General features: G+C 67.2%; 97 protein-coding genes, 1 pseudogene and 1 riboswitch (1 of these 99 running past the window's edge). Of the genes and pseudogenes, 50 read left to right on the top strand and 48 right to left on the bottom strand.

Annotation, left to right across the window (positions count from 1 at the left end; translation table 11 throughout):
• A protein-coding gene (serB, locus tag DMX10_RS03890) for a phosphoserine phosphatase SerB (protein WP_111259872.1) crosses the window boundary here: on the bottom strand, positions 1-709 show its 5' portion. Its footprint begins 506 nt before the window's first position; 709 of the gene's 1,215 nt are visible here — the first part of the coding sequence; its start codon is at positions 707-709; the stop codon falls past the left edge of the window.
• A 133-nt stretch (positions 710-842) separates the two neighbouring features.
• Here serB and DMX10_RS03885 point away from each other — a divergent pair, with 133 nt between their 5' ends.
• Together DMX10_RS03885 and DMX10_RS03880 are read left to right on the top strand one after the other, a co-directional pair.
• Positions 843-2,378, top strand: coding sequence for an AhpA/YtjB family protein (locus DMX10_RS03885; RefSeq protein WP_111259871.1), 1,536 nt, complete (start codon positions 843-845; stop codon positions 2,376-2,378).
• Positions 2,379-2,403: 25 nt separating this feature from the next.
• A complete protein-coding gene (locus DMX10_RS03880; RefSeq protein ID WP_111259870.1) occupies positions 2,404-2,943 on the top strand; it encodes a metal-dependent hydrolase in 540 nt (179 codons plus the stop codon).
• Between the two features lie 86 nt (positions 2,944-3,029).
• Here DMX10_RS03880 and DMX10_RS03875 read toward each other — a convergent pair whose 3' ends face one another.
• From DMX10_RS03875 to DMX10_RS03835, 9 genes are all read right to left on the bottom strand, one after another.
• Entirely contained in the window at positions 3,030-3,734 is a 705-nt protein-coding gene (locus tag DMX10_RS03875; protein WP_111259869.1) for a membrane integrity-associated transporter subunit PqiC, read from the bottom strand.
• Between the two features lie 165 nt (positions 3,735-3,899).
• Complete coding sequence (parC, locus tag DMX10_RS03870; protein WP_111259868.1) at positions 3,900-6,164, bottom strand: DNA topoisomerase IV subunit A; 2,265 nt, start codon at positions 6,162-6,164, stop codon at positions 3,900-3,902.
• A gap of 7 nt (positions 6,165-6,171) precedes the next feature.
• A complete protein-coding gene (locus tag DMX10_RS03865) occupies positions 6,172-6,696 on the bottom strand; it encodes a TIGR02281 family clan AA aspartic protease (RefSeq protein WP_111259867.1) in 525 nt (174 codons plus the stop codon).
• Entirely contained in the window at positions 6,693-7,676 is a 984-nt protein-coding gene (locus DMX10_RS03860) for an esterase-like activity of phytase family protein (RefSeq protein ID WP_256604763.1), read from the bottom strand. The genes DMX10_RS03865 and DMX10_RS03860 overlap by 4 nt, the downstream gene beginning before the upstream one ends.
• Positions 7,673-9,571, bottom strand: a complete 1,899-nt coding sequence (parE, locus tag DMX10_RS03855) for a DNA topoisomerase IV subunit B (RefSeq protein WP_111259866.1) — start codon at positions 9,569-9,571, stop codon at positions 7,673-7,675. The genes DMX10_RS03860 and parE overlap by 4 nt, the downstream gene beginning before the upstream one ends.
• A 12-nt stretch (positions 9,572-9,583) precedes the next feature.
• Entirely contained in the window at positions 9,584-10,201 is a 618-nt protein-coding gene (locus DMX10_RS03850; protein ID WP_111259865.1) for a YqiA/YcfP family alpha/beta fold hydrolase, read from the bottom strand.
• 60 nt (positions 10,202-10,261) lie between these two features.
• Complete coding sequence (cpdA, locus tag DMX10_RS03845) at positions 10,262-11,077, bottom strand: 3',5'-cyclic-AMP phosphodiesterase (protein WP_111259864.1); 816 nt, start codon at positions 11,075-11,077, stop codon at positions 10,262-10,264.
• Between the two features lie 119 nt (positions 11,078-11,196).
• Positions 11,197-11,649: a DUF1249 domain-containing protein gene (locus DMX10_RS03840; protein WP_111259863.1), complete on the bottom strand. Its 453-nt coding sequence runs from the start codon at positions 11,647-11,649 to the stop codon at positions 11,197-11,199.
• Positions 11,640-12,257: an NUDIX domain-containing protein gene (locus DMX10_RS03835; protein ID WP_111259862.1), complete on the bottom strand. Its 618-nt coding sequence runs from the start codon at positions 12,255-12,257 to the stop codon at positions 11,640-11,642. Before DMX10_RS03835 ends, DMX10_RS03840 begins: the two co-directional genes overlap by 10 nt.
• Before the next feature lie 188 nt (positions 12,258-12,445).
• On the opposite strand from DMX10_RS03835, the gene DMX10_RS03830 reads away from it, so the two are divergent.
• A complete protein-coding gene (locus DMX10_RS03830) occupies positions 12,446-13,180 on the top strand; it encodes an RsiV family protein (protein WP_256604762.1) in 735 nt (244 codons plus the stop codon).
• On the opposite strand, the gene cytX is transcribed toward DMX10_RS03830, so the two are convergent.
• Together cytX and thiC are read right to left on the bottom strand one after the other, a co-directional pair.
• The gene (gene cytX, locus DMX10_RS03825) at positions 13,137-14,435 is read right to left on the bottom strand and encodes a putative hydroxymethylpyrimidine transporter CytX (protein ID WP_111259860.1); all 1,299 of its coding nucleotides are present in this window, start codon (positions 14,433-14,435) and stop codon (positions 13,137-13,139) included. The two genes, DMX10_RS03830 and cytX, sit on opposite strands and share 44 nt — an antisense overlap.
• 75 nt (positions 14,436-14,510) lie before the next feature.
• Positions 14,511-16,394: a phosphomethylpyrimidine synthase ThiC gene (thiC, locus tag DMX10_RS03820; protein WP_111259859.1), complete on the bottom strand. Its 1,884-nt coding sequence runs from the start codon at positions 16,392-16,394 to the stop codon at positions 14,511-14,513.
• 93 nt (positions 16,395-16,487) lie between these two features.
• Positions 16,488-16,594: riboswitch (TPP riboswitch) on the bottom strand.
• Positions 16,595-16,812: 218 nt separating this feature from the next.
• On the opposite strand from thiC, the gene DMX10_RS03815 reads away from it, so the two are divergent.
• The 3 genes from DMX10_RS03815 (at position 16,813) to DMX10_RS03805 (ending at position 18,964) form a co-directional block, all read left to right on the top strand.
• Complete coding sequence (locus DMX10_RS03815; RefSeq protein WP_111259858.1) at positions 16,813-18,252, top strand: TolC family outer membrane protein; 1,440 nt, start codon at positions 16,813-16,815, stop codon at positions 18,250-18,252.
• A gap of 128 nt (positions 18,253-18,380) precedes the next feature.
• Positions 18,381-18,635 carry a type II toxin-antitoxin system HicA family toxin gene (locus DMX10_RS03810; RefSeq protein ID WP_111259857.1) on the top strand — a complete coding sequence of 85 codons (255 nt, stop codon included), beginning with the start codon at positions 18,381-18,383 and terminating at the stop codon, positions 18,633-18,635.
• The gene (locus DMX10_RS03805; protein WP_111259856.1) at positions 18,632-18,964 is read left to right on the top strand and encodes a type II toxin-antitoxin system HicB family antitoxin; all 333 of its coding nucleotides are present in this window, start codon (positions 18,632-18,634) and stop codon (positions 18,962-18,964) included. The genes DMX10_RS03810 and DMX10_RS03805 overlap by 4 nt, the downstream gene beginning before the upstream one ends.
• On the opposite strand, the gene DMX10_RS03800 is transcribed toward DMX10_RS03805, so the two are convergent.
• Both DMX10_RS03800 and DMX10_RS03795 read right to left on the bottom strand, forming a co-directional pair.
• Positions 18,965-19,756, bottom strand: a complete 792-nt coding sequence (locus DMX10_RS03800) for a class II aldolase/adducin family protein (protein ID WP_111259855.1) — start codon at positions 19,754-19,756, stop codon at positions 18,965-18,967.
• A 79-nt stretch (positions 19,757-19,835) separates the two neighbouring features.
• A complete protein-coding gene (locus tag DMX10_RS03795; protein ID WP_111259854.1) occupies positions 19,836-20,897 on the bottom strand; it encodes an ABC transporter substrate-binding protein in 1,062 nt (353 codons plus the stop codon).
• Between the two features lie 154 nt (positions 20,898-21,051).
• On the opposite strand from DMX10_RS03795, the gene DMX10_RS03790 reads away from it, so the two are divergent.
• Both DMX10_RS03790 and DMX10_RS03785 read left to right on the top strand, forming a co-directional pair.
• Positions 21,052-23,001, top strand: coding sequence for an FAD-dependent oxidoreductase (locus tag DMX10_RS03790; protein ID WP_111259853.1), 1,950 nt, complete (start codon positions 21,052-21,054; stop codon positions 22,999-23,001).
• Between the two features lie 83 nt (positions 23,002-23,084).
• Positions 23,085-23,681: a cupin domain-containing protein gene (locus DMX10_RS03785; protein ID WP_111259852.1), complete on the top strand. Its 597-nt coding sequence runs from the start codon at positions 23,085-23,087 to the stop codon at positions 23,679-23,681.
• 10 nt (positions 23,682-23,691) lie between these two features.
• On the opposite strand, the gene waaA is transcribed toward DMX10_RS03785, so the two are convergent.
• On the bottom strand, positions 23,692-24,960 hold the full coding sequence (gene waaA, locus DMX10_RS03780) for a lipid IV(A) 3-deoxy-D-manno-octulosonic acid transferase (protein ID WP_111259851.1): 1,269 nt from the start codon (positions 24,958-24,960) through the stop codon (positions 23,692-23,694).
• Positions 24,961-24,993: 33 nt separating this feature from the next.
• Positions 24,994-25,878 (bottom strand): LysR family transcriptional regulator, encoded by an 885-nt coding sequence (locus DMX10_RS03775; protein ID WP_111259850.1) that lies wholly within the window; start codon positions 25,876-25,878, stop codon positions 24,994-24,996.
• Between the two features lie 86 nt (positions 25,879-25,964).
• Between DMX10_RS03775 and DMX10_RS03770 the strand changes: the two genes are divergently transcribed.
• The 4 genes from DMX10_RS03770 to DMX10_RS03755 all read left to right on the top strand — a co-directional run bounded on the left by DMX10_RS03770 (position 25,965) and on the right by DMX10_RS03755 (position 29,293).
• Positions 25,965-26,294 carry a multidrug efflux SMR transporter gene (locus DMX10_RS03770; protein ID WP_111259849.1) on the top strand — a complete coding sequence of 110 codons (330 nt, stop codon included), beginning with the start codon at positions 25,965-25,967 and terminating at the stop codon, positions 26,292-26,294.
• Between the two features lie 65 nt (positions 26,295-26,359).
• Positions 26,360-27,532 (top strand): FAD-binding oxidoreductase, encoded by a 1,173-nt coding sequence (locus DMX10_RS03765; RefSeq protein ID WP_111259848.1) that lies wholly within the window; start codon positions 26,360-26,362, stop codon positions 27,530-27,532.
• Entirely contained in the window at positions 27,529-28,344 is an 816-nt protein-coding gene (locus DMX10_RS03760) for an aldo/keto reductase (protein WP_111259847.1), read from the top strand. The genes DMX10_RS03765 and DMX10_RS03760 overlap by 4 nt, the downstream gene beginning before the upstream one ends.
• Before the next feature lie 43 nt (positions 28,345-28,387).
• Positions 28,388-29,293 (top strand): metal ABC transporter ATPase, encoded by a 906-nt coding sequence (locus DMX10_RS03755; protein ID WP_111259846.1) that lies wholly within the window; start codon positions 28,388-28,390, stop codon positions 29,291-29,293.
• A gap of 152 nt (positions 29,294-29,445) precedes the next feature.
• On the opposite strand, the gene DMX10_RS03750 is transcribed toward DMX10_RS03755, so the two are convergent.
• The 6 genes from DMX10_RS03750 to msbA all read right to left on the bottom strand — a co-directional run bounded on the left by DMX10_RS03750 (position 29,446) and on the right by msbA (position 37,752).
• Entirely contained in the window at positions 29,446-30,654 is a 1,209-nt protein-coding gene (locus DMX10_RS03750; RefSeq protein ID WP_111259845.1) for an acyl-CoA dehydrogenase family protein, read from the bottom strand.
• Between the two features lie 10 nt (positions 30,655-30,664).
• Entirely contained in the window at positions 30,665-31,954 is a 1,290-nt protein-coding gene (locus DMX10_RS03745; RefSeq protein WP_111259844.1) for an acyl-CoA dehydrogenase family protein, read from the bottom strand.
• A 110-nt stretch (positions 31,955-32,064) separates the two neighbouring features.
• Positions 32,065-33,486 (bottom strand): bifunctional D-glycero-beta-D-manno-heptose-7-phosphate kinase/D-glycero-beta-D-manno-heptose 1-phosphate adenylyltransferase HldE, encoded by a 1,422-nt coding sequence (gene hldE / locus DMX10_RS03740; RefSeq protein ID WP_111259843.1) that lies wholly within the window; start codon positions 33,484-33,486, stop codon positions 32,065-32,067.
• Positions 33,487-33,558: 72 nt separating this feature from the next.
• Complete coding sequence (locus tag DMX10_RS03735; RefSeq protein ID WP_111259842.1) at positions 33,559-34,977, bottom strand: PIG-L deacetylase family protein; 1,419 nt, start codon at positions 34,975-34,977, stop codon at positions 33,559-33,561.
• 4 nt (positions 34,978-34,981) lie between these two features.
• On the bottom strand, positions 34,982-35,878 hold the full coding sequence (locus DMX10_RS03730; RefSeq protein WP_111259841.1) for a GNAT family N-acetyltransferase: 897 nt from the start codon (positions 35,876-35,878) through the stop codon (positions 34,982-34,984).
• Positions 35,879-35,937: 59 nt separating this feature from the next.
• Positions 35,938-37,752, bottom strand: coding sequence for a lipid A export permease/ATP-binding protein MsbA (gene msbA / locus DMX10_RS03725; RefSeq protein ID WP_111259840.1), 1,815 nt, complete (start codon positions 37,750-37,752; stop codon positions 35,938-35,940).
• Positions 37,753-37,866: 114 nt separating this feature from the next.
• Between msbA and DMX10_RS03720 the strand changes: the two genes are divergently transcribed.
• Positions 37,867-39,057, top strand: coding sequence for an O-antigen ligase (locus DMX10_RS03720; RefSeq protein ID WP_236204330.1), 1,191 nt, complete (start codon positions 37,867-37,869; stop codon positions 39,055-39,057).
• On the top strand, positions 39,054-39,710 hold the full coding sequence (locus tag DMX10_RS03715) for a polymerase (RefSeq protein ID WP_111259839.1): 657 nt from the start codon (positions 39,054-39,056) through the stop codon (positions 39,708-39,710). Before DMX10_RS03720 ends, DMX10_RS03715 begins: the two co-directional genes overlap by 4 nt.
• Here the strand turns inward: DMX10_RS03715 and DMX10_RS03710 are convergent.
• The 14 genes from DMX10_RS03710 to glnE all read right to left on the bottom strand — a co-directional run bounded on the left by DMX10_RS03710 (position 39,694) and on the right by glnE (position 57,212).
• Positions 39,694-40,587, bottom strand: coding sequence for a glycosyltransferase (locus tag DMX10_RS03710; protein ID WP_111259838.1), 894 nt, complete (start codon positions 40,585-40,587; stop codon positions 39,694-39,696). The two genes, DMX10_RS03715 and DMX10_RS03710, sit on opposite strands and share 17 nt — an antisense overlap.
• The gene (locus tag DMX10_RS03705) at positions 40,574-41,710 is read right to left on the bottom strand and encodes a glycosyltransferase (protein ID WP_236204331.1); all 1,137 of its coding nucleotides are present in this window, start codon (positions 41,708-41,710) and stop codon (positions 40,574-40,576) included. Before DMX10_RS03705 ends, DMX10_RS03710 begins: the two co-directional genes overlap by 14 nt.
• Before the next feature lie 130 nt (positions 41,711-41,840).
• Positions 41,841-43,280, bottom strand: coding sequence for a glycosyltransferase family 39 protein (locus tag DMX10_RS03700; RefSeq protein WP_111259837.1), 1,440 nt, complete (start codon positions 43,278-43,280; stop codon positions 41,841-41,843).
• 68 nt (positions 43,281-43,348) lie between these two features.
• A complete protein-coding gene (locus DMX10_RS03695; RefSeq protein ID WP_111259836.1) occupies positions 43,349-44,251 on the bottom strand; it encodes a glycosyltransferase family 2 protein in 903 nt (300 codons plus the stop codon).
• Positions 44,241-45,998, bottom strand: a complete 1,758-nt coding sequence (locus DMX10_RS03690; protein WP_111259835.1) for a carbamoyltransferase — start codon at positions 45,996-45,998, stop codon at positions 44,241-44,243. Before DMX10_RS03690 ends, DMX10_RS03695 begins: the two co-directional genes overlap by 11 nt.
• 113 nt (positions 45,999-46,111) lie before the next feature.
• On the bottom strand, positions 46,112-47,548 hold the full coding sequence (locus DMX10_RS03685) for a lipopolysaccharide kinase InaA family protein (RefSeq protein WP_111259834.1): 1,437 nt from the start codon (positions 47,546-47,548) through the stop codon (positions 46,112-46,114).
• Positions 47,545-48,300 carry a lipopolysaccharide kinase InaA family protein gene (locus DMX10_RS03680; RefSeq protein ID WP_111259833.1) on the bottom strand — a complete coding sequence of 252 codons (756 nt, stop codon included), beginning with the start codon at positions 48,298-48,300 and terminating at the stop codon, positions 47,545-47,547. Before DMX10_RS03680 ends, DMX10_RS03685 begins: the two co-directional genes overlap by 4 nt.
• Positions 48,297-49,034, bottom strand: a complete 738-nt coding sequence (locus tag DMX10_RS03675) for a lipopolysaccharide kinase InaA family protein (protein WP_111259832.1) — start codon at positions 49,032-49,034, stop codon at positions 48,297-48,299. The genes DMX10_RS03680 and DMX10_RS03675 overlap by 4 nt, the downstream gene beginning before the upstream one ends.
• Positions 49,031-49,846: a lipopolysaccharide core heptose(I) kinase RfaP gene (gene rfaP, locus DMX10_RS03670; RefSeq protein ID WP_111259831.1), complete on the bottom strand. Its 816-nt coding sequence runs from the start codon at positions 49,844-49,846 to the stop codon at positions 49,031-49,033. The genes DMX10_RS03675 and rfaP overlap by 4 nt, the downstream gene beginning before the upstream one ends.
• Positions 49,843-50,964, bottom strand: coding sequence for a glycosyltransferase family 4 protein (locus DMX10_RS03665; protein WP_111259830.1), 1,122 nt, complete (start codon positions 50,962-50,964; stop codon positions 49,843-49,845). Before DMX10_RS03665 ends, rfaP begins: the two co-directional genes overlap by 4 nt.
• A complete protein-coding gene (gene waaC, locus DMX10_RS03660) occupies positions 50,964-52,025 on the bottom strand; it encodes a lipopolysaccharide heptosyltransferase I (protein ID WP_111259829.1) in 1,062 nt (353 codons plus the stop codon). Before waaC ends, DMX10_RS03665 begins: the two co-directional genes overlap by 1 nt.
• Positions 52,022-53,059 carry a lipopolysaccharide heptosyltransferase II gene (waaF, locus tag DMX10_RS03655; protein ID WP_111259828.1) on the bottom strand — a complete coding sequence of 346 codons (1,038 nt, stop codon included), beginning with the start codon at positions 53,057-53,059 and terminating at the stop codon, positions 52,022-52,024. Before waaF ends, waaC begins: the two co-directional genes overlap by 4 nt.
• A 94-nt stretch (positions 53,060-53,153) precedes the next feature.
• Positions 53,154-54,077: a branched-chain-amino-acid transaminase gene (ilvE, locus tag DMX10_RS03650; RefSeq protein WP_111259827.1), complete on the bottom strand. Its 924-nt coding sequence runs from the start codon at positions 54,075-54,077 to the stop codon at positions 53,154-53,156.
• 186 nt (positions 54,078-54,263) lie between these two features.
• Entirely contained in the window at positions 54,264-57,212 is a 2,949-nt protein-coding gene (gene glnE / locus DMX10_RS03645) for a bifunctional [glutamate--ammonia ligase]-adenylyl-L-tyrosine phosphorylase/[glutamate--ammonia-ligase] adenylyltransferase (protein WP_111259826.1), read from the bottom strand.
• Between the two features lie 238 nt (positions 57,213-57,450).
• On the opposite strand from glnE, the gene aceE reads away from it, so the two are divergent.
• Positions 57,451-60,096: a pyruvate dehydrogenase (acetyl-transferring), homodimeric type gene (gene aceE, locus DMX10_RS03640; protein ID WP_111259825.1), complete on the top strand. Its 2,646-nt coding sequence runs from the start codon at positions 57,451-57,453 to the stop codon at positions 60,094-60,096.
• 11 nt (positions 60,097-60,107) lie between these two features.
• A complete protein-coding gene (gene aceF / locus DMX10_RS03635) occupies positions 60,108-62,087 on the top strand; it encodes a dihydrolipoyllysine-residue acetyltransferase (RefSeq protein WP_111259824.1) in 1,980 nt (659 codons plus the stop codon).
• Positions 62,088-62,287: 200 nt separating this feature from the next.
• Here the strand turns inward: aceF and DMX10_RS03630 are convergent, their stop codons facing one another.
• Positions 62,288-62,767, bottom strand: a complete 480-nt coding sequence (locus DMX10_RS03630) for a hypothetical protein (protein ID WP_111259823.1) — start codon at positions 62,765-62,767, stop codon at positions 62,288-62,290.
• A gap of 129 nt (positions 62,768-62,896) precedes the next feature.
• On the opposite strand from DMX10_RS03630, the pseudogene DMX10_RS03625 reads away from it, so the two are divergent.
• A pseudogene (locus DMX10_RS03625) lies at positions 62,897-65,602 on the top strand (putative bifunctional diguanylate cyclase/phosphodiesterase).
• 74 nt (positions 65,603-65,676) lie between these two features.
• On the top strand, positions 65,677-66,324 hold the full coding sequence (msrA, locus tag DMX10_RS03620; RefSeq protein ID WP_111259822.1) for a peptide-methionine (S)-S-oxide reductase MsrA: 648 nt from the start codon (positions 65,677-65,679) through the stop codon (positions 66,322-66,324).
• A gap of 115 nt (positions 66,325-66,439) precedes the next feature.
• Here msrA and DMX10_RS03615 read toward each other — a convergent pair whose 3' ends face one another.
• Positions 66,440-67,279: a 23S rRNA (adenine(2030)-N(6))-methyltransferase RlmJ gene (locus DMX10_RS03615; protein ID WP_111259821.1), complete on the bottom strand. Its 840-nt coding sequence runs from the start codon at positions 67,277-67,279 to the stop codon at positions 66,440-66,442.
• Positions 67,280-67,418: 139 nt separating this feature from the next.
• Between DMX10_RS03615 and DMX10_RS03610 the strand changes: the two genes are divergently transcribed.
• From DMX10_RS03610 to selO, 4 genes are all read left to right on the top strand, one after another.
• Positions 67,419-69,221, top strand: coding sequence for an acyl-CoA dehydrogenase (locus tag DMX10_RS03610; protein ID WP_111259820.1), 1,803 nt, complete (start codon positions 67,419-67,421; stop codon positions 69,219-69,221).
• A gap of 359 nt (positions 69,222-69,580) precedes the next feature.
• Positions 69,581-71,329, top strand: a complete 1,749-nt coding sequence (locus DMX10_RS03605) for a potassium/proton antiporter (RefSeq protein WP_111259819.1) — start codon at positions 69,581-69,583, stop codon at positions 71,327-71,329.
• A gap of 79 nt (positions 71,330-71,408) precedes the next feature.
• Positions 71,409-74,723: a mechanosensitive channel MscK gene (gene mscK / locus DMX10_RS03600; protein ID WP_111259818.1), complete on the top strand. Its 3,315-nt coding sequence runs from the start codon at positions 71,409-71,411 to the stop codon at positions 74,721-74,723.
• 70 nt (positions 74,724-74,793) lie between these two features.
• Positions 74,794-76,254 (top strand): protein adenylyltransferase SelO, encoded by a 1,461-nt coding sequence (gene selO, locus DMX10_RS03595; protein ID WP_111259817.1) that lies wholly within the window; start codon positions 74,794-74,796, stop codon positions 76,252-76,254.
• Positions 76,255-76,276: 22 nt separating this feature from the next.
• Here selO and DMX10_RS03590 read toward each other — a convergent pair whose 3' ends face one another.
• Together DMX10_RS03590 and DMX10_RS03585 are read right to left on the bottom strand one after the other, a co-directional pair.
• A complete protein-coding gene (locus tag DMX10_RS03590; RefSeq protein ID WP_111259816.1) occupies positions 76,277-77,734 on the bottom strand; it encodes a carboxylesterase in 1,458 nt (485 codons plus the stop codon).
• A 27-nt stretch (positions 77,735-77,761) separates the two neighbouring features.
• Entirely contained in the window at positions 77,762-78,460 is a 699-nt protein-coding gene (locus tag DMX10_RS03585; protein WP_111259815.1) for an aspartate/glutamate racemase family protein, read from the bottom strand.
• A 242-nt stretch (positions 78,461-78,702) separates the two neighbouring features.
• On the opposite strand from DMX10_RS03585, the gene DMX10_RS03580 reads away from it, so the two are divergent.
• The 3 genes from DMX10_RS03580 to trxC all read left to right on the top strand — a co-directional run bounded on the left by DMX10_RS03580 (position 78,703) and on the right by trxC (position 81,586).
• A complete protein-coding gene (locus DMX10_RS03580; RefSeq protein ID WP_111259814.1) occupies positions 78,703-79,680 on the top strand; it encodes a sulfite exporter TauE/SafE family protein in 978 nt (325 codons plus the stop codon).
• Between the two features lie 130 nt (positions 79,681-79,810).
• Entirely contained in the window at positions 79,811-81,088 is a 1,278-nt protein-coding gene (locus DMX10_RS03575) for a bifunctional O-acetylhomoserine aminocarboxypropyltransferase/cysteine synthase (RefSeq protein WP_111259813.1), read from the top strand.
• A 63-nt stretch (positions 81,089-81,151) separates the two neighbouring features.
• The gene (trxC, locus tag DMX10_RS03570) at positions 81,152-81,586 is read left to right on the top strand and encodes a thioredoxin TrxC (protein WP_111259812.1); all 435 of its coding nucleotides are present in this window, start codon (positions 81,152-81,154) and stop codon (positions 81,584-81,586) included.
• Between the two features lie 25 nt (positions 81,587-81,611).
• Here the strand turns inward: trxC and DMX10_RS03565 are convergent, their stop codons facing one another.
• Positions 81,612-82,055 carry a VOC family protein gene (locus DMX10_RS03565; RefSeq protein WP_111259811.1) on the bottom strand — a complete coding sequence of 148 codons (444 nt, stop codon included), beginning with the start codon at positions 82,053-82,055 and terminating at the stop codon, positions 81,612-81,614.
• Between the two features lie 214 nt (positions 82,056-82,269).
• On the opposite strand from DMX10_RS03565, the gene DMX10_RS03560 reads away from it, so the two are divergent.
• Both DMX10_RS03560 and DMX10_RS03555 read left to right on the top strand, forming a co-directional pair.
• On the top strand, positions 82,270-82,713 hold the full coding sequence (locus tag DMX10_RS03560) for a YiiD C-terminal domain-containing protein (RefSeq protein WP_111259810.1): 444 nt from the start codon (positions 82,270-82,272) through the stop codon (positions 82,711-82,713).
• Positions 82,714-82,792: 79 nt separating this feature from the next.
• Complete coding sequence (locus DMX10_RS03555) at positions 82,793-83,611, top strand: universal stress protein (RefSeq protein WP_111259809.1); 819 nt, start codon at positions 82,793-82,795, stop codon at positions 83,609-83,611.
• 102 nt (positions 83,612-83,713) lie between these two features.
• Here DMX10_RS03555 and DMX10_RS03550 read toward each other — a convergent pair whose 3' ends face one another.
• Positions 83,714-84,481 (bottom strand): ParA family protein, encoded by a 768-nt coding sequence (locus DMX10_RS03550; protein ID WP_111259808.1) that lies wholly within the window; start codon positions 84,479-84,481, stop codon positions 83,714-83,716.
• Between the two features lie 253 nt (positions 84,482-84,734).
• Here DMX10_RS03550 and DMX10_RS03545 point away from each other — a divergent pair, with 253 nt between their 5' ends.
• From DMX10_RS03545 to DMX10_RS03435, 23 genes are all read left to right on the top strand, one after another.
• The gene (locus DMX10_RS03545; RefSeq protein ID WP_111259807.1) at positions 84,735-85,457 is read left to right on the top strand and encodes a beta-ketoacyl synthase chain length factor; all 723 of its coding nucleotides are present in this window, start codon (positions 84,735-84,737) and stop codon (positions 85,455-85,457) included.
• Positions 85,430-86,242, top strand: a complete 813-nt coding sequence (locus DMX10_RS03540; RefSeq protein ID WP_111259806.1) for a 1-acyl-sn-glycerol-3-phosphate acyltransferase — start codon at positions 85,430-85,432, stop codon at positions 86,240-86,242. Before DMX10_RS03545 ends, DMX10_RS03540 begins: the two co-directional genes overlap by 28 nt.
• Complete coding sequence (locus DMX10_RS03535) at positions 86,223-86,483, top strand: phosphopantetheine-binding protein (protein ID WP_021219835.1); 261 nt, start codon at positions 86,223-86,225, stop codon at positions 86,481-86,483. Before DMX10_RS03540 ends, DMX10_RS03535 begins: the two co-directional genes overlap by 20 nt.
• A 13-nt stretch (positions 86,484-86,496) precedes the next feature.
• The gene (locus tag DMX10_RS03530) at positions 86,497-86,751 is read left to right on the top strand and encodes an acyl carrier protein (RefSeq protein ID WP_021219836.1); all 255 of its coding nucleotides are present in this window, start codon (positions 86,497-86,499) and stop codon (positions 86,749-86,751) included.
• The gene (locus DMX10_RS03525) at positions 86,748-87,293 is read left to right on the top strand and encodes a hypothetical protein (protein WP_111259805.1); all 546 of its coding nucleotides are present in this window, start codon (positions 86,748-86,750) and stop codon (positions 87,291-87,293) included. Before DMX10_RS03530 ends, DMX10_RS03525 begins: the two co-directional genes overlap by 4 nt.
• Positions 87,290-88,960: an acyl-CoA synthetase family protein gene (locus tag DMX10_RS03520; protein WP_111259804.1), complete on the top strand. Its 1,671-nt coding sequence runs from the start codon at positions 87,290-87,292 to the stop codon at positions 88,958-88,960. Before DMX10_RS03525 ends, DMX10_RS03520 begins: the two co-directional genes overlap by 4 nt.
• Positions 88,961-89,365: 405 nt before the next feature.
• On the top strand, positions 89,366-90,106 hold the full coding sequence (locus DMX10_RS03515; RefSeq protein ID WP_111259904.1) for a glycosyltransferase family 2 protein: 741 nt from the start codon (positions 89,366-89,368) through the stop codon (positions 90,104-90,106).
• Positions 90,103-91,035: a glycosyl transferase gene (locus DMX10_RS03510; RefSeq protein ID WP_111259803.1), complete on the top strand. Its 933-nt coding sequence runs from the start codon at positions 90,103-90,105 to the stop codon at positions 91,033-91,035. The genes DMX10_RS03515 and DMX10_RS03510 overlap by 4 nt, the downstream gene beginning before the upstream one ends.
• Positions 91,016-92,557, top strand: coding sequence for a histidine ammonia-lyase (hutH, locus tag DMX10_RS03505; RefSeq protein WP_111259802.1), 1,542 nt, complete (start codon positions 91,016-91,018; stop codon positions 92,555-92,557). The genes DMX10_RS03510 and hutH overlap by 20 nt, the downstream gene beginning before the upstream one ends.
• On the top strand, positions 92,550-92,975 hold the full coding sequence (locus DMX10_RS03500) for a thioesterase family protein (protein ID WP_111259801.1): 426 nt from the start codon (positions 92,550-92,552) through the stop codon (positions 92,973-92,975). The genes hutH and DMX10_RS03500 overlap by 8 nt, the downstream gene beginning before the upstream one ends.
• Positions 92,972-93,577 carry an outer membrane lipoprotein carrier protein LolA gene (locus DMX10_RS03495; protein ID WP_111259800.1) on the top strand — a complete coding sequence of 202 codons (606 nt, stop codon included), beginning with the start codon at positions 92,972-92,974 and terminating at the stop codon, positions 93,575-93,577. The genes DMX10_RS03500 and DMX10_RS03495 overlap by 4 nt, the downstream gene beginning before the upstream one ends.
• Positions 93,546-95,897: an MMPL family transporter gene (locus DMX10_RS03490; protein WP_111259903.1), complete on the top strand. Its 2,352-nt coding sequence runs from the start codon at positions 93,546-93,548 to the stop codon at positions 95,895-95,897. Before DMX10_RS03495 ends, DMX10_RS03490 begins: the two co-directional genes overlap by 32 nt.
• Positions 95,894-97,051 (top strand): sodium:proton antiporter, encoded by a 1,158-nt coding sequence (locus DMX10_RS03485; protein ID WP_111259799.1) that lies wholly within the window; start codon positions 95,894-95,896, stop codon positions 97,049-97,051. Before DMX10_RS03490 ends, DMX10_RS03485 begins: the two co-directional genes overlap by 4 nt.
• On the top strand, positions 97,038-98,279 hold the full coding sequence (locus DMX10_RS03480) for an NAD(P)/FAD-dependent oxidoreductase (protein WP_111259798.1): 1,242 nt from the start codon (positions 97,038-97,040) through the stop codon (positions 98,277-98,279). The genes DMX10_RS03485 and DMX10_RS03480 overlap by 14 nt, the downstream gene beginning before the upstream one ends.
• 11 nt (positions 98,280-98,290) lie before the next feature.
• Entirely contained in the window at positions 98,291-99,019 is a 729-nt protein-coding gene (locus tag DMX10_RS03475; protein WP_111259797.1) for a class I SAM-dependent methyltransferase, read from the top strand.
• Positions 99,016-99,507 carry a DUF3261 domain-containing protein gene (locus tag DMX10_RS03470; protein WP_111259796.1) on the top strand — a complete coding sequence of 164 codons (492 nt, stop codon included), beginning with the start codon at positions 99,016-99,018 and terminating at the stop codon, positions 99,505-99,507. Before DMX10_RS03475 ends, DMX10_RS03470 begins: the two co-directional genes overlap by 4 nt.
• Complete coding sequence (locus DMX10_RS03465; RefSeq protein ID WP_111259795.1) at positions 99,504-100,691, top strand: beta-ketoacyl-ACP synthase; 1,188 nt, start codon at positions 99,504-99,506, stop codon at positions 100,689-100,691. The genes DMX10_RS03470 and DMX10_RS03465 overlap by 4 nt, the downstream gene beginning before the upstream one ends.
• Positions 100,688-101,137: a hotdog family protein gene (locus DMX10_RS03460; RefSeq protein ID WP_111259794.1), complete on the top strand. Its 450-nt coding sequence runs from the start codon at positions 100,688-100,690 to the stop codon at positions 101,135-101,137. The genes DMX10_RS03465 and DMX10_RS03460 overlap by 4 nt, the downstream gene beginning before the upstream one ends.
• The gene (fabG, locus tag DMX10_RS03455) at positions 101,134-101,862 is read left to right on the top strand and encodes a 3-oxoacyl-ACP reductase FabG (RefSeq protein WP_111259793.1); all 729 of its coding nucleotides are present in this window, start codon (positions 101,134-101,136) and stop codon (positions 101,860-101,862) included. The genes DMX10_RS03460 and fabG overlap by 4 nt, the downstream gene beginning before the upstream one ends.
• Complete coding sequence (locus tag DMX10_RS03450; protein WP_111259792.1) at positions 101,862-103,088, top strand: beta-ketoacyl-ACP synthase; 1,227 nt, start codon at positions 101,862-101,864, stop codon at positions 103,086-103,088. Before fabG ends, DMX10_RS03450 begins: the two co-directional genes overlap by 1 nt.
• 45 nt (positions 103,089-103,133) lie before the next feature.
• Positions 103,134-103,580: an excinuclease gene (locus tag DMX10_RS03445; protein ID WP_111259791.1), complete on the top strand. Its 447-nt coding sequence runs from the start codon at positions 103,134-103,136 to the stop codon at positions 103,578-103,580.
• A gap of 128 nt (positions 103,581-103,708) precedes the next feature.
• Entirely contained in the window at positions 103,709-103,936 is a 228-nt protein-coding gene (locus tag DMX10_RS03440; protein ID WP_111259790.1) for a hypothetical protein, read from the top strand.
• A gap of 140 nt (positions 103,937-104,076) precedes the next feature.
• A complete protein-coding gene (locus tag DMX10_RS03435) occupies positions 104,077-104,580 on the top strand; it encodes a hypothetical protein (protein ID WP_236204345.1) in 504 nt (167 codons plus the stop codon).
• 48 nt (positions 104,581-104,628) lie between these two features.
• On the opposite strand, the gene hemE is transcribed toward DMX10_RS03435, so the two are convergent.
• The 6 genes from hemE to DMX10_RS03405 all read right to left on the bottom strand — a co-directional run.
• Complete coding sequence (gene hemE / locus DMX10_RS03430; protein ID WP_111259789.1) at positions 104,629-105,696, bottom strand: uroporphyrinogen decarboxylase; 1,068 nt, start codon at positions 105,694-105,696, stop codon at positions 104,629-104,631.
• 357 nt (positions 105,697-106,053) lie between these two features.
• On the bottom strand, positions 106,054-107,472 hold the full coding sequence (locus DMX10_RS03425) for an FAD-dependent oxidoreductase (protein WP_111259788.1): 1,419 nt from the start codon (positions 107,470-107,472) through the stop codon (positions 106,054-106,056).
• A gap of 101 nt (positions 107,473-107,573) precedes the next feature.
• Entirely contained in the window at positions 107,574-112,019 is a 4,446-nt protein-coding gene (gene gltB, locus DMX10_RS03420; protein WP_111259787.1) for a glutamate synthase large subunit, read from the bottom strand.
• 253 nt (positions 112,020-112,272) lie between these two features.
• Positions 112,273-113,946, bottom strand: coding sequence for an AAA family ATPase (locus DMX10_RS03415; RefSeq protein ID WP_111259786.1), 1,674 nt, complete (start codon positions 113,944-113,946; stop codon positions 112,273-112,275).
• Positions 113,947-113,956: 10 nt separating this feature from the next.
• Positions 113,957-115,060, bottom strand: a complete 1,104-nt coding sequence (aroB, locus tag DMX10_RS03410; RefSeq protein WP_111259785.1) for a 3-dehydroquinate synthase — start codon at positions 115,058-115,060, stop codon at positions 113,957-113,959.
• Between the two features lie 51 nt (positions 115,061-115,111).
• On the bottom strand, positions 115,112-115,343 hold a 232-nt coding region (locus tag DMX10_RS03405; RefSeq protein ID WP_305888058.1), incomplete at its 5' end, for a shikimate kinase.

The following is a 115,343-nucleotide window of genomic DNA, read 5'->3' as shown; positions in this document are numbered from 1 at the left end:
TGGCGCGGAAGTCCAGCTCCCCGCGCATGGCGCGCTCGGTGATCTCGGCCACCTGCTCACCGACGCCGGCAGCCTTGGCAAGCTCGTCGATCACCTCGGCCTCGATCAGCGTGGAGTCCATGTCGAACACCGCCAGGCGGCGGTTGCGGCGGAACACCGAATCACGCTGGAAGGCGATGTCGACGTTCAGCTCCTGGGCCACGCTGAGGAACTCGGCCCGCAGCGCCGCCGGGTCGGCCGGCTCGCCGCGCACGGAGAACTCGATGCAGCCCTTGCCCTGGCTGGCCGGCATATCGAGCGGCATGCGCCCGGAGAGACGGTCGATGTGATCGATGTTCAGGCCGTACTTGGCGGTGATGGCGCTGACGCGCTGCAACTGCTCGGCGGTGACCTTGCGGGTCAGCAGGGTCACCATGTGGCGGGGCTTGCCCTGGCCACCGACCCAGACCTGGTAGTCGCTCTCGGAAACCGGCGTGAAGCGCACCTGCTGGTCCAGCTTGTAGGCGGTGAACAGCACGTCCTTGAGCACGGACGACGCCTGCTCGTTGTCCGGTATCTCCACCAGGATGCCGAAGGACAGCGTGTCGTGGATGACCGCCTGGCCGATGTCGAGGATGTTCACCCCGCCCTGTGCGAGAACACCGGTGATCGCGGCGGTGAGGCCGGGACGGTCTTCCCCGGTGATGTTGATCAGGACTATTTCGCGCAAGGCGCACCTCCCGCAGTGGAAAAGGCGCACATTCTACCCACTTTCACGGTCTGACGAGCATGCCGGGCGCTTTGCCCTGCTAGGGGGCGCCGTTATACTGCGCCACAATTCCGTCCGAGAAGAGCCGAGCTCTGTGAACCGGCCTACGCCCGTCAAACCCGACAACTTCTTCCTGCTGATCTACCACGCCCTGCGCCAGCGCCGTGTGCCGATCGCCTTGCGCATCGCCAGCCACAGCCTCCTGCTGGTCGCCCTGGCCCTGGTGATCTACGCCTGGGTGATGGGCATGCAGTTCAAGCAGGCGATGCAACAGCAGGCCGACGCCCTGGGCCAGAGCCTGACCGCGCAGACCGCCGCTTCCGCCACCGAGCTGCTGGTGTCCAATGACATCCTCAGCCTCAACGTGCTGCTCAACAACCTGGTGAAGAACCCCCTGGTGGCCCATGCCGCCATCTACAGCGTGGACAACCGCATCCTCGCCGAAGCCGGGTCGCGTCCCAAGCAGGGCCTCCTGGGCGAAGTCGAAGGCCTGTACTCCACGCCCATCACCTTCCAGGAGGTGATCGCCGGGCACCTGCGCCTGAGCCTGGACATGCAGCAGTTCCAGCAGCCCATGACCATCAGCCTGCAGAGCATGGGCCTGCTCAGCCTGATCCTCCTCGCCCTGGCACTGTCCCTCAGCCTGCGCCTCGGCCGACACATCTCCACCCCGCTGCTGCAACTGCGGGTCTGGTTGCGCGATCCGGACGACCCCGCCCCCGGCGCCGGCCGCCAGGACGAGATCGGCGACCTCGCCCGCCAGTTGCAGGCGCGCCTGGTGCCGGAGAAGCCCGAACCTGAGCCCGAACCCGAGATCGAGGAGGCTTACCTGGACGAGGAAGAAGGCTTCCTCGAAGACGACCAGGAACACGGGGAAGAGGGCTTCGAGATCCGCAACCTGCGCGATGACAGCTTCGACGGCGACAGCGCCGAGGAAAGCCCGAGCCGCCTGTTCACCCCGGACGAGGACGACCCCTTCGCCGACCTGCGCCCGCGCGAGGAAGAACCACCCGCCACAGCCCCGGCGCTCGAACCCGAGGAGAGCGAGGACGACCTGCACCGCAGCGCCGTGCTCGCCGTGCAGCTCGGCGCCCAGGACCAGCTGCGCCGCCTGCCCCGCAGCCGGCTGCTGGACCTGCTGCAGCGCTACCGCGACTGCCTCGAGCAGGCCGCCGAGCTGTACCAGGGCGAGCTGCACACGCTCAATGACGGCAGCAGCCTGATGCTGTTCCACAGCGCCGACAGTGGCGAGGACCACCTGACCCATGCGCTGTGCTGCGGCGAGCTGCTGCGCGCACTCGGCCATGCCCTGCAGATCGAAGTGGCCGACAGCGGCATCACCCTGCAGCTGCAACTGGGCCTGACCCTCGGCGACAGCCTCGCCGGCCTGGGCCAGGGCGGCCTGCTGCTGGACGACACCACCCAGAGCGCACTGGCGCTGAGCCAGCACAGCCGCAACCTGCTGCTGGTGGAGCGCGCCATCGCCGACGATGCGCTGGTTCGCCAACGCGCCCGCGTACGCCCCATCGCCAGCCCGGAAGGCGCCTGCTGCGTCGAGCGCCTGCTGGAACCCTACCCCTCGCTGCTGGAACGCCAGCTGGCCCACATGCACGACGCCGGGCGCCACTGAGCCCGGCAAGCCAAGGACAGGCGCCATGACCACCCTCATCACCCATCCCCTGCCCGTCCTCGCGGTGGGCATCGCTCTTGGCAGTCGCGTCATCCCACCGTGGCTGCTGCTGGCGGGGCTGTTCTTCGCCTGCCTGCCCGACGCCGATGTCGCCGCCTTCAAGCTCGGCATCGCCTACGCCGACGCCTTCGGCCACCGGGGTTTCAGCCATTCACTGCTGTTCGCCGCCTGCTGCGGCCTGTTCGGCGCCCTGATCCATCCGCTGCTGCGCTGCGGCCCCCTGAAGGCGGGCCTGTTCATCGGCCTCGCGACCCTCAGCCACAGCCTGCTCGACGCCATGACCGACGGCGGCCTGGGCGTGGCCTGGTTCTGGCCCTGGGACATGCAGCGCCATTTCCTGCCCTGGCGCCCCATCGAGGTGTCCCCCTTCATTGGCGGCTTCTTCACCCAGCGCGGCATCGACGTGCTGCTCTCCGAAGCCCGCTGGGTCGGCCTGCCCTGCCTGCTGCTGGCACTCGGCGGCCTCGGCGTACGGCGCCTGTTCGGCAGGCGCCCGGCCACCTGAAGCGCCATCGCCCAGGCATTCGACGACCCAACGCGAAACCAATAAAAAGCCCGCATTAAGCGGGCTTTTTCGTCGATCGGCGGCGATCAGAAGCGGAACACTTCCACATCGGTACGCACCGGTGCGGCCAGCGGGATCTTCGGAGGCGTCGGCCCGCGCGAGCGCGCCGGGGCGGCATTGGCCTTGCGAGGCTCCTCGGCGGCGGCCGTGGGCTGGCCCGCAAGCGGCTTGACCGCACCGGCCAGTTGTTCGGCCAACTGCTGCAGCAGCTGGCTCTGGGCACGGACCTGGTCGGCCGCGCTGCCGCTGTGGGGCTGCTCCAGGCGCACCAGGCGGCTGTCACGCAGCTGGCCGGCCTTGTCCAGCAGGCGCCACTGGGCCTCCAGCACGGCAGGCCGCTGGGGGCCGGAGTCGAGGCGGCTGATGGTCAGCAGGACCTGGATCTCGGGGGTGAAGCCGGGGGTGGAGGGCGCCAGCACCAGACGCTGGCTGTCCAGGCGCCAGGACAATTGGCGCAGCAGCAGTTGATCGATATCACCCGCCAGGCTGCCGGCCCAGCGACCATCGGTGGAGGCGGTGAGGCTGCCATCGGGCTGGCGCTGCAGCAGGGTTTCGCGCTGCAGGTAGTCGGCAACCGAAACCGGCCCGAGCAGGACGGCCATGCCGGCGGACTGGTCCGGCAGTTCGGCGGTGCCGCTATCGAGCTGGTACATGGGTACCGGTGCATTGTGAACGCAGCCACCCAGGCCCAGAAGGCTGGTGAACAGCGCCAACAAAGGAAGACGTTTCATCTTTCTCACCCAGGGCCACCATACGGCGACCCACAGTCGGATTCATTGATGTTCGGGGCGTTCGCCACAACCGCGCACGGCCCGAGGGGACATATCATCCGCCAATGTGATGGATGACTCCAGCCTCGGGCGTCGAATGGCAACCGACGGGCGGCGAGCGCCGATTCAGCCCTGGACTTCGACCAGCAGCGCGTCGACGCGCTGGAAACCGCGCGGCAGCTTGTTGCCACGTCGGCCCCGCTCGCCCTTGTAGTGCTCCAGGTCGTCGGCCTTGAGCGACAGGGTGCGCTTGCCGGCCTGGAGCACCAGGGTGGCACCGGCCGGCAACACGGCCAGGTCCGCCAGGTACTCCTCGCGACTGGCGACGCGATCGCCGGGGATGCCGATGATCTTGTTGCCCTTGCCCTTGGCCAGCTGCGGCAGATCGGCCACTTTGAACAGCAGCAGTCGCCCTTCGGTGGTGACGGCCGCCAGCCAATCCTCCTCCAGGCTCGACAGCGGCCTTGGCGGCACGACACGGGCGCCATTGGGCAGGCTGACCAGGGCCTTGCCGGCCTTGTTCTTGGCCTGCAGGTCCTCGCCCTTGACCACGAAACCGTAGCCGGCGTCCGAGGCGATCACATAGAGCGCGTCGTCCTCGGGCAGCAGCACGCATTCGAAGGTCGCCCCCGGCGGCGGGGCCAGGCGGCCGGTCAGCGGCTCGCCCTGGCCACGGGCCGAGGGCAGCGTGTGCGCCGCCAGCGAATAGCTGCGTCCGGTGGAGTCGATGAACACGGCGTACTGGTTCGAACGGCCGGGCGCGGCGGCCTTGAACTCGTCGCCGGCCTTGTAGGAAAGGCTGGTGGCATCGATCTCGTGGCCCTTGGCGGAACGCACCCAGCCCTTCTCCGACAGCACAACCGTGACCTTCTCGTTCGGCAGCAGGTCGTGTTCGGTCAGTGCCTTGGCTTCGGCACGCTCGACGATCGGCGAGCGGCGGTCATCGCCGTATTTCTCGGCGTCCTCGAGGATTTCCTTGCGCACCAGCTTCTTCAGCTTGGCTTCGCTGCCCAGCAGCGCCAGCAGCTTCTCGCGCTCCTTGGCCAACTCTTCCTGCTCGCCACGGATCTGCATCTCTTCCAGGCGGGCCAACTGGCGCAGGCGGGTCTCGAGGATGTACTCGGCCTGGACCTCGGTGAGCCCGAAACGCTCCATCAGCACCGGCTTGGGCTGGTCCTCGGTGCGGATGATGCGGATCACCTCGTCGAGGTTGAGGAAGGCGATCAGCCGGCCTTCCAGCAGGTGCAGGCGGTGCTCCACCTTGTCCAGGCGGAACTGCAGGCGGCGGCGCACGGTGCCGACGCGGAAGGTCAGCCACTCGGTGAGCAGGGTGCGCAGGTCCTTGACCTGGGGCTTGCCGTCCAGGCCGATGATGTTGATGTTCACCCGGTAGGTGGACTCGAGGTCGGTGCTGGCGAACAGGTGCTGCATCAGCGCCGCGTGGTCGACGCGACTGCTGGTGGGGATGATCACGATGCGGCAGGGGTTCTCGTGGTCCGACTCGTCGCGCAGGTCGGCGATCTGCGGCGCCTTGGAAGGCTTGGCCTGCATCATCGCGGCGATCTGCTCCAGCACCTTGGCACCGGAGACCTGGTGCGGCAGCGCGGTGACGACGATGTCGCCGTCCTCGACGTGGTAGACGGCACGCATGCGCACCGAGCCACGGCCGGTCTCGTAGATCTTCAGCAGGTCGGCGCGCGGCGTGATGATCTCCGCCTCGGTCGGATAGTCCGGCCCCGGAATGTGCTCGCAGAGCTGCTCGACGGTCGCCTTGGGCTCGTCGAGCAGGCGCACGCAGGCGTTGGCGACCTCACGCAGGTTGTGCGGCGGCACATCGGTCGCCATGCCCACGGCGATGCCGGTGGTGCCGTTGAGCAGGATGTTCGGCAGGCGCGCCGGCAGCACGAGCGGCTCCTCCAGGGTGCCGTCGAAGTTCGGCCCCCAGTCCGCAGTGCCCTGGCCCAGTTCACTGAGCAGCACCTCGGAGTAGCGCGACAGGCGCGCCTCGGTGTAGCGCATGGCGGCGAAGGACTTGGGATCGTCCGGGGCGCCCCAGTTACCCTGGCCGTCCACCAGCGTGTAGCGGTAGCTGAAGGGCTGGGCCATCAGCACCATGGCTTCGTAGCACGCCGAATCGCCATGGGGGTGGAACTTGCCGAGCACGTCGCCCACGGTGCGCGCGGACTTCTTGTGCTTGGAGTCGGCGTCCAGGCCCAGTTCGCTCATGGCGTAGACGATGCGCCGCTGCACAGGCTTGAGGCCGTCGCCGATGTGCGGCAGGGCGCGGTCCATGATCACGTACATGGAATAGTTGAGATAGGCCTGTTCGGTGAACTCGGCGAGGGAGCGGCGCTCCACGCCTTCCAGGCTGAGATCGAGGGATTCGCTCATGCGTGCCTCACGGTGACATGTGTTGGCGCAGCACCAGGGTGCCGTCGCGCTGGGTGAATTCGAGTTGTTTGAGGGCGCTCATGCCGAGCAGCACCTCGTCGCCATCCATGCCGGGCGCGATGATCGCGGGCACGTCGGCGAGGACGATCTCCCCCAGCTGCAGCTCGCGCAGCCGGGTGCGATGGCCATTGCTGCGGCCATTCGCGGTGCTCAGGGTGATGGGCTCGCCCGGGACCAGGCCCAGCTCGTCGGCCAGGGCCTCGGGAACGGCCACGGCGGTGGCGCCGGTATCCAGCAGGAAGGTCACCTGGCGACCATCGATGCGCCCGTTCATCAGGTAGTGCCCCTGTCGGCTGCTGGCCAGGCGCACCTCCACGTAGCCGTCGCCGCGCAGGGACTCCGGCACCTGGTTGGGGTTGCGCTGGCCGTCTTCCCAGCGACCGAAGAAGTGCGTGGCCAGGAGCATGGCGATGCCCCAGGCGAGGATCAGCATGACCCTGCCTGCACGCTTGCCCGGCGCCTGCTCGCTCATGGCTGTTCCCAGCCGCCGCTCGGTTTGGCGAAGCGCCAGACGATCGGTCGCTGTTCGCCGTCGGCCCGGGTCTTGTCGCCGTTGTCGAGCACGATCCAGGCGCCCTCGGCATCGACCCACAGGCCTTCGGCCATGCCCCAGTCGGCGTCGTAGCGACGCGGCTCGGCCAGTGCCTCGGCGGCGAAGGACCAGCACCGCTCGACGCTGCCCTTGCTCGGATCGCGGCGGCAGATGCGGTGGGCAAGGCGCTCCAGCGTGAACAGCTTGCCGTTGTGGAAGGCCAGGTCGGAGAAGTCCCTGGACATCGGCACGCCGCTGCCCAGGCCAGGCGGCGGGACATCCTCGCCGGCTTCGCTGAAGAGCACGCAGCCACCGGAGCAACCCCAGGTGGACTGCTTGCGGTGCAGCACCATCAGGCCACGCCGTTCGCGCTCTGCGCCGAGCCACAGGCGTTCACCGGAAGGTTCGACGGCGATGCCTTCCAGCAGGGCGTTGAAGTGCAGCAACATGCCGCTGGCGCGGGCCTGGCGGACCAGGCCCTCCGGCAGGCGCAACCAGTCGGCGCTGCCGGCGTGCGGTACCTGCAGCACCGCCGCATGGGTTTCGCTCACCAGGTAGCGGTTGCCAGCGGCGTCGCAGGTGATGCCTTCGAAGTCCAGTTCGTTGCCGCGCACTCTGCTCATCGCCCAGTTGCGCACTCGAACGCCCCACGGCAGGCCGCTGGGTGGCGGTGGCGGGGCGACGAAGCGCTCGGCCTCGGCCTTGAGCACGCCTTCCGACGGCACCAGGCGGAACAGGCGGTCATCGACCCGGTCGGAGACCGCCAGCAGCTCCTTGCCACACAGGGCGATGCCGGAGAGGTTGCCCCCGGCGACACCGTCCACCGGGTACTCGGCGCTGAGCTTGAGTTCCTCGACCGGCGGGGCGGCCAACAGAGGCGAGGCGGTCAGCAGCAGGGCGATAAGGACGCTCGCCCTCACACCAGGACCTCGGCCAGGTTGCCCTTGGACTCCAGCCAGGACTTGCGGTCGCCGGCGCGTTTCTTCGCCAGCAGCATGTCCATCATCTCGTGGGTGCCTTCGCCATCTTCCAGGGTCAGCTGCACCAGACGCCGGGTGTTCGGGTCCATGGTGGTTTCGCGCAGTTGCAGCGGGTTCATCTCGCCCAGGCCCTTGAAGCGGGTGACCTGCGGCTTGCCGCGCTTCTTCTCGGCCGCCAGGCGATCGAGGATGCCATCGCGCTCGGCGTCGTCGAGGGCGTAGTAGATCTCCTTACCCAGGTCGATGCGGTACAGCGGCGGCATGGCCACGTAGACGTGCCCGGCTTCCACCAGCGGGCGGAAGTGACGGACGAACAACGCGCACAGCAGGGTAGCGATGTGCAGGCCGTCGGAGTCGGCGTCGGCGAGGATGCAGATCTTGCCGTAGCGCAGTTGCGCCACGTCGGGGGTGCCCGGGTCGACGCCGATGGCGACGGCGATGTCGTGCACTTCCTGGCTGGCGAGCACTTCGCCGCCATCCACTTCCCAGGTGTTCAGGATCTTCCCGCGCAGCGGCATGATCGCCTGGAACTCCTTGTCACGCGCCTGCTTGGCCGAGCCGCCGGCAGAGTCACCCTCCACCAGGAACAGTTCGGAACGCATCGGGTCCTGGCCTGCGCAGTCGGCCAGCTTGCCGGGCAGCGCCGGGCCCTGGGTGATCTTCTTGCGCTCGACCTTCTTGCCCGCCTTGAGGCGGCGGCCGGCGTTGCTGATGGCCAGCTCGGCCAGTTGCAGGCCCATGTCGGGGTGGGCGTTGAGCCAGAGGCTGAAGGCGTCCTTGGCGACGCCGGCGACGAAGGCGGCCGCCTCCCGGGAGGACAGCCGCTCCTTGGTCTGTCCGGAGAACTGCGGGTCCTGCATCTTCATCGAGAGGACGAAGGCGATGCGTTCCCAGACGTCTTCCGGAGCCAGCTTGACGCCACGGGGCAGCAGGTTGCGGAACTCGCAGAACTCGCGCATCGCATCCAGCAGGCCCTGGCGCAGGCCGTTGACGTGGGTGCCGCCCTGGGCGGTGGGAATCAGGTTGACGTAGCTTTCCTGCAGGGACTCGCCGCCCTCGGGCAGCCACAGCAGTGCCCAGTCGACGGCCTCCTTGTTGCCGGCCAGGCTGCCGACGAAGGGCTCGTCCGGCAGGCGCTGGAACTCGCTGACCGCGTCCACCAGATAGGAACGCAGGCCATCCTCGTAGTGCCACTCGATGCGCTCGCCGCTGGCCTTGTCCTCGAAGCTGACCAGCAGCCCCGGGCAGAGCACGGCCTTGGCCTTGAGCACGTGCTTGAGCCGGCTGACGGAGAACTTGTGCGAGTCGAAGTACTTGGCGTCGGGCCAGAAATGCACGCTGGTGCCGGTGTTGCGCTTGCCGACGGTGCCGATCACTTCCAGGTCGCTGGACTTGAAGCCGTCGGCGAAGGTCATGCGGTATTCGTTGCCATCGCGCTTGACGCGCACCTCGACCAGGGTCGAGAGGGCGTTCACCACCGAGATGCCCACGCCGTGCAAGCCGCCGGAGAACTGGTAGTTCTTGTTGGAGAACTTGCCGCCCGCGTGCAGCTTGGTGAGGATCAGCTCGACGCCGGGCACCCCCTCTTCGGGATGGATGTCCACCGGCATGCCGCGGCCATCGTCGATCACCTCCAGCGAATTGTCCTCGTGGAGGATCACCTGCACGCTCTTGGCATGGCCGGCCAGGGCTTCGTCGACGCTGTTGTCGATGACTTCCTGGGCCAAGTGGTTGGGCCGGCTGGTGTCGGTGTACATGCCCGGGCGCTTGCGCACCGGGTCGAGGCCGGAAAGGACTTCGATGGCGTCTGCGTTGTAAGCGTTCTGCTGGGCCATGGGGTCTCTTCGTCAAAGGGTGGAAAAGTCGATATCCCGCCACAGACTGGCGGGAAAACCGGCGTACGCCAGCAGGGCCGGCAGGTGGGCAGGGAAATGCTGGAAACCATGGTCGCCACCGGCCTCGATGCGCAGGGCACAGGCACGGTAGTAGCGCTCGGCGTGGCGGTAATCCAGGGTTTCATCGGCCGTCTGCAGCCAGACCTGGTAGCGGGCCGGGTCCTGCGGGGGCGCAACCTCCAGCTCGGCCAGGGCATCCACGTGCGCCTGCGTCAGCTCCCAGGTCTCGCCGCTGTAATAGTTCTTCTGCGGTCCCAGTTGGCCGTCGAACAACCGGTGCGGGGCCACCGCAGGGTTGATCAGTACGGCCCTGAGCCCGTGCCGCTCGGCCAGGAGGGTCGCATAGTAGCCGCCCAGTGAGCTGCCGACCAGCACCGGCCGCCCCAGCTCGGCGAGGGCCGCTTCGAGCTGGGCGATGGCCTCACGCGGATGATGATGCAGCGCCGGGACGCGCAGTCGCCCGGCCAGGCCCAGGCGCTGCATGAGCGCGGCGAGCTGGCGCGCCTTCTGCGATTCGGGCGAGCTGTTGAAACCGTGGATATAGAGAAGGGAGGGCTGTTCGGTCGACACGCGGCATCCTGGCAAGTCTGGCGGGCAAGCTGTACTTCTTGCCGTGCCGCAGCGCTAAGGTCAATAACCTTTGACGCTGTAATCCACTTCGAAGTCGATACCGGTGACCCGCGATACGCCGGTTTCCAGCACGCCATCGGCCTGCAGGCGCAGCCAGCGATAACCCGGCGCCTCGGTGTCGACCTGGAATTCCTCGCTGCCCGGCGCGAACTGCACGCAAGTGGAAGGCGAGGCCAGCAGGCGCACGCCATTGCGCATCTGGTCGAACTCCTGGTGCACATGGCCCCAGAGCACGGCACGCACCTGCGGAAAACGGTCCAGCACGGTGAACAGGGCGTCCGGGTTGCGCACGCCGATGGGGTCCATCCAGCGGCAGCCGATCGGCACCGGATGGTGGTGGAAACTGATCAGCACGTGCTTGTCCGACGCCTCGCTCACCGCCCGCTCCAGCAGCGCCAGCTGTTCCGGCGGCAGGTGCCCGGGAACGGCGCCACCGATGGTGGAGTCCAGCAACACCACGCGCCAGGCGGGGAAATCGATGATCGGGTCGAGCAGCTCGGTGCCGGCACAGACCTGCTCCATCACCTGGACTTCGTCGTGGTTACCCGGGAACCAGCGGCTGTCGGCGGGGATCACCGCGCAGAGGTCGCGGAAACGCTCGTAGGATTCGACGCTGCCATCCTGGGACAGGTCCCCGGTGGCCAGTACCAGGTCGATATGCGGCTGCTCTTCCAGCACCCGCTCGATCACCCGCTGCAGGCTGTCGGCCGTGTTCATGCCCAGGAGTCGTCCGTCCTCTTCGGCAAATAGATGACTATCGGACAGCTGCACCAGCAGCACCGATGAATCAAAGGCGAGAGTGGACGCGCTCGACAAGGCGGTCTCCTTGGGCGGAATGAGATGAATTATGGTGGTTCAGGCGTGAAACGGTAAACCCGAGAAGCGGGACTGGATCACATTCGCGAGCGCCAGGAAATCGGCAGGGAGCGGATTTTCTAGAGCACGGGCTCCAGTTCGTGGCCACAGGCCAGGCAATGGCTCAGCCATTCGCCGAGGAAGACATTGAGCTGGCTCTTCTCGTCGGGCTGGTGCATGTCGGCGTTCGGATAGGGGTAGAAGCTGCGCAGCCGCCGTGCATTCTCGGCCCCGACCACCTCGGCCATGCGCGCATCGTGGTAGACGCGCACCTCCAGCTGCGGCGAGGGCAGCCAGGGCAGGCTGAGCTCCTGCCGCACCTTCAAGGTGGTGGTGTACGGGCAGGCTTCGACCACCTCCAGCGCCAGCACGCCCACCAGCCGCTCGCCCTGGCTCAGGGCCACGCGGCGCGAGGACTGGACCTCGCGCATCTGCGGCAGCAATCGCATCAGCCGGGCGTAGTTCGCCTCGCAGGCCGCTTGCAGCCCGACGAGGTCCACCCGGTAGCGATCGCGCAACAGATTCACGTCCACATCCCCCGTACTTCATCCCGGTTCAGTGCCAGCCATTGCAGGGCGATGATGGCCGCGGCGTTGATGATGCGTCCGTCACGCAACGCAGCCAGCGCATCGGCGAAGGACAGCACGTGGACGCGGATGTCCTCGCCCTCCTCGGCCAGACCGTGCACGCCACCGGCGCCGCTGCTGTCGCAACGACCGACGTACAGGTGCACGTATTCGTCCGATCCCCCTGGAGAAGGATAATAGGCGGTGATCGGCCATAGCGACGTCAGCGTCAGGTCGGCCTCCTCGACGGCCTCGCGGCGCGCCACCTCGTCCGGCTCCTCGTCCTTGTCGATCAGCCCGGCCACCAGCTCCAGCATCCAGGGATTGGCGCTCTTCTGCATGGCGCCGACGCGGAACTGCTCGATCAGCACGACCTGGTCGCGTTGCGGATCGTAGGGCAGCACGCACACGGCATCATGGCGCACGAACAGCTCGCGGCTGAGCGTCGGCCCCATCTCCCCGGAGAACTGGCGATGACGCAGGTGCAGGCGATCCAGGCGGTAGAAGCCACGGAAGCACTCCTCGCGCTCGATGATCTCGACCGCGTCCGGCCCGGGTTTGAAGGTATCTATCATCTACGCCTCACTCGATCTGATGATCCCGCGTTTCGCGCATCCTACTCTGGCGATTCGCCTCGCGCAGCCTCTTTGCAGATGGATTTGCGGCTGGGATCATGCGCTCCTGCGAGCGAACTCGAACCGCCACCGGCAGTCGAAGCACGCAATCCATAACGACTCCCCACCCGATGACGAATTCAATCCCGATGCACAAGAAACTGCTCCTCCTCGGCTGCGCCCTCCTCCTCGGCGCCTGCCAGGCGCTGACGCCCGGCGACAAGGGCCTGGCCGTCAAGCGCGATGCCTGGGAACACCTCAAGCCCGGCTGCCAGGGCGACAGCTGCCCGCTGGTGAACATCGACGTCATCAGCTTTCCCGATCACCCGCAGCTCAGCGAGCTGGTGACCCAGCGCCTGCTGCGCATGACCGCCGACGCACCGGATGCACCGCTGCCGGCCTCGCTGCAGTCCTACGAAAAGGACTTCCTGCAGCGCGCCGAGCCCGGCTGGGCCAGCTACCTGCAAGCCAAGGTGCGGGAACAACGTGACCAATTGACCATCATCGAGCTGTCCAGCTACCTGGCCACCGGCGGCGCCCACGGCATGCCCGGGCGCGGGCTGATCAACTACGACCGCACACAGGACAAGGTGCTGACCCTGCGCGACATGCTCATCCCCGGCCAGGAAGCCGAGTTCTGGAAGCTCGCCGAGCAGGCCCACCAGCGCTGGCTGGCCGCCAACAAGCTGGACCAGGACCCGGAATACGCACGCACCTGGCCCTTCCAGCGCACCGAGCACATCGCCCTCGGCCGCGGCGCGCTGCTGCTCAAGTACGACGTCTACAGCATCGCGCCCTACGCGGGCGGCCACCCCGAGCTGACCATTCCCTACCCGCAGCTCAACGGGGTACTGAAGCCGCAATACTTCCCCGGCCGCGGCTGAGGGAGCCCAGCACGAACTGCAGCCCGCCGGCCAGCAGCAAGGCCGGCAGGGTCGCGCCCACCTCGGGCAGGAAGTTCGCCAGCAGGTGGTACACCGCGACGCCACAGAACCAGGCGGCCAGGGTGTCCCAACGCAGTGCGCGGCGCGGCGCCAGCTCCTCGCGACGGCGGCGCAGCACGAAGTGGTCCACCAGCACCACGCCGAACAGTGGCGCGAACACCGAGCCAATCAGCAGCAGGAAGTTCTGGTACTCGGCCAGCGGCGCGAACCAGGCGATCACGGTGCACGACGCGCCGATGGCCAGGGCCAGGCGTTCCACCTTCACCGGCACCAGGATGCCGCTGGAAACCGCCGCCGAGTGGATGTCGGCGAAGGCGTTCTCCGACTCGTCCAGCAGGATCAGCAACAGCGGGATACCCAGCCCGGCGCCAGCCAGCGCCAGCAGCAATGCGTTGACCTCACCGCTCGGCGCGAAGGCCAGGGTGTAAGCGACGCCCAGGCTCATCAGCCAGAAGTTGCCGAGGAAGAAGCCCACCGCAGTGCCGCCGAACACGCTGCGCGCGCACTTGCCGAAGCGCGAGTAGTCGGCGATCAGCGGCAGCCAGGACAGCGGCATGGCGATGGCGATGTCGAAGCCCAGGGCGAAGGGCAGCGAGCCGTCGCCGCTACGAGCCCAGATCGCGCCCAGGTCAGCCTTGTCGAACAGGTTCCAGGTCAGCCAGACGCAGGCGCCCAGCAGCAGCCAGATGCCCCACTTGCGCAGCACGCGACGCACGAAGGTGAGCGGGCCGGTCACCGCCAGCAGGGTCGCCAGCGCACCGAAGAACAGGGTCCATAGTGCCGGCGAGGCCAGCGCGCTACCCTCGCCCCAGGCACGGGTGGCCAGCAGGCTCGCGGCGTCACGCATGACGATGATCTCGAACGCGCCCCAGCCCACCAGTTGCAGGAGGTTGAGCAGCGCCGGCAGCACGGCGCCGCGCTTGCCCAGGGCCAGGCCGAGGGTGCCCATGGCCGAGAGGCCGGTGTCGCTGCCGATCACCGCCGCAGCGCCGAGCAGCAGCACGCCGACGGCTGTGCCGCAGGCGATGGCCGCCAGCGCCCCGGCCAGGCCGAGCCCCGGCGCCAGCAGCGCACCCAGCTGCAGCACCATCAGGCCGACGCCGAGGGAGAACCAGAGGGAGAACAGGTCGCGCGCGCCGAAAACGCGCTGGCCGGCGGGAACCGGCAGGGACGGCGAGTAGCTGGGGGTGGTCACGTTGAAGGCCCTGGAGAGTGGACGAAGAAGGCCCGGCGCAGTGCGCCGAGCCCGTGGGTGCAGCCACGAGGTCGGTCAGACCTGCTTGTAGATCACCGAGCCTTCGTCCTTGAAGCGCGCCGCCTGCTCCTGGAAGCCCGCCTCGATGGCCTGGCTCTCCTCGGAGAGGCCATTTTCCTTGGCGTAGTCGCGCACTTCCTGGGTGATCTTCATGGAACAGAACTTCGGCCCGCACATGGAGCAGAAGTGCGCCACCTTGGCCGAGTCCTTCGGCAGGGTCTCGTCATGGAAGGCGCGAGCGGTGTCGGGGTCGAGGCCGAGGTTGAACTGGTCCTCCCAACGGAATTCGAAGCGCGCCTTGGACAGGGCGTTGTCGCGGATCTGCGCGCCCGGGTGGCCTTTGGCAAGGTCGGCAGCGTGGGCGGCGATCTTGTAGGTGATGATCCCGGTCTTCACGTCATCCTTGTTCGGCAGGCCCAGGTGCTCCTTGGGCGTCACGTAGCAGAGCATGGCGCAGCCGAACCAGCCGATCATGGCGGCACCGATGCCGCTGGTGATGTGGTCGTAGCCGGGGGCGATGTCGGTGGTCAGCGGGCCCAAGGTGTAGAACGGCGCCTCGTCGCAGCACTCCAGCTGCTTGTCCATGTTCTCCTTGATCAACTGCATGGGCACGTGGCCCGGGCCTTCGATCATGCACTGCACGTCGTGCTTCCAGGCGATCTTGGTCAGCTCGCCGAGGGTCTCCAGCTCACCGAACTGCGCAGCGTCGTTGGCGTCGGCGATGGAGCCCGGACGCAGGCCATCGCCCAGCGAGAAGCTGACGTCGTAGGCCTTCATGATTTCGCAGATTTCCTCGAAGTGGGTGTAGAGGAAATTCTCCTGGTGATGCGCCAGGCACCACTTGGCCATGATCGAGCCGCCCCGCGAGACGATGCCGGTGACGCGCTTGGCGGTCAGTGGCACGTAGCGCAGCAGTACGCCGGCGTGGATGGTGAAGTAGTCGACGCCCTGTTCGGCCTGCTCGATCAGCGTGTCGCGGAACAGCTCCCAGGTCAGGTCCTCGGCGATGCCGCCGACCTTCTCCAGCGCCTGGTAGATCGGCACGGTGCCGATGGGCACCGGCGAGTTGCGAATGATCCACTCGCGGGTCTCGTGGATGTGCTTGCCGGTGGACAGGTCCATCACCGTGTCCGAGCCCCAGCGGATGCCCCAGGTCAGCTTGGCCACTTCTTCCTCGATGGAGGAGCCCAGGGCCGAGTTGCCGATGTTGCCGTTGATCTTCACCAGGAAGTTGCGGCCGATGATCATCGGCTCCAGCTCGGTGTGATTGATGTTGGCGGGGATGATGGCGCGGCCACGGGCGATCTCGTCACGCACGAACTCGGGGGTGATCACCGCAGGGATGCTGGCGCCGAAGCTGTGCCCGGCGTGCTGCTCCTTGAGCAGGCCGGCAGCGCGCGCCTCGGCCAGCTTCATGTTCTCGCGGATGGCGACGAACTCCATCTCCGGGGTGATGATCCCCTGGCGGGCGTAGTGCATCTGGCTGACGTTGCGCCCGGGCTTGGCCCGGCGCGGGTTGCGCACGTGGGCGAAGCGCATGGCGGTCAGCTCGGGGTTGGCCAGGCGCTCCTGGCCGAAGCTGGAGGACAGGCCGGCGAGCAGCTCGGTGTCGCCACGGTCCTCGATCCACTGCGAGCGGATGTCGGCCAGGCCCTTGCGCACGTCGATGGTCACGCTCGGATCGGTGTAGGGGCCGGAGGTGTCGTAGACCATCACCGGCGCGTTGATCTCGCCGCCGAAGGCGGTGGGGGTCACGTCCAGGCTGATCTCGCGCATCGGCACGCGGATGTCCGGGCGCGAACCCTGCACGTAGACTTTCTGCGAACGGGGGAAAGGCTGGATGGATTGCTGGTCGACCTGGGCGCTTTCGCTCAGGTTCGCTTGTTGTTTTGCAGTCATCGGCTAGCTCCTGGGTGATGTCGGAGCGAACCTGAGGGGCAGAGTGCACCGGGACCGGTGCCGAGAGGAACCTCCCAGGAATGCCGCAAGGCGCGGGAGGCGCATCTTGTTCCCTACGCAGGCCTTAACCTGATCAGGTTCAACGGGATCCGGAACTTTCCGATCTCAGCCTCCGATTCGAGGCACCCCGACAAGAACGGGGCCAGTCTAAACAAGCCCCTTCCACAAAACCAACCCCAAGGTCAGAAATAAATGACCAGCCCGTCCGAAACCGACGCACGGACCGCGTCACGCATTCATTGTTCCCGGCAAGCAACATAACGTGTTGCAAACTACACTGACCCCGCCATGGAGCCGTCTTGACCGCGTACCATGGCAGCCGTAGCCTTGCCCGACTCCACTGAATCTAGGATTGATCATGCTGCGCAGACTCTCACTGGCTGTTGCCGTGGCCTCCGCTTTCGCGGGTAGCGCCTGGGCAGCAGAGGCCCCGCTGTCAGCCAAGACGGATCTCGTGACCGTCTACAAGGACGCCGTAGACAACAACGCCGATCTCGCCGCCGCGCGCGCCAACTTCGAGGCCGTGCGCGAGGCCGTGCCCCAGGCCCGGTCCGGCCTGCTGCCGCAGATCAATGGTGGTGCCACCGCCAACGACACCCGCACCAAGCTCGACGAGCCGTCGGCCACCAGCTCGCGCAGCGGCATCGCCTACCAGGCCAGCCTGAGTCAGCCGATCTTCCGCGCCGACCGCTGGTTCCAGCTGCAGGCTGCCGAGGCCAGCACCGAGCAGGCCTCCCTGGAATTCTCCGCGACCCAGCAGAACCTGATCCTGCAGACCGCCGAAGGCTACTTCGCCGTGCTCCGCGCCCAGGACAACCTGGCCTCCACCAAGGCCGAGGAAGCGGCGTTCAAGCGCCAGCTCGACCAGGCCAACGAGCGCTTCGATGTCGGCCTCTCCGACAAGACCGACGTGCTGGAAGCCCAGGCCGGCTTCGACACCGCCCGCGCCAACCGCATCATCGCCGAGCGCAACGTGGATGACGCCTTCCAGGCGCTGGTCACCCTGACCAACCGCGAATACGCCTCCATCGAAGGCATCCAGCACACCCTGCCGGTGGTCGTGCCCGCGCCGAACGACGCCAAGGCCTGGGTCGACACCGCCGCCCAGCAGAACCTCAACCTGCAGGCCAGCAACTACGCCGTCGACGCCGCCGAAGAGACCCTGCGCCAGCGCAAGGCCGGCCACGCGCCGACGCTGGACGCCGTCGCCCAGTACCAGAAAGGCGACAACGACAGCCTCGGCTTCACCAACAGCGGCGCCAGCCCCGTGCGCTACGGCAGCGATGTCGAGCAGCGCACCATCGGCCTGCAGCTGAACATCCCGATCTACAGCGGCGGCCTGACCAGCTCCCAGGTGCGCGAGTCCTACCAGCGCCTGAACCAGACCGAGCAGCAGCGTGAAAGCCTGCGTCGCCAGGTGGTGCAGAACACCCGCAACTACCACCGCGCGGTGAACACCGACGTGGAGCAGGTTAAGGCCCGCAAGCAGTCGATCATCTCCAACCAGAGCGCCCTGGAAGCCACCGAGATCGGCTACCAGGTCGGCACCCGCAACATCGTCGACGTGCTCGATGCCCAGCGCCAGCTTTACAGCTCCGTGCGCGACTACAACAACGCGCGCTACGACTACATCCTCGACAACCTGCGCCTGAAGCAGGCGGCCGGCACCCTCAGCCCGTCGGACCTGGAAGCCCTCGCCAGCTTCCTCAAGTCCGACTACGACCCGGACAAGGACTTCCTGCCCCCGGACCTGGCCAAGGCCGCGGAAGCCAGCCTGAAGAACAAGGCCAACTACTGAGTCATCACTGTCCCATGAAAAAGCCCGGCTCGTGCCGGGCTTTTTCATGGGCGATCTCGGCATGACCTGACGAACGCCATCCACACCCGCCGATTGGCGGCCCGCGACCGGTATCAGACCCTGATACCATGAACAGCAAACAGTGCGGCACCCTCGAAGCGATCTTCGCCCGCCCCACGGCCCGAACTCTGGAATGGGTCCGCATCGAATCGCTTTTTCTCGCCCTCGGCGCCCTATCCATCGAAGGCAACGGTTCCCGTGTGCGCTTCGAGCTGAACGGCGTGGTCGCCAGCTTCCACAGGCCGCACCCGGAGAAGGAAGCCAAGCCTTACCAGGTCCGCGACGCCCGCTTCTTTCTCGAGCAAGCAGGAGTGACTCCATGAACGTGATGAACTGCAACGGCTACTCCGCCCGCATCGAGTACAGCGACGAAGACGGCCTGTTCATCGGCCACATCGCCGGCATCCGCGATGTCGTGGGCTTTCATGGCGAGTCGGTCCAGGAGCTGCGCGCAGCCTTCCGCGAAGCCGTCGAGGACTACCTCGCCACTTGCGCGAAGCTCGGGCGCGAACCGCAGAAACCCTACTCGGGGAAACTCAGCCTGCGCATCGAGCCGGACGTCCACGCCAACATCGCGACCAAGGCCGCGCTGGCCGGCATGAGCATCAACCAGTGGATCGCCGACACGGTCAGGCGCGCCGCCCAGGGCTGATCAATCCCGATAATCCGGCGCCACCCGTTCCAGCAACCTCAACAGCGCCTGCCACGCCAGGTCCATCGCATCCGGGTCGGTCAGTTCCCCCTCCGCCACCGGCCGTGCGGGCTCGTTGAACTGGCGCTGGGTGTGCTCGCAGACCTCGTGGGGCGGCAGCAGCAGTTCGCCACCGGCCTGGGCCGCCACCTGGATGTCGCAGGCCTTCTCCAGGTAGTACATGCGCAGGAAGGCCTGGGCCGGCGTCTCGCCGACCGTGAGCAGGCCGTGGTTGCGCAGGATCATCACCGGCTTGTCGCCCAGGTCCGCCACCAGGCGCTTCTGTTCGTCGAGGTTGAGCGCCACGCCTTCGTAGTCGTGGTAGGCGACGCGGCCGTAGAACTCCATGGATATCTGGTTCACCGGCAGCAGCCCGGCCGGTTGTGCGGCCACCGCGCAACCGGCGCGGGTGTGGGTGTGCAGCACGCAGCGGGCATCCTCGCGTGCTACATGGATGGCACCGTGGATGACGAATCCCGCCGGGTTGACCTTGTAGCCCGTGGGCTCCACCGGCCGCCCCAGCAGGTCGATCTTCACCAGGTCGCTGGCGCGGATCTCGTCGAACATCAGCCCATAGGGATTGATCAGGAAATGGTGCTCCGGCCCCGGCAAGCGCACCGAGATGTGGGTGAAGATCAGGTCGGTCATGCGGAAATGGGCGATGAGCCTGTAGCAGGCTGCCAGCTCCTGGCGCAGGACACGCTCCTCTGCGGTGCAGGACGAAGGCGGAAGCGGGGCGTGCAGGGGCGTCATGGCGATCTCCGTGGGAACTGGCGCAGGTTCGGCCGCCAGCGATGGCGGCCTCGGGAATGCAGGCAAGTATCACGCCGACCTAGCGCACCGCCCAGGCATTGAAACGCTCTTCGAGTTCCTCGCCGTGATCGACCCAGAACTCCACATCCATCGGCAGGCTCGCCGCCAAGGCCTGCGGGGTCGCCGGTATCCAGCGGGCCTGCTCCGCGTCCAGCGCGGCTGCGGCATCCCGGTTGGTCGGCCCGTAGGGAATGCGCTGGATGTAGGCCAGCTGAGGCTCCTTGCGATTGGCGAAGGCGATCAGTCGCTCGGCCCGCTGCGCATGCCGGGAGCCCTTGATGATCGCCCAGTAGTCCATGCCGTAGAGGCTGCCCGGCAGGACCAGGTCGAGGTTGCGCCCCGCCCGATGAGCCGCCGCCACGCGTCCCGAATAGGACGAAGTCATCACCACGTCACCCGCTGCCAGCCATTGGGCGGGCTGGGCACCGGCCTCCCACCACTGGACCTGCGACTTGATCTGGTCGAGCTTGGCGAAGGCCCGGTCGACGCCACCCGGGCTGGCCAGCACCTTGTAGACCTCTCCCACCGGCACACCGTCGGCCAGCAGGGCGAACTCCAGGTTGTAGACCGCACGCTTGCGCAGCCCGCGCTTGCCGGGGAATTTCTCCAGGTCCCAGAAATCGGCCCAGGAGGTCGGCGGGGATGGCAGCCGGTCGGCGTCATAGGCCAGGGCGACACCCCACACCAGCGCGGCGGAACCACACTCCTGGGCGGCATCGTCGACCAGCCGGTCGCGCCCGCCGATACGCTGCCAGTCCAGGCGCTCGAACAGACCGCTCTCACAGCCCCGCACCAGATCGGGCCCTTCGATCTGCACCAGGTCCCAGTCGACGTGGCCGGTATCGGCCATCACGCGGATGCGCGCCATCTCGCCGTTGTATTCGCTCTGGATGATCGGCTTGCCGTCCTCGGCCGCGAAGGGTTTGAAGAAGGCCTCGTCCTGGGCCTTCTGGCCGTCACCTCCATAGCCGACCACCACCATGTCGGGGGCACCTTGAGCCGCGAGGGCATGCGCCAGCAGGGCGAAGAGGAGGACGAGGCGAGGCAGGCCGGTCGAGTGACGCGGAAAGTCGTGTCGCATGGTGTTTCTCCCATTGTTCTTGTTGTACGGGGATGGCCCGTCGAGGGGCAGGGATCACGCTAGATGCGCACCAGTAAAAAAACAAGTTGATTTTTTACCATGGATAAACAAGTAATGAATTCATAAGAACTCCAGCAACCCCGCGAGGATTGCCATGCACGCCTTTCCCCACCTGTTCGAACCCCTGCAGATCCGTGGCAAGCGCCTGAAGAACCGCATCATGTCCAGCGGGCACGACACCAGCCTGCCCACCGACAACCGGGTCAACGACGCCCTGGTCGCCTACCAGCGCACCCGCGCCGAAGGTGGCGTGGGCCTGATCGTGCTGCAGGTGGCGGGGGTTCATGACAGCGCCCGCTACACCTCGCACGTGCTGATGGCCACCGAGGACGCCTGCATCGCGGGCTATCGCGAACTGGCCGAAGCCTGCCATGCCCACGGCACCCTCGTGCTGTCGCAGCTGTTCCACCCTGGACGAGAGATCATGGAGACCGCCAGCGGCCTGCTGGCGGTGGCCTACGCCCCGTCCGTAACCCCGAACGAGCGCTTCCGCGTCATGCCCCGTGCGCTCGACCAGGGGATGATCGACGAGATAGTCGCAGGCTACGGCGCCGCCACCCGCCGGCTGCGCCAGGCCGGCCTCGACGGGGTGGAGGTGGTGGCCAGCCATGGCTACCTGCCGGCGCAGTTCCTCAACCCCCGGGTCAACCGCCGCGAGGACGGCTACAACGGCGACCTCGGGGCCCGCCTGCGCTTCCTTCGCGAGATCCTCGCGGCGGTGCGCCTGGCCGGGGGCGAGGACTTCATCGTCGGCCTGCGCATCTCCGCCGACGAGCGTGATCCCCAGGGCCTCAGCGAAGACGAGTCACTGCAGGCGGTACTCGCCCTGGAGCAGGAGCTCGACTACGTGCACCTGGTGGCCGGTACGTCCGCGTCCTTCGGCGGGGCCGTGCACATCGTCCCGCCCATGGCAGTGGAGCCGGCCTACCTCGCACCGACCGCTGGCGGATTCAAGGCGCGCCTGGGCATCCCGCTGTTCGTCACCGGGCGCATCAACCAGCCCCAGGAGGCGGAACGGATCATCGCCAGCGGCCAGGCCGACGTCTGCGGCATGACCCGGGCACTGATCTGCGACCCACTGATGCCGGAGAAGAGCGCCAGCGGCCGGGTGGATGACGTGCGCGCCTGCATCGCCTGCAACCAGGCCTGCATTGGCCATTTCCACAAGGGCTACCCGATCTCCTGCATCCAGCACCCGGAAACGGGCCGCGAGCTGCGCTACGGCCAGCCCCGCATGACCCGCAGGGCGCAGCGGATCATGGTGGTCGGCGGCGGCCCGGCAGGCATGAAGGCCGCTGCAGTCGCCGCGCAACGGGGCCATGAGGTGACCCTCTACGAAGCGAGCACGCAGCTCGGCGGCCAGGTGCTGTTGGCGCAACTGCTGCCCCGGCGCAGCGAGTTCGGCGGCGCGGCCACCAACCTGCAGCGGGAGATGGAGCTGGCTGGCGTGAAGGTGGTGCGCAGCACCCGCGTCGACCGCGCATTCGTGGAACGCGAGCGGCCTGACCAGGTGATCATCGCCACCGGCGCACGGCCCTACTGGCCGGATATCGAGCGCGACGGTGAACTGCAGGTGGTGGATGCCTGGCAGGTGTTGAAGGGGGAGGTGCAGGTCGGCCGCTCGGTGCTGGTGGCCGACTGGCGTTGCGACTGGATCGGCCCCGGCATCGCCGAGCGCCTGACCCGCCAGGGCCATTCGGTGAGGCTGGCGGTGAATGGCACCCATTGCGGTGAAAGCCTGCCGCTCTACGTGCGTGACCAGATGGCCGGAGAACTGCACCGCCTCGGGATTGCGATCACCCCTTACACGCGCCTCTACGGCCACGACGACAGCACGGTGTACATGCTGCATGCGGCCAGCGGCGAGCCGCTGCTGTTCGAGGACGTCGACACCCTGGTGCTGTGCCAGGGCCACCAGCCGCTGGACGAGCTTGGCGCAACGCTGGACGGCCTGGTGCCCTTCCAGCGCATCGGCGACTGCCTGGCCGCGCGCACGGTGGAAGAGGCGATATTCGAGGGGCTGCAGGCGGCCTGGGAAATCTAGGGCGCGAGGGGCACGCCGCTGCTTTACAATGCCGCGTTCGCGCGGGGCCAGCCCTCCGCCCAGCCCCAAGGACCGGAGGGATCATGAGCCCCAGCCTGCCGCCGCCCGGCACCGCCAATGCGCCCGAGAGCCAGTTCCTCGGCACGCGCATCCGCGCCTTGCGCAAACGTCGCGACATGACCCTCGCCGAGCTGGCCGAACAGAGCTCGCTGACCGCCGGCTACATCAGCCAGCTGGAACGCAACCTGGCCTACCCTTCGATCCCCGCACTGTTCAATATCGCCCGCAGCCTGGGCGTCACCATCCAGTGGTTCTTCGCCAGCGAAGCACCCACGGCCGAAGCGGACAAGGGCTATGTGGTACGCAAGAACAGCCGCATGAGCGTGCATTACGACGACGGCATCATCGACGAGCTGCTCAGCCCGCAGCCGAGCCGCTCGCTGGAAATCCTCCATTCCCGATTCCCTCCCGGCACCTACAGCGAAGAGAGCTACAGCCATGAAGGCGAGGAAGCCGGCTACGTACTCAGTGGCGAATTCGAGCTCTGGGTCGGTGAGCGGCATTTCCTGCTGGCCGAAGGCGACAGCTTCTCCTTCTCCAGCCAGGAACCCCACCGCTACGGCAACCCTGGCGACAGGGACACGCTGATCATCTGGATCATCACCCCGCCGACCTTCTGAGGCCCCGGGCTCACCCCAGCAGGCGGGCGAGCCCCGCAAGCAGGCGCTCCAGGGCCCCCTGGTTGGCCCGCAGCACCGCCAGCCCGGCGTCGTGCATGCGGGTTGCGGCAGCGCTGTCGCGCCACAGGCTGGCCACGGCGCTCTCAAGCGCTTCGGCGTCGGCCACTTCGACCAGGGCGCCGTTGTCGCGCAACTGCGCGGCGATATCGAGGAAATTGAACAGGTGCGGGCCGCTGAGCACCGGCTTGCCCAGCGCGGCCGGCTCCAGCAGGTTGTGCCCGCCGTTGGGCACCAGGCTGCCGCCGACGAAGGCGATGTCGGCCAGGGCGAAGAGGAACAGCAGCTCGCCCATGGTGTCCCCGACCAGCACCGAGTCGCTCGCCGTCAGCGTCTCGCCGCTGGAACGGCGCACGGCGGAGAAGCCTTCACGGCGGCACAGCTCGAACACCGTGTTGAAGCGCTCCGGATGGCGCGGCACCAGGATCAGCAGCGCGTCGGGGCGCTCGGCCAGCAGTTGGCGGTGAGCCGCGAGGATGATCTCGTCCTCCCCCGCGTGGGTGCTGGCGGCGATCCAGACCGGGCGCCGCATGGCGCCCCACTGCTCACGCAGGGCCGCAGCACGGACGGGGAGCTCCGGGTCGATGCGCAGGTCGAACTTGATCGAGCCGGTCACCGCCACCGCCTCGGGACGGGCGCCCAGGCTGCGGAAGCGCTCGGCTTCGGCCTCGGTCTGCACCGCGAGCCAGCTCAGCTCGGCGAGCATGGGCGCGGTCAGCTTGTGGAAGCGTGCGTAGCCACGGGCGGAACGCTCGGACAGCCGCGCATTGGCCAGCACCACCGGCACGCCACGCCTGTGGCACTGGTGGATGTGGTTGGGCCACAGCTCGGTTTCCATGATCACCGCCAGCTTCGGTTTCAGCAGGCGCTGGAAGCGCGCCGCCGCCCAGGGCAGGTCATAGGGCAGGTAGCAGTGCTGCACCTGGTCGCCGAACATCGCGCGGATGCGCTCGGAGCCGGTGGGGGTCATGCAGGTGACGGTGATCGGTAACTGCGGGTGGCGTTCGCGCAGGGCGCGGATCATCGGCGCCGCGGCGATGCTCTCGCCCACGGATACCGCGTGGACCCAGATGCCGCCCGGTTGCAGGGGCGGCAGGCCGAAGGCGAAGCGCTCGGCGATGCGCCGGGCATAGGCCGGCGCGCGCCAGGCGCGCCAGGCCAGGCGCAGGGCGATGAGGGGCAGGCCGAGGTGGAACAGCAGGGTATAGAGGGTGCGATTCATGGGCGCGGAGCTTATCAGAGCGACGGCGCAGGATCAGCCGATCGCCTTGAGGTGCTCGGCGAAGCAGTCGGCCAGCCACAGCGCCGCCGGGCCCAGTGACTCGTCGCGGCGGCAGACCAGCTCCACCACCAAGGGCGGCGGCGTCCAGTCGCTGCTCAGTTCCACCAACTGGTTCTGGTAGGTCGGGTACTGCACCACATGGCGCGGCAACCAGGCCCAGCCGAGGTTGCGCATCAGCAGCTCGGCCATGGTGTAGAAGCTGTCGGTGCGCCAGATCGAGGGACTGAGCTGCTCGCCGCCGGGGTAGCGGCTGTCCTGCGGGGCCATCAGCAACTGGCGGTGGCGGGCCAGTTCGCGACGGTCGACATGTGCCACACCCGCCAGGGGATGACCGACGCCGCAGACCGTGACCATCTCGATGGTGCCCAGGCGCTGGCGCTCCAGCGCCTCGGGCATCTGCTCGTGGTGGAACAGCAGGCCCAGGTCGGCGCGGCGCTCCAGCAGCTTGCGCGCCACGTCACCCTGGGCGCCGCTGGCCAGTTGAACTTCCAGCAGGGGGAACGCCTTGGCCAGCGCTTCCAGGCTGTCGAGCACCGGTTGGTAGGGCATGGCCTCGTCCTGGGCCAGGCGCAGGCGCACCTCTTCACCGCGCACCAGCCCGAGCGCGCGCCCCTCCAGGCGCTGGCACTGGCGCAGGACCTCGCGGGCCTCCTCCAGGAGGGTGCCGCCGGCTGCAGTGAGGCGCGGCTGGCGGCCGCTGCTGCGCTCGAACAGCGTCACCCCGAGATCGGCCTCCAGCATGGCGATGGAGCTGCTGACCGCCGACTGCGCCCGGTTGAGCCGACGCGCCGCCGAGGAAAACGACTGGCCTTCGGCGACGCTGACGAACAGGCGGATCTGCTCAAGGTTCCACTGCATGACCTATCTCCATTACAGATGGGTAATCACTTTATCCCATCATCGCGGCGGCTAGAATCGGCAGCCGGAAAACCCAGGAGGCCACCATGACCGGCTATCTCTACCTCGCCATCGCCATCACCGCCGAAGTGATCGCCACCACCTCCATGAAAGCCCTCGACGGCTTCAGCAAACCCCTTCCGCTGCTGGTGGTGGTCGGCTACAGCATTTCCTTCTGGATGCTCAGCCTGGTGGTCAAAAGCATCCCGGTGGGTATCGCCTATGCGATCTGGGCGGGCCTCGGCATCGTCCTGGTGAGCATCGCCGCGGTCTTCCTCTACCAGCAGAAGCTGGACATCCCGGCCATGCTCGGCATGGGCCTGATCGTCTCGGGCGTCGTGGTGATCCAGCTGTTCTCCGGCAGCACCGGCCACTGATCCACGTCAGCCCCGCCTCACGGCGCGCGTTATACTGCGCGCCGGTTTTCTTCGAGGCAGCTTCCATGTCCCAGGTTCTCAACACCGACGTCCTCATCGTGGGCGGCGGCGTCGCCGGCCTCTGGCTCGCGGCACGCCTGCGCAGCCAGGGCTTCGCCACCCTGCTGGTGGAGAACGCCAGCCTCGGCGGCGGGCAGAGCGTGAAGTCCCAGGGCATCATCCACGGTGGCGCCAAGTACGCCCTGCACGGCGCGCTGACCGGCGCCTCCGAAGCCATCGCCGACATGCCGCGCCGCTGGCGCGAGGCCCTGGCCGGCAACGGCGAGCTGGACCTGCGCCCGGTGCGCCTGCTGTCCGACGCCCACTACCTGTGGTCGCCCGGCTCCCTGGCCGGCAACATCACCAGCTTCTTCGCCAGCAAGGCGGTGCGCGGCCGCGTCGACCAGGTCAAGGGCGAGGCCCTGCCCCCGGCCCTGCAACACCCGAAATTCAAGGGCAAGGTCTATCGCCTCGCCGAACTGGTGCTGGACGTGCCGAGCCTGATCCAGCGCCTGGCCGAGCTCGCCGGCGACGGCCTGCTGGCCGGGCGCAGCATCGAACCGCTGCGCGAGGGGGATGAGCTCGTCGGCCTGGTGGTCGACGGTCGCAGCATCCGCGCCCAGCGCATCGTGCTCAGCGCCGGTGCCGGCAACGAGGCGCTGCTGCAGGCCCTCGGCATCCAGCAACCGGCCATGCAGCGCCGCCCGCTGCACATGGTGATGGTCAAGGCGCCCGGGCTGAAACCGCTCTACGCCCACTGCCTCGGCGGCGGGCCCAAGCCGCGCGTCACGGTCACGACCCATCCCGCCGCCGATGGCCAGTGGGTCTGGTACCTGGGGGGCGACATCGCCGAAGCCGATGGCGTGGCGCGCACCGAGGCGGAGCAGATCGCCGCGGCCGAGAAGGAGCTGCACGACCTGCTGCCCTGGATCGACCTGAGCGCCGCCCAATGGGCGACCCTTCGCGTCGACCGCGCCGAGCCGGTGCAGACCGGCCTGGCGCGCCCGGACAATGCCTTCCTCGCCGACCAGGGCCGCCTGCTGGTGGGCTGGCCGACCAAGCTGGCGCTGGCGCCCGACTTCGCCGACCGGGTGATCGCCGCCCTGGAGCGCGACGGACTACGGCCGACGCAGCCCGCCGCCCTGCCCGGGCTGCCGCGCCCGAGCCTGGCGCAACCGGTCTGGGAGGAACTGCTGTGATCCAGAGCAGCCTGCATCACCTGCACCGCCCCCTGGGCGATACCGGCCTGATCGTCTCGCCGCTGGGCCTGGGCACCGTCAAGCTGGGCCGCGACCAGGGCGTCAAATACCCCTCGGGCTTCACCATCCCCGATGACGACGAAGCCGGCCGCCTGATCGGCCTGGCCCATGAGCTGGGCATCAACCTGATCGACACCGCGCCAGCCTATGGGCGCAGCGAGGAGCGCCTCGGCCCGCTGCTGCGCGGCCGGCGCCAGGACTGGGTGATCGTCAGCAAGAGCGGCGAGGAGTTCGAAGCGGGCCGCTCCAGCCACGACTTCAGCCCGGCGCACACCCGCCGCTCGGTCGAGCGCAGCCTGAAGCGCCTGGAGACCGACTACATCGACCTGCTGCTGCTGCACTCCGATGGCGACGACCTGCGCATCCTCCGCGAGAGCGGCGCCTACGAGACACTCGCCGAGCTCAAGCGCGAGGGCAAGATCCGCGCCTTCGGCCTTTCCGGCAAGACCGTGGAAGGCGGCCTGCTGGCGCTGGAGCGCGGCGACTGCGCGATGGTCACCTACAACCTCGCCGAACAGGGCGAGAAGCCGGTGCTGGACTATGCTGCCAGTCACGCCAAGGGCATCCTGATCAAGAAGGGCCTGGCCAGCGGCCATGCCTGCACAGGGGCCGGCGTCGACCCGGTGAAAGCGAGCTTCGAGCTGATCTTCGGCCACCCCGGGGTCGGCAGCGCCATCATCGGAACCATCAATCCGCTGCACCTGTCCCATAATGTCGCGACGGCCGCCGAGGTGCTGCAAGGCCGTCCCTAGAGCGCCGCAACTGCGGCCGACCCCGACGCAAGAAGGAGCCGACATGCCGCGAATCCTGGCCCGTAAAGACCCGGGGGCCTTCAAGACCCTGCCCCTCCACGTCGAAGCCACCCCCGACGGCCTGACCTACCAGGCCCTTGGCCTGCCGCTTAACTTCACCCAGATGCTGGAACGCCGTCGACGCCCGGTGGAGGTCGCCGACAATCAGCGCTTCGCCGTCGAGCTGGCCAACCTGGGCGTCTCCGTGCGCCTGACCCTGGAGCTGCAGGGGCGCGAATACTGGGTGCTGGTGCGCCAGCGCCGTCTGGATCGCGGCGACACCGTGCTCAAGCTGATCTCCGGCTACGTACCGGCCCATGAACTCAACCTGCCGCTGCTCACCGCCATCCAGGAAGTGGCCGAGGAATGCCTGATCGAGACGCCGGACGGCTGGCTCGGCGGGCGCTTCGCCGACACCTGGCTGCCGACGCCCTACCAGCGCCAGTTGCACTACCGCGAAGCCAGCCACTTTCGCCTCAGCCCCCTGTCGGGCGCCGCACGCCCGGTGCAGACCGGCAGCCTGACGCTGCTGGAGCGCCCGCGTGCCTATGTGCACCTGCCCACCGCTTCGTTGCAGCTGGTCTACGACATGAGCCTGGAGCTGCCGCGCGATGCCCGCCAGGTGAGCTTCTTCCATGTAGACGAGAGCCTGCACGACGGCGAACTGGTTGCCGCCCTCGAACGTCGCCGCCCGGACATCTACCTGCTGCCCCGCGACCATGGCAAGCCCACCGGCGAGCTGCTGACCCTGCGTAACGGCGAGTTCAAGCCAGCCAGCACCCGGGGTGTCTGGCTTTCGGAAAGCTTCGCCGAACAGGACGGCTGGCTGGTGCGTGACGAACGCATCCGCTGGAAGGACTGGCTGGCCCGCGTGGGCACCGCCGAACGGAGCAGGCGCCTGGCCTGCTGAAGGTCCGAGGATCGAGCCCCGCGCTCGCCCGGGTGACGGCCCGTTCACCAGCCCCAACGCCGCATGCAGCGAGGGCGAGCGCCGTGATATGCCCTCAGGCGCCGCAAAAAAGAACCCCGCCGGAGCGGGGCCAATCGGGCACTACAACAGAATCACTTGAGCTCGCTGGAGCTCTTGCCCAGCAGGCGGCGGGCGACGATCAGCAACTGGATCTGCTGCGTCCCCTCGAAGATGTCGAGGATCTTCGAATCCCGCGCCCACTTCTCCAGCAGCTCGTCCTCGCCATACCCCAGCGCGCCGACCAGTTCCACGCACTTGAGCGTCACCTCGTTGGCCACGCGCCCGGCCTTGGCCTTGGCAATGGAGGCCTCCTTGGAGTTGGGCAGCTTGTTGTCCGCCATCCAGGCAGCCTTGAGGGTCAGCAGGCGCGCGGCCTCCCACTCGGCCTCCAGCCGGTAGAGGGTGGCTTCGGCGTGGGTCACGCGGAGCAACGGCTTGCGGTAGTCGAACGTGCAGCCGGCCTTCTTCAGCAGCTCACGGGTACGGTCCAGCGAAGCCTTGGCCACGCCGATGGCCATGCCGGCCACCAGCGGACGGGTGTTGTCGAAGGTTTCCATGACCCCGGCGAAACCCTTCTGTACATCGATCTCCGCGTTGCCCAGCAGGTTGGCCGCCGGCACCCGGCAATCGCTGAAGCTGATCGACGCCGTGTCGGATGCCTTGATGCCCAGCTTCTTCTCCAGGCGGGTGACGCTCATGCCCGGCGTGCCCTTCTCCACCACGAAGGACTTGATCGCCGCGCGGCCCAGGCTCTTGTCCAGGGTCGCCCAGACCACCACCGCATCGGCGCGCTCGCCGGAGGTGACGAAGATCTTCTCGCCGTTGAGCACGTAGTGGTCGCCATCCTTCACCGCCGTGGTGCGGATGGCGGCCGAGTCCGAACCGCAACCCGGCTCGGTGATGGCCATGGCCGCCCAGGTGCTGCCGAAGCGCTTGAGCTGCTCCTCGTTGGCCACCGCCGCGATGGCGGCGTTGCCCAGCCCCTGGCGCGGCATGCCCAGCAGCAGGCCGACATCGCCCCAGCAGAGCTCGATGACACCCAGCAGCGCCGAGAGATTGCCGCCGTTGCGCACGCCCTCCTCCGCCTGGCCGCTGCCGCGCTTGCTGGCGGACGTGGCGCCGACGGCGTCGGGGGAGCCGGCGTTCATGCCGTCCAGCAGGGCGGCGAGCAGGTCCAGCTCCTTGGGGTAGGCGTGCTCGGCCTTGTCGTACTTGCGGGAGATGGGGCGGAAGTAGTTGGCCGCCACCTGGTGCGCCTGGTTGGCCAGGCCACGGAATTTCTTCGGGGTTTCAAGGTTCATAGTCATCCCCTCAAAGGTGCAAGCCGCCGGCCATGATGGCCACGGCGCGGAGGTCGCGGTACCAGCGCTCGGCCGGGTGCTCCTTGGTGAAGCCATGGCCGCCCAGCAGCTGCACCGCGTCGGTGCCGATCTTCATCGCCTTCTCGGCGCACAGCAGGCGCGCCAGGTAGGCCTCGCGCTGGAAGGGCTCGCCACGCTCGGCCCGGGCGCAGGCGCGCCAGACCATCATGCGCATGGCATCCAGCTCGATGGCGATGTCCGAGACCATGAAGGCGACACCCTGGCGGTGGCTGATGGGCTCGCCGAAGGCGACGCGCTCGTTGCAGTAGGTGACGACGTAGTCCAGCGCCGCCTGGCCGGTGCCCAGGGCCAGGGCACACCAGGCGAGGGTGGTGAAATCGAGAAAGCGCGGGTAATCGAAGTCGGCGGCGGCCAGGCGGTTCTCCGTCGGTACCTTGACGCCCTTCAGCAGCACCCGCGCCGTCGAACAGGCCTTGAGCCCCATGGCGGGCTCGGCCTGGCGCTCCAGCCCCCTGGCGCCGCCCTCGACGAGGAACAGCGCCGGGCCATTCTCGGCCTCGGCGGCGACGATCAGCTGGCTGGCATTGAGCCCTTCGAGCACCAGGCATTTCTCACCGGTGAGCTGGTAGTGCTTGCCCTTGCGCCGCGCCTTGGTGGCCAGGCGGTGGGGGTCGGACAGCACGCCGGGCTCGCTGACGGCGATGGCCACCAGCGGCGGACGTTCCTCGCCGACGAAGGCCGGCAGCCAGCGCACCTGCTGCTCGGGCGAGGCCCAGCGGCGGATGCAGTTGGCGGCGGACAGCGGCACCAGCAACGAGGCGGCCAGGGACAGGTCGCCCTGGCCCAGCGCCTCGGCGATCAGCGCGTTGCTGACAGTGGTGCGCTCGCCAGCCATGCCGCCGTGCACCTCGCCGACGCCGTAGTGGGCGAGGCCCAGCTCCAGCGCCTGGTTGAGCAGGTCGGCGGGAATGGCACCGCGCGCATCGGCGTCGTGGGCAGCCGGGCGCAGCACCTCCAGGGCGAAGCCCTGGAGCATCTCCCGGATCATCTGCTGCTCGTCGCTCAGGGACAGGTCGAAGAGCGTATCCGGGTCGGCCTTGCGCGGCGTCTTGGCCGCCTTGCCGGACCGCTCGGCGACCATCTGGAAGCCGGCGCGGCTGCCGGTGTAGAGAAGCTTCTCGAAGGGCTTGCGCAGCTTGAGCCGGTCCGGCCAGTCGGCCTGGGCGACGCGGTTCAGCACGGACAGGGCGCGTCCCTGTGCATCGGTACTCATGGGCATCTCGCTCCACGCGGGGTGAGGATGCCGGGATGATGCGCGCCGGAAGGCAGCGCGCCTATGACCGACGGGACGCGGGCGAGTGGCACGACGGCCACCCGCCGGGACGAGGATCAGCGGCTGCGGATCTTCTCGACAATGGCGGTGGTGGAGCTGTTCTCCACCAGGCCGAGCACGCGCACTTCGCCGCCGTAGGCCTTGACGATGTCGGCGCCCACCACCTGCTCGATGCCGTAGTCGCCCCCCTTGACCAGGATGTCCGGCTTGACCTGGCCAAGCAGGCGCTCGGGGGTGTCTTCGCTGAAGCTCACCACCCAGTCGACGGCGCCGAGGCCGGCGAGCACCGCCATGCGCCGGTCCACCGAGTTGATCGGACGACCGGGCCCCTTGAGGCGGCTGACCGAGGCGTCGTCGTTGACCGCCAGCACCAGGCGATCACCCTGGGCGCGGGCCTGCTCGAGGTAGGTCACGTGGCCGGCATGGAGGATGTCGAAGCAGCCATTGGTGAAGACGATCTTCTCGCCGTGGGCGCGGGCGTCCTCGATGGCCAGCAGCAGCTGGTCGAGGCTCAGTACCCCACGTTCGGAGCCCTGCTCGCGCTGTACGGCGCGGCGCAGTTCGGGGGCGCTGATGGCGGCGGTGCCCAGCTTGCCGACCACGATGCCGGCGGCCAGGTTGGCCAGGGCCACGGCCTGGGGCAGCTCCTCGCCGGCAGCCAGGCTGGCGGCCAGGGTGGAGATCACGGTGTCGCCGGCGCCGGTGACGTCGAAGACCTCGCGGGCGCGGGCCGGCAGGTGCAGGGCGGGCTGGTCGGGGCGCAGCAGGGTCATGCCGTGTTCGCCACGGGTCACCAGCAGGGCGCCGAGGTCCAGTTCGCGCATCAGTTGCGCGCCCTTGGCGACCAGGTCGGCCTCGTCGGCACAGCGCCCGACTATGGTTTCGAATTCGTTGAGATTGGGGGTGATCAGGCTGGCACCGCGGTAGATGCCGAAGTCCTTGCCCTTGGGGTCGGCGAGCACCGGGATGCCCTTGCGCCGGGCGGCCTGGATCAACGCCTGGTGGTTCTTCAGCGCACCCTTGCCGTAGTCGGACAGCACCAGCACCTTGACCCCGGAGAGCAGGCGCTCGACCTCGACGGCCAGGGCCTCGGCGTCGGTCTCGAAGGGTTCTTCGAAATCCATGCGCAGCAACTGCTGGTGGCGGCTCATGACCCGCAGCTTGACGATGGTCGGCTGGGTGGCGATGCGCTGGAAGCGCGCGTCGACGCCAGCAGCGCCCAGGCTGGCGAGCAGGCTGGCGGCGGCCTCGTCTTCACCGGTCACCCCCACCAGGGCGGCGGGAGCACCCAGGGCCGCGATGTTCAGCGCCACGTTGGCGGCACCGCCCGGGCGGTCTTCGATCTGGTCGACACGCACCACGGGCACCGGCGCCTCGGGGGAGATGCGCGAGGTGCCGCCATGCCAGTAACGGTCGAGCATGACGTCGCCCACCACCAGAACGGGGGCCAGATCGAAACGGGGCATGGTGAGCTTCATGAAGACTCCAGAGCATGAAAAAACGGCGCGGATCATAACATAGCAGCTGACCCACCCCGTCGCCGGAGGCCGTCAATCGGAAAGGCGTCTCACCCAGAAAAGCTCGTGGCGGCGCACCGCCTTGCGGAAGAAGTCGTCCTCGCCGCTCTCCGGCCAGCGACGGGCGGCGAGCAGCCACTGGATGGTCCGGCGCAGGCGCTTCTTGAACGACAGCGGCACCTGCAGGTCATGCTGCATGGCCAGCGCCTGGGCCTTGTCCAGGCGCACCTGGTCGCACAACACGGGACTCCACAGGTGATCCGCCGGCAGCGGCTCGATGCAGGGTGGCAGGGCGATACCGCCACCGGCCGGGCCCATGGGCCAGCGGTCGTTGTCCACCAGATGGTTGGCATAGAGCAGTTGCACCGGAGGGGTCCAGCCGCTCTTGCGGATGGCCTGGTCGAGGGCGCGGCTGGCCTGGACGTGATCCGGATGCGGGTCGAGCTGCGGGTGCGGCACCACCACAACGTCGGGCTGCAGGCGGGCCAGCAGGGCCGCCAGGTCACCCACCAGGTTGTTCCAGGTCGGCGCGCCATCGAGATCGCCGGGCAGTGCCAGGGCATTGAAGCGGCGGACGCTGCGGATGTCCGCCTCCCCGGACTCCAGCGAGGCGAAGGGTTTGTCCGGCTCGGCCTCCATGGCTTCCAGGCGCAGGCAGTAGTAGCCCAGCTGCAGGCACCGGGTGGCCGGTACGCCGCCCCAGAGCGGCACCGCCAGGCTGCTCCAGCTGCGCAGGCGCCCCTTGAGGCGTGCAGCGGCAGCGGTGTCCAGCCCAAGGCGACGATAGACCTGGGCCTCGATCTCGCCCTGGGTCAGGGTGACGATGTGCACGTCGCTGCAACGGCTGTAGAGCCCGAAGGCCGCCAGCTCGGCATCGTCCGCATGAGGCGCGATGACCAGCACCTTCTTCCTGGCGTAATCGGGGTTGCTGAAGGCATGCAGCGTGGCGCTCGGCGCCAGCCGGCAGAAACGCCCGCGCAGGCGCAACGTGCCGGCGGCCAAGGCGGCCTGAGCCCCGGAGAGATTGATGTAGCGGCGCCCGTTCACGCCCCGCTCGAAGTCCTGGCGGTCGAGACCTTCGCCACATTCGACTAGCACATGGGGGTCGAGCAGGCGACCGAGCCAGCGGCTGCGGATCACCACTTCCAGCACCAGCGTCTCCGCGCCCTCGGGCCAGGCCGCACCGCCCGGGTCCAGGCGGCCGTCCACCAGGCCCACGGGCAGCGCCCGGGCACTGCCGGGGAAGCGGTACTGGTAGTCATCTCGCGGGGAATAGAAGAGGTGATCGGCGAACCAGGCCTCGTGGGCGATCCAGCCGAGCACGAGGAGAACGGGCGTGGTGCTCCAGGAGCCGAACCAGTCCAGCGCCATAAGCACCAGCAGGGCACCGAACATGAACAAACGCTTGTGGCGCCGATGACGGCGCAGGAGCAGCTGCTTGCGTGTTTCCATTCACTCACACCCGAAAGACGGGAACCTTGTTGCACCAACGATCCTTGTATTCCACATCTGCGCGCCCGAACGAATAGCGCAAGGCCTTGCCTCTGGCCCGGGCATCTTCCCAGGCGGCCTGCGTATTGACGAAGCTGAGGACGCTGCCGGGGCTGAAGTCCCGGCTTTGCGGATCGACGCCGCCGTTGATGTATTCGGCGCTGATCCATTCTGGAGATTCGACCCTGTACACCACCTGAACGGCGATGGGCGCTCCCTCCAGCAACAACAGGCTGCCGCTGAGGAATTCCCTCAGTAACCCGAACACCTCTTCCAGATGTCCTTTGCCGGGCACATCGAAGCCCCAGCGACGCTCGAACAGTTCGGTGTAGACGGCCGCCAGTTCGGCGGGAGCGAGTTCCGCGATCGGCTTCAGGGTGCCACCGGCCTCCTCCAGCAGGCGCAGCTCGCGGCGCTGGTTGTAGCGGAATTTCCTGGAGAATTCCTCAGGCTCACGGCACAGAGCCAGCGAGTCCTTCTGCAGGCGCAGCCCCTGCAGGCGGCTCTGGTTGGGTTCGCCCAGGTAGGCGCCGCGATGGCGCAAGACCGCTCCACTGTCCGGTCGCGCCGGCAGGAGCACCTCGGCATTGCCGAGATCGAAAAGATGGCGCTTGCCGGCACGCTTGAGCGCATCCCTCGACAAGGCGAGGTGCCGTCCCCAGGTGGGGACCGCGGCTACCGGCTCGTCACCTTCGAACCAGCCGAGGTAGCGCACAGGGATGCCGGCCATCGCGGACAGGCGCTCCACCACATCCGGGTGGGTCACCAGGCTGCCGCCGAAACGTGACCAGACGGCGGCATATTCGACGGCATTCAGTGGGCGCCAGCCACGTTCACGGCAGGCGCGTATCAGGTTCAGCACAGCCCGGTCCCTGGGTTTGGAAATCTCATCGTCATGCACATATCAGGCACAGGTACCGCTCAGCCGCGCTCCGCCACGTGGGCCTTGTCCTCGGCGAACTGGTTGGCGTGCAGGCGCGCGTAGTAGCCATCCAGGGCGATCAGCTCGGCGTGGTTGCCGCGCTCGACGATGCGCCCCTGGTCCATCACCAGGATCAGGTCGGCCTTCTCGATGGTGGACAGGCGGTGGGCGATGACCAGCGTGGTGCGGCCATCCATCACCCGGTCCAGCGCCTTCTGGATGTGCCGTTCGGACTCGTTGTCCAGCGCCGAGGTGGCTTCGTCCAGCACCAGCAGCGGCGCGTTCTTCAAAAGCGCCCGGGCGATGGCCAGGCGCTGGCGCTGGCCGCCGGACAACAGCACGCCGTTCTCACCGACCTCGGTGTCCAGGCCCTGGGGCAGCTTCTCGATGAACTCGCTGGCATAGGCGGCCTCGGCCGCCCGCTCGATGTCCGAGCGCGGCGCCCCGGCGAGGTCGCCGTAGGCGATGTTGTTGGCCACCGAGTCATTGAACAGGTTGACCTGCTGGGTCACCAGCGCGATGTGTCGGCGCAGGTTGCGCAGGCGGTAATCCTGGACCTCGACGCCGTCGAGGAGGATCTGCCCTTCGCTGTGCTGGTAGAAGCGCGGGATCAGGTTGGCGAGCGTCGACTTGCCACTTCCGGAGCGGCCCACCAGGGCAACCATCTGCCCCGGTTCGGCAGTGAAGCTGATGCCATCGAGCACGGACTTCTCGGTACCGGGGTAGCGGAAAGTCAGGTCGCGCACCTCCAGCCTGCCCACCACCCGCTCACGCTCGACGGTGCCGGTGTCGGTCTCCGGCACTTCGTCGAGCTGCTCGAAGATGCTCTCGGCACCCGCCACGCCCTTCTGCACCGTGGAGCTGACTTCCGACAACTGACGGATGGGCTTGGGCAGCATGCCGGCCACGGTGATGTAGGCGACCAGCTCGCCTGCCGAGGCATCACCACGCAGGAACAGCACGAGGAACATCAGCACCGCCATGGCGGAGAAGATCACCAGTTGCAGCATCGGCGTGTAGACGGCACCGGTCTTGGTCATGCGCAGCTGCTTGTCGGTATTGCTCTGGCTGGCGTCGAGAAAGCGCGCCTCCTCGTAGGGCTCGCCACCGAAGCTGCGCACCACGCGATAGCCCTGGATGGTTTCGGACGCCACGTGGGTGACATCCCCCATGGCCACCTGGATCTTCTTGCTCTGCTTGCGGAACTTGCGGCTGGCCGTGGTCACCATGAATGCGATCAGCGGCAGGATCGCCACCATCACCAGGGTCAAGCGCCAGTTCATCCACAACAGGTAGGCGAACAGGCAGACCACCGTCATCCCCTCGCGGATAACCACCTTGATGGCATCGGTCGCGGCCCCCGTCACCATGGTGACGTTGAAGGTGATACGCGAGATCAGGTGCCCCGAGTTGTGGTTGTCGAAATAACGGTTGGGCAGCACCAGCAGGTTATTGAACAGCGCCACCCGCAGGTCATGCACGAGCCCGAGGGAAACCTTGGCCAGGTAGTAGTTGCCGAGGAAGGAACCAACGCCCTGCCAGGCGGCGATCAGCACGATCAGCAGCGGCACCATCTGCAGCAGCTGCAGGTCACGCAGCACCGGCACATTGGGGAAGAGCACCACGCTCGGGTCATTCAGCCCATCGACGAAGTACTGCAGGATCGCACCCAGCATCGGCTGGGTCGTGGCGAAGATCACGAAGCCGACGATGCTCAGCACGAACTGCCAGATGTAAGGGCGGACGTAGCTCAGCAGCCGCAGGTAGATCTTCATGCTGGACGGCTGGGATTGCGTCGGATGTTGCTCGGTCATTCGCTCGGCCTGGGGGTGGCAGAAAAGGCGGAGAGCTTATCACAGCGCGGGCTGTGTCTTCGTGGGGGATGCTTTAAGATGGCCCCCTCTTAACCAGACAGGCCCAGGCCAATCGTGCCGTTCCCGAATACATTTTTCGTTGCGCCCGCCATCCGCGACCGGCTGGCGAATATTCTTGAATGCTGGTTGCTGCTGGGATTGTTGGTCCTATTGACAGGCCTGTTCTGGACCAAAGGCGGCAGTCAGTACACCAAGCTGTTCTACGGACTATTCGCTGTGCCTGCGCTACTGAGCATCCTTGTGGCGCCTCATACCGCTGCCAGGCTCCTCAGGGAGCCGACCATGTGGGTCTTCCCTCTATTGTGTCTGTGGTTGTTGACGAGCCTTTACTGGAGCACCAGCGACGATGACATCTCCGGCTTGGGCAAACGCCCCTTTTACGTTCTATTGCTGTTCGTAGGCTGCGCCTTCCTGGCGCAACGAGATGAGCTTCGCTTCTGGAACGCCTTACACTTGAGCGCTGCCCTGGGCGCCCTGGCTGCCTTGGTGTGTCTGGTGCAGTTTTTCACAACCCATCTACCCACACAGCGCTTGGTCGGCACCGGTGCGCTCAGCAACCCCCTGCTGACTTCCCACGTATTGGGTTTCCTCTGCACGTTCTGGCTCTCGTCCTGGCTGGTCTGCAGCGAAAGACACAATTGGGTTCCTGTACTCATGTTCGCGCCGCTCTTCGCCGCGCTGATAGCAACCGGATCCCGCACCCCTATGCTCGGCCTCACTGCGGTGACATTGTTCATGCTCGTACGCGCACCCAAAGGAGCTTCGCTGGTACTCGCCTTCGGTGCGCTGGGAGCACTGGTCAGCGTTCTACTCTACCCTGACATCCTGCTTCAGCGCGGACTGTCGTTCCGCCCAGAGCTGTGGATGGATGCACTGCGCCAGGCAAGTGAGCATCCTATCCTCGGCTACGGTTATGACACTCGATTTGCCTTCGACATTCCTGCTGCCGGTGGAGTACTCAGCGATCCTCACAACGTGGAGCTAGCCGTTCTCCTTGAACTTGGAGCCGTGGGGCTTTGCCTGTGGTTCGCGATGTATGGATGCATTTTCCAGAGGTGCTTCGTGCATCGCCATCAGCAGAAGATCAAGGTGGCTTCAGCGTTGGTCATCTACGGCCTGGCAGCAGGTATGACGGAGGGAAGCAGTTTCCTTTCCCGGCCCAATGAAAGCTGGTTCATCATCTGGATTCCTCTTGCCATCACGGTCGCGCTCACAATTAGAAAGGACCGATCGATAACAGCATGAAAACGATCAGCGAAACGGAACTACAGGCCCTTCTTCTGGAGGCAACTCCCATTGAGTCAGATGGACTGGGCCTGAAGGTTGCACGACTCAAGGATGGCAGTTTCCTTAAACTCTACCGGCGCAAACGCATTATCTCCTCGGCGCTTCTCTCTCCGCCGGCAAAGCGCTTCGCACAAAACGCAACCAAACTCCAAAGTCTGGACATCGCGGCACCCGATATCGAGGATCTGCTATCGATCCCGTCCCTCAACCTGAACGGTGTCCGCTATATCCCCCTACCGGGGGACACATTGAGGAGTAGATGGGAAGGCGCCCAGGATGCGCAGATAGCAGAGGAAGTGCAACGCTTCGGCGCCTTCCTAGCGCGACTGCACAATTCAGGGGTCTACTTCCGTTCTCTGCATCTCGGCAATGTGATCCTGCTACCCGATGGCCGTTTTGGACTGATCGACCTCTCGGACATGTGGATCAGCAGGAAAGCACTCTCGCGGCAGAGGCGCGCGCGCAATCTCAAGCATATCCTCCGCTACCCGGAGGACATACGCTGGCTGGCAGTTGAGCACAGGGACGATTGGGTTCGAGGCTACGCGTCAGCCAGCAGCGATACAGAAGCGGCACGGTTCGCCGAGAACTTGGTCAGATTCGGCGCCTAGGTCGGCTGAATGCCAGGCGCCCTATGGCTCGCAGAGTCTTGGCGTTCCAGTGACGCAAGGGCAATTGCGCCAGCAGCTCCTTGGCCAGCGACTTGTCATCCACAGCGCACTTCAGCAGCATCGAGTTGCGAAAGCGCGCGCAAACCAGAGGGTGCGCTGGGTGATCGCGAAAATGATCGTAGGTAGCCAAGACTGCCTCGATCATGAATCGCCGGTTCTTGTAGGTGTTGGTCTGATGGACACGGTAATACGCCAGCACGTCGGGCAGCACATCGATGAAGTATCCGGCGCGGGTGATCTTCAACTCAATCAGGAGGTCCTCAAGTTTGACGTTCGGATCGAATCCGCCCACGAGTTCCAGCGCCTCGCGACGGAACAATAGCGTGGGCGCCGGGGCGCCATCCTTGTTAGCAAGGAATATGTCGTCGAAGTCCAGCCGCCGGAACTCCCGGCGTTTATCACGGCGCGTAAGAGGCTCTCCGCTCGCGTCGACATGGATGATTCCCCCTGCGCAGATGCCGACTTCCGGCTTGCCCTGGAGATAGGCCACTTGCTTCTCAATGCGCTGGGGCAGCATGACATCGTCGGAGCCGAAGGGCGCGATCAGGCTGCCCCTGGACCTGGCGATGCAGTCATTGAGCGTCGGCGCCAGTCCCTTGTTCTCCTGCTCTCGAAAATCGAAGCCATGCCTGCGTTGCAAAGCACGCAGTTTCTCGACGCTACCATCATGCGAACCGTCGTCTACCACGAGCAACTCGATACTCGGATAGGACTGGGCTAGCACGCTTTCTATACAGGCCTCGATGTACGGCGCATGGTTGTATGACGAGATGATCACACTGACCAACGGACTCGACTCGCACTTAGTCATCGTCATTCCAAATCTCACCAAGTAGCGCCAGGTAGTGGCTACGGAAGTCGTCGATATCGTGCTCACGACAGAGGTAGCTGTACGCTCGCTCGCCCTCCGCTTCTCGAGTTGCTGTAGGAGCGGAAAAGACCGCATTCATGTGTTCGGCAAGAACGTCAATCTGACCAGGCGAATAGAGCCGTGCCTGCGCGCCCTCAAGCAGCGGCCGCATGCTAGGGATATCGGTACCTATGATTGGCAGTCGACCGCTCATCGCCTCCAGAAGCGCCAGCGGCAGCCCTTCGCTTCGCGAGGGCATGACAAACGCATCGAATGCCCTGATGTACTGCAGTGCATCATCACGCGCGCCGAGGAGCAGCACTCGCCCTTCCAATTGGTACCCCCGTATGGCAGCTTCGAGCACTGGCCGCTCTCGTCCTTCACCAATTATCGCGACGCAAGCTCCAGGGAGGTGAGGGGCAAGTTTGGCGAATGCAGCGATGAGATCCACATGCCCCTTCACAGGGACCAGGCGGCCAATGCTTCCGAACACGAATCCAGCCCGGGGCATCCCCAGAAGCTGACGCGCCTCTTCACGCTCGCGCTGCAACTTCTCAGCACGGGGAATATCAATGGCGTTATTGATACAGAGGGTGTTTGTCGGCGTGAAGGCGCTATCGAGCGCCAACAAATACGAACGAACGGCCTGGGAAACCGCCACATAGCAGCAATTGGGTTTCGCTATATGCCTGAAGAGCCATTGTCTAGAGGGCCGGTCATAGTCGCCAATCCCGTGTACGACGCCAATGCACAACTTCAGCTTTAGTAATAAATTCACCCACAGTATCAAGCTCAAGGGCTTGAAGCGGTGGGCGATGATCACGTCATAACCTTCATTGCGAATGTGCCGAAACAACCGCCATAGGACCACAAGGCGCACCCCCCCCATCTGGTGGCGCGCAAAGTCAAAGTAGTGGGTCTTCTCGGCGCCACTCACTGCCTGCCCTGCCGCCGGCCGGCCCGACAGAAAAGCGGTCGTTACCTCGAAACGCTCGACCGGGAGTGACTTGATGATCTGTTCCGCAAGATCGGAAGCGTTCACGTTGTAATAGTTCTGCAGTTGCAGAACCTTAAGGCGATTCTGACTCACCTGATCCTTCCATATCCCACACAGCTTGATGATGCTCACCGCGCCGAAAACAGACACATCCTATATATGATCCCTGAAGAGAAATCAGCGCAGCGAGACCTGCTACGCATTGCGCTGCCGTGAACCTGCCTCAGCGTAACGGCCCCAGAACTAGAACGCTCTGTCGCTTGGCGTTGCTGAACTGCGCCAGGACCGACTTCCCGTTTGCGGACAACCATTGCTCAAGCCAGGGCTCATCCGGCCTAGCTTCAATCACAAGGTAGGCGAACTTTCCAGCCCCGGCCCCCTCCAGTACCGCCTTCTGCTCGAATTCCTTCAGCTCGTATCCCCGCCCTGCGTAGTAGCCGATACGTGGATCCGAGTAATAAATGGATGCGCCCGGGTCTACGTGCTCGGCCACCCAGTGGCCGGCATCGACGTAGTGGGTCTTCTTTGCCGACAGGGAAATCACGTTGGCCAGCATCATCAATACGGCAACTGCTGCCAGAGCCTTGCCCGCCCTGGGGAAGCGCTGTGCGAACGCATACACACCAGCAACCACCAACGGTACCGCTAACCAATCGAGGAAACTGGCATAGCGCGAGTTGATGAACAGCTGCTGAACGAAGAAGAACATCAGCACCAGCAGGTAGCACAGCCAGGTCCAGGCAAAGAGATCGAAGGAACCCAGGCTGGCCCTTGCTCCGCGCCACCCCGTCCGAGTCAGGAAGGGTATGACGAACGGCCCGAGGAGCTTGGCAAACATCAGCAGAGTGACGCCCAGCATACCGAACACCAATATCTTGCCGGCATCGTCCGCCGAGTACTTCATCAGCACCGTGCTACCGAGACGATCGCTGACGGCGTTGAATTTGGAGAACACCTGCTGCGGATCGACCATCGACAGGAAGTTCTCGATGCGGTCCAGATGCAGCACGCTACCCAGCAGTAGCGCCACGACGATAGCGGCGCAAAGCGGCAGCAGCACCAGTTGAGTCATACGCCCCCAACCCTCGCGGGTGCGCAGGCCGGGCGCCAGCCAGAGAACCAGGGCCGGCATCAGCAAAACCGCCTCGAAGCGGAACAGCGCCGCGAGCCCGATGGAACCCTGGATACCCAGCGCACCCAGCCACCCGCCACGATCCCGCCAACGCAAGGCGCACCAGAGCGTCAATACGCTGAAGAACCAGAAACCGAATTCACGCAGGATTTCGCCACGGAAAGCATTGAACGCCGGCATCGCCAGCACGACCACACAGGCCCAGAACCCCGAGCCTGGTAGACGGCGGACGACTATGCCTACCATCAGGGCGCAAGCTCCGGCCATGAACAGGGCGCACCAGAGAAAGGCGGCGGTTTCCAGCCCGATACCGGTGACGGCATGACTTGTCCCGATGAGCACGGAGAACCAGGGCCAGTCGAAGCGGCTAAATGCGCCAGTCAGGCCCTGATCGAGGAAATGCTGGGATACATCGAGATAGAAAGCTGCGTCTTTACCAACCACGGGCTGGAAGTGCATGGCCAGCCCGGACAGCAGCAGACTTATAACGAAAGTCCACTGCATTGCGGATAGGCGTTTCAACTGGAGCATGATTCCTTGCATATCCTCTCCCAAGGATCGAAATCGGCGCCCTGCCGATGCAGTGCAGGCCTTACGGCTCAGCCGCGGAACAGCAGGCGCAACGCCTTGCGGGTATAGGAAAATTTCAGCAGTACGCGAAGATCGGTACGTAACGCTTCCAGGTAGTAGTGACGAGCCCCCGACTTGTCCCCGGCAAGCATGCAAGTCCGAAACAACGAAAGGCAGCGCTGTGCCTTGTAACGGAGTCGCAGCTCTTCGCCCACCTCGGGCAGTCCATCGAACACCTCATCCACCAGTTTCAAGTCCACCTTCCGTGCCGCCTCCGCACTATGCCGCAGGCTGCCGGGGTGCTTGTGGATGCGCGCGAGGGAAAAATCCAGGCGCCGTACCGGGCCATGAGCCAGGGTGTAGGCGAACACGGGGATATCTTCGCTATGACGCAGGTGCTCCGGATAGGGACGCTGGAGCAGAAGGTCACGCCGGAACACGCACGCGCCGTGACTGATGGCGACGGTCTTGTCCAGCAGGTAGGCAGACAGCCGCTCGGCGACACCTTCAGGAACCTGCGAGGCAGGGTGTTCGCGCTCACGACCATCAGGCTGTACCGCGACATGGCCGGCCAGCCACAACCCAATGCTGGGCTCGGCACGCAACTGCTCGCACAGGCGGGGCAGCATGCCGGGTACCAACTCATCATCGGCGTCCAACAGCAGGATGTAGTGCCCACCCGCGAGGCGTACACCGTGGTTACGCGCAGCGGAGGGGCCTGCGTTTTCCTGCCGTACACCTTGGAAGCGCTCGCCATAGCGAGCGGCCAGCGTTTCGAATACAACCGGAGTGTCATCGCTGGAACCATCGTCGATGACCCAGAGTTCCACATCAGCGTCGGCCTGCGAGAGCACCGATTCGACCGCTCGCGGCAACACCCTGGCGTAGTTGTATGCCGGGATGATGACGCTGAGCAGCGGATTAACCGACATTGTCATACCAGTCCACGCCATCCTTGACGACCAATACATCCTCCATGATCAGGTACTGCAGGTCCGAGCCGTAGAACATGTTCAGCGCGTCGGTGGGCGAGCAGATCATCGGCTCGCCACGACGGTTGAGGGAGGTGTTCAGGGAGACGCCGTTACCGGTCAGTTTCTCCAGTTCGAGCATCAGGTCGTACCAGCGCGGGTTGTGGCGGCGCTCCAGGACCTGGGCGCGGGAGGTGCCGTCCTCGTGCACGACTTCGGAAACGCGCTCCTTCCACTCGTCGTTGACCTCGAAGGTGAAGGTCATGAACGGACTCGGGTGGTCCACCTTGAGCATCTTCGGCGCCACGGTGTCGAGCATCGACGGGCAGAAGGGCCTCCAGCGCTCACGGAACTTGATCTGCTCGTTGATGCGGTCGGCGACGCCGGGGATGCTCGGGCAACCGATGATGGAGCGGCCACCCAGGGCGCGCGGACCGAACTCCATGCGGCCCTGGAACCAGGCCACCGGATTGCCGGCGACCATGATGCTGGCGATGCGCTGCGGGGTGTTCTCGATGCGTTTGAACACCGGTTTGTTCGGGTGTTTGGCGCAGGCGGCGATGACGTCCTCGTTGGAGAACGACGGGCCGAGGTAGACGTGCTCCATCTTCTCCACCGGCACGCCGCGCTTGTGCGAGATGTAGGCGGCGGCGCCGACGGCGGTGCCGGCGTCACCGGAAGCGGGCTGCACGAACAGCTCCTTCACGTCCGGGCGGGCGATGATCTTCTGGTTCAGCTTGACGTTCAGTGCGCAGCCACCAGCGAAGGCGATCTTGCCGGTCTCGCGCAGGATGTCGCCGAGGTAGTACTCCATCATCTCCAGCGCCAGCTTCTCGAACAGCGCCTGCATGCTGGCGGCGTAGTGGATGTAAGGGTCGTCGGCGATGTCGCCCTGGCGCTTCGGGCCGAGCCACTCGATCAGCTTGGGCGAGAAGTAGTAGCCCTTGCCGTTTTCCTTGTAGCGGCGGAAGCCGATGACGTTGGCGTATTCGGTGTTGATCACCAGCTCGCCGTTCTCGAACTTGGCCAGGCGCGAGAAATCGTACTTGGCGGCGTCACCATAGGGCGCCATGCCCATGACCTTGAACTCACCGTCGAGCATCTCGAAGCCAAGGTACTCGGTGATTGCGCCATAGAGGCCGCCGAGGGAGTCCGGGTCGAAGAACTCCTTGATCTTGTGGATCTTGCCGTTCTCGCCCCAGCCGAAGAAGGTGGTGGCGTACTCGCCCTTGCCGTCGATCCCGAGGATGGCGGTCTTTTCCTTGAAGCCGGAGCAGTGGTAAGCGCTGGAGGCGTGGGCCAGGTGGTGTTCCACCGGCTCGATCTTCACCTTCTTGGCGTCGAAACCCAGTTGCTCCAGGCACCAGACGATCTTATTGCGGTAGCGCTTGTAGCGACGGTTGCCCATGAGGATCGCGTCCAGAGCGCGATCCGGTGCGTACCAGTAGCGCTTGGCGTACTGCCAGCGGGCCTTGCCGAAGAGGCTGATGGGCGCGAAGGGGATGGCCACAACATCGACGTCGGAAGGCTTGATACCGGCCTGCTCCAGGCAGAACTTGGCCGATTCGTAGGGCATGCGGTTCTTCGCGTGCTTGTCGCGCACGAAGCGCTCTTCTTCGGCGGCCGCGATCAGCTTGCCGTCGATGTAGAGCGCAGCGGACGGATCATGGCTGAGGGCGCCGGAAAGGCCGAGAATCGTCAGTGCCACAGTGTTATGCCTCTTCAAAGCAGCTGGAAGCACGGAGCGGGAAGCGCGAGCTTGCAGCGGTCATGGGGTTCACGCCCCGTAGGGCTCTTTCTTCCAGCTTCAAGCTCACGACTTCAAGCTGTCTTGGGTAAACGTCGGTCCAGCAACTGGTACAACGCCGAGTCGGCAGGCCAGTTGCGCAGGAAGCGGGCGCGATCACGGGCATAGGCCTTGGCGAAGCTGCGCTCGCTGCGGTGCTGCTGCACGGCGTCGAGATCGATGAGGCACCAGGCGCCGTCCTGCCAGAACAGGTTGTGTCCCTTGAGATCGCCATGGCTGATGCGCTCGCGGATCAACGCGGCGAACAAGCGGTCCAGCGCCTGCAGATCGGACTCTGCCGGCAGGCCATTGCCCTGCGGATCGACCTGGGCGTCTCGAAAACGGGCGATTATATCGTGCCCGGACAGATATTCGGTAATCAGGTAGGCACGGCCCCGGAGCCAGCACCAGCGACGCTCGACCATCGCCAGCGGGCGCGGCGTGGCGATGCCGAGGAAGGCCAGGCGATTGCCCTCCTTCCAGCTGTGCCAGGCGCGGCTCGGGCGCCAGAAGCGCTTGAGCCAATGCAGCGGGCCCTTGATGTTGTAGCGCTTGAGCAACATCGGCCGCCCATCGATTTCCACCTGCGCCACGGTGGCGGTGCCGCCACCCTTGAGCAGGCGACCGGCGGCGATGGCCGCATCGGGATCGGCCAGCACCGGCGCCAGGGCATCCAGCGAATCACGCCGGGCAGCGCGGAAGCCGAAGGCCGAGCCGATCACGCTGAACAGGCTGCAATCGCGCCCGACCTTGCCGAGGAAGTCGCGCAGGCGCCAGCGGCGTACCCGGGCGATTTCCTTCTGCAGCATCTCCAGCGGCAGCGCGTGCTCGCCGTTGGCCAACAGGTAATGCACCAGCAGTTCTTCGAGGAAGGGGTCGAGGCTCGCCGGCAACTGGGCGAAGAACACGCCGAGATTGGCCAGCACCTTGTCCCGCGCCAGGCACTGCCCGGGGGTCTCGCCGCGCACGCCGCCGCCATCGATCAATTGCAGCGAACCCTGGTGGCGGAGAATGTTGTCCAGGTGCAGGTCTTCCTGGACCAGGCCCTTGCCGTGCAGTTGGCCGACCAGCGCCAGGGCCTCGCCCAGCACGGCCTGCTGGCCATCGGAGAGCGGCGCCTCGGCTTCAACCGCGCGCCAGTCGTCCCACAGGCTGCGGGCGCCTTCCAGGTAATCGAACAGCAGCCAGCCGCCCTGCCCCGCCACGAAACCCTGGGCCAGCAGCGCCGGCGTCGGCAGGCCCTGCTCGGCGAGCAGCCGTGCACCGGTCAATTCGCGCTGGTAGTGACGCTCCGCCTTGGCGCCCACCATCAGCTTGGCGAGCACGTCGCGCCCCTGCCAGCGGGCACGCCCGACATAACGCTGCCCGGGCAGCACGCGGAACAGCTGGGTCAGCTCCAGGCCGCCCTCGGCATCCACGAGCAGCGGCAGGGTCGGCGCACGACCGGCGTCGGCGAGTTCAGCCAGCTTCAAGCGCGGCGCTCCTTGTTGCGACGGCGCGCACCGAGGCGCCGGACCCAGGTGTCGACATCGCTGCTGGAGTGCCCGGCGCCCAGGTAGGCCACCAGCAGCTCGCGCAATTCGCTCTCGCCCCAGGGGTTGGCCCGGCGCACCAGCGGCTCGAGGTCCTTGACCCGGTCACGACGGCCCAGCAGCAGTGGCCGGGTCTTCTCCAGGTCGATCAGGCAGCTCTCGTAATGCCCGCCGATCTCGCGCAGGAAGATGTGCTTGGGGTAGAAGCAGCCATGCACCTGGCCGGCCGCATGCAGCCGGCGGGCAAGGGTGCCCACGGCGAGGATGATCGCCGCGCGCTGGTCCTCGCCCAGGGAGGGCCAGCGATCCAGCAGCTCGGCCAGCTCGGTCCAGCCGTCCAGTGCGCGCGTCAGCAGGATGGCCCGGCGCTCGCCGTGCACCTCCCGCTCGGCGAAGAACGCGGCGCGCAGGGCCGGCACGTCCAGCGCCTGGTAGCGCTGGATATTGCGGAATTCACGGGCGAAGGTCGGCTCGCCGAAGGGCCGCGCCAGGCTGCGGCTGAGGTAGTTGCTCTGCCGCTTGAGGTAGTAGGCGGCATCGCCCAGGTCGAGGCGGAACACGCTGCTCCAGCCTCCCCGGCCGGTGTTGGGGGCGTCCACGGCCTCGAGCTGCAGGTTCCACAGCGCCTCGAAACTGTCGAGACCATGGCGGGCCAGGATGTCCCGGTCGCTGGTGGCGATGAAGTCGCTCATTCGCGTCCCTCGAAGAAACCGATGATCTGCCTGATCCGTCGCTTGTCGCTGACGTTCAGGCGCTGGCGCCCGCGGTACTGCAAGTAGAAGCGCAGGCGCTGGGTGCGGCTCAGCTGGTACTTGGCGACCTTGTCCAGGCAGGCCAGGTCCTTGACGATGCGGCGCCGCAGGAAGGGGCCGAACCAGAAGGCGCCGGTGGGGCAATCGATGAGGAACAGCTCGCCCTCGTCGTTGACCAGCAGGTTGCGCCACTTCAGGTCGTTGTGGGCGAAGTGGTGGTCGTGCATGGCGCGGGTGGCGCGGGCCAGCTGGCGGCTGACGCCATCGACCCAGGTCGCGTCATCCAGGCGGGCGTCGTCGCGCTGCGCCAGGGCCGCCATGTCGGAGGTGCGTTCCAGCTCGCGAGTGATCAGCGCGCCACGGTGGAAGCGGCCCAAGCGTCGCTCCAGGCCCCAGCCCACCACCGGCGCCGTGGGGATGCCCCACTTGCTGAAATTCTTGAGGTTCTGCCACTCGGCCTTGACCCGCGGCCGGCCGATCCAGCGGCGCAGGCCCTTGCCCGCGCCCCAGTAGCGCTTGACGTAGTAGCGGATGCCGGCGTGCTCGACCCGCAGCACCTCGGAGAGCGGGTCACCGGTGATCCAGTCCCCTTGCAGGGCGAACACCGCATCGAGATCGCCGAACAGCCGGGCGACATCGGCGTCGAGCCCGGGCGCCAGTTTCCAGTCACTCAATCTGCGGCTCCTTCCACGTACTTGCGCTGGTAGCGCGCCAGCAGGCGAGCGGCTTTCTGCTCCATCCAGGCCAGCAGGCCGATCTCGTCCCGCAGCACCTGGCGCAGGGGCTGCTGGAAGTAGACCTTGAGGAAGCGCAGCTTGTCGTGCCGGGTCAGGCCGATGTTCAGCGCGGAGAAGTACAGCGCCGCCAGGTCCTTGTCGCGCCAGCGGCGCGGCGTGCTCTCGCGCACCTGGGCGCGGTGCAGGTCGATTACCGAGAGACGGAAGTCCCCCGCCGTGACCGGCTTGTCGGTGTGCAGGAGGAAGTGGCAGATGTAGCAGTCGCGGTGGTTGACCCCGGCGCGGTGCATCTCGCGCACCATGCGCGCCACCTCGTCGATCAGGGCGCGCTTGAGCGCCGGGGCCGGCGGGTTCTGCACCCAGTCGAGGCTGAAGTCCTCGAGGCTGATGGTCGGCGCCAGCTCCTCGGTGATGATGAAGGAATGCTGCTGCGCGGGGTTGCTGCCACGCTCGCCGAAGGCCGCCGCGGTCATGGTCGGCACCCCGGCGCGATGCAGGCGCTGGATGGCAGCCCACTCCAGGCCGGCGCCCAGCACCGGCGCCTTGGCGGTGACCAGGTTCTTGAAAATCTCGCCCCAGCCGATGCCACGGTGGATCTTCACGAAGTAGCCGCGCCCGTCGACCTCGGTGCGCAGGGTGCGCCGGGCCTCCAGCTCGCGGAACACCTCGCCCTGCAACTTCTCCACCTCGGCGAACGGGTCACGCCCGGCCCAGAGGTCCTTGAAGGGTTGTTCCAGCATCAGCTTCATGGCCGTGCCTGCAGGATCACGTCGGCCGCGCGCTGCGGCATGCTGTAGAGGTCCGCCGTGTCGGCGAAGGCCAGGCCGTTGCGGGCCCATTCGGTGCGGGCGTTATCGTCGTCGAGCATTTCGGCCAGCATGCGGTTCAGCTGCTCCTGTTCGAAGGGGCTCGGCACCACGCGGCCTGCCCTGGCCTCGTCGATGTAGTGGGCGTAGCCGCAGACGTCGGTCACCAGGACCGGCAACCCGGCGACCAGCGCCTCCAGCAGCACGGTCCCGGTGTTTTCGTTGTAGGCGGGGTGGATCAGCAGGTCGGCGCCCAGCAGGAAGCGCGGGATGTCGCTGCGCCCCTTGAGGATCTCGACCTGGTCGGAAATGCCCAGCGCCTTCATCTGCAGGATGAAGGGCTTGGGGTCGTCCTGGCCGATGACGATCAGCCGGGTACGCGTCTTCAGTGCCCTGGGCAGCGCGGCGAGTGCACGCAGGCTGCGGTCGAGGCCCTTGGTCTTGAAGCCGGAACCGATCTGCACCAGCAGCAACTGGTCGTCCGTCAGCCTGAATTCACGGCGGAACTCGGCGCGGATCTCGGCGGCGTTGGCCGGGGCACGGCGGTCGGCGGCGATGCCCGGCGGCAGCAGGTGGAAGCGCTCGGCCGGCGTGGCGTAGTGCTTCACGAACAAGGGCTGCTGCACCTCGGAGATCATCAGCACCTCGGTCTTCGACTCGGGGGCGAATACCGCGCGCTCGTAGTCGGAGAAGTGCTTGTAGCGACCCCACTTGCGATACAGGCCGTTGCGCAGGGTCTGCGCCTTGTCCTCGAAGCACGGATCGGCGGCGTAGTAGACGTCCAGGCCCGGCATCTTGTTGAAGCCGATCACCCGGTCCACCGGGCGCCTGGCCAGGTCGGCCTCGACCCAGGCGGTGAATTTCTCGTTGCGCTTGTGGTTGAACAGCGCCTTGACCGGCGCGATCAGCACCTCGAAGCCGTCCGGGATGTCGCCTTCCCAGATCATGGTGTAGACGCGGATGGCATGCCCACGGCGCTGGCAGTCCTGGGCGATGCGCATGAAGTCACGCTGCAGGCCACCGAACGGGAAGTACTTGTAGAGCACGAATGCCAGTTGCATCAGTGTGTGTCCTCGGTCAGCAGCAGGGCCTCCAGCTGGGTGGCCACGCGCTGCGGGTTCAGCCGGGTGAAGCACAGGGGCTGCTCGCGCTTGAGGTCGAAGCGTCGCTTGTCGTCCTCGGTCGGCTGGTAGGTGCAGGTCTTCTTCAGGCACGGCGCGCAAGGGAAGTCGCTGCCCAGGTGCACCTGCGAACGCCCATAGGCACCGGTGAAGCCGGGATTGGTCGGCCCGTAGAGCGACAGGGTCGGCACATCCAGCGCCGCCGCCAGGTGCCCCAGGCCGGTGTCGACCGCCACGCAGGCACGCGCGCCGGCCAGTACCTTGGCCATCCCCGCCAGTGACAATCTGGGGAGCACCGCGGCGTTTTCCAAGCCCTCGGCAATGCGCTCGGCCCGAGCCTTCTCATTCGGATTGCCCCAGGGCAGGCGCAGGTTCCAGCCGTGCTCGCAGACCCGCTCGGCGAGGTCGCGCCAGTAGGCTTCGGGCCAGTGCTTGGTATCCCAGGTGGTGCCGTGGAGGAACAGCAGGTAAGGCGCGCCACCTGGCGCATCGGCCAGTTGCGCACGGTTGAGGCCGTAATCGCCGGTGGTCGCAGGCAGCGGGTAGTCCAGCGCCTTGGCGAACAGCTGGCGTACGCGCTCGACGGCGTGCTGCCCCCAGGCCACCGAGTGGGCCTGGTCGTAGAAGCGGGCGGCGACGGGCTCGCGGGCGGATTCACGGTCCAGCCCGGCCACCGGTGCCTTGGCGTAACGGGTGAGCCAGGCGCTCTTGAACAGCCCTTGTGCGTCGATCACCAGGTCGTAGCGGGTCTCGCGCAGGCGCGCCTTGAAGCGCTTCCACTCGCCGCTGCGGATGGTCTGCACGATGTTCTTGCGCCAGCGGCGGATGGCCACCGGGATGACCTGTGCCACGGCTGGGTGCCAGGCGGGGATCTCGGCGAACCCCTCCTCCACCACCCAGTCGAACTGGATGCCGGGAATGGCACGGGCGGCATCGGTGATCGCCGGCAGCGTATGGATCACGTCACCCAGGGATGAGGTCTTGACCAGCAAAACCCTCATTCAGCGACCTCGGCCGGGTCTGCTACCAGGCGCCCCAGGGCATCCATCACCGGGCGCGGCTTGAGCTGGCGCAGGCAGTTGTAGTGGCCGAAGCGGCAGGTGCGGTCGAAGCAGGGGCTGCACTCCAGACCCAGGCGCACCACTTCGACCTGTTCCGCCAACGGCGGGGTGAACAGCGGCGAGGTGGAGCCATAGACGGCCACCAGGGGACGGTTGAGCGCGGCGGCCACGTGCATCAGGCCGGAGTCGTTGGAGACCACGGCACCGGAGCAGGACATCAGGTCGATGGCTTCGGCCAGGCTGGTCTGCCCGGCGAGGTTGATCACCTCTTCGCGCAGGCCGGGGATCAGGCGCATGCGGATGTCTTCGCCGCCGGGGTGGTCGTTCTTCGAGCCGAACAGCCAGACCTGCCAGCCATCGCGCACCTTCAGCTCGGCGACCTTGGCGTAGTGCTCGGCCGGCCAGCGCTTGGCCTCGCCGAACTCGGCGCCGGGGCACAGGGCCAGGACGGGGCGATCGAGGCTCAGGCCGAACTTGGCCAATGCCGCGTCGCGGCTCGCCGGGTCGATCTCCAGGGTCGGTCGCGGGTAGGGCTGCGGCAAATCGGCACCGGGCTCGTAGGCCAGGGCCATGAAGCGCTCGATCATCAGCGGGTAGCGGGACTTGTCCAGCTTGCGGATGTCGTTGAGCAGGCCATAGCGCAGCTCGCCCTTCCAGCCCGTGCGCTTGGGAATCCCGGCGAAGAAGGGCACCAGCGCCGACTTCAGCGAGTTGGGCAGGAGGATCGCCTGGTCATAGCGACCGGCGAGGGATTTGCCGATGCGGCGGCGCGTGGCCAGTTCCAGCACGCCGTGGCCGAGCGGGAAGCTCAGGGCCTGGCGCACTTCGGGCATGCGCTCGAGGATGGGCCGGCTCCACTCGGGTGCCAGGACGTCGATCTGGCAGTCGCCATGGCGGGCCTTCAGGCACTGGAAGAGTGTCTGCGCCATCACCATGTCGCCCACCCAGGAGGGGCCAACGATCAGAATATTCATAAAGGCAGCTTCGGGGCCTCAAGCGACAAGCCGCAAGCGCCAAGCAGTACCCACTGCTTGCGGCTTGCGGCTTGCACTGTGCAGCCTTGTCTATTTATTTGACCAGGGTACGCCACTCGGCGTGCGCGGCGGTCTTGCCGGTCACCAGGTCGAAGTAGGCCTTCTGCAGCTTCTCGGTCACCGGGCCACGGCTGCCGATGCCGATCTTGCGACCGTCGACTTCGCGGATCGGGGTCACTTCGGCGGCGGTGCCGGTGAAGAAGGCCTCGTCGGCGATGTACACCTCGTCACGGGTGATGCGTTTCTCCACCAGCTTCAGGCCCTGCTCTTCGGCCAGGCGCAGCACGGTGTTGCGGGTGATGCCGTTGAGGCAGGCGGTCACCTCGGGGGTGTAGAGCACGCCGTCCTTGATGATGAAGATGTTCTCGCCGGAACCCTCGGCCACGTAGCCTTCAGGGTCCAGCATCAGGGCCTCGTCGGCGCCACCGGAAATGGCTTCCTGCAGGGCCAGCATCGAGTTGATGTAGGCACCGTTGGACTTGGCCCGGGTCATGGAGATGTTCACGTGGTGGCGGGTGAAGGAGCTGGTACGCACCTTGATGCCCTTCTGCAGCGCTTCCTCGCCCATGTACGCGCCCCAGTTCCAGGCGGCGACGATGACGTGGACCTTCAGGCCGGTGGCGCGCAGGCCCATGCCTTCGCTTCCGTAGAACACCATCGGGCGGATGTAGGCGCTTTCTAGGTTGTTCTCACGCACGGCGGCGCGGGTGGCCTCGTTGATCTCGTCCTTGGACCACGGGATCTGCATGTTCATGATGTGAGCGGAGTCGAACAGGCGGTCGGTGTGCGCCTGCAGGCGGAAGATCGCCGTGCCGTCGGGGGTGTTGTAGGCGCGCACGCCTTCGAACACGCCCATCCCGTAGTGCAGGGTATGGGTCAGCACGTGAGTGGTCGCTTCGCGCCACGGCACCAGTTCGCCGTCATACCAGATCACGCCATCACGATCGGCCATCGACATATTTGCCAGCTCCTCAAGGGTTCGATTGATTCAGCACGGCGAGTTAGCAGGCTGTTGAAAAACTAACTGCGTTGCCGCTACGGCGTTGAAAACGCCCTCAAAATGCTCATTTGCCACACGTAGACTGCGCTTTCCGGCCGTTTCCGCCTTGTATCGGCTGCCTCGTCTACGTTCTTCAACGGCCTGCTAGCTCAAGCCCAACTCGCGCCAGATCCGCATCACGCCTTGGCGCTCCGCGTGAAACTGGTCACCACTCACTACGCCCGGCTGCTTCTGCAACGCCTGCCGGTGGGCGGCGGAGCGGTAGGCCTTGTAGGCCTCCTGCAGCAGGCTGACCGCCTCACCGGACAGCAATCCGACCTGCTCGAGGCCGTCGAGAATGCGGATGTTATCGGTGTAGCGCACCAGCTCAGGGTGCTGTCGCGACCAGGCAAGGGCCGCATATTGCACCATAAATTCGATATCGACGATACCGCCGGCGTCCTGCTTCAGATCGAAGGGAACGGTGCTTTCGAAGGCGTTCGCAGCGGTTCCCGCCGCAGTTTCGCGCGTTCCCAGGGTGGTACGCATCTTCGCCCGCATCTCGCTGACGTCCTGCTGCAGGGTGGCCAGGTCGCGCTCGCGCCCCAGCACCGCCAGGCGTACCGAGTCGAACGCCGTCGCCACGCGCTTGCAGCCCACCAGCACGCGGGCACGCACCAGCGCCTGGTGTTCCCAGGTCCAGGCCTCGTTCTCCTGGTAGCGCTGGAAGGCACCCAGCGAGCTCACCAGCAGGCCGGACGCGCCGGAGGGGCGCAAGCGCATGTCCACTTCGTAGAGCGAGCCGGAGGTGGTCTGGGTGGTGAGCAGGTGGATGATGCGCTGGCCCAGGCGGGTGAAGAACTGCGCACCATCGATGGGCTTGGCGCCATCGGTCTCCGCCTGCGGGTCGCCGTCATGGATGAACACCAGGTCGAGGTCGGAGCCATGGCCGAACTCCAGGCCGCCGACCTTGCCGTAGCCGACGATGATGAAGTCCGGGTCGCAGGCGCTGCCATCCGCGCGACGCGGCGCACCATGGCGGGCCACGGTGTGGCGCCAGGCCAGGGCCAGCACCTGGTCGAGAATGGCTTCGGCCAGCCAGGTCAGGTAGTCGCTGACTTTCATCAGCGGCAAGGTGCCGGCGATCTCGGAGGCCGCCACCCGCAGGCTGTGGGCCAGCTTGAAGTGACGCAGGGCCTCCATCTGCTGCTCGAGGTCGTCCTCGGGAATGCGGGTCAGCCGCTCACGCAGCTCGGCGGCGAGCTCGGGGGCCAGCGGCGGATGGTAGAGACGGCCTTCGTTGAGCAGCTCGTCCAGCAGCAGCGGGTAGCGGGCGATCTGCTCGGCGATCCAGGGGCTGGCGGCGCAGAGGGTGATCAGGCGTTCCAGGGCGCCAGGGTTCTCGCTGAGCAGCACCAGGTAGGCCGAGCGCCGGGCCACCTTCTCCACCAGCGGCAGCACGCGCTCCAGCACGAGGTCCGGCTTGCCGTGCTCGCTGGCCATGTTCAGCAGGCGCGGGATGAAGGCGTCCATGCGCTCGCGCCCGAGGCGCTGCATGGCGCGCAGCTGCGGGCCGTTGCGCAGGTCGACCAGGCGCTTGAGGGCGGCCAGCGGGTCGAGGAAGCCGGCTTCGCTCAACTGCCGGCAGGCGCTCTCTTCATCCAGGGCGTCTTCCCACAGCGGCAGCCACTCGCCGCCGATGCAAGCGTCCTGCGGGCCCGACTCCTCGTCCTGGTCCGGATCGGCGATGACCTGATGGAAATGCCACTCGATACGGCCGCGCCAGTACATAAGGCGCTCATGGAAGGCCGACCAATCGTCGAAGCCCATGATGAAGGCGACGCGGGCGCGGTCCAGGTCGTTGTCCGGGAGCATCTGCGTCTGCCGGTCGGCGATGGCCTGCAAGGCGTGCTCGGTGTAACGCAGGAAGGCATAGCCGTCGCGTAGCTCGGCGACCACCGCCGGTGGCAGGTAGCCCTGGCCTTCGAGCGTCGCCAGCACCTTGAGCAGCGGGCGCTGCTGCAGGCTCAGGTCGCGACCGCCATGGATGAGCTGGAAGGCCTGGGCGATGAACTCAACCTCGCGGATGCCGCCGGAGCCGAGCTTGACGTTCTCGGTCATGCCCTTGCGGCGCACTTCCTGCTGGATCAGCTGCTTCATCGAACGCAGCGCCTCGATGGCCGAGAAGTCCAGGTAGCGGCGATAGACGAAGGGCCGCAGCATCTCCAGCAGCTGCGCGCCGGCCTGCTGGTCACCGCCGACCACCCGCGCCTTGATCATCGCGTAGCGCTCCCAGTCGCGCCCCTGGTCCTGGTAGTACTGCTCCAGCGCATTGAAGCTGAGCACCAGCGCGCCGGACGAGCCGTAGGGGCGCAGGCGCATGTCGACGCGGAAGGCGAAACCGTCGACGGTGATGGCGTCCAGCGCCTTGATCAGCTTCTGGCCGAGGCGGATGAAGAACTCCTGGTTATCCAGCGCACGCTTGGCGCCTTCGGTCTCGCCGCCCTCGGGGTAGCCGAATATCAGGTCGATGTCCGAGGACAGGTTCAGCTCATGGGCGCCCAGCTTGCCCATGCCGAGGATGACCAAATGCTGCGGCTGCCCGGAGCGGCGCCCGGTTGGGGTGCCGAACTGCGCGCAGTGGCGGCTGTAGAGCCAGTGGTAGGCGCCGTCGATGCAGGCATCGGCGAGATCGGAGAGATCGCGGCAGGTTTCCGCGAGGTCCGCCTGGCGGGTCAGATCGCGCCAGATGATGCGCACTTGCTGGCGATTGCGAAAACGCCTCAGGTGGTGCGCCAGCTCGTCCTCACTCCCACAGGCGGAGATGACCGAACCCAATTTTGTACACAATTCACCACTTTTAAGTGTACATTCCAGCTCGCCCGATTCCGCCAGCTGCATGAGCATCGCCGGATCGCGCCGCGTCTGCTCGGCCACGAAATCACTGGCTGCGCAAACCCGCAGGAACGCCTGCTTCCGTTCGTCGGGCCAGCCGTCGAATACCGCACGCAGGGATTCCGGAAGGCCCTCCTGATCGGAGGTGAAGGCCTGGCGAGCACGGTCGGCGAGCGATTGCAGTTGTGGAGGGAGGGCGACAAGCGGGGGCAGGCTCATGGTCTATCCTGTGATCGGCGTACGCCGGGCCTGTGGTTGCTGGCCTCGCGCCGCCCATCTGTAGTTTTACTACGAAAGATTGTGTCCAGAGTGCTGAAACGGCCGTCGAAATGTAGTAAAACTACACAAGGCCGGTTCGACCCCCGGTAAATCCAAGAATTAGCAATCTGCCAGCCCATAAGGCTGTCAGTGAACATAGGCGTCCGATTCTGGAAGCCTTTCCGCCCTGGAGCAAGCCATGCAAGACCTCGATCCCGTCGAAACCCAGGAATGGCTGGACGCCCTGGAATCGGTTCTCGACAAAGAAGGCGAAGACCGCGCGCACTACCTGATGACCCGTATGGGTGAACTCGCTACCCGTAGCGGTTCGCAGCTTCCCTATGCCATCACCACGCCGTACCGCAACACGATCCCCGTCACCCACGAAGCACGCATGCCTGGCGACCTGTTCATGGAACGCCGCATTCGCTCGCTGGTACGCTGGAACGCGCTGGCAATGGTCATGCGCACCAACCTGAAGGACTCCGACCTGGGCGGTCACATCTCCAGCTTCGCGTCCTCGGCGACCCTCTACGACATCGGCTTCAACTACTTCTTCCAGGCCCCGACCGACGAACACGGCGGCGACCTGATCTACTTCCAGGGCCACGCCTCCCCCGGCGTCTACGCCCGCGCCTTCATGGAAGGCCGCATCACCGAAGAGCAGATGAACAACTTCCGCCAGGAGGTCGACGGCAACGGCCTGTCGTCCTACCCGCACCCCTGGCTGATGCCGGACTTCTGGCAGTTCCCCACCGTATCCATGGGCCTCGGCCCGATCCAGGCGATCTACCAGGCGCGCTTCATGAAGTACCTGGAAAGCCGCGGCTTCATCCCCGCCGGCAAGCAGAAGGTCTGGTGCTTCATGGGCGACGGCGAGTGCGACGAGCCCGAATCCCTCGGCGCCATCTCCCTGGCCGGCCGCGAGAAACTGGACAACCTGATCTTCGTCATCAACTGCAACCTGCAGCGCCTCGACGGCCCGGTACGCGGCAACGGCAAGATCATCCAGGAACTCGAAGGCGTCTTCCGTGGCGCCCAGTGGAACGTCAACAAGGTCATCTGGGGCCGCTTCTGGGACCCGCTGCTGGCCAAGGACGTCGACGGCATCCTGCAGCGCCGCATGGACGAAGTCATCGACGGCGAATACCAGAACTACAAGGCCAAGGACGGCGCGTTCGTCCGCGAGCACTTCTTCAACACCCCCGAACTCAAGGCCATGGTCGCCGACCTGTCCGACGACGAGATCTGGAAGCTCAACCGTGGCGGCCACGACCCGTACAAGGTCTATGCGGCCTACCACCAGGCGGTCAACCACAAGGACCAGCCCACCGTCATCCTGGCCAAGACCATCAAGGGTTACGGCACCGGTGCCGGCGAAGCGAAGAACACCGCGCACAACACCAAGAAGGTCGACGTCGACAGCCTGAAGTCGTTCCGCGACCGCTTCGACATCCCGGTGAAGGACGACGAGCTGGAGAACCTGCCCTTCTTCAAACCCGAGGAAGGCAGCGCCGAAGCCCGTTACCTGAGCGAGCGCCGTGCCGCCCTGGGTGGCTTCGTGCCCCAGCGTCGCGCCAAGAGCTTCAGCATCCCCACCCCGCCGCTGGACACCCTCAAGGCCATCCTCGACGGCTCGGGTGACCGTGAGATCTCCACCACCATGGCCTTCGTGCGGATCCTCTCGCAACTGGTCAAGGACAAGGAAATCGGCCAGCGCATCGTCCCCATCATCCCGGACGAAGCCCGCACCTTCGGCATGGAAGGCATGTTCCGCCAGCTGGGCATCTACTCCTCCGTCGGCCAGCTCTACGAGCCCGTCGACAAGGACCAGGTGATGTTCTACCGCGAGGACAAGAAGGGCCAGATCCTCGAGGAAGGCATCAACGAAGCGGGCGCCATGAGCTCCTTCATCGCCGCCGGCACCTCGTACTCCAGCCACAACCAGCCGATGCTGCCGTTCTACATCTTCTATTCGATGTTCGGCTTCCAGCGCATCGGCGACCTGGCCTGGGCCGCTGGCGACAGCCGCACCCGTGGCTTCCTGATCGGCGGCACCGCCGGCCGTACCACGCTCAACGGCGAAGGCCTGCAGCACGAGGACGGCCACAGCCACATGCTGGCCGGCACCATCCCCAACTGCCGCACCTTCGACCCCACCTATGGCTATGAGCTCGCGGTGATCATCCGCGAAGGCATGCGCCAGATGACCGAAGAGCAGCAGGACGTCTTCTACTACATCACCGTGATGAACGAGGCCTACACCCAGCCCGCCATGCCGGCCGGTGTCGAGGAAGGCATCATCAAGGGCATGTACCTGCTCGAAGAGGACAAGAAGGAAGCCGCGCACCACGTGCAGCTGCTGGGCTCGGGCACCATCCTGCGCGAAGTCCGCGAAGCGGCGAAGATCCTCCGCGACGAGTTCAACGTCGGCGCCGATGTCTGGAGCGTCACCAGCTTCAACGAACTGCGCCGCGACGGCCTGGCCATCGAGCGCCACAACCGCCTGCACCCGGGCCAGAAGCCCAAGTCGACCTACGTCGAGCAGTGCCTGAATGGCCGCAAGGGCCCGGTCGTGGCCTCCACCGACTACATGAAGCTGTTCGCCGAACAGATTCGCCAGTGGGTGCCGAGCAAGGAATTCAAGGTCCTGGGTACCGACGGCTTCGGCCGCAGCGACAGCCGCAAGAAGCTGCGCCACTTCTTCGAAGTGGACCGCTACTGGGTCGTCCTGGCGGCACTGGAAGCCCTTGCGGATCGTGGCGACATCGAACCGAAAGTGGTGGCCGAGGCCATCGCCAAGTTCGGCATCGACCCCGATAAGCGCAACCCCCTGGACTGCTGAGGAGACGCATTGTGAGTGAGTTGATCCGCGTACCCGATATCGGCGGCGAAGGCGAAGTGATCGAGATCCTGGTCAAGGTCGGCGACCGCGTCGAAGCCGACCAGAGCCTGGTCACCCTGGAATCCGACAAGGCCAGCATGGAAGTCCCCTCGCCCAAGGCCGGCGTGGTGAAGAGCCTGAAGGTGAAGATCGGCGACCGCCTCAAGGAAGGCGACGACCTGATCGAACTGGACGTCGAGGGCGCCGCTGCTGCGGCACCCGCGCCCCAGGCTCCGGCCGCTGCGCCCAAGGAACAAGAGCAGCCCGCCGCGGCGCCGGCACCCGCTGCCGCCGCCACCACTGAAAGCGTCCAGGACGTGCGCGTCCCGGACATCGGTTCCGACAGCAAGGCCAAGGTGATCGAGATCCTGGTCAAGGCCGGCGATCGCGTCGAAGCCGACCAGAGCCTGATCACCCTGGAGTCCGACAAGGCCAGCATGGAGATCCCCTCGCCCGCCGCCGGCGTGGTCGAGAGCGTCGTGGTCACGCTGGATGCCGAAGTCGGCACCGGCGACCTGATCATCAAGCTGCGCACCGCAGGCGCCGCCCCGGCCGCCGCCAAGGCTGCCGAAGCACCTGCCGCCGCACCGGCTCCGGCCCCCGCCGCCGCCCCGGCCGCTCCGGCTGTCGAAGCCGTGCAGGACGTCCACGTCCCGGACATCGGCTCCGACAGCAAGGCCAAGGTGATCGAGATCCTGGTCAAGGCCGGCGATCGCGTCGAAGCCGACCAGAGCCTGATCACCCTGGAATCCGACAAGGCCAGCATGGAGATCCCCTCGCCCGCCGCCGGCGTGGTCGAGAGCGTCGTGGTCAAGCTGGATGCCGAAGTCGGCACCGGCGACCTGATCCTCAAGCTGCGCACCGCAAGCGCCGCCCCGGCTGCCGCACCAGCACCCGCCGCGCAGGACAGCCAGCCGGTGCATCGCGTACCAGCGGGCGCCAGCCCGGCCGTGGCCGCCGAAGTCAACGCCATCGCCTCGCTGTCGGCCGCCGCCGCCGGCAGCCCCGGCGCACCGGCGCGCTCCGACGGCGCCAAGGTCCATGCCGGCCCGGCCGTGCGCCAGCTGGCCCGCGAGTTCGGCGTCGAGCTGGGCGCGGTCACTGCCACCGGCCCGCACGGTCGTGTGCTCAAGGAAGACGTGCAGGCCTATGTCAAGGCCGTAATGCAGAAGTCCAAGGACGCCCCGGCAGCCGCCGCGGGTGCTACCGCTGGCGCCGGCATCCCGCCGATCCCCACCGTCGACTTCAGCAAGTTCGGTGAGATCGAGGAAGTGGCGATGACCCGCCTGATGCAGGTCGGCGCTGCCAACCTGCACCGCAGCTGGCTCAACGTCCCCCACGTGACCCAGTTCGACTCCTCCGACATCACCGAGCTGGAAGCCTTCCGCGTCGCCCAGAAAGCCGTCGCCGAGAAAGCCGGCGTCAAGCTGACCGTGCTGCCGCTGCTGCTCAAGGCCTGCGCCTACCTGCTCAAGGAAATGCCGGACTTCAACAGCTCCCTCGCCCCCAGCGGCAAGGCGCTGATCCGCAAGAAGTACGTGCACATCGGCTTCGCCGTGGACACCCCGGACGGCCTGCTGGTCCCGGTGATCCGCAACGTCGACCAGAAGAGCCTGCTGCAACTGGCTGCCGAAGCAGCCGCCCTGGCCGAAAAGGCCCGGACCAAGAAGCTCTCGGCGGACGACATGCAAGGCGCCTGCTTCACCATCTCCAGCCTCGGCCACATTGGCGGCACCGGCTTCACGCCGATCGTCAACGCGCCGGAAGTGGCGATCCTCGGCGTGTCCAAGGCCACCATCCAGCCGATATGGGACGGCAAGGCCTTCCAGCCGCGCCTGATGCTGCCGCTGTCGCTGTCCTACGACCACCGTGTGATCAACGGTGCCGCCGCCGCGCGCTTCACCAAGCGCCTGGGTGACGTGTTGGCGGATATCCGCACCATGCTGCTGTAAACCTTTGCTTCATCGCGAGCACGCCACGCTCGCACCTCGACCCCGCCCCTTTAGGCGGGGTTTTTTTTCCCTGGATCCACGCAAGGACACGCCTGCCGGCGCCCAGGCGCGGTCCTGCGGTGGCCCGCATCGCGTCATCGAAGGAAGGAGGGAGAGGCGGAACCCACCCGCACCGGCAGGTGGGTCCGGTTGCAGCCGGGTCAGCCCTTCTGCAGGTTGCGGATCAGGAAGCTGAACGCCTTGGCCAACTGCCCGGCACCGTCCAGGTCACGCACGATGGTCAGCATCGGCTCGCTGGAGCCCGGCACGTTGAGCACACAGGCCTGGCCCTCGCGCGGGCAGGCATAGCTGATGCTCGGATCGACGCCGAACACCGGCAGCAGCCGGTTGCGCACCGCGACGCCGGTCCCCGTCGTGGCCCGGACTTCCTCGCGCAGCATCAGCTCACCCGGCCGCGCCAGGCTCACCTGGTACTGCAGGTCACGCCGATCACTGGAGCCGACCTGGTAACCGGCGCTTAGGGCATAGGTCTTCAGCAGCGCATTGGTGTGCGCGAACAGCGCCTTGCGCTCGTCATCGGTCAGGTAGAGACGCTTGATCTCGGCCAGGTAGCGGGTCTGCTCAGCGCTGCTGAGAACCGGCTCCGAACCGGCCGCCGAGACCGGTGATAAAAAAAACATACCGCACAGCACCAAAGCCCCACCAAGTTGTCTTGTCAGCCCCATCCGCATGATGCACCCTTGCCCGACGCCATATTAAGAAGTGGGCCGAGGCCCGACTCGGTCAGCATACTGGAACCCCCCCGCCCGATGAAAAGCCATCCCGATGCCGCCAGCCGTACGGTGGCCGAGGTTGTGACGCAGTTGCCAGTCCCTTCGCGGCTTGGCCTCATGCGTTTCGAGCGGATCAACGAGGCCAGCTGGGCGCTGCTGTTCCTCGACCCCAATTGCGAACGCCATATCGGCATGCCGGCCACCGAGCTCTGCGCCCTGGTCGGCTCCCCCTACGCCAGCCTGATGTCCCCCGAAGCCCGCTACCGCCTTCACGACGAAATCCAGCGCCAGCTGGCCGGCGGTGCCAGCTACCAGGTGCAGTACAGCCTGCACACGACCGACGGCGTGCGCACCATCCTCGAGCTCGGCGAAGCCTTCCAGCAGCACGGCCGCAGCCTGCTTCGCGGCTACCTGCTGCCGGTGGATGCCGAGGATGCCGAAGCGGGTGAAGACACCGACCAGCGCCTCAGCGAACTGGAAGCCCAGAACACCCGCCTCAAGAGCTCCCTGGACCTCTATCAGCGCTCCCAGGAAGACCACCTGCAACACCTGATCCGCTCCCGCGCGCAGCAGAGCCTGATCGTGCGCCTGGCCCGCCACCGCTACGGTGCCGGCGACCCCGCCCTGGAGGCGGCCAAGCTGATCACCTAGGCCGCCTGCGAAGCCTACGAAGTGTCCCGCGCGTCCCTGTGGATGTTCGACGGCGACCTGTTGCGCGCCATCAACCTCTACCGGCGCGACCAGGACCACCACGAACACCCGGACGCCATCGACGTCAGCCGCTACCCGCAGTACCTCGAAGCCCTGCACAGCGGGCGCGCCATCGACGCCCACAATGCCCAGCGCGACCCCCGCACCAGCGAGCTGGCGGACGACTACCTCAAGCCCCAGGGCATCGTCGCCCTGCTCGATGCCAGCGTGCGCATCGGCGGCGATGTGGTCGGCGTGCTGTGCCTGGAGCACACCGGCGGCCAGCGCGTCTGGCAGACCGACGAGATCGCCTTCGCCGGCGAGCTGGCCGACCAGTTCGCCCAGGTCCTGGTCAACCAGCAGCGCCTCGACGCCACCAACGCCCTGCACCTGTTCCAGCGCGCCGTCGAGCAGAGCGCCAGCGCCTTCCTGCTGGTGGACCGCGACGGCCTGGTGGAGTACGTCAACCCCAGCTTCACCGCCATCACCCAGTACAGCTCGGATGAAGTCCATGGCCGCCGCCTGTCCGACCTGCCGGCCCTGGAGAACCTCAGCGACCTGCTGTTCGACGCCCGCTCCAGCCTCTCCACCAGCAACAGCTGGCAGGGCGAGTTCCGCAGCCGGCGCAAGAACCTGGAGCCCTACTGGGGCCAGTTGTCCATCTCCAAGGTGTTCGGCGAGAACGGCGAGCTGACGCACTACATCGGCATCTACGAGGACGTCACCCACAACAAGCTGGCCCAGCAGCGCATCGAGAAGCTGGCCTACACCGACAACCTCACCGGGCTGGGCAACCGCCCGTACTTCATCCGCAGCCTGGAGGAGCGCTTCCAGAGCGACCTCGAATCGCCCCTCTGCCTGCTGCTGGTGGACATCGACAACTTCAAGCGCATCAACGACAGCCTCGGCCACCAGACCGGCGACAAGCTCCTGGTCAGCCTCGCCCGCCGCCTGCGCAACACCCTCGGCCAGGGCGACATCCTCGCGCGCTTCGCCAGCAACGAGTTCGCCGTGCTGCTCGACGGCGCCGACCTGGAAAGCGGGCAGAGGACCGCCGGGCAGATCCTCCACACCCTCGACAAGCCGCTGTTCGTCGACAACCAGCTGATCAGCGTCACCGGCTCCCTCGGCCTCGCCTGCGCACCGCAGCACGGGCGCGACCCGCAGACCCTGATGAAGCACGCCGGCCTCGCCCTGCACAAGGCCAAGGCCAACGGCAAGCACCAGCTGCAGCTGTTCACCGAAACCCTCAATGCCGAGGCCAGCTACAAGCTGTTCGTCGAGAACAACCTGCGCCGCGCCCTGGCGCAGAACGAGCTGGAAGTCTTCTACCAGCCCAAGCTCTGCCTCAAGACCGGGCAACTGCTGGGCATGGAGGCGCTGCTGCGCTGGCAGCACCCGGAGCGCGGCATGATCCGCCCCGACCAGTTCATCAGCGTCGCCGAGGAAACCGGGATGATCATCCCCATCGGCAAGTGGGTGATCCGCGAAGCCTGCCGCATGAGCCGACGCCTCAGCGCCTCGGGCATGGGCGATGTGCAGGTGGCGATCAACCTCTCGCCCAAGCAGTTCAGCGACCCGGACCTGGTGGGCTCCATCGCCGCCATCCTCCACGAGGAGCAACTGCCCCCGGGGCTGCTGGAACTGGAGCTGACCGAAGGGCTGCTGCTGGAAGCGACCGACGACACCAAGCACCAGCTCAACCGCCTCAAGACCCTCGGCCTGACCCTGGCCATGGACGACTTCGGCACCGGCTACTCCTCCCTCAGCTACCTGAAGAAGTTCCCGATCGACGTCATCAAGATCGACCGCAGCTTCATCAAGGACATCCCCGACAACCAGGACGACATGGAAATCACCTCGGCGGTGATCGCCATGGCCCACAACCTCAAGCTCAAGGTCGTCGCCGAAGGCATCGAGAGCGCCCAGCAGCTGGCCTTCCTCCGCCGCCAGCGCTGCGATGTCGGCCAGGGCTACCTGTTCGACCAGCCCATCCCCGGGCACCTGCTGGTGGAAAGCCTGCGCCGCTACCCCTGCCGACCGCAGCCCTGAGCCCCGAGCCTGCTGTAACATCGGCCATTCCCGCAGGTCTATCGACCAGCCAGCCACCCTTCGAGGAGAACGCCATGGTCCTGCGCTCGCAGATCCTTGCCCACAAAATCGAGCTGCCCACCGCGGCACAGGCATTGCCCGGCCGCGAATCGCCGATGCCGGTTCCCGATGCCCACTACGTCAACGGCCGCCCCCTGCAGGCGCCCTTCCCCGCCCACCTGCAACAGGCGGTGTTCGGCCTCGGCTGCTTCTGGGGCGCCGAGCGGCGTTTCTGGCAACAGGAAGGCGTCTGGTCCACTGCGGTCGGCTACGCCGGCGGCCACACTCCGAACCCGACCTACGACGAAGTCTGCTCCGGCCTCACCGGGCACACCGAGGTCGTCCTGGTGGTATTCGACCCGCAGGTGATCAGCTACGAGAAACTGCTCTCGGTGTTCTGGGAAGCCCACAACCCGACCCAGGGCATGCGCCAGGGCAACGACATCGGCACCCAGTACCGCTCGGCCATCTACTGCAGCGACGCCACCCAGCTGGAAGCCGCCAGGGCCAGCGAAGCACGCTTCCAGGCCGAATTGAGCAAATCCGGCTTCGGCGCCATCACCACCGAGATCGACGAAATGCCGCCCTTCTATTACGCCGAGGCGTACCACCAGCAGTACCTGGCGAAGAATCCGGGGGGTTATTGCGGGTTGGGGGGGACGGGGGTTTGTATGCCGGTTTAGAGCTTGAGGCTGGAAGCTTGAAGCTGGAAGAAGGAGCGCCGGCCTGAGGCCTCTGGCTTCCGGCTTCCGGCTTCCGGCTTCCGGCTTCCGGCTTCAAGCTTCAAGCTTCAAGCTATCAACTGTCCGCAATAATCCAGTCCAACCGCCAACCACCCTGACTCTGCGCGAGCTTGTCGCTCAGCCAGGGCAGCAGCTGGCGCAGTTCCTCTTCGATTCCCCACGGCGGGTTGGCGATGGCCAGGCCCGAGCCGTTGAGGCCGAGGGCGTTGTCCGCCGGGTGCACCATCAGCTCCACGCGCAGCAGCTTGGGCGCGCCGGAGGCCTCCAGGCCCTGGTAGAAGCGCTTGAGCTGGCGCTGGTCCTTGATCGGGTACCAGATCGCCACGACGGTCTGGCGCATGCGGCCGATGGCTTCCTTCAGCGCGGTCACGCAGCGTTCCAGTTCGTCGGCCTTCTCGAAGGGCGGGTCGATCAGCATCAGCGCGCGCTTCTCCGCCGTCGGCAGCAGGGCCCGGGGCAGGTGCCAGCCTTCGCCCAGGTGCACGGCAACGCGGCGGTCGCCGGCCATGTTCTCCTTCAGCGCCTGGCCGTCTTCCGGGTGCTTCTCGTTCAGGTGCAGGCGGTCCTGCGGACGGGTCAGCCGGCGAGCCAGTTCGGGGGAGCCGGGGTAATGACGAAGCTCGCCCTCCGGGTTCAGCGCCTGCAGCACGCCGAGGTAATCCACCATCAGCGCCGGCAGGTCGGGCTGGCCCCAGAGCCGGCCGATGCCCTCCTCCCATTCCCCGGTGCGGCTGGCCTGGTCGCCGGCCAGGTCGTAGAGGCCGACGCCGGCGTGGCTGTCGAGGTAGGCGAAGGGCGCCTCCTTGCGTGACAGCAGGGCGATCAGGCGGGCCAGGGTCAGGTGTTTGAGCACATCGGCATGGTTGCCGGCATGGAAGGCGTGACGGTAGTTCATGGTGTGGGAATCCTCGCGAGGCGCGCAGTTTACCAGCCGCGACGCTGGCCGGGTTTTGCCGCTTTATCACCCTTATGGATGTTGCTAGGCGACCTTCATTCACCGATCTAGACTCCGGCCATCCAACCGGAGATCCGACATGTCCGAGACCCTGCTCAGTTCCCGCAACCTGGCCTTCGAACTCTACGAAGTGCTGGACGCCGAAGCCCTGACCCAGCGCGAGCGCTTCGCCGATCACAACCGCGAAACCTTCGACGCCGCCATCGGCACCGCCCGCAGCATCGCCGAGAAATACTTCGCCCCGCACAACCGCAAGGGCGACGAGATCGAGCCGGAATACCACGACGGCGCCGCCACGCTGATCCCGGAAGTGAAACCCGCCGTGGACGCCTTCCTCGAAGCCGGCTTCCTCAACGCCACCCGCAGCTTCGAGCAGGGTGGCATGCAGTTGCCTACCCTGCTGTCCCAGGCCTGCTTCGCCCACTTCCAGTCGGCCAACGTCGGCAGCTCGGCCTACCCCTTCCTCACCATGGGCGCGGCCAACCTGATCGAGAGCTTCGGCAGCGACGAGCAGAAGCAGCGCTTCCTGCAGCCGATGATCGAGGGCCGTTTCTTCGGCACCATGGCGCTCACCGAGCCCCACGCCGGCTCCTCGCTGTCGGACATCCGCACCCGCGCCGAACCGGCCGGCGACGGCACCTACCGCATCAAGGGCAACAAGATCTTCATCTCCGGCGGCGACCACCCGCTGTCGGACAACATCGTGCACATGGTGCTGGCCAAGCTGCCGGACGCCCCGCCCGGGGTGAAAGGCATCTCGCTGTTCATCGTGCCCAAGTTCCTGGTCAACGACGACGGCTCCCTCGGCAAGCGCAACGACGTGATCCTCGCCGGCCTGTTCCACAAGATGGGCTACCGCGGCACCACCTCCACCGCGCTGAACTTCGGCGACAACGGCGACTGCGTCGGCTACCTGGTGGGCAAGCCCCACGCCGGCCTTGCCTACATGTTCCAGATGATGAACGAGGCCCGCATCGGCGTCGGCATGGGCGCGGTGATGCTCGGCTACGCCGGCTACCTCTACTCCCTGGAATACGCCCGCGAGCGCCCGCAAGGCCGCCTGCCCGATGGCAAGGACCCGACCAGCGCCCAGGTGGCGATCATCGAGCACGCCGACGTGCGCCGCATGCTGCTGACCCAGAAGGCCTACGTGGAAGGCGCCTTCGACCTGGGCCTGTACGCCGCGCGCCTGTTCGACGACACCCAGACCCTCGCCACCGAGCAAGAGCGCAAGCAGGCCCATGAACTACTCGACCTGCTCACCCCCATCGTCAAGTCCTGGCCCTCGGAGTTCTGCCTCAAGGCCAACGAGCTGGCGGTGCAGATCCTCGGCGGCCACGGCTACACCCGCGAATACCCGGTGGAGCAGTACTACCGCGACAATCGCCTCAACCCCATCCACGAAGGCACCCACGGCATCCAGTCGCTGGACCTGCTGGGGCGCAAGGTGGCGCAGAATAACGGCGCCGGCCTCAAGCAACTGACCCGCCTGATCAACGACACCTGCCAGCGCGCCGCCGCCCATGGCTCCCTCGACGCCCTGCGCCAGCCGCTGGAGCAGGCCGTCGCGCGCCTCTCCGCCGTGACCCTGGCACTGCTCGGCGACCTGATGCAGGGCAAGGTCAACCAGGCCCTGGCCAACTCCGCGCTCTACCTCAACGCCTTCGGCCACGCGGTGATCGGCTGGCGCTGGCTGGAGCAGGCGATCCGCGCCGAGGAAGGCCTGGCCAGCGGCAACCCCGCCGACGCCGACTTCTACAAGGGCAAGCTGCAGGCCGCGCGCTACTTCCTCACCTGGGAAGTGCCGAGCGTCCATCACGCCCTGGCCATCCTCGAGGCCCGCGACGACACCTGCCTGGAGATGCGCGACGCCTGGTTCTGATTCCAACGCTTTCAGGGTTTCCCTGCCCCGCGCACATGCGGGGCTTTTTTTGCCCGCGTCGCGCTGCGCCACCGACGACGGTGCAAGGGGGGACGCGTCATCCCCGCGAACGCGGGGACCCACTGGAACGCCCATCGGTATCGTCCCTTCTCCCTCGGCAAAGCGGGCTCGGAGAACATCCTGACCGCCTGGTCGATTCCATGAACGGACGGCTCGGCTGCGGTCGAAAAAACCTGAGGATTTCTACCGATCAGCGCTTGCGGCGCGTTGCGGGTAGCAGGTTAGAATCCAGCTGGCATGCACGCTGCATGCATCCCTCCAGCGTCACCCCCCGACATCGTTACCAGGAGCTTCAATACGTGGATGCAGCCACCATCAATAGCCTGTTCCTGATCGGCGCGTTGCTGGTCGGCGCAAGCATTCTGGTGAGCTCGGTTTCCTCGCGCCTGGGCATCCCCATCCTGGTCATCATCCTTGCCGTCGGCATGGTCGCCGGCATCGACGGCCCGGGCGGGATCGGCTTCAGCAACTACCCGCTGGCCTACCTGGTGGGCAACCTGGCGCTGGCCATCATCCTGCTCGACGGCGGCCTGCGCACGCGGGTCTCCAGCTTCCGCGTGGCCTTGTGGCCGGCGCTGTCGCTGGCCACGGTCGGCGTGCTGATCACCACCGGGCTGACCGGCATGGCCGCCGCCTGGCTGTTCGACCTGGACGTCATGCAGGGCCTGCTGATCGGCGCCATCGTCGGCTCCACCGACGCCGCGGCGGTGTTCTCCCTGCTCGGCGGCAAGGGCCTCAACGAACGGGTCACCGCCACCCTGGAGATCGAATCCGGCAGCAACGACCCGATGGCGGTGTTCCTCACCGTCACCCTGATCGACATGCTGGCCAAGGGGCAGACCGAGATCAGCCTGTCCTTCCTCGGCCACCTGGTCAGCGAGTTCGGCATCGGCGCGCTGCTCGGCCTCTCCGGTGGCTGGCTGCTGCTGCAACTGATCAACCGCATCAACCTGCCCAACGGCCTCTATCCCCTGCTGGTGGTGAGCGGCGGCCTGCTGGTGTTCGCCCTCACCAACTTCCTGCACGGCAGCGGCATCCTCGCCGCCTACCTTTGCGGCCTGGTGCTGGGCAACCGGCCGATCCGCTCGCGGCACAGCATCCTGCACATGCTCGACGGCATGGCCTGGCTGGCGCAGATCGGCATGTTCCTCGTGCTCGGCCTGCTGGTCACGCCCCACGACCTGCTGCCCATCGCCGTCCCCGCCCTGGGCCTGGCGCTGTGGATGATCCTCTTCGCCCGCCCGCTGTCGGTGATGATCGGGCTGATCCCCTTCCGTGCCTTCCACGACCGCGAGAAGGCCTTCATCGCCTGGGTCGGCCTGCGCGGCGCGGTGCCGATCATCCTCGCGGTGTTCCCGATGATGGCCGGCCTGCCCCATTCGCAGCTGTACTTCAACCTGGCCTTCTTCATCGTCCTCGTGTCCCTGCTGCTGCAGGGCGCCAGCCTGCCACTCGCGGCCAGGCTGCTGCGGGTGACGGTGCCGCCGGAGCCGGCGCCCATCTCCCGCGCCGGGCTGGAGATCCACCCCACCAGCGAGTGGGAGCTGTTCGTCTACCGCCTGGGCGCGGAGAAGTGGTGCATCGGCGCCGCCCTGCGCGAACTGAAGATGCCCGAAGGCACCCGCATCGCCGCCCTGTTCCGTGGCACCGAGCTGCTCCACCCCTCGGGCTCCACCGTGCTGGAGGCCGGCGACATCCTCTGCGTGATCGGCCACGAGCATGATCTTCCCGCCCTCGGCAAGCTGTTCAGCCAGGCGCCCCAGCGCGGCCTGGACCTGCGCTTCTTCGGCGACTTCGTCCTCGAAGGCGACGCCCAGCTGTCCGCCGTCGCCTCGCTCTACGGCCTGAAGCTGGAGGACATCGATGGCAGCCAGCCGCTGGGACGCTTCATCGCCCACGAGATCGGCGGCGAGCCCATCGTCGGCGACCAGGTGGAATGGAACGGCCTGACCTGGACCGTGGCCCTGATGGAAGGGAACAAGGTGCGCAAGGTGGGCGTCAAATTCCCCGAAGGTCATGGCCGTCCAGGCCCCGGACTGTTCCTCTGAAGGCGCGGCACATCCCAGCACGGGGCCGCGTCCTGACATATCATCAACCGCACTTTTTCCAGAGCCGCCCCACGCGACCATGTCTTTTTTGCGCCCTCTCCTCGCCGCCGCCCTCATCGGCTTCTGCCTCGGTGCCACGCCCGTGCATGCCGCCGAACCACCGACCAGCGCCAAGGTCCAGCAGAGCCTGGACAACCTCGCCAGCCGCAAGCTGGCGGAAGCCGACCAGAAGGCCGTGCAGCAGGTGCTGGAGCAGACGCTCACCCAGCTGAGCAACCAGGCCGACAGCGAGAAACGCCTGGCCGACCTCAAGCGCCAGCTCAACGATGCACCGCGCCAGATCGCCGACGCCCAGCGTGAATTCACCCGCCTGAAGGCCAGCAAACCGGTCGATGTCGGCGAGCGCTACGGCAAATACTCCCTGGCCCAGCTCGACCAGTTGCTCAACCAGCGCAGCAGCCAGCTGGCCGGCTGGCAGAAGGACCTGGCCGAGGCCAACAGCCTGATCATCACCGCGCAGACCCGTCCCGAGCGCGCCCAGGCCGAGATCAGCAGCAACCAGGTGCGCACCCAGCAGCTCAACGCCATCCTCAAGGTCGGCAAGGACACCGGCAAGGTGATCACCGACGAGCAGCGCGACCAGTACAACGCCGAGCTGGCCGCCCTCGACGCCCAGACCCAGCTGCGCCGCCAGGAGCTGGCCGGCAACAGCCTGCTGCAGGACCTGGGCAACAGCCGCCGCGACCTGCTGGTCGAGCGCATCCACCGCCTGGAGCAGGAAACCCAGGCCCTGCAGTCGCTGATCAACGACAAGCGCCGGGAAAGCTCCGAGCAGACGGTGGCCGAACTCTCCCGCGAGGCGCAGAAGGCCACCCCCGACAGCCTGCTGGCGGCCGAAAGCTCCACCAACCTCAAGCTCTCCGACTACCTGCTGCGTTCCACCGACCGCCTCAACGAGCTGACCCAGCAGAACCTGCAGACCCGCCAGCAGCTGGACACCCTCAACCAGGCCGACCAGGCGCTGGAAGAGCAGATCAGCGTGCTCAAGGGCAGCCTGCTGCTGTCGAAGATCCTCTACCAGCAGAAGCAGGCCCTGCCGCACCTGAAGCTCGACGGCGACCTGGCCGACGAGATCGCCGACATCCGCCTCTACCAGTTCGAGCTCAGCCAGCAGCGCGACAAGCTCAACAACCCCCAGGCCTACGTCGACGACCTGCTGTCGCGCCAGCCCGCCGACCAGGTGACGCCGGAGCTGCGCGCCACCCTGCTCGACCTGGCCACCACCCGCACCGAACTGTTCGACCGCCTGAGCCGCGAGCTCAACGCCCTGCTCAACGAGTCCATCACCCTGCAGCTCAACCAGAAGCAGCTGCAGAGCACCTCCCAGGCGCTGCGCGCGACCCTGGAGGAGCAGATGTTCTGGATCCCCAGCAACAAGCCGCTGGACCTCGCCTGGCTGAAAAGCGCACCGCACTACCTCAAGCGCCAGCTGATGGACGTGCCCTGGGGCTCGGGCGTGGCCGAGCTGGGTGAAGGCCTGGTCGACCGTCCCTGGCTGTTCATCCCCCTGCTGCTGATGATCGGCGCGCTGTTGTGGCGCCGCAGCTGGCTCTACGAGAAGCTCACCGAGCTGCACCAGGACATCGGCCACTACAAGCGCGACAGCCAGATGCACACGCCCCTGGCACTGCTGCTGAACATTCTCCTGGCGATGCCGGTGACGCTGTTCCTCGCCCTCTGTGGCCTGGCCCTGCAGATCGACGCCCGCGGCCAGAACGCCACCCTCGGCGCCGCGCTGATGGAGATGGCCCAGGCCTGGCTGGTGTTCTACACCCTCTACCGCATCCTCGCCCCGGGCGGCGTCGCCGAGCTGCACTTCCGCTGGCCGCGCCCGCAGGTGGCGCTGCTGAGCAAGCAGATCCGCCGTCTCGGCATGGTGGTGATGGCCCTGGTGGCCGTGGTCACCGTGGCCGAGCACCAGCCCCAGGCCCTGGCCGAGGACGTCATCGGCATCATCGTCGTCATCACCTGCTACGCCCTGATGGCCCTGGTGCTGAGCAACCTGCTGCTGGCCGAGCCGATGCGCGAGCACACCTCGCCCTTCCGCTTCCTCATCGGCCTGGGCTTCACCCTGCTGCCGCTGGTGTTCATCGTCGCCGTCGGCTTCGGCTACTACTACACCTCGCTCAAGCTCACCGACCGCCTGATCAACACCCTCTACCTGCTGATCCTCACCCTGATCATCGAGGCCGCCTTCGTCCGCGGCCTGGCCGTCGCCGCCCGGCGCCTGGCCTACGCCCGCGCGCTGGCCAAGCGCCAGGCGCAGACCAAGGAGAACGCCGAAGGCGAGGAAGTGGCGGTGGAAGAGCCGACCCTGGACATCGAGCAGGTCAACCAGCAGTCCCTGCGCCTGATCCGCCTGGCCCTGCTCGGCGTCTTCATCGCCTCGATGTACCTGGTCTGGGCCGACCTGATCAGCGTCTTCGCCTACCTCGACGAAGTGACGCTCTACCAGTACGCCACCGGCACCGGCGCCGCCGCCACCCAGGTGCCCATCAGCCTGCTGGACGTGCTCGGCGCGCTGATCATCGCCGGCATCACCGCCGCGCTCGCACGCAACCTGCCGGGCCTCCTGGAAGTGCTGGTGCTGTCGCGCCTGAATCTGGCCCAGGGCAGTGCCTACGCCACCACCACGTTGCTCTCCTACGCCATCGCCGGCATCGGTTTCGTCAGCGCCCTGTCCACCCTCGGGGTCAGCTGGGACAAGCTGCAGTGGCTGGTGGCCGCGCTCTCGGTGGGTATCGGCTTCGGCATGCAGGCGATCTTCGCCAACTTCATCTCCGGCCTGATCCTGCTGTTCGAGCGCCCGGTGCGCATCGGCGACCTGGTGACCATCGGCACCGTCACCGGCACGGTGAACCGGATCCGCATCCGCGCCACCCACATCACCGACAGCGACCGCAAGGAAGTCATCGTTCCCAACCAGACCTTCCTCACCAGCCAGTTGATCAACTGGACGCTGACCGACACCGTCACGCGCATCGTGCTGGTCTACAACGTCAACCGCGGCGCCGACCTGGAGCTGGTGCGCAAGCTGCTGCTGCAAGCCACCCAGGAGAACACCCGCGTGCTGCGCGACCCGGCCCCCAACGTGCAGCTGAAGACCTACGGCGCCAGCACCCTGGAACACGAGCTGAAGATCTACGTGCGCGAACTGGGCGACCGGGGCCTGGCCACGGACGAGCTGAACCGGCGCATCGACCAGCTGTTCCAGGAGCACGGCATCAACATCTCCTCGGTGCCGAAGATGGACGTCATCCTCAGCCGCAAGAGCGTCGAGCACGCCCCCGCCGAGGAACAGGCGGCCGACGCCGCCGAAGAGCGCGCCAAGTAAGCCACCGCCACGCGGGGACCACCCATCCCCGCGATTTCCCCCGGCCCCGGCCGCGTGACAAGCTGAGCCCATGAAAAAACTCGACGACCTGCAGTTCGACAACCGCTTCGCCCGCCTGGGCGACGCCTTCTCCATCGAAGTCCTGCCCGACCCGCTGGACGACCCGCACCTGGTGGTGGCGAGCCCGGCGGCGATGGCCCTGCTCGACCTCGACCCGGCGCAAGCCGAGGAGCCCGTGTTCGCCGAGCTGTTCGCCGGGCACACGCTCTGGTCCGACGCCGCCCCGCGCGCCATGGTCTATTCCGGGCACCAGTTCGGCAGCTACAACCCGCGCCTGGGCGACGGCCGCGGCCTGCTGCTGGGCGAGGTGGTCAACCAGGCCGGCGAGCACTGGGACCTGCACCTCAAGGGCGCCGGCCAGACCCCCTACTCGCGCATGGGCGACGGCCGCGCGGTGCTGCGCAGCTCGATCCGCGAGTTCCTTGCCAGCGAGCACCTGCACGCCCTGGGCATCCCCAGCAGCCGCGCGCTGTGCGTCACCGGCTCCAGCACCCCGGTGTACCGCGAGAAGAAGGAGACCGGCGCCATGGTCCTGCGCCTGGCGCCGAGCCACGTGCGCTTCGGCCACTTCGAATACTTCTACTACACCCGCCAGCACGAGCAGTTGAAGACCCTCGGCGAGCACGTGCTGGCCTGCCATTTCCCCGAGTGCCTGGAGGCCGAGGAGCCCTGGCTGGCGATGTTCCGCGAAATCATCGAGCGCAACGCCGGGATGATCGCCCGCTGGCAGGCCTACGGCTTCTGCCACGGGGTGATGAACACCGACAACATGTCGATCCTCGGCATCACCTTCGACTACGGCCCCTACGCCTTCCTCGACGACTTCGACGCCAACCACATCTGCAACCACTCCGACGACAGCGGGCGCTACAGCTTCAGCAACCAGGTGCCCATCGCCCACTGGAACCTCGCCGCCCTGGCCCAGGCGCTGACGCCCCACATCGCCGTGGACGCCCTGCGCGAGGCGCTGGAGCTGTTCCTGCCGCTGTACCAGGCGGCCTGGCTGGACCTGATGCGCCGCCGCCTGGGCCTCACCCGCGCCGAAGAGGGCGACGAGGCCCTGGTGCAGCGCCTGCTGCAACTGATGCAGACCAGCGCGGTGGACTACACGCTGTTCTTCCGCCGCCTCGGCGAGACCACGCCCGAACAGGCGGTCGCGGTGCTGCGCGACGAGTTCGTCGACCTCGCCGGCTTCGATGCCTGGGCGGCGCAGTACGTGGAACGCGCCACCGGCGAAGGCGACGACCAGGACGCCCGCCGCCAGCGCATGCACGCGGTGAACCCGAAGTACATCCTGCGCAACTACCTGGCCCAGCGCGCCATCGAGGCCGCCGAGCAGGGCGACTTCGCCGAGGTGCGCCAGCTGCACGCCGTGCTCGCACGCCCCTTCGACGAGCAGCCCGGCATGGAGCGCTACGCCGAGCGGCCCCCGGAGTGGGGCAAGCACCTGGAGATCAGCTGCTCCTCCTGAGCCCCAGCGCGCGGCGAGGCCCTCAGCGCGCCAGCCCCTCCACCTGCTCCAGCCGCTGCAGCAGGTAGGGGAAGAAGGGATTGGACGTCGCCCGTTGCAGGGCGTCCATGTTCATCACCAGCACCCCGCGCTCACCCCGCAGCGACAGGTTGCCCAGGTGGATGCCGAAGTCGTCCGCCGCATCGGGGTGGCGGCCGTAGAGCCCGTCGCTGTCGGGGAACGGCAGCGCCACGTGGGACAGCGAGAACAGCTCGCGCGGGAAGGCCATGTCCAGGGGCCGGACCCACTCCTCGCGGCCACCGGCCTCGATCACCCGCTCGACCACCTCCCGGCTGCTCGCCGTGGCGTTGGTGATCACCGCCGTGCGATAGGCACGCGGTGGCGGCGGCAACAGCCGCGCCAGCGCCAGGCTGGCGTCCGGGCGCAACAGCGGGCCGAAGTCCACCGAGCGATTGATGTCGAACAGCACCAGCTCGCTGCCGTTGTCCGGGACCAGACGATAGAGCGACGCCACCACCGCCGAGGTGCTCACGGTCGCATCCACCACCGACTGGAAGGTCAGCAGCGGCGGCAGGCCCCGCAACCCGTCGCGCCGCGAGGCGCTCAGCAGCTGCTCCTGCAGCGCGGCGGTGAGCTGGTAGGACTGGCGCGCGCCGTTGACCGGGAAGGAGTTGTACTTGAAGGGGTTGTACTCGGGCAGCAGGTCGAGCCAGGCCGCCTTGGCGAAGGCCGGGAACACCGCCGGCAGGCCCGCCAGCCCGGCGAAACGCGCGTAGCCGGCGACCCCCAGCATGGGCGAGAGCAGCACCAGGCGTTCGGCACGCGGCAGGGACGGGTCCTCCAGCGCATCCAGCGAATATTTCAACGCCAGCGCACCGCCGTTGGAATAGCCCACCAGCCGCAACGGCCGCTGCGCCCCCACCAGCCGCCGGGCCTCGCGCATGGCCAGGCGGGTGGCGGCCAGCCACTGTTCCCAGCTCACGTCGGTCAGCGCCGCCGGCACCGTGCCGTGCCCGGGCAGGCGCAGGCCGAGCACCACAAAGCCCGCCTGGCGGTAACGCAGCGCCAGGTGGCGCAGGCTGTAGGGCGAATCGGTGAGGCCGTGCAGCATCACCACCGCGCCCACCGGCTCGCCTTCGGGACGCAGCACATAGGAGCGATTCCAGTCCTGGCGGAAACGGCCGGGGTACAGCGGGCTGCCCGGGAAATAGCGGTTGGCCGGCACCTGCTCCTCGGCGTCCAGCTGCTCGCTGACCTGTGCACGCACCTGCTCGAAGACGCGCGCCTCGGCGTTCATCCAGGCGCTCCAGTCGGCCTGGTCGAGCTCGCGCTCGTCGAGTTCCTCCGGCACGAACCTGTGCCAGGGCTCGAGTGTCGGCTCGCCCTGGATGTCCAGCACCCGCACGGCGAACACCAGTGACAGCGCCAAGGCCAGCAGCAGCGCGCCCCGGCCCGCCCACCGGATGATCCCAGCCCGCATCGTTCCCGCTCCGTCATGCCCCATGGTTCAGCCTTCGGCCAGCATCCAGCGCAGGCCCATGCGCACATGCTGCTCGGTGCTGTCCACCAGGGGCAGCGGTGAGTCGCAGCCCTCCAGCAGCAGGCCGATCTCGGTGCAGCCGAGGATCGCCGCCTGGGCACCCGCGGCTTGCAGCTGGCGCAGCTGGTCGAGGTAGAACGCCCGCGCCTCGGGGAGGAAGCGGCCCAGGCACAGCTCCTGGAAGATCACCCGGTCGATCTCCGCCATCGCCGTGGCGTCGGGCACCTGTACCTGGATGCCGAAACGCTCGTCCAGGCGCCGCCGGTAGAAATCCTCCTGCATGGTGAAGCGCGTGCCCAGCAGCGCCGCCCGCCCGCAGCCCAGCGCCTGCAGGGCCTCGCCCACACCATCGCCGATATGCAGCAGGGGGATGTCCACCGCCGCCTCGATCGCCGCCGCGACCTTGTGCATGGTGTTGGTGGCCAGCAGCAGGGCACCGGCGCCGGCGCGCTCCAATCCTTGCGCGGCGGCGGCCAGTTGGTGCCCGGCCTCGTCCCAGCCGCCGGACTTCTGCAGCGCGGCGATGCCGGCGAAATCCACCGAGTGCAGCAGCAACGGCGCCGAATGCAGGCCGCCGAGCTGGTCACGCACGCCCTCGTTGAGCAGCCGGTAGTAGCTCAGGGTCGACTCCCAGCTCATGCCGCCCAGTACACCCAATGTCCTCATCGCCACCTCTGCGCCAAAAGATCAAATCCTAGCCCAGCATCCCGGGGCGCCGGGCATACAGTTGCCGGGCAATCGGTGCGTACAGCCCCACGCTCGAGCGCCGCTGCGCACCGCCTCCGTCCAACAAAATTGGAATATGAACCTGCGGAAATCTTCTTAGACTCTCTAAGCAAAGCCGCTTATCTTCGCCGCCTGCTTATTCCGGCCTGTTCTACCACCCACTGTCAGGCGCCGTACCCCGCATGAAGATCCGCAACCTCGACCTCAGCCAGAGCCCGATCAACACCGAGCACGAGGCACTGGGCATTCCTCCCGTCGAGGATTTCGTCAGTCACCCCGACAACCATCCGGTGCTGCGCGCCGCGATGTGGTTCGCCGTGCTGGTGCTGGTCAGCCTGCTGGGCTTCCTCGCCTGGCGCCTGTTCTTCGGCGACCACGGCGGTGCCACCGGCCTGGACATCATCGAGCGTACCCTGAGCAGCCCGACCTTCTGGAGCGCCGTGGCCGTGGGCTTCCTCGCCCAGGTGGTCGATGGCGCGCTGGGCATGGCCTACGGCATCACCGCGACCACCTTCCTGCTCACCGCCGGCGCCTCGCCAGCGGCGGCCAGCGCCAGCGTGCACATCGCCGAAGTCTTCACCACCGGCCTCTCCGGCATCTCCCACGTGAAGCTGGGCAACGTCAACAAGTCCCTGTTCCTGCGCCTGCTGGTGCCGGGCATCATCGGCGCCGTGCTCGGCGCGGTGCTGATCACCACCTTCGACGGTGCCGCGCTCAAGCCCTTCATTTCCGCCTACCTGCTGCTGATGGGCCTGTACATCCTCAGCAAGGCCTACCGCCATGTGGCCCAGCGCCGGGCGCCGAAGCACGTGGCCAAGCTGGCCCTGTTCGGCGGTTTCGTCGACGCCGCCGGCGGCGGTGGCTGGGGCCCGGTGGTCACCAGCAGCCTGCTGGGCTCGGGCAGCGACCCGCGCACCACCATCGGCTCGGTGAACTTCGCCGAGTTCTTCCTGACCATTTCCAGCGCCACCTCCTTCATCCTCCTGGCCGGTGAGCTGAACACCTGGATGCTGGTGGCCGGGCTGGTCTTCGGCGGCCTGTTCGCGGCGCCCTTCGCCGCCATGCTGTGCAAGAAGCTGCCGGCGCGCACCCTGCTGACCCTGGTCGGCACCCTGATCACCCTGATCAGCGCCTTCAACATCTACATGGCCCTGCGCTGATCGGGCGGTTCTAGCCACCGAACTTTTCGGTCTAGCCGCGCCAGCCGCTGATTGCTCCAGGTCATTGACCGCACCCCTTCCGCTTTCACATGCTGCGCTCCTTCATCAGCCCCGAAGGAACGCAGCCACAATGAAACCGGAAACCCTCGCCATCCACGCCGGCTACAGCCCCGACCCGACCACGCGTGCGGTGGCGGTACCGATCTACCAGACCACCTCCTACGCCTTCGACGACACCCAGCACGGCGCCGACCTGTTCGACCTCAAGGTGCCCGGCAACATCTACACCCGCATCATGAACCCCACCAACGACGTGCTGGAGAAGCGCATCGCCGCGCTCGAAGGCGGCGTCGGCGCCCTGGCCGTGGCCTCGGGCATGGCCGCCATCACCTACGCCATCCAGACCGTCGCCGAAGCCGGCGACAACATCGTCTCGGTGGCCAAGCTCTACGGCGGCACCTACAACCTCTTCGCCCACACCCTGCCGCGCTCCGGCATCCAGGTACGCTTCGCCGCCCACGACGACATCGCCGCCCTGGAAGCACTGATCGACGAACGCACCAAGGCGGTGTTCTGCGAATCCATCGGCAACCCGGCGGGCAACATCATCGACCTCGCCGCCCTGGCCGCCGCCGCGCACCGCCATGGCGTGCCGCTGATCGTCGACAACACCGTGGCCACGCCCATCCTCTGCCGCCCCTTCGAACACGGCGCGGACATCGTCGTGCACTCGCTGACCAAGTACATCGGCGGCCATGGCAACAGCATCGGCGGCATCGTCGTCGACTCCGGGAAGTTCCCCTGGGCCGAAAACAAGGCGCGTTTCCCGCTGCTCAACACCCCGGACGCCTCCTACCACGGCGTGACCTACACCGAAGCCTTCGGCCCTGCAGCCTTCATCGGCCGCTGCCGCGTGGTGCCGCTGCGCAACATGGGCGCGGCGCTGTCGCCGTTCAACGCCTTCCTCATCCTCCAGGGGCTGGAAACCCTGCCCCTGCGCATGGAGCGCCACACCGAGAACGCGCTGAAGGTCGCCCACTTCCTCCAGGCCCACCCGCAGGTGGCCTGGGTGAAATACGCCGGCCTGCCGGACCACCCCGAGCACGAACTGGCCCAGCGCTACACGGCGGGCAAGCCGGCGGCGATCCTGTCCTTCGGCATCGTCGGCGGCGCGGAAGCCGGCGCACGCTTCATCGACGCGCTGAAGCTGGTGGTGCGCCTGGTGAACATCGGCGACGCCAAGTCCCTGGCCTGCCACCCGGCCTCCACCACCCACCGCCAGCTCAACGACGAGGAGCTGGAGAAGGCCGGCGTGCCGCGCGACATGGTGCGCCTGTCCATCGGCATCGAGCACATCGACGACATCCTCGCCGACCTCAGCCAGTCCCTCGAGGCCGCGCGGGGCTGATGCCCAGGGGTTGATATTCGGCGGGTCGGCTCCAGATCAGGGGAATCTGTTCCGGAGCCGACCATGACCGACCCCCTGATGATCCCCTGCGCCCACTGCGCCGGGCTCAACCGCATCCCCGCCGAGCGTCTGGGCGACTCGCCCCGCTGCGGTCACTGCAAGTCCGCCGTGGTCCCTGCCACGCCCTTCGACCTGAACGAAGCCGGCTTCGCCAAGCAACTGCGCGGCGACCTGCCCTTGCTGGTGGACGTCTGGGCCGACTGGTGCGGTCCCTGCAAGGCCTTCGCCCCCACCTACCAGCAGGCCGCCGCCCAGCTCCAGGGCCGCTGCCGCCTGGGCAAGCTGGACAGCGAGGCCAACCGCCAGCTGGCCGGGCAGCTCAACATCCGCTCCATTCCCACGCTGATCCTGTTCAAGGGCGGCGTCGAAGTCGCCCGGCAGAGCGGCGCCCTGCCCCTGCCGCAGTTGCTGGGCTGGCTGAAGAGCCAGGGGATCTAGAACGCCGGGGCGGGCTCAGCTCCGGCTAGCCTTGCCCGGCGTACATCTCGTTCAGCGCCCGCTGCATCTCCTCGGCGGAAACCTGCCGCGTGTGCGTGGAAATGGTCCAGGTATTGCCGAACGGATCGATGACCCGGCCCTCCCGCGAGCCGAAGAACATGTCGCTCACGGGGCTCAGCTCCCGAGCGCCTTCGCGGATCGCCCGGGCGAAGGTCGCGTCCGAATCGGGCACATAGATCTGCGCCAGCAGCGGCTGCTCCGGCCAGCCGTCCATGGCCTCGCCGAGGTTCACCCGCGAGTCGCCGAACCTCAGCTCGCAATGCACCACCTTGCCGTCCGGCGTCGTCAGGCGCAGCAGCTCCTCGGCGTCGAACACCGCCTGGTAGAACCTGACGGCGCTGGCCAGGTCGCTGACGATGCTGTTCGGTGTGACGGTGTTGAATCCCTGCGGTTTGAAGGTGGTGTCCATGGGCTTTCCCTGTCTGGCTGGAGCCAGCGCGACGTGCACAGGCCAGTCATTACCCTAGGCGATGAACGCTTTCGCTACCTGTTCCACAGGCCCGTGGCAACCCCACCGAAGGATCGGGTCCTGATCGTTTCGGTCACCCGGGCTGGTCGTCCCGGTCATTGCCGGCGGCGCGCATCCGGCTAGGCTCCTGGCATTCGCCCCGCCGGAGATCGTCATGCAATTCAACGAAGAGATGGCCCGCCACTTCACCGAGGACAAGATCGCCTTCGTGCGCCGCACGGGCCTGAAGGCCCTGACCCTGGAGCCCGGCTACGTGAAACTGCTGGTGCCCCTGGCCGGCAACGAGAACCACATCGGCACCCTGTACGCCGGCGCCCTCTTCACCCTGGCGGAGATCCCCGGCGGCGCGCTGTTCATCACCAGCTTCGACACCCGCCGCTTCTACCCCATCATCAAGGACATGAACCTGCGCTTCCGCCGCCCGGCCAAGGGCGACATCAGCGTCGAGGCGCGCCTCGGCGCCGAGGAGATCGAGCGCATCCAGGCCGAGGCGAGCGCCAACGGCAAGGCCGACTACCTGCTGGAGCTGGACCTGGTGGACGCCAGCGGCGAGGTGGTGGCGCAGAGCCGCGGGCTTTACCAGCTGCGTGCCCACTGAGCCAGGGGCGGATTGCCCTGGATCAAGTTGCCGCGCGGCGAATTGCCCCAGAGTGGCACCTCACCCGGAGGTGCCATCCATGTTCAGCCATATCCTCATCGCCCATGACCTGAGCCGCGAGGCCGACCTCGCCCTGCAACGCGCCGTGGACCTCGCGCGCCAGTACGACGCCCGCCTGACCCTGCTGCACGTGCTCGAAGACCACCTGCCCAACGCGCTGCAGGAAAGCCTGCGCGAAGCCGCTCAGCGCCTGTTCCAGCAACGCCTGGAGCAGCTCGGTGCGCCTCCCACCCAGGTGCTGCTGCGCAAGGGCCGCCCGGCGCTGCAGATTCTCGAAGAGGTGGAAGAGAGCCAGGCCGACCTGCTGGTGATCGGCAACCACCACCACAACGCACCGGAGCTGTTCATCGGCACCACACTGGAGCGTGTCGCCCGGCACATCGACATCCCCTTGCTGCTGGCGGTGGGCGAGAGGCCCGCCCCCTACCGCAAGGGCTTCACCGCGCTGGACTTCTCCCTCTGCGCCTGCGACGCCCTGCGCAGCGCCTGCAGCCTGCTGACCGCCGAAGGCCACCTGCAGGCCGTGAACGTGATGGAGGTGACCGGCCGCCTGCTGGCCAAGGCGGGCAGCGCCGGCGAATACCTCAAGACCCAGCGCGAGCTGCTGGAGCAATTGCTGAAGGATGAACTGGGCAACGTGAAGGCCGCCCCGAAGATCAGCCTGCAGGTCACCCACGGAACCCTGCCACGCGCCCTGGACGAGGCCATCGCCGCGACCCAGCCGCAGTTCATCACCCTCGGCAGCCACGGCCGCAGCATGATCTCCCAGGCGCTACTGGGCAGCCTGGCGCTGCATTACCTGCAGCGCCCGCCCTGTGATGTGCTGGTGGTGAAGTAAGAAGTCGAGCCGCAAGCGGCAAGCCGGAAGCCGGAAGCCGGAAGCCGGAAGCTTCAAGCTTCAAGCTTCAAGCTTCAAGCTTCAAGCTTCAAGCTTCAAGCTTCAAGCTTCTAGAAGATTGTGCAGTTCGATGAATTGCTGGGTCAGCTTGTGGCCGCGGTCCAGGTGGATCAGCGGGGTGCAGGCCTGGTGGGACTCGCGCATCTTCACCGAGCTCATCAGGTTCACCGGCAGCACCGGCAGGCCCTCGGCGATGAGTTCGTCCAGCAGTTGCTGGGGCAGGCTGGCGCGGGGCTGGAACTGGTTGACCACGATGCCTTCGACCTCCAGGCCCTCGTTGTGGTCTTCCTTCAGCTCTTCGATCTCGGCCAGCAGGCCGTAGAGGGCATTGCGCGAGAAGCTGTCGCAATCGAAGGGGATCAACACACGATCCGCCGCGATCAGCGCCGAAACCGTGTAGAAATTCAAGGCCGGCGGCGTATCCAGGTAGATGCGGTCGTAGTCCTCGGCCAGCTCGTCCAGCAGCTTCGCCAGCTTGTTGATCTTGTGCTTGGCCTCGAGCTTGGGCTGCAGGTCGGCCAGCTCCGCCGTGGCGGTGATCACATGCAGGTTGTCGAAGGGCGTCTCGTAGATATCCACCTTGCCCTTCTTGCTGAAGGGCCCGGACGACAGGGTCTGCTTGAAGAAATCGGCGATCCCCATGGGGATGTCGTCACCGGTGAGGCCGGTCAGGTAGTGGGTGGAGTTGGCCTGTGTGTCGAGGTCGATCAGCAGCGTGCGATAGCCCTCCGAGGCACTGACCGCCGCCAGGTTGCAGGCGATGCTCGACTTGCCTACGCCGCCCTTCTGATTGAACACCACTCGCCGCATCGCACACCTCCCGGATCCCTTGGATAGTCCGGGATTCTATGCAAAGCCCGTGACAAGGGCGAGCACTGCCGGGGCTTTCTTACCGGCGGGTATTTATGTGCCTTACATCTGAAGATTGTGTCTGAAGTTTGCGAAGTAACACGGCGCTCGGGGATAATGCGGCACTTTGCTATGGCGTCATCGACAAGGCCTTTGTCGTTCAGGGATTGCCAGTCGACAAGGACGCCCACAGGGGCCGAAAAGAGCTCTTAGCGTGACTCACTTCAGCATCGAACAATGGCGTGCCTGGGCCCCGGGCCTGGAAAGCGAGGACGACTGGCGCGCCTGGTGCAGGCAGCCGTTCGCGCCCGCCGACACCGAAATCCAGCCCGATGTCTCCTTCCTCCCCGCCATGCAGCGGCGTCGCCTGTCGCGCCTCGCACGCATGGCGATGAGCGTCGCCTGGCCCCTGGCCGCCGAGGGCGAGCAACTGCCCATGGTGTTCGCCTCGCGCCACGGCGAGACGCCGCGCACCCTGGCACTGCTGCAGGACCTGGCGCGCGGCGAGCCGCTGTCACCCACCCAGTTCAGCCTCTCGGTGCACAACGCGATCATCGGCCAGTGGTCGATCCTGCGCGGCGACACCAGCGAGATGACCGCCCTGGCCGCCGAAGGCGACGGCCTGGAGCACGCGGTCCTGGAAGCTGCCGGCATGCTCGCCGAGGGTGCCCCGGCCGTGCTGCTGGTGGTCACCGAGGAAAGCCCGCCGGAGATCTACCGCCCCTGGGTGGAGGATGTGCCCTTCCCCTACGCCGTCGCCCTCAGGCTCGCGCCCGGCGACCAGTGGCAGCTGAGGCTGTCCCCCGAAGCGCCGGAACAGGCGCCGGAACCCTGGCCCCACGCACTGGGCCTGCTGCAAGCACTGCTCAACGATCTGCCCCACCGTCAGCATCAATGGAAGAGCCGTAAATGGACCTGGCAACGCAACCGGCCCTGAACGCCCGCCCCAACGCCCCCTACTGGTGGCGCCTGATCGCCACCGCCCTGTCCTTCACCCTGTTCGGGGTCGGCGGGGTGCTGCTGCGCATCGTCGTGTTCCCGCTGCTCTCGCTGCTGCCGGGCGACGCCACCGACCACCGCCGCCGTGCCCGCGCCACCACCAGCCGGCTGTTCTGGCTGTTCGTCCAGTTCATGTACCGCAGCGGCGTGCTCACCTACGAGGTTGAAGGCGCGGAACGCCTGGGGCGCCCCGGGCAGATGATCATCGCCAACCACCCCTCGCTGATCGACGTGGTGGTGCTGATCGCCCTGATCCGCGACACCAACTGCGTGGTCAAGCAGAGCCTGTGGGACAACCCCTGCATGCGCGGCCCGATCCGCGCCGCCCAGTACATCAGCAACAGCGGCAGCATGGACATGCTCGACGAGGCCGCCGCCGCCCTGCAGGAAGGCCAGACCCTGATTGTCTTCCCCGAAGGCACCCGCACCACGCCGGGGCAGGCCCCGCAGTTCCACCGTGGCGCGGCCGCCATCGCCCTGCGCGGCGCCCGCATCGTCACCCCGGTGACCATCAGCGTGACCCCGACCACCCTGACCAAGGCCGAGCCCTGGTACAGCATTCCGTCGCGGCGCTTCCACTTCCACCTGCGCGTCGGCCACGACATCGACCCGCAGAGCTTCGCCTCACAGGGGTCGGCACCCATCGCTTCGCGCCGCCTCAACGACCATCTGCATCAACATTTCATGAAGGAGCTCGGCCTGGATGAGCGCTCTGCAGCTTGAGATCAAGAACCTGATCATCGAGGCCCTGGGCCTCGAAGACATCGGCCCCGACGACATCGACGCCGAACAGACCCTGTTCGGCGAAGGCCTGGGCCTGGACTCGGTGGACGCCCTGGAACTGGGCCTGGCCATCCAGAAGCGCTTCGGCATCAAGATCGACGCCGATGCCAAGGACACCCGCAAACACTTTGCCAACGTGGCCAGCCTCGCGGCCTTCGTCTCGGCACAGAAAGCCGCCTGAGGAAAAGACCGCGATGCAAACCCGTGACGAGATCTTCACCACCCTGCGCGACGCCCTGGTCGAACTCTTCGAGCTGGACCCGGCGCAGATCAGCCTGGAATCCAACCTCTACGAGGACCTGGAGATCGACAGCATCGACGCCGTCGACCTGATCGACCACATCAAGCGCCACACCGGCCGCAAGATCGCCGCCGAGGACTTCAAGGCCGTGCGCACCGTCAGCGACGTGGTCGAGGCCGTGCACCGCCTGGTGAACGAGCCCGCATGAGCCGCCTGATCGGGCTGCTGCTGGTGCTGGCCGGGCTGGGCTACCCCTTCGCCGTGTACTACGGCATGGAGCACCTGTCGCCGCGCCTGTTCGCCCTGCTGCTGGGCGGCCTCTGGCTGGCCCGCAGCCTGAGCGCCGCGCAACGCCCCGGCAACCGCTGGACGGCCGTCGCCGCCCTGGGTTTCTGCCTGCTGCTGGGGCTGGTCAACCAGGCCGAACTGCTGCGCTGGTACCCGGTGCTGATGAGCGCCGCACTGCTGGGCCTGTTCGGCGCCAGCCTGTTCCACGGCACCCCGCTGGTGGAACGCCTGGCACGCCTGCGCGAGCCCGAACTGCCCGAGGTGGCGGTGCGCTACACCCGTCGCGTCACCGCCGTCTGGGCCGGGTTCTTCCTCGCCAACGGCCTGGTCGCCGCCGGCCTCACCCTGTGGGCACCGCTGAGCTGGTGGACCCTCTACACCGGCTTCATCGCCTACCTGCTGATGGGCCTGCTGTTCGCTGGCGAATGGCTGGTGCGCCAGCGTGTACGGAGGTTCGCGTGAGCTGGATCGCCCTGCAGGACCTGCTGCTGCAGGCCGACCCGCGACGCCCGGTCACCCTGGCACCGGCACTGGACCAGACCGCCCTCGCCGAGCAGGCCCTGCGCCTGGCCGGTGCCTTCCAGGCCCGCGGCATCCAGCGCATTGCGCTGTATCTGGAAGACGGCGCCGAGCTGGCCGCAGCCCTGCTGGGCGCCTGGCGCGCCGGCATCGAGGTGCTGCTGCCGGCCGACGCCCAGGCGCAGACCCGCAAGCGCCTGGGCGAACACTGCGACCTCTGGCTCGACGGCCTCGATGGCCTCGATGGCCTCGACGCCGAGCCCCTGGCCCCCGCCGCGCTGGACCTGGAGGCCTGCCGCCTGGTGCTGTGCACCTCCGGCTCCAGCGGCGAAGCCAAGCTGATCGACAAGACCCTGCGCCAGCTGGCCAACGAAGTCGAAGCCCTGGAAGCCCTCTGGGGCGCCGACCTGGCCGGTGCCACCCTGGTCGCCAGCGTCTCCGCCCAGCACATCTACGGCCTGCTGTTCCGCGTGCTCTGGCCCCTGTGCGCCGGCCGCCCCTTCGTGCGCCGGGCCCAGCCCTTCGCCGAGGACATCCAGCAGGCCAGCCTGGAGGCCGGCGACTTCGCCTGGATCGCCAGCCCCGCCCTGCTCAAGCGCATGGGCGACAACCTCGACTGGCCCGCCCTGCGCGGCGTGCGCCGGGTGTTCTCCTCCGGCGGCGCCCTGCCCGAAGACGCCGCTGCCGAGCTGCAGCAGCGCCTCGGCCAGTGGCCCACCGAGATCTACGGCAGCTCCGAGACCGGCGGCATCGCCTGGCGCCAGGGCGGCGCCCTGTGGCAGCCCTTCGCCGGCGTGGCGGTCGGCCAGGACGCCGACGGCGCCCTGCACCTCGCCTCGCCCTACCTGCCCGCCGGCCACCGCGAGCAGACCGCCGATGCCGTGCGCATCGACGCCGACGGCCGCTTCGAACTGCTCGGCCGCCTCGACCGCATCGTCAAGCTGGAAGAAAAACGCATCTCCCTGCCCATGCTGGAGCAGGCCCTGGGCGAACACCCCTTCGTCGCCGAAGCGCGCCTGGGCGTGGTGCAGGAAGGCCGCGCCTTCCTCGGCGCGCTGGTGGCCCTGAGCGCCGAGGGCATCCATGCCCTGCGCAACCAGGGTCGGCGCACCGTCACCGAAACCCTGCGCCGCCACCTGGCCGGCCACTGCGAAGCCATCGCCCTGCCGCGCCGCTGGCGCCTCGTGCGGCAACTGCCGTGGAGCAGCCAGGGCAAGCTGCCCCAGGCGCTGGTGGAGAACCTGGTCAAGGCCCCCCGCCCGAAGACGGTGGAGCCGCTGGCCAGCCGCGAGATCGACGGCGAATGGCAGCTGGATCTGGAAGTACCGCTGGACCTGGCGCACTTCTCCGGCCACTTCCCGCGCACCCCGGTGCTGCCCGGCGTGGTGCAGATCGACTGGGCCCAGCACCTCGCCCGCCAGGTGATGGCCCTGCCCCCGCGCTTCGCCGGCATGGAGGTGCTGAAGTTCCAGCAACTGGTCCGCCCCGGCGACCGCCTGCAGCTGTCCCTGCGCTTCGACACCGACAAGGGCAAGCTCTACTTCGCCTACCGCAACGGCGAAGCCGCCTGCTCCTCCGGGCGCATCCTGCTGGTGGCCGACCATGCGTAAGGCCTTCGCCACCCTGAACGGCACGCGCGCCGGTTCCCACAGCGTTCAAGAACGCGTGCTGCACGAGGTTCCTGCGCAGTACATGGCCCTCTCCAGCTCGGCGGGTGGGGCGGGGACAACGCCCCTTCAGGAGGCCGAGCGGAATCGTTGCAGAGGGAGTCGAGCGGCATGGATGCCGCGAGAGGCGCGATCTGGCCAGGGATGGCCTGTCGCGCCGGGCTCCCGGCGCAACGATGGGAGCGAGGGCACCCCGGCGCAGCCGGGGCCGGATGCAGGGGCAAGCCCTTTTGGTTCCTTTTGGGGCGACTGCCAAAAGGGACTCGCCCGGCAAGGCGAAACAGAGACTCGACGCACACTCGGCCATGAACCGGGCCCCGAAACCCACCCGCAATGCCCGATGCCGACATGAACCCGTTCAAGCCCTGCGCCGTCATCCCCGTCTACAACCACGAGCATGCCCTGCCCCTGGTGGTCGACGCCCTGCGCCAGCACGGCCTGCCCTGCGTGCTGGTGGACGACGCCTCCAGCCCCGCCTGCGCCCAGGTGATGGACCAGTTGGCCACCCAGCCCGACGTCCACCTGGTGCGCCTGGCAGTGAACCAGGGCAAGGGCGGCGCCGTCATGGCCGGCCTGCGCGAAGCCGGCCGGCTGGGCTTCTCCCACGCCCTGCAGGTGGACGCCGACGGCCAGCACGACCTCGCCGACGTGCAGCGCTTTCTCGCCGCCGCCCAGGCCCGCCCGGGCGAGCTGATCTGCGGCTACCCGCAGTACGACGAAAGCGTGCCGAAAAGCCGCCTCTACGCCCGCTACCTGACCCACGTCTGGGTGTGGATCAACAGCCTCTCGCTGTCGATCCGCGACGGCATGTGCGGCTTCCGCGTCTACCCCCTGGCCCCGACCCTGGCGCTCACCGAGTCCACCCGCCTCGGCAAGCGCATGGACTTCGACCCGGAGGTCCTGGTGCGCCTGGCCTGGCGCAACCAGCCCATGCACTGGCTGCCGACCAAGGTGCACTACCCGCTGGACGGGCTCTCGCACTTCCGCCTGTTCCACGACAACGCGCTGATCTCCAAGATGCACGCCAAGCTGTTCTTCGGCATGCTCCTGCGCGCACCACTGATCCTCTGGCGCAGGTGCCGGCCATGAGCGAGGGGCACTGGGCGCGCCAGGACGAACGCGGCAGCTTCCTGCTGATGAAACTCACCGCCCTGGCGGTGCGCCACCTGGGCCGTCGCGTGCTCAGCCCGCTGCTCTACGTCATCGTCTTCTACTTCTTCCTCTTCGGTGCCAAGGCCCGCCGCAGCGCCCGGCGCTACCAGGCCAACCTCGCCGCCTGGAGCGGTCGCCCGGAGCTGGCGCCCACCCTCGGCTCGGTGTTCGCCCAGTTCATGGCCTTCGCCGACGCCCTGCTGGACAAGCTCGACATCTGGCGCGGCAAGCTGCCCCTGGAGCGCATCGAACTGGTGGACCCGACCGGCCTGCGCCAGCGGTTGCGTGGCGGGCGCGGCCAACTGCTGGTCGGCGCCCACCTGGGCAACCTGGAGGTGTGCCGCGCCCTGGCCGAGCTGGGCGAGAAGGTGCAGATGAACGTGTTGGTGCACACCCGCCACGCCGAGCGCTTCAACCGCCTGCTGGGCGAGGCCGGCGCCAGCCACCTGCGACTGATCCAGGTCAGCGAGCTGGACCCGGCGATCATGCTGCAACTGAGCGAGCGCCTGGAGCGCGGCGAGTGGCTGGCGATCGCCGGCGACCGCGTGCCGCTGCATGGCGGGCGCACCGTCCAGGTCGACTTCCTCGGCCACCCGGCCGCCTTCCCCCAGGGCCCCTGGCTGCTGGCCGGGCTGCTCAAGTGCCCGCTCAACCTGATGACCTGCCTGAAGATCGACGGCCGCTACAAGGTCTTCCTCGAACCCTTCGCCGAGCGCGTGCAATGGCGCCGCAGCGAGCGTGACGCGGTGATCGAAGGCTGGGTCCAACGCTATGCCCAGCGCCTCGGCGAGCTGTGCCTGAAGGCCCCCGAGCAATGGTTCAACTTCTATCCGTTCTGGAACGAACATGACGACACATCAGCCTGAACCCGTGGTCTTCGGCGAGCTGCCGCTGTCCATCGAGCAGGTCGTGGCCCTCTCCCAGCGCCGCGCCCCCGCCCTGCTGCAGGGCGACGCCGCCTGGCGCGAGCGCATCGCCAAGGGCGCGCGCTTCCTCGACACCCTGCTGGACAAGGAAGGCGTGATCTACGGCGTCACCACCGGCTATGGCGACTCCTGCGTGGTGGCCGTGCCGCTGGAGCAGGTCGAGGCCCTGCCGCGCCACCTGTTCACCTTCCACGGCTGCGGCCTGGGCAAGGTGCTGGACGAGGCCGCCACCCGCGCGGTGCTGGCGGCCCGCCTGCAGTCGCTGTGCCACGGCGTTTCCGGCGTGCGCGTGGAGCTGCTGGAGCGCCTGCAGGCCTTCCTCGAGCACGACGTGCTGCCGGTGATCCCGGAAGAGGGCTCGGTGGGCGCCAGCGGCGACCTCACCCCGCTGTCCTATGTGGCCGCCACCCTCTCCGGCCAGCGTGACGTGTTCTACAAGGGCCAGCGCCGCAGCGCCGCCGAGGTGCACGCCGAACTGGGCTGGGCGCCCCTGGTGCTGCGCCCCAAGGAAGCCCTGGCGCTGATGAACGGCACCGCCGTGATGACCGCCCTGGCCTGCCTGGCCTACGCCCGCGCCGACTACCTGCTGCAACTGGCCACCCGCATCACCGCGCTCAACGTGGTGGCGCTGGAGGGCAACCCGGAGCACTTCGACGAGCGCCTGTTCGCCGCCAAGCCGCACCCGGGGCAGATGCAGGTGGCCGCCTGGCTGCGCCAGGACCTGGCCATCGACGCGCCCACGCCGCCGCTGCACCGCCTGCAGGACCGCTACTCGCTGCGCTGCGCCCCCCATGTGCTGGGCGTGCTGGCCGACAGCCTGGGCCTGCTGCGGCAGTTCATCGAGACCGAGCTGAACAGCGCCAACGACAACCCGCTGATCGATGCCGAGGCCGAGCGCGTGCTTCACGGCGGGCACTTCTACGGCGGCCACATCGCCTTCGCCATGGACAGCCTGAAGAACCTGGTGGGCAACGTCGCCGACCTGCTCGACCGCCAGCTCGCCCTGCTGGTGGACGTGCGCTACAACCACGGCCTGCCGAGCAACCTCTCCGGCGCGCCCCAGGCCACGGCGATGATCAACCACGGCTTCAAGGCCGTGCAGATCGGCGCCAGCGCCTGGACCGCCGAGGCGCTGAAGAACACCATGCCGGCCAGCGTCTTCTCGCGCTCCACCGAATGCCACAACCAGGACAAGGTGAGCATGGGCACCATCGCCGCCCGCGACGCCCTGCGCAGCCTGGAACTCACCGAGCAGGTGGCCGCCGCCACCCTGCTGGCCGCCAACCAGGGCGTCTGGCTGCGCCAGCGCGAGAACCCGCGCGCGCTGCCCGAGCCGCTGACCGCCATGCACCGGCAACTGGCCGGGGACTTCCCGCCGGTGATCGAGGACCGCGCCCTGGAAGGCGAGCTGCGCCTGTGCCTGGAGCGTATCCGCGCCCGCCACTGGAGGCTCTATGCGTAGCGCCGGGGTGATCCAGGCCGAGGTGGAAGTCCTCGTGCCCTTCTTCGACGTCGACATGATGGAAGTGGTCTGGCACGGCCACTACGTCAAGTACCTGGAAGTGGCCCGTTGCGCCCTGCTCGACAAGCTCGGCCACAACTACTCGCAGATGCGTGACGCCGGCTACGCCTGGCCCATCATCGACCTGCAGCTGCGCTACATCCGTGGCGCCCGCTTCGGCCAGAGGATCGTCGTGCGTGCCGACCTGGTGGAATGGGAGAACCGCCTGAAGATCAACTACCTGATCACCGACGCCGCCACCGGTGAGCGCCTGACCCGGGGCAGCAGCGTGCAGGTGGCGGTGGAGATCGCCACCCGCGAAATGCTGCTGGCCTCGCCCAGGGTGTTCGTCGATGCCGTGGAGCGGGCACTGCCATGACCGCCCGCCTGCTGCGCGCCGCGCTGCTGGTGCCAGCCCTGCTGGCGGGCTCGCTCGCCCACGCCTTCGACCTCGACCAGCTCGCCGCGCAACTGGGCAAGCCCGCCGTGGTGCGCGGCCCCTTCGTGCAGGAGAAACACCTGCGCGCCCTGCCCAGGCCGCTGACCAGCGAAGGGCACTTCGTGCTCTCCCGCGAGCAGGGGCTGCTCTGGCTGCTGCGTAAACCGCTGCAGCAGGACTACCGCATCGGCGCCGCCGGCATCGCCCGTCGTGTCGACGGCCACTGGCAGGCCCAGCCCGGCCAGGACGTCGCCGCCCAGCAGAGCCGCCTGTTCCTCGCCGTGCTCAAGGGTGACCACCAGGGCCTGGCCCGCGACTTCCAGTTGCAGCTCAGCGGCGACGCCGCGCACTGGCAGCTGCACCTGACGCCGAACTCCCTGCTGCTCAAGCAGATCTTCAGTGCCATCCAGATCGAGGGTGGCGCCCTGGTGGAACGCATCGAACTGCGGGAGACCCAGGGCGACAGCACCGTGCTGCGCCTGCCGGCGAGCGAAGCGGGCGATGCCCTCGATGCCACGGAGGCGCGCGACCTTGCGCCCTGAACGCCTGCTGCCACGCCTGTTCCTGCTGGGCCTCGTTGCCCTGCTGGCGCTGGCCGCCTGGCAATGGCGCAACGGCCCGCCGGTGGCCGCCGACATGCTCGCCCTGCTGCCCCAGGGCGCCGGCGATGCCTGGGTGCAACGTGCCGAACAACGCATGCAGGAGCCGCTGAACCGCGAGGTCCTGCTGCTGGTGGGCCACACCGACGCCGGCCGTGCCCAGGCACTGGCCCGGCGCATCGCCGAGCGCTGGCAGCAGGAGCCGCGCTTCGAGCGCGTGCACTGGAGCCTGCAGGCCGACCTGCCGGCCTTGCGCCAGCAACTGCGGGACAACCGCCTGGCGCTGCTGCCCCGGGCCGATCGCGCGCTGCTGGAGCAGGAACCCGGGCGCTTCATCGCCCAACGCGCGGAACGCCTGTTCGACCCCTTCTCCGCCGTCGCCCTGGTGCCGACCGAAAGCGACTGGCTGGGCCTCGCCGGCCTCGCGCAGAAGGCACTGGTGCCCGCCAGCCGGGTGCAGGCCGACCTGGCCAGCGGCGCCCTGCAGGTGCAGGACGGCGATACCACCTGGGTGCTGCTGCGTGCCCGCACCCGGGACGGCGCCTTCGACATGCAGGCACCGCCCTGGCTGGCCGGCGAAGTGGCCGGCGCCCGCCGGCAGGTCGAAGCCGATGGCGGTCGCCTGCTCGCCGCCAGCGGCCTGCTCCACGCCGCCGCCGGGCAGGCCAAGGCCGCCCGCGAGATCAGCCTGATCGGTGGCGGCGCCAGCCTCGGCACGCTGTTGCTGATGCTGCTGGTGTTCCGCCGCCCGCGCACCCTGCTCAGCCTGTTGCCGGTGGGCCTGGCCCTGGGCGCGGGCTGCAGCGCCTGCGTGCTGGTGTTCGGCGAGATCAACGCGCTGACCCTGGTGCTCGGCGCCAGCCTCACCGGCGTCGCCGCCGACTACCCGCTGCACTACCTGAGCAAGAGCTGGACCGGCCAGCCCTGGCGCGCCTGGCAGGCGGTGCGCGACACCCTGCCGGGGCTCAGCCTGAGCCTGGGCACCAACCTGATCGGCTACCTGGCCCTGGCCTTCACCCCCTTCCCGGCATTGACCCAGATCGCGGTGTTCTCCGCCGCCGGCCTGGTCACTGCCTACCTCTGCTCGGTGTGCCTGCTGCCAGCGCTGCTGGGCAACCTGCGCCTGACACCACCACGCGCGCCCCTGCACCTGGCCGAGCGCCTGCTGGAGGGCCGCGAGCGCCTGCTGGCACGCACCGGCAGCCTGCCCTGGCTGCTGGCCCTGCTGGCCTTCAGTGCCGCCGGCCTGTGGCAGGTGCAGCTGCAGAACGACCTGCGCCAGTGGCTCGGTGCCGAGCCGCGCCTGCTCGACGAGGCCCGCGAGATCGCCCGCCTCACCGGCCTGCAGCCCACCAGCCAGTTCTTCCTGGTGCGCGGCGACAGCCAGGAGCAGATGCTCCAGCGCCAGGCCGAGCTGGCCGAGCGCCTCGACCGCGCCGTGGCCGACGGCAACCTGCAGGGCTACCGCGCCCTCAGCCAGCTGGTCCCACCCGGCACCGAGCGCCAGGCCCTGCGTGATGCCCTGGCGCGCCTGCCGCAACACTGGCAGCCATTGCTGGAGCTTGGCATCCCCGCCCAAGCGCTGGAGAACGAGATCGCCCAGCTGCGCACGCAGCCCGTGCAGGACCTCGACACGGCCCTGGCCGGCACCCTGGGCGAGGCCTGGCGCCCGCTCTGGCTGGGCGTCGACGCCCAGGGCCGCGCCGCCGGCATCGTCAGCCTGCAGGGCCTGGCCTCGCCAATGCTGATGGCCGACGCCGCCGAGGGCCTGGAAGGCGTGCAACTGGTCGACCGCATCGGCGAGCTGAACCGCCTGTTCGCCGCCACCCAGCTCAGCGCTGCGGAACTCAAGCTGGCGTCCTGCCTGGCCATCCTCCTCCTGCTGTGCATCCCCTTCGGCTTCGGCGGTTCGCTGCGCATCGTGGCGCTGCCGCTGCTGGCGGCGCTGGCCGCCCTGGCGTGCCTCGGCTGGCTGGGCCAGCCGCTGACCCTGTTCAGCCTGTTCGGCCTGCTGCTGGTCACCGCCATCGGCGTGGACTACGCGATCCTCATGCGCGAGGCGGTGGGCGGCGCGGCGGTGAGCCTGCTGGGCACGCTGCTGTCGGGCCTGACCAGTTGGCTGTCGTTCGGCCTGCTGCTGCTCAGCCAGACCCCGGCCATCGCCAACTTCGGCCTGACCATCAGCCTCGGGCTGTTCTTCTGCTTCCTGCTGGCGCCCTGGGCGCAGGCCGCGCAACCCCATGGCAAGGAGGTGCCGGCATGAGCGTCGTCCTGTTCTGGATCGGCCTGCTGGCGCTGTTCGCCCTGGCCACCTGGCTGGGTCGCCTGCTGGGCCTGATCCCCATCGTCAGCCAACTGTTGCTGGCCAGTTTCGGCCTGCCCCTGGTGATGCTCTGGCTGGCCGCGCCGGTGGGCCTGGACAACGCCCAGGTGCTGGCCGCGCCCTGGCTCGAGCCGCTGTACGGCGTGGCCTTCACCCTGCTGCTGGGGCACATCCTCAGCGATGTGATCGACCTGCGCCTGGAAGCGGCCAGCGTGAAGATCGCCCTGCCGAGCTTCTTCCTGCCGTTCTTCTGCGGCCTGGGCTGTGCCCTCTGGCTGCTGCCCGCCGACGGCCTGCTCTCGGCCACCGCCGTGGGCCTGCTGTTCGCCCTGACGGCGATCCCGGTGCTGTTCCTCTACCTGCGCCACCTGGGCTACGCCGAGGCGAGCATACGCCGCCTGCTGCAGGCGGCGATCCTGATGGACCTGATGTGCTGGAGCATCTTCGCCCTGGCCCAGGGCAGCGCCGCGCCCGGCACGCTGCTCTGGCCGCTGCTGGCCGCCCTGCTGCCCCTGGCGCTGCACCTGGCGCGGGTGCGGGCGCCGCTGGCCTACAGCCTGGCCTTCTTCGCGCTGCTGCTGACGCTGCAGCAGCTCGAGCTCAACGCCCTGGTGTTCGGCATCGCCTACCTGCTGGTGATGGCCCTGCTGCGCGTGCCGTTCCGCCTGCCGCTGCCGGTGCGCGTCTTCCATGGCGCGCAGGTGTGGCTGGCGGTGCCGCTGATCCTCGCCTTCGGCCTGCTGCAGATCGACTGGCACACGGCCTGGCAGAACTATTCCTGGCTGCAGTTCGGCGCCCTGCTGGTGTTGCCCATCGTCAGCAAGCTGGCGGGCAACTGGCTGGGCCTGTCCTGGGCCGAGGGCCGCCTGGCGGCCAGCCCGGTGAAGTGGCGCGAGACCGTGCTGCTCAATACCCGCGGCCTGACCGAGATCGTCTTCCTCAACCTTCTGTTCCAGCAGCACATCATCAGCGCGCAGCTGTATTTCGCGCTGATGCTGATGGGACTGATCGCCACCCTGTTGCCGGCCCTGACGCGCAGAGCGCACGCGGTCGCCACCCCCGCCCCGGAAAGGAGTCCCCATGAAGCCCATTGAAATCCAGCAGCGCCAGGTCGTGGTCATCGGTGCCGGCCCCTCCGGCGCCATCGCCGCCGCCCTGCTCAAGCGCAAGGGCCACGACGTGCTGATCCTCGAACGCCAGCGCTTCCCGCGCTTCTCCATCGGCGAGAGCCTGCTGTCCCATTGCCTGGACTTCATCGAAGAAGCGGGGATGCTCGACGCGGTCATGGCCGCCGGCTTCCAGATCAAGCACGGCGCGGCCTTCGCCTGGGGCGAGCGCTACACCGCCTTCGACTTCCGCGACAAGTTCACCCCCGGCAAGGGCACCACCTTCCAGGTACAGCGGGCCGACTTCGACAAGCTGCTGGCCGACCAGGCGGCGCTGCAGGGCGTGGAAATCCGCTACGAGGAAGAGATAGTCGCCGCCGAGTTCGGGGGTGATTGCCCGCAGCTCACCGTGCGCCGCCTGGATGGCAGCGAGTACCAGGTGGAGACCGCCTTCGTCCTCGACGGCAGCGGCTACGGCCGGGTGCTGCCGCGCCTGCTGGACCTGGAGGCGCCGTCCAGCTTCCCGGTGCGCCAGGCGGTGTTCACCCATATCGAGGACCGCATCGAGGACGCCGGCTTCGACCGCGAGAAGATCCTCATCAGCATCCACCCCGAGCACCGTGACATCTGGTTCTGGCTGATCCCCTTCAGCAACGGCCGCTGCTCCCTGGGCGTGGTGGGCGAGGCCGGCCGCTATGCGGGCCGCCCCGAGGACCTGGATGCCTGCCTCAAGGGCTTCATCGCCGAGACGCCGAACCTGCGCCGCCTGCTGGCCAATGCCGTGTGGGACACCCCGGCCCGCTCCCTGGGCGGCTACTCGGCCAACGTGAAGGCCTTGCACGGCCCGGGCTTCGCCCTGCTGGGCAACGCGGCCGAGTTCCTCGACCCGGTGTTCTCCTCCGGCGTGACCATCGCCATGCGCTCGGCGAGCATGGCCGCGGCCGTGCTCGACCGGCAGCTGGACGGCGAGCAGGTGGACTGGGAAAGCGAGTTCGCCACGCCGCTGAAGAAGGGCGTGGACACCTTCCGTGCCTATGTCGAGGGCTGGTACGAGGGCAGCTTCCAGGACGTGATCTTCCATGAAGGCGGGTCGCCGGAAATCCGCGGGATGATCTGCTCGATCCTCGCCGGCTACGCCTGGGACGCGCGCAACCCCTTCGTCGCCGAGCCCAAGCGCCGCCTGCGCATGATCAGCGAATTCTGCGCCACGGAATGAGGGAGCCGACCATGGAACGCGCCGCCGCCACCTACGTCGAGGAGACCCGCTTCGGCTTCTGGTTCCTGCAGAGCCGCACCTGGCAGCACCACGTGCTGCGCGTGGCGATCAACGACCTCAGGGGCCTGTTCACCGAGCCGCTGCCGGAGGCGCCGGTGCTGCTGGACGCCGGCTGCGGCCAGGGCAAGTCCTTCCGCCTGCTGGCCGAGGCCTTCGCCCCGGCGCGGATGATCGGCCTGGACGCCGACCCGCACAGCCTCGACTGCTCCCGCGCCGAGGCCGGTCGCCTGGGGCTGGAGGTGCAACTGGTGAGCAGCGACTGCGCCGCGATCGCCCTGCCGGACGCCAGCGTCGACGTCCTCTTCTGCCACCAGACCTTCCACCACCTGGTGGAACAGGAACGCGCCCTGGCCGAATTCTGGCGGGTGCTGAAGCCGGGCGGCTACCTGCTGTTCGCCGAATCCACCCGCTACTACATCGACACCTGGGTGATCCGCTGGCTGTTCCGCCACCCGATGCACGTGCAGCGCACCGCCGAGCAGTACCTGGACATGCTGCGCGGCCAGGGCTTCGTCTTCGAGGCGCGCAACGTGTCCTACCCCTACCTGTGGTGGAGCCGCTCCGCCGATTTCGGCCTGCTGGAGCGCTGGGGCCTGCGCAACCCGCCGCCACCCGGCCGGCGCAACGAGACCTTGGTCAACGCCGTGGCACGCAAACCCCTGGAGAATGACGGCCGATGAAGCGCCTGCTGCTCGCCGGCCTGTACCTGCTGCTCGCCGCCTGTGCGGCGCGTACGCCGGTGCCCGAGCACCCACCCGTGCTGGACCTGCCGCAGTCCTTGCAGGTGCAACGCCAGGCCGAGGGCGAGGTCCGCGACTGGCTGCTGGTGGTGCAGGCCGAGGGGCCGGCACTGCGCTGGTCGCTGTTCGACCCGCTGGGCGTGCCCCTGTCGCGCCAGCTGCTGCAGGACGGTTCCTGGCGCGACGACGGCCTGCTGCCGCCCAACGACGAGGCCCGCGAGCTCTTCGCCGCGCTGCTCTACGCCCTGGCCCCGGCCGAGGCGTTGCAGCCGGCCTACGCCGGCATCGAGCAACGCATCGCCACCGATGGCCGGCGCGAGCTGGCCGGACGCTGGAGCATCGCCTACCGCGCGCCGCTGGATTTCGACCTGCAGCGCCGCGACGGCCCGCACTACCGAATCACCGCTCTCGACGAGGAACCCCGATGATCGCCAATCTCAACGCCCTGGGCCTGGTCTGCGCCCTGGGCCAGGGCAAGCAGGCGGTGGCCGACGCGCTGTTCGCCGGCGACGCATCGGGCATGCGCCACCAGGCCGGCTGGGTCGCGGGACGCGAACTGAGCATCGGTGCGGTGCCCGGTGAACTGCCGGCCATGCCCGCCGGCCTGGAGGCCTGCCAGAGCCGCAACAACCAGTTGCTGCTGGCCGCCGCGCTGGAGATCGAAACGCAGCTGCGCGCCGCCATCGAGCGTCACGGCCTGGACCGCGTGGGCATCGTCCTCGGCACCAGCACCTCGGGCATCCAGGAAGCCAGCGAAGGCATCGGCGAGCACCTGCGCACCGGCACCCTGCCGGATGACTACCGCTACCCGCAGCAGGAGCTGGCCGCACCGGCCGCCTTCCTCGCCGCCTGGCTGGGCACCCGTGGCCCGGCCTATTGCATCTCCACCGCCTGCACCTCCAGCGCCCGCGCCCTGTTGAGCGCGCGTCGACTGCTGGCACTGGGCGTGTGCGATGCGGTGATCTGCGGCGGCGTGGATTCGCTCTGCGGCCTCACCCTCAACGGCTTCAGCGCGCTGGAAGCGGTCTCCGCCGAGCCCTGCAACCCGCTGTCGCGCAACCGCAACGGCATCAACATCGGCGAAGGCGCGGCGCTGTTCCTGCTCGACCGCGAGCCGGGCCCCATCGCCCTGCTGGGTGCCGGCGCCTGCTCCGACGCGCACCACATCTCGGCCCCCGAGCCCGCTGGCGTCGGCGCCCAACGCGCCATGCGCCTGGCCCTGGCTGACGCCGGAACGAGCGCCGAAGGCATCCACTACCTGAACCTGCATGGCACCGCCACGGTGCACAACGACGCCATGGAGAGCCATGCCACCGCCGCGCTGTTCCCCGCCGGGCTGCCGGTGTCGTCCACCAAGCCGCTGACCGGCCACACCCTGGGCGCCGCCGGTGCGCTGGAAGCGGCCTTCTGCTGGCTGGCCCTGAGCGAGCACAACCGCGACCGCCTCCTGCCGCCGCACCTGTGGGACGGCGAGGCCGACCCGGAGCTGCCCGCGCTGGAACTGGCGCACCGTGGCCGCGCCCTGGAGCCATCCTCGGGCCGCCGCCTGATGAGCAATTCGTTCGCCTTCGGCGGCAGCAACATCAGCCTGATCATCGGAGATGCGCCATGAACGACTGGCCGATTGCCGAGCTGGTCCCCCATGCCGGGGACATGATCCTCATCGACCGCGTCCTGCGCTTCGGCGACGAGGATGTGGAAACCCTCGCCACCGTGCGCCCCGGGCTGTTCAGCCAGGACGACGGCAGCCTGCCGGCCTGGGTCGGTGTGGAGCTGATGGCCCAGAGCATCGCCGCCTACGCCGGCTGCCAGGCGCGCCAGGCGGGGCAACCCGTGGAGCTGGGCTTCCTGCTCGGCACCCGCAACTTTCAATGCGACGTCGACCGCTTCCCGGCCGGCGCCGAGCTGCACATCAGCGCCACCCGCACGCTGCAGGACGACAACGGCATGGGTGTGTTCGAATGCCGCCTGGAGGGGCCGGGCCTGACAGCCTTCGCCCGCCTCAATGTCTTCCGTCCGCCGCAGGTGGCCCGTTACCTGGAGGAACCCCAAGCATGACCGAGACCATCCTGGTCACCGGCTCCAGCCGTGGCATCGGCCGCGCCATCGCCCTGCGCCTGGCGCGCGCCGGCTTCGACCTGGTGCTGCATTGCCGCTCGCGCCGCGATGAGGCCGAGGCGGTGAAGACCGAGATCGAGGCCCTGGGCCGCAGCGCCCGGGTGCTGCAGTTCGACGTCTCCGACCGCGCCGCCTGCCGCGCGCAACTGGAGGCCGACGTGGAAGCCCATGGCGCCTACTACGGCGTGGTGTGCAACGCCGGCCTGACCCGCGACGGCGCCTTCCCGGCGCTGACCGAGGAGGACTGGGACAGCGTGCTGCGCACCAACCTGGACGGCTTCTACAACGTACTGCACCCGCTGTGCATGCCGATGATCCGCCGTCGCAAGCCGGGGCGCATCGTCTGCATCACCTCGGTCTCGGGGCTGATCGGCAACCGTGGCCAGGTCAACTACAGCGCGTCCAAGGCCGGCGTGATCGGCGCGGCCAAGGCACTGGCCATCGAGCTGGGCAAGCGCCGCATCACGGTCAACTGCGTGGCCCCGGGGCTGATCGATACCGAGATACTCGACGAGCAGGTGCCGGTGGAGGAGATCCTCAAGATGGTCCCGGCCCAGCGCATGGGCACGCCGGAAGAAGTGGCAGGCGCCGTGAATTTCCTGATGTCCGAGGAGGCGGGGTACATCACCCGCCAGGTCCTCGCCGTGAATGGTGGGTTGTGCTGATGAAACGCGTCGTCATTACCGGCATGGCCGGCGTCACCTCCCTGGGCAACGACTGGGCCGGCATCTCGGCCAACTTCCTGGGCAACCGCAGCGGCATCCGCCGCATGGACGAGTGGGACCGCTTCACCGAGCTGAACACCCGCCTGGCCGGCCCCATCGATGATTTCGCCACGCCCTCGCACTGGACGCGCAAGCAGATGCGCAGCATGGGCCGCGTTTCCAAGCTGGCGGTCTACGCGGCGGAGCGGGCGCTGGCCGATGCCGGGCTCGCGGGTGAGGCGATGATCAAGGACGGGCGCATGGGCGTGGCCTGTGGTTCGTCCACCGGCAGCACCGACGAGATCAAGGCCTTCGGCAACATGCTGCTGAACTCGGTGGCGGACGGCCTCAACGCCAACTCCTACGTGCGCATGATGCCGCACACGGCAGCGGCCAATATCAGCATCTTCTTCGGCCTCAAGGGCCGCCTGATCCCCACCTCCAGCGCCTGCACCAGCGGCAGCCAGGGCATCGGCTACGCCTATGAGGCGATCAAGTTCGGCCGCCTGCCGATGATGCTCGCCGGGGGTGCCGAGGAGCTCTGCCCCACCGAGGCGATGGTGTTCGATGCGCTCTACGCCACCAGCCTGAAGAACGACGCCCCGCACACCTCGCCGCGCCCCTACGACAGCGGCCGCGACGGCCTGGTGATCGGCGAAGGTGCCGGCATTCTGGTGCTTGAAGAACTGGAGCACGCCCTGGCCCGTGGCGCGAAGATCCACGCCGAGATCGTCGGCTTCGGCTGCAACGCCGACGGCCAGCACACCACCAAGCCGGAGCAGGCGACCATGCGCGGCGCGATGGAGCTGGCCCTGGCCGACGCCGGCCTGGCGCCTTCGGCCATCGGCTACGTCAACGGCCACGGCACCGCCACCGAGCAGGGCGACGTGGCGGAGACGCTCGCCACCAGCAGCCTGTTCGGCGCACGCATGCCCATCAGCTCGCAGAAGAGCTTCCTCGGCCACACCCTGGGCGCCTGCGGCGCGCTGGAGTCCTGGTTCAGCATCGAGATGATGAACAGCGACCAGTACATCCACACCCTCAACCTCGACGCCGTTGACCCGGCCTGCGGCGAGCTCGACTACCTGCGCGGCGAGCCCCGGCAGATGAGCAACGAGTACGTGATGAACAACAACTTCGCCTTCGGTGGGGTCAACACCTCGTTGATCTTCCGGCGCTGGCGCTGAGCAGAAAACAACCGATATCCCAACAAGACCGTCAAGGAGACGACCATGAGCCTCAAGACCTGGACCGCTGTTGCTGTACTGTCCGCCGCTGTTCTGCCCGGCATCAGCCAGGCCCGTGACACCGCACACTTCCTCGACTTCAACACCGTGGTCACCGAGGCCGTGCAGGCGGGCCGCCTGGATGGCAGCGTGAAGTTCTTCCTGGCCGGCAACACCCCCGCCGGCAAGGTGACGGTGATCAACCCCAACATCACCACCAGCCAGAAGACCAACGCCTTCAACAAGAGCGACGAGGAAGCCTGCCGCTGGGTGCTGCAGTCCGCCCTGATCCGCCTGCAGGACGCGGCCAAGGCGGCCGGCGCCAACGCGGTGGTGGACATCGCCAGCAACTACAAGAACAAGGAATACAAGGACGCCACCAAGTACGAATGCCACGCGGGTGCCATCATGGCCGGCGTTGCTCTCAAAGGTAAGCTTGCCAGCATCAAGTAAGCCGCTGGAGTTGTTGGAGAAGGCCGCGCAAGCGGCCTTTTTCATGGGCGCGGGAAATGCCCTGAACGAATTAGCTGACCGGAAAGTCAACTCAATCGAGACCGACCCTGCCCTCGAGGAGACCCGGGATGCCCCAGCAGACCTTCACCATCCACTACCGCTTCCACAACGAACCACGACGCCATGAATTGGAGCTGGACCAGCGGCCCGACCCCGGCGAAGCCGCCATGCACCTGCTGGTGCTGCATTTCGCCGATGCCGAGAACAGCCTGGTGATGCCGCCGGCGGACGCCAGTGCGGAGGAAGTGGTCCAGCAGGCCGAGCTGCTGGGGATAAGCGATATCCGCCTTTCCTGAGCACGGCGGAGATAGACGCTCCTTGTCGATGAACGGCGCAGATGACATCAATTTGCCATCTCCGTATAGTGCCGCTGCCCACGCGCAACGCGAAAAGCCATCAGGGCCCGGGCACACGCCAAGACGACAAGGAGCTGATCTTGCGCAATTTCCAAAGGAACCTGTTTCTCTCGTTCGCCCTCTCCACCACGCTGCTTTCCGGGTGCGCCAGCATCGTCAGTGACAGCGCCTATCCGGTATCGGTGAGCAGCACGCCGGTGGGGGCGAATTTCGAGATCAAGGACAGCACGGGGAAAGTCATCCACAGCGGCACCACGCCGGGGACGGTGACGCTGAAATCCGGCCGCGGCTACTTCAAGAAGGCGAACTACACCATCGCCTTCAAGAAGGAAGGCTTCGCCGACCAGGAGATCAAGCTGAATTCGAGCCTCAACGGCTGGTACTGGGGCAACCTGCTGTTCGGCGGCCTGATCGGCATGCTGATCGTCGACCCGCTGACCGGCGCGATGTACAAGCTGCCGGAGAACACCGCGGCGGACCTGGGCAACCAGCTGGTCGGCCAGGCCGGCGGCAAGGACCTGACGCTGCTCACCATCGACCAGATCCCCGAGGACCGCAGGGCGGAACTGATAAAGGTGAACTGAGAAAGAAAGAAGGCCGCATCAGCGGCCTTTTTCATGGGCGGGTGCCCCTCAGCGGTGGTACTGCGCCGACAGCTCGTGGACGGCCTCGAAGAAGGCACCGGCGTTGGCCGGGTCGACTTCGGGGGTGACGCCATGGCCGAGGTTGAACACCTGGCCGCTGCCCTGGCCGTAGGCGGCGAGGATGCGCCCCACTTCGGCGCGGATGGCGGCGGGGTTGGCGTAGAGCACCGCCGGGTCCATGTTGCCCTGCAGGGCGACCTTGGAACCGACGCGGGCACGGGCGCTGCCGATGTCGCAGGTCCAGTCCAGGCCCAGTGCTTCGGCGCCGCTGTCGGCCATGGATTCCAGCCACAGGCCGCCGCCCTTGGTGAACAGGATCACCGGCACGCGACGTCCGTCATGCTCACGGATCAGGCCGTCGATGATCTGCTTCATGTAGGCCAGGGAGAACTCCTGGTAGGCCGCCGCCGAGAGGCTGCCGCCCCAGGAGTCGAAGATCTGCACCGCCTGGGCGCCGGCGCGGATCTGCCCGTTGAGGTAGGCGATGATTGATTTCGCCAGCTTGTCGAGCAGGGCGTGCATGGCCTGGGGATCGTTGTAGAGCATCGCCTTGGACTTGCGGAAATCCTTGCTGGAGCCGCCTTCGACCATGTAGGTGGCGAGGGTCCAGGGGCTGCCGGTGAAGCCGATCAGCGGCACGCGGCCGTTCAGCTCGCGGCGGATGTTGCGCACGGCGTCCATCACGTAGCCCAGGTCCTGCTCGGGATCGGGGATCGGCAGGGCCTCGACGTCGGCCAGGCTGCCGACCACCTTCCTGAAACGCGGGCCTTCGCCGGTCTCGAAGTACAGGCCCTGGCCCATGGCGTCGGGGATGGTGAGGATGTCGGAGAAGAGGATCGCCGCGTCCAGCTGCGGGTAGCGGTCCAGCGGCTGGATGGTGACCTCGCAGGCCAGCTCGGGGTTCTTCATCAGGCTGACGAAGTCACCGGCCTTGGCGCGGGTGGCCCGGTATTCCGGCAGGTAACGACCGGCCTGGCGCATCATCCAGACGGGGGTGACATCGACGGGCTGCTTGAGCAGGGCGCGGAGGAAACGGTCGTTCTTCAAGACGGTCATGGCAGTGTCCAACGAAAAAGTGCGGGCATTTTCGCAAAGCCCAACGCAAAAGGCACGGCGGGGGCCGTGCCTTTTGTCTATCGCGACCATTTGACGCGCTGAAAGCCTACAAAGCTGGAAGCGTCTGGGGATCGACGGAGAGCGCTACCCCCTGGGCTCATTTGTTTGAGCAGCCCGGGCGTAGGGTGGACCACGCTTCACCGGTCCACCATTCGCGGTCATGCCGGACTCCGCTGCGCGTGGGTTTCGCTACGCTCTACCCACCCTACGAGCTTGAAGCGGAGCCCGGGTTGGCACCGCCGGTGGATGCAAAGAGCGGCATCCACCCTACGCCCCTTCCAGCTTCAGGCTTCAGGCTCAGACCCCCAGATAATCGAGGATGCCTTCGGCAGCGTTGCGGCCTTCGAAGATCGCCGTCACCACCAGGTCGGAACCGCGGACCATGTCGCCACCGGCGAAGATCTTCGGGTTGCTGGTCTGGTGCTTGAACGCGTTCTGCTCGGGTGCGACGACGCGGCCCTGGCTGTCGATGCGGATGTCGAACTGCTCGAACCAGGGGGCCGGGCTCGGGCGGAAGCCGAAGGCGATCAGCACGGCTTCCGCCGGGATGATTTCCTCGGAGCCCGGGATCGGCTCGGGGCTGCGACGGCCACGGGCGTCCGGCTCGCCGAGACGGGTCTCGACCACCTTGACGCCTTCCACCTTGTCTTCGCCGACGATGGCGATGGGCTGGCGGTTGAAGAGGAATTTCACGCCCTCTTCCTTGGCGTTCTTCACCTCTTTGCGCGAGCCGGGCATGTTCTCCTCATCGCGGCGGTAGGCGCAGGTCACGGACTTGGCGCCCTGGCGGATGGAGGTGCGGTTGCAGTCCATCGCGGTGTCGCCGCCACCGAGGACGACGACGCGCTTGCCCTTCATGTCGATGAAGTCTTCCGGCGCCTTCTCGAAGCCGAGGTTGCGATTGACGTTGGCGATGAGGAAGTCGAGCGCGTCGTGCACGCCCGGCAGGTCTTCGCCCGGGAAGCCGCCCTTCATGTAGGTGTAGGTGCCCATGCCCATGAACACGGCGTCGTACTCATCCAGCAGCTGCTGCATGGTGACGTCCTTGCCGATCTCGGTGTTCAGGCGGAACTCGACGCCCATGCCGGTGAAGACCTCGCGGCGGCGGCTCATCACGGTCTTTTCCAGCTTGAACTCGGGGATGCCGAAGGTCAGCAGGCCACCGATCTCGGGGTTCTTGTCGAACACCACCGGGGTCACGCCGTTGCGCACCAGGATGTCGGCGCAGCCGAGGCCGGCCGGGCCGGCGCCGATGACGGCGACGCGCTTGCCGGTGGGCTTGACCTTGGACATGTCCGGACGCCAGCCCATGGCGAAGGCGGTGTCGGTGATGTACTTCTCCACCGAGCCGATGGTGACCGCGCCGAAGCCGTCGTTGAGGGTGCAGGCACCTTCGCAGAGGCGGTCCTGCGGGCACACGCGGCCGCAGACTTCCGGCAGGGTGTTGGTCTGGTGGGACAGTTCGGCGGCGGCCAGGATGTTGCCTTCCGAGACCAGCTTCAGCCAGTTCGGAATGAAGTTGTGCACCGGGCACTTCCACTCGCAATAGGGGTTGCCGCAACCGAGGCAGCGGTGCGCCTGGTCAGCCGCCTGCTGCGGCTTGAACAGGTCGTGGATCTCGACGAATTCGCGCTTGCGCTGGCGCAGCAGCTTCTTCTTCGGATCCTTGCGCCCGACCTCGATGAACTGGAAGTCGTTGTTCAGACGTTCAGTCATTTGAAAAACCTCTTAACAGCAGCGGCAAGCTACAAGCTGCAAGCTGCAAGACTCATCACGGTACCCGGCAGGCCGATGGGGCCTGCCGAGCTGGGCGTTTGTTATTGCGGGTTGGCTCGGGTGCTGGAGAGCAGCGAGGCGAGGTTCGCGGCCTTCGGCTTGACCAGCCAGAACTTGCGCAGGTAGTCGTCCAGGTTCTCCAGCAGGTGGGCGCCCCACTCGCTTTCGGTTTCCTTGACGTACTCGGCCAGCACGCTGTGCAGGTGGCTGCGGTAGGCCTCCATCGCCTCGTTGCTGATGCGCTGGATCTCGACCAGTTCGTGGTTCACCCGGTCGACGAAGCTGTTGTCCAGGTCGAGCACGTAGGCGAAGCCGCCGGTCATGCCCGAGCCGAAGTTGTAGCCGGTCTTGCCGAGGACGCAGACGAAGCCGCCGGTCATGTATTCGCAGCAGTGATCGCCCGTACCTTCCACGACGGTGTGGGCGCCGGAGTTGCGCACGGCGAAACGCTCGCCTGCGGTGCCTGCGGCGAACAGCTTGCCGCCGGTGGCGCCGTACAGGCAGGTGTTGCCGATGATGGCCGACTCCTGGGTCTTGAACGGGCTGCCCTTGGGCGGGGTGATGACCAGCTTGCCGCCGGTCATGCCCTTGCCGACGTAGTCGTTGGCGTCGCCTTCGAGGTACAGGTTCAGGCCGCCGGCGTTCCACACGCCGAAGCTCTGGCCCGCGGTGCCCTTGAAGCGGAAGGTGATCGGCGCCTTGGCCATGCCCTGGTTGCCGTGCACGCGGGCGATCTCGCCGGAGACACGGGCACCGATGGAGCGGTCGCAGTTGCAGATGTCGAGGGCGAACTCGGCGCCGCTCTTGGCGTCGATGGCGGCCTTGGCCATCTCGACCATCTTCTCGGCCAGCAGGCCCTGGTCGAACGGCGGGTTCTTCTCGACTTCGCAGAACTGCGGCTTGTCGGCCGGGACCTTGTCGCTGCCCAGCAGCGGGGACAGGTCCAGGTGGCCCTGCTTCTCGGTCTCGCCGGGGAGCATTTCCAGCAGGTCGGTGCGGCCGATCAGCTCGCCCAGGCTCGGCACGCCGAGCTTGGCCAGCCACTCGCGGGTGTCTTCGGCGACGTAGGTGAAGTAGTTCATCACCATTTCGACGGTGCCGATGAAGTGGTCCTTGCGCAGCTTGTCGTTCTGGGTGGCCACGCCTGTGGCGCAGTTGTTCAGGTGGCAGATGCGCAGGTACTTGCAGCCCAGGGCGACCATCGGGCCGGTGCCGAAGCCGAAGCTCTCGGCGCCGAGGATGGCGGCCTTGATCACGTCGAGGCCGGTCTTCAGGCCGCCGTCGGTCTGCACCCGGACCTTGCCGCGCAGGTCGTTGCCGCGCAGGGTCTGGTGGGTCTCGGCGAGGCCGAGCTCCCAGGGGCTGCCGGCGTACTTGATGGAGGTCAGCGGCGAGGCGCCGGTGCCGCCGTCGTAGCCGGAGATGGTGATCAGGTCGGCATAGGCCTTGGCCACGCCGGCGGCGATGGTGCCGACACCGGCTTCCGCCACCAGCTTCACCGAGACCAGCGCCTTGGGGTTGACCTGCTTGAGGTCGAAGATCAGCTGCGACAGGTCTTCGATGGAGTAGATGTCGTGGTGCGGCGGCGGCGAGATCAGGGTCACGCCGGGGACCGCGTAGCGCAGCTTGGCGATCAGGCCGTTGACCTTGCCGCCGGGCAGCTGGCCGCCTTCGCCGGGCTTGGCGCCCTGGGCGACCTTGATCTGCAGCACTTCGGCGTTGACCAGGTACTCGGGGGTGACGCCGAAGCGGCCGGTGGCGACCTGCTTGATCTTGGAGCTGCGCACGGTGCCGTAGCGCGCCGGGTCTTCACCGCCCTCACCGGAGTTGGAGCGGCCGCCGAGGCGGTTCATGGCTTCGGCCAGGGCCTCGTGGGCCTCCGGAGACAGGGCACCCAGGGAGATGCCGGCCGCGTCGAAGCGCTTGAAGATGGCGTCCAGCGGTTCGACCTGGTCGAGCGACAGGGGCTGGTCGGCGAGCTTGACCTTGAGCAGGTCGCGCAGCATCGACACCGGGCGGTTGTCCACCAGCGCGGCGTATTCCTTGTACTTGGCGTAGTCGCTCTGCTGCACGGCGGCCTGCAGGGTGTTGACCACGTCGGGGTTGTAGGCGTGGTACTCGCCGCCGTAGACGAACTTGAGCAGGCCGCCCTGCTGGATCGGCTTGCGGTTGTTCCAGGCTTCGAAGGCGAGCAGCTTCTGCTCGGCCTCGATGTCGACGAAACGCGCGCCCTTGATGCGGCTGGCGACGCCCTTGAAGCTGAGCTCGACCACTTCCTCCGAGAGGCCCACGGCCTCGAACAGCTGCGCGCCGCGGTAGGAGGCGATGGTAGAGATGCCCATCTTCGAGAGGATCTTCAGCAGGCCCTTGGAGATGCCCTTGCGGTAGTGCTTGAAGACTTCGTAGAGATCGCCCAGCACTTCGCCGGTGCGGATCAGGTCGGCCAGCACTTCGTAGGCCAGGTAGGGGTAGACGGCGGAAGCGCCGAAACCGACCAGGACGGCGAAGTGGTGCGGGTCACGCGCAGTGGCGGTCTCGACCAGGATGTTGCAGTCGCAGCGCAGGCCCTGCTCGGTCAGGCGGTGGTGCACGGCGCCGACGGCCAGGGACGCGTGGGCGGGCAGCTTGCCGGGGCCGATGTGGCGGTCGCTGAGGACCAGCAGCACCTTGCCCGAGCGCACGGCTTCCTCGGCCTGGTCGGCGATGTTGCGCACGGCGGCCTCGAGGCCGATGGACTCGTCGTAGTTGAGGTCGATCACCTGGCGCTCGAAGCCTTCGCGGTCGAGGCTCATCAGCGCACGCCACTTGGCCGGGGAGATCACCGGGCTGCTGAGGATCACGCGGGTAGCATGCTCGCGGGACTCGGAGAAGATGTTGCGCTCGGCGCCCAGGCAGATTTCCAGGGACATGACGATGGCTTCGCGCAGCGGGTCGATCGGCGGGTTGGTGACCTGCGCGAATTGCTGGCGGAAGTAGTCGTAGGTGGAACGCACGCGGCGCGAGAGCACGGCCATGGGGGTGTCGTCGCCCATGGAGCCGACGGCTTCCTGCCCCTGCTCGCCCAGCGGGCGCAGCACCTGGTCACGCTCCTCGAAGGTGACCTGGAACATCTTCATGTACTGCTTGAGCTGGTCGCTGTCGTAGCTGGCCACGCCGTGGTCGTCGTCGAGCTTGGCCTGGATGCGCACGGCGCTCTGGCGCAGCCACTGCTTGTATGGGTGGCGCGACTTGAGGCGGTTGTCGATGTCGTCGGTGGTCAGGACCTGGCCGGTCTCGGTGTCCACGGCGAGGATCTGGCCGGGGCCGACGCGGCCCTTGGCGATGACGTCCTCGGGCTTGTAGTCCCAGACGCCGATCTCGGAGGCCAGGGTGATGTAGCCGTTCTTGGTGGTGACCCAGCGGGCCGGGCGCAGGCCGTTGCGGTCGAGCAGGCAGACGGCGTGGCGGCCGTCGGTCAGCACGACACCGGCGGGGCCGTCCCAGGGCTCCATGTGCATGGAGTTGTATTCGTAGAAGGCGCGCAGGTCGGCGTCCATGGTCTCGACGTTCTGCCAGGCCGGCGGAATGATCATGCGCAGGCCGCGGAACAGGTCGATGCCGCCGGTGACCATCAGCTCGAGCATGTTGTCCATGCTGGAGGAGTCGGAACCGACGCGGTTGACCAGCGGGCCGAGCTCGTCGATGTCGGGCAGCTGGTCGTTGGCGAACTTGGTGCGACGGGCCAGGGCCCAGTTGCGGTTGCCGGTGATGGTGTTGATCTCGCCGTTGTGGGCGAGGAAGCGGAAGGGCTGGGCCAGCGGCCACTTCGGCAGGGTGTTGGTGGAGAAGCGCTGGTGGAAGACGCAGATGGCGGTCTGCAGGCGCTCGTCACCCAGGTCCGGGTAGAACTGCTGCAGGTCGGCCGGCATCATCAGGCCTTTGTAGATGATGGTCTTGTGCGACAGGCTGCAGATGTAGTGCTCGCTGTCGTCGGCGTTGGCCACCGAGGAACGACGACGGGCGCTGAACAGCTTGATGGCCATCTCCTGGTCGGAGAGGCCTTCGCCACCGATGAACACCTGCTCGATCTGCGGCAGGCGCTCGAGGGCCAGGCGGCCGAGGACGCTGGTATCGATCGGTACCTTGCGCCAGCCGATCAGCTGCAGGCCGGCGGCTTCGATCTCGCGGTTCATGTTGGCGCGTGCGGCGTCGGCGCGAGCCTGGTCCTGGTTCAGGAAGACCATGCCCACGGCGTACTGGGCAGGCAGTTCGACTGCGAACTCGGCCTTGGCCGTGGCACGCAGGAACAGGTCGGGTTTCTGGATCAGCAGGCCACAACCGTCGCCGGTCTTGCCGTCGGCGTTGATGCCGCCGCGGTGGGTCATGCAGGTCAGTGCTTCGATAGCGGTTTGCAGAAGATGGTGGCTTGCCTCGCCTTGCATGTGGGCGATCAAGCCGAAACCGCAGTTATCCTTGAACTCATCAGGATGGTACAGACCTGCTTTCATAGGGAACTCTCACCAGGAACTGCCTTGGTAAAAAGGCAAAATTGCTTTGTAGTTCAACCACTTACCACACGCGCAGGACTAGGCGCCAGCTTTGCGCAGGCAAAAGGGAGGTCATTGTACATATCCACTTGGTCCGTCACAAATCTTCGCGACGATTAAGTGAAAGTTTATGTCGCCAAACCGAAGGATTAGACCGGAAGGTCGTGCTAACGACCCTCCGGTCACGGAGGCGGGAGGGAGATGGTGCCCGCTGTCAGCGGGCGATTTCCTGCTGGATGCTGGCGAAGCTCTTGGGCCAGGGCTTGCCGGCCTGGACCTTGGCGGGGAGCCCCTTGATCGCGGCCTGGGCGGCATTGCGGCTGGGGAAATTGCCATAGGTGACGACGTACAGCGGCTTGCCCTGGTGGACCTTCTTGAAGTAGCGGTACTCGCCGCCGTTCTGCTGGACGAACGCCTTGGCGCTGCCTTCGGAGCTGGTGCCGAGGATCTGCACGGCGTAATGACCGCCGGCCTGGGAGCGATACCAGCCATCTCCGGCACCGGCGGACGCAGTACCGGAAGCGGCCACGGCCGGTGCGGCAGCAGGCTTGGCAGCGGGTTTCTCGGCCGGCTTGGCCGGAGTCGTGGCTGCAGCGGCGGGCTTGGCGGGCGCTGTGGGCACCGCAGCCGGGGCGGACGCGGCGGAAGTCGGTGCAGTGGCGATCGGCTGGATCGGCTTGACGGCCGGCTGCTGGGTGATCACCGGAGCTGGCGGCACGGCCGGAGCGGTGCCGGCGACAGCGCCCACAGGCGGCGCGACGGTGGTGACGGTCGGCGGAATGGTCGCCTGGGAGCCAGGCTGGGCACCCCCTTCATCGAGATCGTCCTGGCCTGCCGCCTGCGCCAGCGGCTCGCGGATCACCGGCTGGGCTTCGCCCACCAGGGGCAGCGGCAGGGGCTGCGAGGAGCCGGCGAATTCCACGGCGGGCGCTTCCGCCGGTGCCTGGGGCTGGCCAGCGGGCGCTTCACCGGCAGGCGTCGGCTGCTGGCCCATGGGCAACTGGGCGGTCGTGGGCTGCGTGGAAGCCGGGCTGTCCGAACGGTTCTGCATCAACAGGGCCGCGACGACGCCAATGGCGACGACCCCCAGTGCCAGCAGGTGCTTCTTCGGTAGATTCAAGCTGAACCCTCCTTTGCGCGAGGCCCCCCGCTCGGCGAGCATGGCCTCGACCAACAGTTCACGAGCGGACTGATTGATGCCGCCGGGCCAACCACCGGATTGCAGATGGATATCCTCGATCTGCTCCTCGGTCAGCAGCTCAATCCCCTGTCCGGCGCCTTCGAGCCGCTGCGCCAGATATTCGCGGGTTTCGTCCTCGCTGTAGGGCAGAAGTTCAATGGCGTGGAAACGTTCTTCGCCATCGGCCAGCAGTTCCAGGCGCGGCAGCAGGTTGGAGTCGGCGAAGAGGAAGACATGCGGGCGAGCCTCGCTGTTGCCAGCGGCCAGGGTCAGCAGGTTGTCGAGACCGGCGTCGTCGAGGTCTTCGGCATCGTCCACCAGCAGGTAGACCTCCTGGCCGGTCAGCGCGAGCTGGCCGACCTGGGCGAGGACCGAGCGCGCGTCGCTCTGGGCAACACCCAGCGCCTGGGCAACCAGGCGCATCAGGCCGCCCGCCTCGGCCGCGCCGCGCGCGGAAACCACCACGCTTTGCACCGCCTGCTTATTGGTGCTGGCGACCAGCGCCTGGCGCAGAAGCGTCTTGCCGCTGCCTTGGGGACCGGTCACCACCAGCAGCAGCTGGCTGTAGCGGGCCAGGTGGTGCAACTGCCCAAGCACCGGCTTGCGCTGGGCGGGATAGAACTTGAAGCCGGGTACCCGCGCGGCGAAGGGGTCGTGGGTGAACTGGTAGTGGGCCAGGAAGGCCTCGTCGGCGTGCAGGCTGGTCATGGGACTCTTTTTACTCTCCAAGCTGGTCAGCCAGGGCGCGATAGTCCGCGCTCAGGGTGTCGTCCAGAATATTTCGCGGGTAATCCGCAGTGACAACGGCCTCGCCGATCGCGCGCAACAGCACCAGGCGCAGCTGTCCGTCGAGGACCTTCTTGTCCACTGCCATGTGTTCGAGGAACTGCTCGGGCGTCATCTCCTCCGGCGGCACGATGGGCAAGCCGGCATCGCGCAGCAGGCGGACCGAACGATCACGCTCCTCTTCGTTGATCCAACCCAGGCGCCGGGACATCTCCAGTGCCATGACGGTGCCGGCGGAAACCGCCTCGCCATGCAACCAGACGCCATAGCCCATGTGGGTCTCGATGGCATGCCCGAAGGTGTGGCCGAGGTTGAGGGTGGCGCGTATGCCGGACTCGCGCTCGTCGGCCCCGACGACCCGGGCTTTCGCCGCGCAGGAGCGCTCGATGGCTTCGGTCAGGGGTTCCTGTTCGAGGCTGCGCAGGGCAGCCATATGCTCTTCCAGCCAGGACAGGAAGGGCTCATCGCAGATCAGGCCGTATTTGATCACTTCGGCGAGGCCGGCGGAGAGCTCGCGCGGTGCAAGCGTGCGCAGCGTCGCAGTATCGATGATCACGGCCCGGGGCTGGTAGAAGGCACCGACCATGTTCTTGCCCAGCGGGTGGTTGATGCCGGTCTTGCCGCCGACGGAGGAGTCCACCTGGGACAGCAGGGTGGTAGGCACCTGGATGAAATCGACACCACGCTGGTAGCAGGCCGCCGCGAAGCCGGCCATGTCACCGATCACGCCACCACCCAGTGCGATGACGGTGGTGCGGCGATCGTGACGGGCGGTGAGCAGGCCGTCGAAGATCAGTTGCAGGGTTTCCCAGTTCTTGAAGGCTTCACCGTCGGGCAGGACGATCGGCTGCACCTTGTAGTCGGAAAGCGTGCGGGTCAGCTGTTCGAGATAGAGAGGGGCGACGGTCTCGTTGGTGACGATGGCCACCTGCTTGCCGGCGATATGGGGCGCGAAAAGCTCGACCTGCGTCAGCAGGCCAGCGCCGATATGGATGGGATAACTACGCTCGCCAAGATCGACCTGAAGTGTCCGCATGGGGCCCCCACTATGAAAAGGGCACTAGGATAGCGCAGTTCGGCCCCTGCTTTAACGGGGAGGCAGCGCCTGCAATCGTTCGAGGATTTCCTGGACCACCAGACGCGGAGGCCGCTCATCGGTCTCGATGATGATGTCGGCGATCTCACGGTAAAGGGGGTCACGGATGGCCATGAGGTCACGCAGCACACGCCCCGGATCAGCGGTACGCAGCAGTGGTCGGTTACGGTCACGGGAGGTGCGGTCGATCTGCTGTTCAACCGAGGTATGCAGATAGACGACC

Source organism: Pseudomonas sp. 57B-090624, assembly GCF_003234055.1.
In the GTDB taxonomy this organism is placed as follows: domain Bacteria; phylum Pseudomonadota; class Gammaproteobacteria; order Pseudomonadales; family Pseudomonadaceae; genus Metapseudomonas; species Metapseudomonas tohonis.
Note: the sequence above shows the minus strand (reverse complement) of the source record. Positions and strands in the feature narration are given on the sequence as shown.

Excerpts from the sequence above, each read along its gene's own strand:
- DMX10_RS03880 (WP_111259870.1), top strand. The coding sequence starts at position 2,404 with ATGACCACCCTCATCACCCATCCCCTGCCCGTCCTCGCGGTGGGCATC.
- DMX10_RS03875 (WP_111259869.1), bottom strand. The coding sequence starts at position 3,734 with ATGAAACGTCTTCCTTTGTTGGCGCTGTTCACCAGCCTTCTGGGCCTG.
- parC (WP_111259868.1), bottom strand. The coding sequence starts at position 6,164 with ATGAGCGAATCCCTCGATCTCAGCCTGGAAGGCGTGGAGCGCCGCTCC.
- DMX10_RS03865 (WP_111259867.1), bottom strand. The coding sequence starts at position 6,696 with ATGAGCGAGCAGGCGCCGGGCAAGCGTGCAGGCAGGGTCATGCTGATC.
- parE (WP_111259866.1), bottom strand. The coding sequence starts at position 9,571 with ATGGCCCAGCAGAACGCTTACAACGCAGACGCCATCGAAGTCCTTTCC.
- DMX10_RS03835 (WP_111259862.1), bottom strand. The coding sequence starts at position 12,257 with ATGATAGATACCTTCAAACCCGGGCCGGACGCGGTCGAGATCATCGAG.
- DMX10_RS03830 (WP_256604762.1), top strand. The coding sequence starts at position 12,446 with ATGCACAAGAAACTGCTCCTCCTCGGCTGCGCCCTCCTCCTCGGCGCC.
- thiC (WP_111259859.1), bottom strand. The coding sequence starts at position 16,394 with ATGACTGCAAAACAACAAGCGAACCTGAGCGAAAGCGCCCAGGTCGAC.
- DMX10_RS03815 (WP_111259858.1), top strand. The coding sequence starts at position 16,813 with ATGCTGCGCAGACTCTCACTGGCTGTTGCCGTGGCCTCCGCTTTCGCG.
- DMX10_RS03810 (WP_111259857.1), top strand. The coding sequence starts at position 18,381 with ATGAACAGCAAACAGTGCGGCACCCTCGAAGCGATCTTCGCCCGCCCC.
- DMX10_RS03805 (WP_111259856.1), top strand. The coding sequence starts at position 18,632 with ATGAACGTGATGAACTGCAACGGCTACTCCGCCCGCATCGAGTACAGC.
- DMX10_RS03800 (WP_111259855.1), bottom strand. The coding sequence starts at position 19,756 with ATGACGCCCCTGCACGCCCCGCTTCCGCCTTCGTCCTGCACCGCAGAG.
- DMX10_RS03795 (WP_111259854.1), bottom strand. The coding sequence starts at position 20,897 with ATGCGACACGACTTTCCGCGTCACTCGACCGGCCTGCCTCGCCTCGTC.
- DMX10_RS03790 (WP_111259853.1), top strand. The coding sequence starts at position 21,052 with ATGCACGCCTTTCCCCACCTGTTCGAACCCCTGCAGATCCGTGGCAAG.
- DMX10_RS03785 (WP_111259852.1), top strand. The coding sequence starts at position 23,085 with ATGAGCCCCAGCCTGCCGCCGCCCGGCACCGCCAATGCGCCCGAGAGC.
- waaA (WP_111259851.1), bottom strand. The coding sequence starts at position 24,960 with ATGAATCGCACCCTCTATACCCTGCTGTTCCACCTCGGCCTGCCCCTC.
- DMX10_RS03775 (WP_111259850.1), bottom strand. The coding sequence starts at position 25,878 with ATGCAGTGGAACCTTGAGCAGATCCGCCTGTTCGTCAGCGTCGCCGAA.
- DMX10_RS03770 (WP_111259849.1), top strand. The coding sequence starts at position 25,965 with ATGACCGGCTATCTCTACCTCGCCATCGCCATCACCGCCGAAGTGATC.
- DMX10_RS03765 (WP_111259848.1), top strand. The coding sequence starts at position 26,360 with ATGTCCCAGGTTCTCAACACCGACGTCCTCATCGTGGGCGGCGGCGTC.
- DMX10_RS03755 (WP_111259846.1), top strand. The coding sequence starts at position 28,388 with ATGCCGCGAATCCTGGCCCGTAAAGACCCGGGGGCCTTCAAGACCCTG.
- DMX10_RS03750 (WP_111259845.1), bottom strand. The coding sequence starts at position 30,654 with ATGAACCTTGAAACCCCGAAGAAATTCCGTGGCCTGGCCAACCAGGCG.
- DMX10_RS03745 (WP_111259844.1), bottom strand. The coding sequence starts at position 31,954 with ATGCCCATGAGTACCGATGCACAGGGACGCGCCCTGTCCGTGCTGAAC.
- hldE (WP_111259843.1), bottom strand. The coding sequence starts at position 33,486 with ATGAAGCTCACCATGCCCCGTTTCGATCTGGCCCCCGTTCTGGTGGTG.
- DMX10_RS03735 (WP_111259842.1), bottom strand. The coding sequence starts at position 34,977 with ATGGAAACACGCAAGCAGCTGCTCCTGCGCCGTCATCGGCGCCACAAG.
- msbA (WP_111259840.1), bottom strand. The coding sequence starts at position 37,752 with ATGACCGAGCAACATCCGACGCAATCCCAGCCGTCCAGCATGAAGATC.
- DMX10_RS03715 (WP_111259839.1), top strand. The coding sequence starts at position 39,054 with ATGAAAACGATCAGCGAAACGGAACTACAGGCCCTTCTTCTGGAGGCA.
- DMX10_RS03710 (WP_111259838.1), bottom strand. The coding sequence starts at position 40,587 with ATGACGATGACTAAGTGCGAGTCGAGTCCGTTGGTCAGTGTGATCATC.
- DMX10_RS03700 (WP_111259837.1), bottom strand. The coding sequence starts at position 43,280 with ATGCTCCAGTTGAAACGCCTATCCGCAATGCAGTGGACTTTCGTTATA.
- DMX10_RS03695 (WP_111259836.1), bottom strand. The coding sequence starts at position 44,251 with ATGTCGGTTAATCCGCTGCTCAGCGTCATCATCCCGGCATACAACTAC.
- DMX10_RS03680 (WP_111259833.1), bottom strand. The coding sequence starts at position 48,300 with ATGAGCGACTTCATCGCCACCAGCGACCGGGACATCCTGGCCCGCCAT.
- rfaP (WP_111259831.1), bottom strand. The coding sequence starts at position 49,846 with ATGAAGCTGATGCTGGAACAACCCTTCAAGGACCTCTGGGCCGGGCGT.
- DMX10_RS03665 (WP_111259830.1), bottom strand. The coding sequence starts at position 50,964 with ATGCAACTGGCATTCGTGCTCTACAAGTACTTCCCGTTCGGTGGCCTG.
- waaC (WP_111259829.1), bottom strand. The coding sequence starts at position 52,025 with ATGAGGGTTTTGCTGGTCAAGACCTCATCCCTGGGTGACGTGATCCAT.
- waaF (WP_111259828.1), bottom strand. The coding sequence starts at position 53,059 with ATGAATATTCTGATCGTTGGCCCCTCCTGGGTGGGCGACATGGTGATG.
- ilvE (WP_111259827.1), bottom strand. The coding sequence starts at position 54,077 with ATGTCGATGGCCGATCGTGATGGCGTGATCTGGTATGACGGCGAACTG.
- glnE (WP_111259826.1), bottom strand. The coding sequence starts at position 57,212 with ATGAGCCTGCCCCCGCTTGTCGCCCTCCCTCCACAACTGCAATCGCTC.
- aceE (WP_111259825.1), top strand. The coding sequence starts at position 57,451 with ATGCAAGACCTCGATCCCGTCGAAACCCAGGAATGGCTGGACGCCCTG.
- DMX10_RS03630 (WP_111259823.1), bottom strand. The coding sequence starts at position 62,767 with ATGTTTTTTTTATCACCGGTCTCGGCGGCCGGTTCGGAGCCGGTTCTC.
- msrA (WP_111259822.1), top strand. The coding sequence starts at position 65,677 with ATGGTCCTGCGCTCGCAGATCCTTGCCCACAAAATCGAGCTGCCCACC.
- DMX10_RS03615 (WP_111259821.1), bottom strand. The coding sequence starts at position 67,279 with ATGAACTACCGTCACGCCTTCCATGCCGGCAACCATGCCGATGTGCTC.
- DMX10_RS03610 (WP_111259820.1), top strand. The coding sequence starts at position 67,419 with ATGTCCGAGACCCTGCTCAGTTCCCGCAACCTGGCCTTCGAACTCTAC.
- mscK (WP_111259818.1), top strand. The coding sequence starts at position 71,409 with ATGTCTTTTTTGCGCCCTCTCCTCGCCGCCGCCCTCATCGGCTTCTGC.
- selO (WP_111259817.1), top strand. The coding sequence starts at position 74,794 with ATGAAAAAACTCGACGACCTGCAGTTCGACAACCGCTTCGCCCGCCTG.
- DMX10_RS03590 (WP_111259816.1), bottom strand. The coding sequence starts at position 77,734 with ATGCGGGCTGGGATCATCCGGTGGGCGGGCCGGGGCGCGCTGCTGCTG.
- DMX10_RS03585 (WP_111259815.1), bottom strand. The coding sequence starts at position 78,460 with ATGAGGACATTGGGTGTACTGGGCGGCATGAGCTGGGAGTCGACCCTG.
- DMX10_RS03580 (WP_111259814.1), top strand. The coding sequence starts at position 78,703 with ATGAAGATCCGCAACCTCGACCTCAGCCAGAGCCCGATCAACACCGAG.
- DMX10_RS03575 (WP_111259813.1), top strand. The coding sequence starts at position 79,811 with ATGAAACCGGAAACCCTCGCCATCCACGCCGGCTACAGCCCCGACCCG.
- trxC (WP_111259812.1), top strand. The coding sequence starts at position 81,152 with ATGACCGACCCCCTGATGATCCCCTGCGCCCACTGCGCCGGGCTCAAC.
- DMX10_RS03565 (WP_111259811.1), bottom strand. The coding sequence starts at position 82,055 with ATGGACACCACCTTCAAACCGCAGGGATTCAACACCGTCACACCGAAC.
- DMX10_RS03560 (WP_111259810.1), top strand. The coding sequence starts at position 82,270 with ATGCAATTCAACGAAGAGATGGCCCGCCACTTCACCGAGGACAAGATC.
- DMX10_RS03555 (WP_111259809.1), top strand. The coding sequence starts at position 82,793 with ATGTTCAGCCATATCCTCATCGCCCATGACCTGAGCCGCGAGGCCGAC.
- DMX10_RS03550 (WP_111259808.1), bottom strand. The coding sequence starts at position 84,481 with ATGCGGCGAGTGGTGTTCAATCAGAAGGGCGGCGTAGGCAAGTCGAGC.
- DMX10_RS03540 (WP_111259806.1), top strand. The coding sequence starts at position 85,430 with ATGGACCTGGCAACGCAACCGGCCCTGAACGCCCGCCCCAACGCCCCC.
- DMX10_RS03535 (WP_021219835.1), top strand. The coding sequence starts at position 86,223 with ATGAGCGCTCTGCAGCTTGAGATCAAGAACCTGATCATCGAGGCCCTG.
- DMX10_RS03530 (WP_021219836.1), top strand. The coding sequence starts at position 86,497 with ATGCAAACCCGTGACGAGATCTTCACCACCCTGCGCGACGCCCTGGTC.
- DMX10_RS03525 (WP_111259805.1), top strand. The coding sequence starts at position 86,748 with ATGAGCCGCCTGATCGGGCTGCTGCTGGTGCTGGCCGGGCTGGGCTAC.
- DMX10_RS03515 (WP_111259904.1), top strand. The coding sequence starts at position 89,366 with ATGAACCCGTTCAAGCCCTGCGCCGTCATCCCCGTCTACAACCACGAG.
- DMX10_RS03510 (WP_111259803.1), top strand. The coding sequence starts at position 90,103 with ATGAGCGAGGGGCACTGGGCGCGCCAGGACGAACGCGGCAGCTTCCTG.
- hutH (WP_111259802.1), top strand. The coding sequence starts at position 91,016 with ATGACGACACATCAGCCTGAACCCGTGGTCTTCGGCGAGCTGCCGCTG.
- DMX10_RS03500 (WP_111259801.1), top strand. The coding sequence starts at position 92,550 with ATGCGTAGCGCCGGGGTGATCCAGGCCGAGGTGGAAGTCCTCGTGCCC.
- DMX10_RS03495 (WP_111259800.1), top strand. The coding sequence starts at position 92,972 with ATGACCGCCCGCCTGCTGCGCGCCGCGCTGCTGGTGCCAGCCCTGCTG.
- DMX10_RS03490 (WP_111259903.1), top strand. The coding sequence starts at position 93,546 with ATGCCACGGAGGCGCGCGACCTTGCGCCCTGAACGCCTGCTGCCACGC.
- DMX10_RS03485 (WP_111259799.1), top strand. The coding sequence starts at position 95,894 with ATGAGCGTCGTCCTGTTCTGGATCGGCCTGCTGGCGCTGTTCGCCCTG.
- DMX10_RS03480 (WP_111259798.1), top strand. The coding sequence starts at position 97,038 with ATGAAGCCCATTGAAATCCAGCAGCGCCAGGTCGTGGTCATCGGTGCC.
- DMX10_RS03475 (WP_111259797.1), top strand. The coding sequence starts at position 98,291 with ATGGAACGCGCCGCCGCCACCTACGTCGAGGAGACCCGCTTCGGCTTC.
- DMX10_RS03470 (WP_111259796.1), top strand. The coding sequence starts at position 99,016 with ATGAAGCGCCTGCTGCTCGCCGGCCTGTACCTGCTGCTCGCCGCCTGT.
- DMX10_RS03465 (WP_111259795.1), top strand. The coding sequence starts at position 99,504 with ATGATCGCCAATCTCAACGCCCTGGGCCTGGTCTGCGCCCTGGGCCAG.
- DMX10_RS03460 (WP_111259794.1), top strand. The coding sequence starts at position 100,688 with ATGAACGACTGGCCGATTGCCGAGCTGGTCCCCCATGCCGGGGACATG.
- fabG (WP_111259793.1), top strand. The coding sequence starts at position 101,134 with ATGACCGAGACCATCCTGGTCACCGGCTCCAGCCGTGGCATCGGCCGC.
- DMX10_RS03450 (WP_111259792.1), top strand. The coding sequence starts at position 101,862 with ATGAAACGCGTCGTCATTACCGGCATGGCCGGCGTCACCTCCCTGGGC.
- DMX10_RS03445 (WP_111259791.1), top strand. The coding sequence starts at position 103,134 with ATGAGCCTCAAGACCTGGACCGCTGTTGCTGTACTGTCCGCCGCTGTT.
- DMX10_RS03440 (WP_111259790.1), top strand. The coding sequence starts at position 103,709 with ATGCCCCAGCAGACCTTCACCATCCACTACCGCTTCCACAACGAACCA.
- hemE (WP_111259789.1), bottom strand. The coding sequence starts at position 105,696 with ATGACCGTCTTGAAGAACGACCGTTTCCTCCGCGCCCTGCTCAAGCAG.
- DMX10_RS03425 (WP_111259788.1), bottom strand. The coding sequence starts at position 107,472 with ATGACTGAACGTCTGAACAACGACTTCCAGTTCATCGAGGTCGGGCGC.
- gltB (WP_111259787.1), bottom strand. The coding sequence starts at position 112,019 with ATGAAAGCAGGTCTGTACCATCCTGATGAGTTCAAGGATAACTGCGGT.
- DMX10_RS03415 (WP_111259786.1), bottom strand. The coding sequence starts at position 113,946 with ATGACCAGCCTGCACGCCGACGAGGCCTTCCTGGCCCACTACCAGTTC.
- aroB (WP_111259785.1), bottom strand. The coding sequence starts at position 115,060 with ATGCGGACACTTCAGGTCGATCTTGGCGAGCGTAGTTATCCCATCCAT.